Annotated in this window: 115 protein-coding genes, 3 tRNA genes and 1 pseudogene (2 of these 119 only partly in view); 51 read left to right on the forward strand and 68 right to left on the reverse strand. The window is 72.4% G+C overall.

Features of this window, described 5'->3' with window-relative positions:
• The 3 genes from HNR61_RS09040 to HNR61_RS47465 form a co-directional block, all read right to left on the reverse strand.
• Positions 1-202 carry the beginning of a type II toxin-antitoxin system HipA family toxin gene (locus HNR61_RS09040; protein WP_182842668.1) on the reverse strand. The gene continues 1,025 nt to the left of window position 1, outside the view, so only the first 202 of its 1,227 coding nucleotides appear in the window; it begins with the start codon at positions 200-202; its stop codon lies beyond the left edge, outside the window.
• On the reverse strand, positions 189-1,925 hold the full coding sequence (locus HNR61_RS09045) for a DUF262 domain-containing protein (RefSeq protein ID WP_182842669.1): 1,737 nt from the start codon (positions 1,923-1,925) through the stop codon (positions 189-191). Before HNR61_RS09045 ends, HNR61_RS09040 begins: the two co-directional genes overlap by 14 nt.
• A 320-nt stretch (positions 1,926-2,245) precedes the next feature.
• Positions 2,246-3,175, reverse strand: a complete 930-nt coding sequence (locus HNR61_RS47465) for an AAA family ATPase (RefSeq protein WP_246442378.1) — start codon at positions 3,173-3,175, stop codon at positions 2,246-2,248.
• 158 nt (positions 3,176-3,333) lie between these two features.
• On the opposite strand from HNR61_RS47465, the gene HNR61_RS09055 reads away from it, so the two are divergent.
• Both HNR61_RS09055 and HNR61_RS09060 read left to right on the forward strand, forming a co-directional pair.
• Positions 3,334-3,576, forward strand: a complete 243-nt coding sequence (locus HNR61_RS09055; RefSeq protein ID WP_182842670.1) for a hypothetical protein — start codon at positions 3,334-3,336, stop codon at positions 3,574-3,576.
• 662 nt (positions 3,577-4,238) lie between these two features.
• The gene (locus tag HNR61_RS09060) at positions 4,239-4,568 is read left to right on the forward strand and encodes a hypothetical protein (protein WP_182842671.1); all 330 of its coding nucleotides are present in this window, start codon (positions 4,239-4,241) and stop codon (positions 4,566-4,568) included.
• On the opposite strand, the gene HNR61_RS09065 is transcribed toward HNR61_RS09060, so the two are convergent.
• The 3 genes from HNR61_RS09065 to HNR61_RS09075 all read right to left on the reverse strand — a co-directional run bounded on the left by HNR61_RS09065 (position 4,569) and on the right by HNR61_RS09075 (position 6,803).
• A complete protein-coding gene (locus HNR61_RS09065; protein WP_312897820.1) occupies positions 4,569-5,105 on the reverse strand; it encodes a guanylate kinase in 537 nt (178 codons plus the stop codon). It abuts the gene before it with no gap.
• Positions 5,106-5,116: 11 nt separating this feature from the next.
• On the reverse strand, positions 5,117-6,157 hold the full coding sequence (locus HNR61_RS09070) for a P-loop nucleotide/nucleoside kinase family protein (protein ID WP_182842673.1): 1,041 nt from the start codon (positions 6,155-6,157) through the stop codon (positions 5,117-5,119).
• A 262-nt stretch (positions 6,158-6,419) separates the two neighbouring features.
• Positions 6,420-6,803 (reverse strand): winged helix-turn-helix domain-containing protein, encoded by a 384-nt coding sequence (locus HNR61_RS09075; RefSeq protein WP_182842674.1) that lies wholly within the window; start codon positions 6,801-6,803, stop codon positions 6,420-6,422.
• 138 nt (positions 6,804-6,941) lie between these two features.
• Here HNR61_RS09075 and HNR61_RS09080 point away from each other — a divergent pair, with 138 nt between their 5' ends.
• From HNR61_RS09080 to HNR61_RS09125, 10 genes are all read left to right on the forward strand, one after another.
• Positions 6,942-7,316 (forward strand): SCO3933 family regulatory protein, encoded by a 375-nt coding sequence (locus HNR61_RS09080; RefSeq protein WP_182842675.1) that lies wholly within the window; start codon positions 6,942-6,944, stop codon positions 7,314-7,316.
• 11 nt (positions 7,317-7,327) lie between these two features.
• Complete coding sequence (locus tag HNR61_RS09085; RefSeq protein ID WP_182842676.1) at positions 7,328-8,686, forward strand: FtsK/SpoIIIE domain-containing protein; 1,359 nt, start codon at positions 7,328-7,330, stop codon at positions 8,684-8,686.
• Positions 8,687-8,779: 93 nt separating this feature from the next.
• On the forward strand, positions 8,780-9,052 hold the full coding sequence (locus tag HNR61_RS09090; RefSeq protein ID WP_182842677.1) for a hypothetical protein: 273 nt from the start codon (positions 8,780-8,782) through the stop codon (positions 9,050-9,052).
• A gap of 38 nt (positions 9,053-9,090) precedes the next feature.
• Positions 9,091-9,822, forward strand: coding sequence for a DUF2637 domain-containing protein (locus HNR61_RS09095; protein ID WP_312897821.1), 732 nt, complete (start codon positions 9,091-9,093; stop codon positions 9,820-9,822).
• A gap of 20 nt (positions 9,823-9,842) precedes the next feature.
• A complete protein-coding gene (locus tag HNR61_RS09100; RefSeq protein ID WP_182842679.1) occupies positions 9,843-10,226 on the forward strand; it encodes a hypothetical protein in 384 nt (127 codons plus the stop codon).
• On the forward strand, positions 10,226-10,510 hold the full coding sequence (locus tag HNR61_RS09105; protein WP_182842680.1) for a hypothetical protein: 285 nt from the start codon (positions 10,226-10,228) through the stop codon (positions 10,508-10,510). Before HNR61_RS09100 ends, HNR61_RS09105 begins: the two co-directional genes overlap by 1 nt.
• Positions 10,511-10,523: 13 nt before the next feature.
• A complete protein-coding gene (locus HNR61_RS09110) occupies positions 10,524-10,676 on the forward strand; it encodes a hypothetical protein (RefSeq protein ID WP_182842681.1) in 153 nt (50 codons plus the stop codon).
• Positions 10,677-10,811: 135 nt separating this feature from the next.
• Positions 10,812-12,167 (forward strand): replication initiator, encoded by a 1,356-nt coding sequence (locus HNR61_RS09115; RefSeq protein WP_182843188.1) that lies wholly within the window; start codon positions 10,812-10,814, stop codon positions 12,165-12,167.
• Complete coding sequence (locus HNR61_RS09120) at positions 12,164-12,349, forward strand: excisionase family DNA-binding protein (protein WP_182842682.1); 186 nt, start codon at positions 12,164-12,166, stop codon at positions 12,347-12,349. Before HNR61_RS09115 ends, HNR61_RS09120 begins: the two co-directional genes overlap by 4 nt.
• Entirely contained in the window at positions 12,349-13,617 is a 1,269-nt protein-coding gene (locus tag HNR61_RS09125; RefSeq protein WP_220509142.1) for a site-specific integrase, read from the forward strand. The genes HNR61_RS09120 and HNR61_RS09125 overlap by 1 nt, the downstream gene beginning before the upstream one ends.
• A gap of 69 nt (positions 13,618-13,686) precedes the next feature.
• Here the strand turns inward: HNR61_RS09125 and HNR61_RS09130 are convergent.
• A tRNA-Arg gene (locus tag HNR61_RS09130) sits at positions 13,687-13,759 on the reverse strand.
• Positions 13,760-14,021: 262 nt separating this feature from the next.
• On the opposite strand from HNR61_RS09130, the gene HNR61_RS09135 reads away from it, so the two are divergent.
• Positions 14,022-14,489: a hypothetical protein gene (locus HNR61_RS09135; protein WP_182842683.1), complete on the forward strand. Its 468-nt coding sequence runs from the start codon at positions 14,022-14,024 to the stop codon at positions 14,487-14,489.
• A 103-nt stretch (positions 14,490-14,592) separates the two neighbouring features.
• Positions 14,593-14,684: transfer RNA gene (locus tag HNR61_RS09140), tRNA-Ser, on the forward strand.
• A 147-nt stretch (positions 14,685-14,831) separates the two neighbouring features.
• Here HNR61_RS09140 and HNR61_RS09145 read toward each other — a convergent pair.
• The 3 genes from HNR61_RS09145 to HNR61_RS09155 form a co-directional block, all read right to left on the reverse strand.
• Complete coding sequence (locus HNR61_RS09145; protein ID WP_182842684.1) at positions 14,832-15,584, reverse strand: rRNA methyltransferase; 753 nt, start codon at positions 15,582-15,584, stop codon at positions 14,832-14,834.
• 37 nt (positions 15,585-15,621) lie between these two features.
• The gene (locus tag HNR61_RS09150; RefSeq protein ID WP_182842685.1) at positions 15,622-16,545 is read right to left on the reverse strand and encodes a TrmH family RNA methyltransferase; all 924 of its coding nucleotides are present in this window, start codon (positions 16,543-16,545) and stop codon (positions 15,622-15,624) included.
• Between the two features lie 232 nt (positions 16,546-16,777).
• Positions 16,778-17,035, reverse strand: coding sequence for a hypothetical protein (locus HNR61_RS09155; protein ID WP_182842686.1), 258 nt, complete (start codon positions 17,033-17,035; stop codon positions 16,778-16,780).
• Positions 17,036-17,288: 253 nt separating this feature from the next.
• On the opposite strand from HNR61_RS09155, the gene HNR61_RS09160 reads away from it, so the two are divergent.
• Both HNR61_RS09160 and HNR61_RS09165 read left to right on the forward strand, forming a co-directional pair.
• On the forward strand, positions 17,289-17,696 hold the full coding sequence (locus tag HNR61_RS09160) for an STAS domain-containing protein (RefSeq protein WP_182842687.1): 408 nt from the start codon (positions 17,289-17,291) through the stop codon (positions 17,694-17,696).
• Between the two features lie 175 nt (positions 17,697-17,871).
• Complete coding sequence (locus tag HNR61_RS09165) at positions 17,872-18,438, forward strand: hypothetical protein (protein ID WP_182842688.1); 567 nt, start codon at positions 17,872-17,874, stop codon at positions 18,436-18,438.
• Here the strand turns inward: HNR61_RS09165 and HNR61_RS09170 are convergent.
• Positions 18,429-19,412 carry a GlxA family transcriptional regulator gene (locus HNR61_RS09170; protein ID WP_182842689.1) on the reverse strand — a complete coding sequence of 328 codons (984 nt, stop codon included), beginning with the start codon at positions 19,410-19,412 and terminating at the stop codon, positions 18,429-18,431. The genes HNR61_RS09165 and HNR61_RS09170 overlap by 10 nt on opposite strands.
• Positions 19,413-19,514: 102 nt before the next feature.
• On the opposite strand from HNR61_RS09170, the gene HNR61_RS09175 reads away from it, so the two are divergent.
• On the forward strand, positions 19,515-20,153 hold the full coding sequence (locus HNR61_RS09175) for an HD domain-containing protein (RefSeq protein WP_182842690.1): 639 nt from the start codon (positions 19,515-19,517) through the stop codon (positions 20,151-20,153).
• 13 nt (positions 20,154-20,166) lie between these two features.
• On the opposite strand, the gene HNR61_RS09180 is transcribed toward HNR61_RS09175, so the two are convergent.
• Entirely contained in the window at positions 20,167-20,766 is a 600-nt protein-coding gene (locus HNR61_RS09180) for a TetR/AcrR family transcriptional regulator (protein ID WP_182842691.1), read from the reverse strand.
• 130 nt (positions 20,767-20,896) lie between these two features.
• Here HNR61_RS09180 and HNR61_RS09185 point away from each other — a divergent pair, with 130 nt between their 5' ends.
• Together HNR61_RS09185 and HNR61_RS09190 are read left to right on the forward strand one after the other, a co-directional pair.
• Positions 20,897-21,100: a hypothetical protein gene (locus HNR61_RS09185; RefSeq protein ID WP_182842692.1), complete on the forward strand. Its 204-nt coding sequence runs from the start codon at positions 20,897-20,899 to the stop codon at positions 21,098-21,100.
• 445 nt (positions 21,101-21,545) lie between these two features.
• Positions 21,546-21,860 carry a hypothetical protein gene (locus HNR61_RS09190; RefSeq protein WP_182842693.1) on the forward strand — a complete coding sequence of 105 codons (315 nt, stop codon included), beginning with the start codon at positions 21,546-21,548 and terminating at the stop codon, positions 21,858-21,860.
• 109 nt (positions 21,861-21,969) lie between these two features.
• On the opposite strand, the gene HNR61_RS09195 is transcribed toward HNR61_RS09190, so the two are convergent.
• Together HNR61_RS09195 and aztA are read right to left on the reverse strand one after the other, a co-directional pair.
• Positions 21,970-24,192: an MMPL family transporter gene (locus HNR61_RS09195; RefSeq protein ID WP_182842694.1), complete on the reverse strand. Its 2,223-nt coding sequence runs from the start codon at positions 24,190-24,192 to the stop codon at positions 21,970-21,972.
• 101 nt (positions 24,193-24,293) lie between these two features.
• Positions 24,294-24,959, reverse strand: a complete 666-nt coding sequence (aztA, locus tag HNR61_RS09200; RefSeq protein WP_182843190.1) for a zinc ABC transporter ATP-binding protein AztA — start codon at positions 24,957-24,959, stop codon at positions 24,294-24,296.
• Between the two features lie 74 nt (positions 24,960-25,033).
• On the opposite strand from aztA, the gene aztB reads away from it, so the two are divergent.
• From aztB to HNR61_RS09230, 6 genes are all read left to right on the forward strand, one after another.
• Positions 25,034-25,891, forward strand: a complete 858-nt coding sequence (aztB, locus tag HNR61_RS09205) for a zinc ABC transporter permease AztB (RefSeq protein ID WP_182842695.1) — start codon at positions 25,034-25,036, stop codon at positions 25,889-25,891.
• Positions 25,888-27,087 carry a hypothetical protein gene (locus HNR61_RS09210; protein WP_182842696.1) on the forward strand — a complete coding sequence of 400 codons (1,200 nt, stop codon included), beginning with the start codon at positions 25,888-25,890 and terminating at the stop codon, positions 27,085-27,087. The genes aztB and HNR61_RS09210 overlap by 4 nt, the downstream gene beginning before the upstream one ends.
• On the forward strand, positions 27,081-28,022 hold the full coding sequence (gene aztC, locus HNR61_RS09215) for a zinc ABC transporter substrate-binding protein AztC (protein WP_182843191.1): 942 nt from the start codon (positions 27,081-27,083) through the stop codon (positions 28,020-28,022). Before HNR61_RS09210 ends, aztC begins: the two co-directional genes overlap by 7 nt.
• A gap of 41 nt (positions 28,023-28,063) precedes the next feature.
• On the forward strand, positions 28,064-29,233 hold the full coding sequence (gene aztD, locus HNR61_RS09220) for a zinc metallochaperone AztD (RefSeq protein WP_220509143.1): 1,170 nt from the start codon (positions 28,064-28,066) through the stop codon (positions 29,231-29,233).
• 93 nt (positions 29,234-29,326) lie between these two features.
• Positions 29,327-29,737, forward strand: coding sequence for a Fur family transcriptional regulator (locus HNR61_RS09225; RefSeq protein ID WP_182842698.1), 411 nt, complete (start codon positions 29,327-29,329; stop codon positions 29,735-29,737).
• Positions 29,738-29,806: 69 nt separating this feature from the next.
• Positions 29,807-30,562: a class I SAM-dependent methyltransferase gene (locus HNR61_RS09230; RefSeq protein ID WP_182842699.1), complete on the forward strand. Its 756-nt coding sequence runs from the start codon at positions 29,807-29,809 to the stop codon at positions 30,560-30,562.
• On the opposite strand, the gene HNR61_RS09235 is transcribed toward HNR61_RS09230, so the two are convergent.
• From HNR61_RS09235 to HNR61_RS09245, 3 genes are all read right to left on the reverse strand, one after another.
• Complete coding sequence (locus tag HNR61_RS09235) at positions 30,559-31,092, reverse strand: class E sortase (protein WP_182842700.1); 534 nt, start codon at positions 31,090-31,092, stop codon at positions 30,559-30,561. The two genes, HNR61_RS09230 and HNR61_RS09235, sit on opposite strands and share 4 nt — an antisense overlap.
• Positions 31,093-31,283: 191 nt before the next feature.
• A complete protein-coding gene (locus HNR61_RS09240) occupies positions 31,284-32,666 on the reverse strand; it encodes a chaplin family protein (RefSeq protein WP_246442520.1) in 1,383 nt (460 codons plus the stop codon).
• 191 nt (positions 32,667-32,857) lie between these two features.
• The gene (locus HNR61_RS09245; RefSeq protein ID WP_220509144.1) at positions 32,858-33,790 is read right to left on the reverse strand and encodes a hypothetical protein; all 933 of its coding nucleotides are present in this window, start codon (positions 33,788-33,790) and stop codon (positions 32,858-32,860) included.
• A 572-nt stretch (positions 33,791-34,362) separates the two neighbouring features.
• Between HNR61_RS09245 and HNR61_RS09250 the strand changes: the two genes are divergently transcribed.
• The gene (locus tag HNR61_RS09250) at positions 34,363-34,587 is read left to right on the forward strand and encodes a hypothetical protein (RefSeq protein ID WP_182842703.1); all 225 of its coding nucleotides are present in this window, start codon (positions 34,363-34,365) and stop codon (positions 34,585-34,587) included.
• 141 nt (positions 34,588-34,728) lie between these two features.
• Here HNR61_RS09250 and HNR61_RS09255 read toward each other — a convergent pair whose 3' ends face one another.
• From HNR61_RS09255 to HNR61_RS47470, 3 genes are all read right to left on the reverse strand, one after another.
• Positions 34,729-35,940, reverse strand: coding sequence for an NAD(P)-binding domain-containing protein (locus tag HNR61_RS09255; RefSeq protein ID WP_246442381.1), 1,212 nt, complete (start codon positions 35,938-35,940; stop codon positions 34,729-34,731).
• A 129-nt stretch (positions 35,941-36,069) separates the two neighbouring features.
• On the reverse strand, positions 36,070-37,305 hold the full coding sequence (locus tag HNR61_RS09260; protein ID WP_182842705.1) for a carboxylate--amine ligase: 1,236 nt from the start codon (positions 37,303-37,305) through the stop codon (positions 36,070-36,072).
• A gap of 385 nt (positions 37,306-37,690) precedes the next feature.
• Positions 37,691-37,972 (reverse strand): hypothetical protein, encoded by a 282-nt coding sequence (locus HNR61_RS47470; RefSeq protein WP_182842706.1) that lies wholly within the window; start codon positions 37,970-37,972, stop codon positions 37,691-37,693.
• Here HNR61_RS47470 and HNR61_RS49090 point away from each other — a divergent pair.
• Positions 37,959-38,168: pseudogene (locus HNR61_RS49090) on the forward strand (glycosyl hydrolase); the annotation flags it as partial. The gene HNR61_RS47470 and the pseudogene HNR61_RS49090 sit on opposite strands and share 14 nt — an antisense overlap.
• Positions 38,169-38,422: 254 nt before the next feature.
• On the opposite strand, the gene HNR61_RS09270 reads toward HNR61_RS49090, so the two are convergent.
• Genes HNR61_RS09270 through HNR61_RS09305 form a run of 8 tightly spaced genes read right to left on the reverse strand, consistent with a single transcriptional unit; the run spans position 38,423 to position 48,088 of the window.
• Positions 38,423-39,895 (reverse strand): glycosyltransferase family 4 protein, encoded by a 1,473-nt coding sequence (locus HNR61_RS09270; protein WP_182842707.1) that lies wholly within the window; start codon positions 39,893-39,895, stop codon positions 38,423-38,425.
• Entirely contained in the window at positions 39,888-41,018 is a 1,131-nt protein-coding gene (locus HNR61_RS49095; RefSeq protein ID WP_182842708.1) for a GNAT family N-acetyltransferase, read from the reverse strand. The genes HNR61_RS09270 and HNR61_RS49095 overlap by 8 nt, the downstream gene beginning before the upstream one ends.
• On the reverse strand, positions 41,015-41,719 hold the full coding sequence (locus HNR61_RS09280; protein ID WP_182842709.1) for a YveK family protein: 705 nt from the start codon (positions 41,717-41,719) through the stop codon (positions 41,015-41,017). The genes HNR61_RS49095 and HNR61_RS09280 overlap by 4 nt, the downstream gene beginning before the upstream one ends.
• Positions 41,720-41,729: 10 nt before the next feature.
• A complete protein-coding gene (locus HNR61_RS09285) occupies positions 41,730-42,866 on the reverse strand; it encodes a glycosyltransferase (protein WP_182842710.1) in 1,137 nt (378 codons plus the stop codon).
• Complete coding sequence (locus tag HNR61_RS09290; protein ID WP_246442383.1) at positions 42,863-43,576, reverse strand: polysaccharide deacetylase family protein; 714 nt, start codon at positions 43,574-43,576, stop codon at positions 42,863-42,865. The genes HNR61_RS09285 and HNR61_RS09290 overlap by 4 nt, the downstream gene beginning before the upstream one ends.
• Complete coding sequence (locus HNR61_RS09295; RefSeq protein WP_182842711.1) at positions 43,576-45,207, reverse strand: lipid II flippase MurJ; 1,632 nt, start codon at positions 45,205-45,207, stop codon at positions 43,576-43,578. Before HNR61_RS09295 ends, HNR61_RS09290 begins: the two co-directional genes overlap by 1 nt.
• Entirely contained in the window at positions 45,204-46,622 is a 1,419-nt protein-coding gene (locus HNR61_RS47485) for an O-antigen ligase family protein (RefSeq protein ID WP_182842712.1), read from the reverse strand. The genes HNR61_RS09295 and HNR61_RS47485 overlap by 4 nt, the downstream gene beginning before the upstream one ends.
• Positions 46,619-48,088 carry an exopolysaccharide biosynthesis polyprenyl glycosylphosphotransferase gene (locus HNR61_RS09305; protein WP_182842713.1) on the reverse strand — a complete coding sequence of 490 codons (1,470 nt, stop codon included), beginning with the start codon at positions 48,086-48,088 and terminating at the stop codon, positions 46,619-46,621. The genes HNR61_RS47485 and HNR61_RS09305 overlap by 4 nt, the downstream gene beginning before the upstream one ends.
• 473 nt (positions 48,089-48,561) lie before the next feature.
• Here HNR61_RS09305 and HNR61_RS09310 point away from each other — a divergent pair, with 473 nt between their 5' ends.
• Positions 48,562-48,801, forward strand: coding sequence for a hypothetical protein (locus HNR61_RS09310; RefSeq protein ID WP_067831990.1), 240 nt, complete (start codon positions 48,562-48,564; stop codon positions 48,799-48,801).
• Between the two features lie 95 nt (positions 48,802-48,896).
• Here the strand turns inward: HNR61_RS09310 and HNR61_RS09315 are convergent, their stop codons facing one another.
• Both HNR61_RS09315 and HNR61_RS09320 read right to left on the reverse strand, forming a co-directional pair.
• Complete coding sequence (locus tag HNR61_RS09315; protein ID WP_182842714.1) at positions 48,897-49,742, reverse strand: matrixin family metalloprotease; 846 nt, start codon at positions 49,740-49,742, stop codon at positions 48,897-48,899.
• 358 nt (positions 49,743-50,100) lie between these two features.
• The gene (locus tag HNR61_RS09320; protein WP_182842715.1) at positions 50,101-51,030 is read right to left on the reverse strand and encodes a hypothetical protein; all 930 of its coding nucleotides are present in this window, start codon (positions 51,028-51,030) and stop codon (positions 50,101-50,103) included.
• 370 nt (positions 51,031-51,400) lie between these two features.
• Here HNR61_RS09320 and HNR61_RS09325 point away from each other — a divergent pair, with 370 nt between their 5' ends.
• The gene (locus HNR61_RS09325) at positions 51,401-51,835 is read left to right on the forward strand and encodes a hypothetical protein (protein ID WP_182842716.1); all 435 of its coding nucleotides are present in this window, start codon (positions 51,401-51,403) and stop codon (positions 51,833-51,835) included.
• Here the strand turns inward: HNR61_RS09325 and HNR61_RS09330 are convergent.
• Together HNR61_RS09330 and HNR61_RS09335 are read right to left on the reverse strand one after the other, a co-directional pair.
• Entirely contained in the window at positions 51,828-53,297 is a 1,470-nt protein-coding gene (locus HNR61_RS09330) for an MFS transporter (protein ID WP_220509145.1), read from the reverse strand. The genes HNR61_RS09325 and HNR61_RS09330 overlap by 8 nt on opposite strands.
• Complete coding sequence (locus tag HNR61_RS09335) at positions 53,294-53,980, reverse strand: SGNH/GDSL hydrolase family protein (RefSeq protein WP_312897823.1); 687 nt, start codon at positions 53,978-53,980, stop codon at positions 53,294-53,296. Before HNR61_RS09335 ends, HNR61_RS09330 begins: the two co-directional genes overlap by 4 nt.
• Before the next feature lie 54 nt (positions 53,981-54,034).
• Here HNR61_RS09335 and HNR61_RS09340 point away from each other — a divergent pair, with 54 nt between their 5' ends.
• On the forward strand, positions 54,035-54,628 hold the full coding sequence (locus tag HNR61_RS09340) for a TetR/AcrR family transcriptional regulator (protein WP_182842718.1): 594 nt from the start codon (positions 54,035-54,037) through the stop codon (positions 54,626-54,628).
• 24 nt (positions 54,629-54,652) lie between these two features.
• On the opposite strand, the gene HNR61_RS09345 is transcribed toward HNR61_RS09340, so the two are convergent.
• Both HNR61_RS09345 and HNR61_RS09350 read right to left on the reverse strand, forming a co-directional pair.
• Positions 54,653-55,528, reverse strand: coding sequence for an alpha/beta hydrolase (locus tag HNR61_RS09345; protein WP_182842719.1), 876 nt, complete (start codon positions 55,526-55,528; stop codon positions 54,653-54,655).
• The gene (locus tag HNR61_RS09350) at positions 55,528-56,088 is read right to left on the reverse strand and encodes a quercetin 2,3-dioxygenase (RefSeq protein ID WP_182842720.1); all 561 of its coding nucleotides are present in this window, start codon (positions 56,086-56,088) and stop codon (positions 55,528-55,530) included. Before HNR61_RS09350 ends, HNR61_RS09345 begins: the two co-directional genes overlap by 1 nt.
• Positions 56,089-56,162: 74 nt before the next feature.
• On the opposite strand from HNR61_RS09350, the gene HNR61_RS09355 reads away from it, so the two are divergent.
• Complete coding sequence (locus tag HNR61_RS09355; RefSeq protein ID WP_220509147.1) at positions 56,163-56,660, forward strand: MarR family winged helix-turn-helix transcriptional regulator; 498 nt, start codon at positions 56,163-56,165, stop codon at positions 56,658-56,660.
• On the opposite strand, the gene HNR61_RS09360 is transcribed toward HNR61_RS09355, so the two are convergent.
• A complete protein-coding gene (locus tag HNR61_RS09360) occupies positions 56,644-58,890 on the reverse strand; it encodes an SCO7613 C-terminal domain-containing membrane protein (protein ID WP_182842722.1) in 2,247 nt (748 codons plus the stop codon). The genes HNR61_RS09355 and HNR61_RS09360 overlap by 17 nt on opposite strands.
• A 157-nt stretch (positions 58,891-59,047) precedes the next feature.
• Here HNR61_RS09360 and HNR61_RS09365 point away from each other — a divergent pair, with 157 nt between their 5' ends.
• Complete coding sequence (locus tag HNR61_RS09365) at positions 59,048-60,436, forward strand: peptidase associated/transthyretin-like domain-containing protein (RefSeq protein ID WP_182842723.1); 1,389 nt, start codon at positions 59,048-59,050, stop codon at positions 60,434-60,436.
• An 81-nt stretch (positions 60,437-60,517) separates the two neighbouring features.
• Here HNR61_RS09365 and HNR61_RS09370 read toward each other — a convergent pair whose 3' ends face one another.
• The gene (locus HNR61_RS09370) at positions 60,518-61,261 is read right to left on the reverse strand and encodes a M15 family metallopeptidase (RefSeq protein WP_182842724.1); all 744 of its coding nucleotides are present in this window, start codon (positions 61,259-61,261) and stop codon (positions 60,518-60,520) included.
• Positions 61,262-61,496: 235 nt separating this feature from the next.
• On the opposite strand from HNR61_RS09370, the gene HNR61_RS09375 reads away from it, so the two are divergent.
• Both HNR61_RS09375 and HNR61_RS09380 read left to right on the forward strand, forming a co-directional pair.
• Complete coding sequence (locus HNR61_RS09375) at positions 61,497-62,045, forward strand: superoxide dismutase family protein (RefSeq protein ID WP_182842725.1); 549 nt, start codon at positions 61,497-61,499, stop codon at positions 62,043-62,045.
• 18 nt (positions 62,046-62,063) lie between these two features.
• Entirely contained in the window at positions 62,064-62,744 is a 681-nt protein-coding gene (locus HNR61_RS09380; protein WP_182842726.1) for a rhomboid-like protein, read from the forward strand.
• Here HNR61_RS09380 and HNR61_RS09385 read toward each other — a convergent pair.
• On the reverse strand, positions 62,741-63,727 hold the full coding sequence (locus HNR61_RS09385) for an adenylate/guanylate cyclase domain-containing protein (protein ID WP_246442386.1): 987 nt from the start codon (positions 63,725-63,727) through the stop codon (positions 62,741-62,743). The genes HNR61_RS09380 and HNR61_RS09385 overlap by 4 nt on opposite strands.
• 104 nt (positions 63,728-63,831) lie before the next feature.
• On the opposite strand from HNR61_RS09385, the gene HNR61_RS09390 reads away from it, so the two are divergent.
• Positions 63,832-64,593, forward strand: a complete 762-nt coding sequence (locus HNR61_RS09390) for a MerR family transcriptional regulator (protein ID WP_182842728.1) — start codon at positions 63,832-63,834, stop codon at positions 64,591-64,593.
• Here HNR61_RS09390 and HNR61_RS09395 read toward each other — a convergent pair whose 3' ends face one another.
• Positions 64,594-66,111 carry an RNA polymerase sigma factor gene (locus HNR61_RS09395; RefSeq protein WP_182842729.1) on the reverse strand — a complete coding sequence of 506 codons (1,518 nt, stop codon included), beginning with the start codon at positions 66,109-66,111 and terminating at the stop codon, positions 64,594-64,596.
• 141 nt (positions 66,112-66,252) lie between these two features.
• Positions 66,253-66,675 (reverse strand): hypothetical protein, encoded by a 423-nt coding sequence (locus tag HNR61_RS09400; RefSeq protein WP_182842730.1) that lies wholly within the window; start codon positions 66,673-66,675, stop codon positions 66,253-66,255.
• A 221-nt stretch (positions 66,676-66,896) separates the two neighbouring features.
• On the opposite strand from HNR61_RS09400, the gene HNR61_RS09405 reads away from it, so the two are divergent.
• Complete coding sequence (locus HNR61_RS09405) at positions 66,897-67,205, forward strand: hypothetical protein (protein WP_182842731.1); 309 nt, start codon at positions 66,897-66,899, stop codon at positions 67,203-67,205.
• A gap of 187 nt (positions 67,206-67,392) precedes the next feature.
• On the opposite strand, the gene HNR61_RS09410 is transcribed toward HNR61_RS09405, so the two are convergent.
• The 4 genes from HNR61_RS09410 to HNR61_RS49100 all read right to left on the reverse strand — a co-directional run bounded on the left by HNR61_RS09410 (position 67,393) and on the right by HNR61_RS49100 (position 68,921).
• Positions 67,393-67,866 (reverse strand): DUF4352 domain-containing protein, encoded by a 474-nt coding sequence (locus HNR61_RS09410; RefSeq protein ID WP_169814123.1) that lies wholly within the window; start codon positions 67,864-67,866, stop codon positions 67,393-67,395.
• Between the two features lie 313 nt (positions 67,867-68,179).
• The gene (locus tag HNR61_RS09415) at positions 68,180-68,470 is read right to left on the reverse strand and encodes a hypothetical protein (protein WP_182842732.1); all 291 of its coding nucleotides are present in this window, start codon (positions 68,468-68,470) and stop codon (positions 68,180-68,182) included.
• Complete coding sequence (locus tag HNR61_RS09420) at positions 68,467-68,802, reverse strand: hypothetical protein (RefSeq protein ID WP_182842733.1); 336 nt, start codon at positions 68,800-68,802, stop codon at positions 68,467-68,469. The genes HNR61_RS09415 and HNR61_RS09420 overlap by 4 nt, the downstream gene beginning before the upstream one ends.
• A complete protein-coding gene (locus HNR61_RS49100; RefSeq protein WP_281400369.1) occupies positions 68,799-68,921 on the reverse strand; it encodes a hypothetical protein in 123 nt (40 codons plus the stop codon). Before HNR61_RS49100 ends, HNR61_RS09420 begins: the two co-directional genes overlap by 4 nt.
• Positions 68,922-69,441: 520 nt before the next feature.
• On the opposite strand from HNR61_RS49100, the gene HNR61_RS09425 reads away from it, so the two are divergent.
• Positions 69,442-69,900 carry a hypothetical protein gene (locus HNR61_RS09425; RefSeq protein ID WP_182842734.1) on the forward strand — a complete coding sequence of 153 codons (459 nt, stop codon included), beginning with the start codon at positions 69,442-69,444 and terminating at the stop codon, positions 69,898-69,900.
• A 132-nt stretch (positions 69,901-70,032) separates the two neighbouring features.
• On the forward strand, positions 70,033-70,827 hold the full coding sequence (locus tag HNR61_RS09430) for a hypothetical protein (protein ID WP_220509148.1): 795 nt from the start codon (positions 70,033-70,035) through the stop codon (positions 70,825-70,827).
• Positions 70,828-70,881: 54 nt separating this feature from the next.
• Here HNR61_RS09430 and HNR61_RS09435 read toward each other — a convergent pair whose 3' ends face one another.
• The gene (locus tag HNR61_RS09435; protein WP_246442388.1) at positions 70,882-72,495 is read right to left on the reverse strand and encodes a long-chain fatty acid--CoA ligase; all 1,614 of its coding nucleotides are present in this window, start codon (positions 72,493-72,495) and stop codon (positions 70,882-70,884) included.
• Between the two features lie 228 nt (positions 72,496-72,723).
• Positions 72,724-73,290: a SigE family RNA polymerase sigma factor gene (locus tag HNR61_RS09440; RefSeq protein WP_182843194.1), complete on the reverse strand. Its 567-nt coding sequence runs from the start codon at positions 73,288-73,290 to the stop codon at positions 72,724-72,726.
• Positions 73,291-73,548: 258 nt separating this feature from the next.
• On the opposite strand from HNR61_RS09440, the gene HNR61_RS09445 reads away from it, so the two are divergent.
• From HNR61_RS09445 to HNR61_RS09455, 3 genes are all read left to right on the forward strand, one after another.
• The gene (locus HNR61_RS09445; RefSeq protein ID WP_182842736.1) at positions 73,549-74,520 is read left to right on the forward strand and encodes a hypothetical protein; all 972 of its coding nucleotides are present in this window, start codon (positions 73,549-73,551) and stop codon (positions 74,518-74,520) included.
• Complete coding sequence (locus HNR61_RS09450) at positions 74,514-75,356, forward strand: MauE/DoxX family redox-associated membrane protein (RefSeq protein WP_182842737.1); 843 nt, start codon at positions 74,514-74,516, stop codon at positions 75,354-75,356. The genes HNR61_RS09445 and HNR61_RS09450 overlap by 7 nt, the downstream gene beginning before the upstream one ends.
• A gap of 94 nt (positions 75,357-75,450) precedes the next feature.
• A complete protein-coding gene (locus HNR61_RS09455; protein WP_182842738.1) occupies positions 75,451-76,317 on the forward strand; it encodes a S41 family peptidase in 867 nt (288 codons plus the stop codon).
• A gap of 136 nt (positions 76,318-76,453) precedes the next feature.
• Here the strand turns inward: HNR61_RS09455 and HNR61_RS09460 are convergent, their stop codons facing one another.
• The 3 genes from HNR61_RS09460 to HNR61_RS09470 form a co-directional block, all read right to left on the reverse strand.
• The gene (locus HNR61_RS09460; protein ID WP_425544488.1) at positions 76,454-77,638 is read right to left on the reverse strand and encodes a DUF8462 domain-containing protein; all 1,185 of its coding nucleotides are present in this window, start codon (positions 77,636-77,638) and stop codon (positions 76,454-76,456) included.
• Positions 77,639-77,966: 328 nt separating this feature from the next.
• Positions 77,967-78,602 (reverse strand): NAD(P)H:quinone oxidoreductase, encoded by a 636-nt coding sequence (wrbA, locus tag HNR61_RS09465; protein ID WP_182842740.1) that lies wholly within the window; start codon positions 78,600-78,602, stop codon positions 77,967-77,969.
• Between the two features lie 86 nt (positions 78,603-78,688).
• Complete coding sequence (locus tag HNR61_RS09470; RefSeq protein ID WP_182842741.1) at positions 78,689-79,699, reverse strand: pirin family protein; 1,011 nt, start codon at positions 79,697-79,699, stop codon at positions 78,689-78,691.
• Between the two features lie 169 nt (positions 79,700-79,868).
• On the opposite strand from HNR61_RS09470, the gene HNR61_RS09475 reads away from it, so the two are divergent.
• Entirely contained in the window at positions 79,869-80,327 is a 459-nt protein-coding gene (locus HNR61_RS09475) for a MarR family winged helix-turn-helix transcriptional regulator (protein WP_067812576.1), read from the forward strand.
• On the opposite strand, the gene HNR61_RS09480 is transcribed toward HNR61_RS09475, so the two are convergent.
• Entirely contained in the window at positions 80,328-80,720 is a 393-nt protein-coding gene (locus HNR61_RS09480; protein ID WP_182842742.1) for a hypothetical protein, read from the reverse strand.
• 113 nt (positions 80,721-80,833) lie between these two features.
• Between HNR61_RS09480 and HNR61_RS09485 the strand changes: the two genes are divergently transcribed.
• Positions 80,834-81,580, forward strand: a complete 747-nt coding sequence (locus HNR61_RS09485; RefSeq protein WP_182842743.1) for a M15 family metallopeptidase — start codon at positions 80,834-80,836, stop codon at positions 81,578-81,580.
• 13 nt (positions 81,581-81,593) lie between these two features.
• Here HNR61_RS09485 and HNR61_RS09490 read toward each other — a convergent pair whose 3' ends face one another.
• The gene (locus HNR61_RS09490; protein WP_182842744.1) at positions 81,594-81,767 is read right to left on the reverse strand and encodes a hypothetical protein; all 174 of its coding nucleotides are present in this window, start codon (positions 81,765-81,767) and stop codon (positions 81,594-81,596) included.
• 120 nt (positions 81,768-81,887) lie between these two features.
• Positions 81,888-82,979: an RNA-guided endonuclease InsQ/TnpB family protein gene (locus HNR61_RS09495; protein ID WP_182842745.1), complete on the reverse strand. Its 1,092-nt coding sequence runs from the start codon at positions 82,977-82,979 to the stop codon at positions 81,888-81,890.
• A gap of 137 nt (positions 82,980-83,116) precedes the next feature.
• Here HNR61_RS09495 and HNR61_RS09500 point away from each other — a divergent pair.
• Positions 83,117-83,206: transfer RNA gene (locus tag HNR61_RS09500), tRNA-Ser, on the forward strand.
• Between the two features lie 56 nt (positions 83,207-83,262).
• Positions 83,263-83,439 (forward strand): DUF1737 domain-containing protein, encoded by a 177-nt coding sequence (locus tag HNR61_RS09505; protein ID WP_182842746.1) that lies wholly within the window; start codon positions 83,263-83,265, stop codon positions 83,437-83,439.
• Here HNR61_RS09505 and HNR61_RS09510 read toward each other — a convergent pair.
• Both HNR61_RS09510 and HNR61_RS49860 read right to left on the reverse strand, forming a co-directional pair.
• Complete coding sequence (locus HNR61_RS09510) at positions 83,390-83,791, reverse strand: cupin domain-containing protein (protein WP_182842747.1); 402 nt, start codon at positions 83,789-83,791, stop codon at positions 83,390-83,392. The genes HNR61_RS09505 and HNR61_RS09510 overlap by 50 nt on opposite strands.
• Positions 83,792-83,849: 58 nt before the next feature.
• On the reverse strand, positions 83,850-86,267 hold the full coding sequence (locus tag HNR61_RS49860; protein WP_312897824.1) for a MinD/ParA family ATP-binding protein: 2,418 nt from the start codon (positions 86,265-86,267) through the stop codon (positions 83,850-83,852).
• Positions 86,268-86,442: 175 nt separating this feature from the next.
• Between HNR61_RS49860 and HNR61_RS09520 the strand changes: the two genes are divergently transcribed.
• Positions 86,443-87,396 carry an NAD(P)H-quinone oxidoreductase gene (locus HNR61_RS09520; RefSeq protein WP_182842748.1) on the forward strand — a complete coding sequence of 318 codons (954 nt, stop codon included), beginning with the start codon at positions 86,443-86,445 and terminating at the stop codon, positions 87,394-87,396.
• A 13-nt stretch (positions 87,397-87,409) separates the two neighbouring features.
• Entirely contained in the window at positions 87,410-87,961 is a 552-nt protein-coding gene (locus tag HNR61_RS09525) for a bacterial proteasome activator family protein (RefSeq protein WP_067812569.1), read from the forward strand.
• 25 nt (positions 87,962-87,986) lie between these two features.
• Here HNR61_RS09525 and HNR61_RS09530 read toward each other — a convergent pair whose 3' ends face one another.
• The 4 genes from HNR61_RS09530 to HNR61_RS09545 all read right to left on the reverse strand — a co-directional run bounded on the left by HNR61_RS09530 (position 87,987) and on the right by HNR61_RS09545 (position 91,590).
• Entirely contained in the window at positions 87,987-88,790 is an 804-nt protein-coding gene (locus tag HNR61_RS09530; protein ID WP_182842749.1) for an HAD family hydrolase, read from the reverse strand.
• A gap of 156 nt (positions 88,791-88,946) precedes the next feature.
• Positions 88,947-90,206, reverse strand: a complete 1,260-nt coding sequence (gene serS, locus HNR61_RS09535; protein WP_182842750.1) for a serine--tRNA ligase — start codon at positions 90,204-90,206, stop codon at positions 88,947-88,949.
• A gap of 59 nt (positions 90,207-90,265) precedes the next feature.
• The gene (locus tag HNR61_RS09540; protein WP_182842751.1) at positions 90,266-91,072 is read right to left on the reverse strand and encodes a class I SAM-dependent methyltransferase; all 807 of its coding nucleotides are present in this window, start codon (positions 91,070-91,072) and stop codon (positions 90,266-90,268) included.
• Positions 91,073-91,083: 11 nt separating this feature from the next.
• Complete coding sequence (locus HNR61_RS09545) at positions 91,084-91,590, reverse strand: CGNR zinc finger domain-containing protein (RefSeq protein ID WP_182842752.1); 507 nt, start codon at positions 91,588-91,590, stop codon at positions 91,084-91,086.
• Positions 91,591-91,698: 108 nt separating this feature from the next.
• Between HNR61_RS09545 and HNR61_RS09550 the strand changes: the two genes are divergently transcribed.
• Positions 91,699-92,562 carry an alpha/beta fold hydrolase gene (locus HNR61_RS09550; RefSeq protein WP_182842753.1) on the forward strand — a complete coding sequence of 288 codons (864 nt, stop codon included), beginning with the start codon at positions 91,699-91,701 and terminating at the stop codon, positions 92,560-92,562.
• A gap of 8 nt (positions 92,563-92,570) precedes the next feature.
• On the forward strand, positions 92,571-93,071 hold the full coding sequence (locus tag HNR61_RS09555; protein WP_182842754.1) for an HPP family protein: 501 nt from the start codon (positions 92,571-92,573) through the stop codon (positions 93,069-93,071).
• 64 nt (positions 93,072-93,135) lie between these two features.
• Here HNR61_RS09555 and HNR61_RS09560 read toward each other — a convergent pair whose 3' ends face one another.
• The 5 genes from HNR61_RS09560 to HNR61_RS09580 all read right to left on the reverse strand — a co-directional run bounded on the left by HNR61_RS09560 (position 93,136) and on the right by HNR61_RS09580 (position 100,008).
• On the reverse strand, positions 93,136-95,058 hold the full coding sequence (locus HNR61_RS09560; protein ID WP_182842755.1) for a hypothetical protein: 1,923 nt from the start codon (positions 95,056-95,058) through the stop codon (positions 93,136-93,138).
• Positions 95,055-97,049: a hypothetical protein gene (locus HNR61_RS09565; RefSeq protein WP_182842756.1), complete on the reverse strand. Its 1,995-nt coding sequence runs from the start codon at positions 97,047-97,049 to the stop codon at positions 95,055-95,057. The genes HNR61_RS09560 and HNR61_RS09565 overlap by 4 nt, the downstream gene beginning before the upstream one ends.
• 80 nt (positions 97,050-97,129) lie before the next feature.
• Positions 97,130-98,053: a prephenate dehydratase gene (gene pheA, locus HNR61_RS09570; protein WP_182842757.1), complete on the reverse strand. Its 924-nt coding sequence runs from the start codon at positions 98,051-98,053 to the stop codon at positions 97,130-97,132.
• Positions 98,054-98,173: 120 nt separating this feature from the next.
• Positions 98,174-98,632 carry a DUF4446 family protein gene (locus HNR61_RS09575; protein WP_182843195.1) on the reverse strand — a complete coding sequence of 153 codons (459 nt, stop codon included), beginning with the start codon at positions 98,630-98,632 and terminating at the stop codon, positions 98,174-98,176.
• Entirely contained in the window at positions 98,632-100,008 is a 1,377-nt protein-coding gene (locus HNR61_RS09580) for a glycosyltransferase 87 family protein (RefSeq protein WP_182842758.1), read from the reverse strand. Before HNR61_RS09580 ends, HNR61_RS09575 begins: the two co-directional genes overlap by 1 nt.
• A gap of 39 nt (positions 100,009-100,047) precedes the next feature.
• Between HNR61_RS09580 and HNR61_RS09585 the strand changes: the two genes are divergently transcribed.
• Positions 100,048-102,249, forward strand: a complete 2,202-nt coding sequence (locus HNR61_RS09585; RefSeq protein ID WP_182842759.1) for a hypothetical protein — start codon at positions 100,048-100,050, stop codon at positions 102,247-102,249.
• On the opposite strand, the gene mptB is transcribed toward HNR61_RS09585, so the two are convergent.
• The 3 genes from mptB to HNR61_RS09600 all read right to left on the reverse strand — a co-directional run bounded on the left by mptB (position 102,140) and on the right by HNR61_RS09600 (position 104,790).
• A complete protein-coding gene (mptB, locus tag HNR61_RS09590; protein WP_182842760.1) occupies positions 102,140-103,606 on the reverse strand; it encodes a polyprenol phosphomannose-dependent alpha 1,6 mannosyltransferase MptB in 1,467 nt (488 codons plus the stop codon). The genes HNR61_RS09585 and mptB overlap by 110 nt on opposite strands.
• Positions 103,603-104,331 (reverse strand): glycosyltransferase family 2 protein, encoded by a 729-nt coding sequence (locus HNR61_RS09595; protein WP_182842761.1) that lies wholly within the window; start codon positions 104,329-104,331, stop codon positions 103,603-103,605. The genes mptB and HNR61_RS09595 overlap by 4 nt, the downstream gene beginning before the upstream one ends.
• A 123-nt stretch (positions 104,332-104,454) precedes the next feature.
• Positions 104,455-104,790: an STAS domain-containing protein gene (locus HNR61_RS09600; RefSeq protein ID WP_067812555.1), complete on the reverse strand. Its 336-nt coding sequence runs from the start codon at positions 104,788-104,790 to the stop codon at positions 104,455-104,457.
• Positions 104,791-105,081: 291 nt separating this feature from the next.
• Here HNR61_RS09600 and HNR61_RS09605 point away from each other — a divergent pair, with 291 nt between their 5' ends.
• Positions 105,082-105,456, forward strand: a complete 375-nt coding sequence (locus HNR61_RS09605) for a hypothetical protein (protein WP_182842762.1) — start codon at positions 105,082-105,084, stop codon at positions 105,454-105,456.
• Between the two features lie 61 nt (positions 105,457-105,517).
• Here HNR61_RS09605 and HNR61_RS09610 read toward each other — a convergent pair whose 3' ends face one another.
• From HNR61_RS09610 to HNR61_RS09620, 3 genes are all read right to left on the reverse strand, one after another.
• Positions 105,518-107,011, reverse strand: coding sequence for an FG-GAP-like repeat-containing protein (locus HNR61_RS09610; RefSeq protein ID WP_182842763.1), 1,494 nt, complete (start codon positions 107,009-107,011; stop codon positions 105,518-105,520).
• Between the two features lie 110 nt (positions 107,012-107,121).
• Positions 107,122-108,534: an FG-GAP-like repeat-containing protein gene (locus tag HNR61_RS09615; protein WP_182842764.1), complete on the reverse strand. Its 1,413-nt coding sequence runs from the start codon at positions 108,532-108,534 to the stop codon at positions 107,122-107,124.
• 266 nt (positions 108,535-108,800) lie between these two features.
• On the reverse strand, positions 108,801-109,279 hold the 3' end of the coding sequence (locus HNR61_RS09620) for a sensor histidine kinase (protein WP_182842765.1). Its footprint extends 637 nt past the window's final position; only the last 479 of its 1,116 coding nucleotides appear in the window; the start codon falls outside the window, past its right edge; the stop codon is at positions 108,801-108,803.

Below are 109,279 nucleotides of genomic sequence, written 5' to 3' on the forward strand. Positions count from 1 at the left end.
AGAACCATTCGGGAAGCTTGAGCTGGCTAGAATGTATTCGATTCAGGTTCTGTTCAAAAACGAGACCGAGGATTGGTCGATGAGGGTCGTGGATATAACTCTGATCTAGAATGAATCGAGTCCGGTCCACTCTCTGATATAGAGAACCAACTTTGACGTCTTGGAGCCAAACACCATATGCCCGGAGGTCAGAAGAGGACATCTTCTCTGTCCTCCTCGTCCTCTGCAAGCTCGTCCTCCAGAATGAGTCTATTCAGAGATGGAGTATTCTCCAGATCCCATTCACACATCCGGTCAAGAAAGTTGCGAAGGTTTTGACCGATAAGCTCTTGGCGGGTTTGGATGAAATGCTTAAAATCCCTGGCCTCATATGCCCCTCTGACTTGACTGCTTAGATTGTGCGAGACGAGCGCATCCTGCCATGCCTCTTCCTTGTCAGGCCTCGGGAAGCGAAGGATAAGGTCGTCCAGCGTACCGTTTTCCTCATCATCAATGGGAGCAAGCAGGATACGGTTGGCGGCCCAAGGCCGCTGCGCGACAGGCACCACCCTGTTAGGTAGAACCGTTTCTAGGGCGAAAGACGCAGTTGCTCTATCGACTAGGCATGTCGCCAAGCGTTCAGGGGTGATCTCATCAAACTCTGTCAATTCCGCATTCCACAGCTTGGGCTTGAGACTCCACCAAGAACAGAGGATTATGCGTCCCGCACCTTCGTTGCTCTTCAAGCGTGTGATGCCCGGAGGTTGACGAACATCGGTCTGGACTGCGTCGAGTAGAGCCGACAGTGAACCATTGAGATCACCTGGTGTGATCTTGCCCGCCAGCGTACGCATGGCACCGGTGGCACTTCCCTTGAAGATATACGGGCCGACCATGGCGGCCCGCCAGAACCACCGACGCAGGAGTTGCTGGTCTCGCTCATCGATTTCAGGAAAATGTGCAAAGAATCGAGCTAGGACAACGAGCAGGTTACGGTAAGGCAGGAAGGTGAAGTGCGGAACTCCTGCTTTCTCTTGAAGAAAACTCACTGCTAGGTCGATAGCTTGTGCGCCAGCAGAGTAGGCATCTTCGCGGCTCTCACCGGGAAATTCCGTGGATTTGTTTTCCTCGTCGAACTCCGGACGCGGGTTCCGAGCGATGTTGCGCCCACGGCGAGCTAGGATGCAATAGAGGATAGTGTCATCGTCGATGCGGCCGAAGTTGCGCTCAGCCTCAACCTTCTCGGCTATCAATTCTATGGAAAGAGAGCCGCTATAACCTGCCTGTGTATCCTCGTTAGTTGCGGTCAGGCCCGAGAAAATCTCGGCCCTACTCAGTCGCTTCCCATAGCTATTCACCCTGGAGAAGATGTCCTGTAGAACCGAAACATCGGCATCGGATACCTGGTATGCCGGAACTTGAAATTGCCTTAGACTTTGATTAATCTCGTTTGCATATTCGACGTACTCTACGACTTCGGGATACCTTGCAAACCAGCTAAGGATTCTCTTCAGGTCAAAAAGAGTAGGAAGGGGAATGACCAGCGGACTCTCTTCGGAGGGTGACTGGCTAAATTGTCGTCGCTCCAGGTCGTAAGATAGCGAAAATCGAGGGTCTTCTTGCCCCTTGGGGTGGAGGGCATTGGCAAGGCTCACAATTCGCTGCTGGCCGTCTACTACCCAGAGAGCCTGATCCATCTTCTCTACCGGGAAGTGCAGGTTTCCGAGGTTAACTTCTCCTTTTGGTGCGGATCTCACCCAGAAGAGGAGATTGCCGACTGGGTAACCTTTAACGATGCTATCGAAAAGGCGCTTAACGTCTTCTTGGCCCCAGCGGAAGCCGCGCTGGAAGTGGGGCACTCGAATTTTTCCGGTCCACGCCAATTTCATAAGCTGGTCGACCTCGAATGTTGAGGCCGTCGGGCGAGTATTTAGTCCGTCACTCACGGTTCTGGCTCTGCTCCCAATATCGACGCTGCTAGCTCAGTGAGAACCTGGCCTGGCAGCACTCGTTTCGCGAATACTTGGTGATTCAGGTGCGAGTGTCCCGAGGGCACACCACAGGTTTCCCCTCCAGTCTGGACCATCATGCCCGGATCTGCTCGGCTTTACTTGCCGCGCCCTCTGACCGCAGGTCGGCCGGGGTGGGTCGACCCGGAGAGGCCGCATGCCCGGCCCGGACCGACCGGCGGCAACCGCGTAGCGGGCGCCCTTGAAGACGTAGAGAAAGTTCTCATCCGGCGCTCTGGTTGCTCTGGTCCCGCTGGTCAGTTCAGGAGTCTGCGGAGGGTGGCGCGGGTTTGGTCGGCGAGGCTGACGGCTGCTCCTAGGCGGTTGTCGATGGTGGCCGTCACTCCGGGCGGTGGGTCCTTGGTCAAGGTGCTGGAGTACTCGTCCCAGTGCGAGAGCTTCCAGCGGTCGCGCGGAGCGTCGCGGGTCTCGATGTACTCGTGCATGGTGTCGAGATCGCTGTTGATCCAGAGGGCGGCGATCTCCACGCCTCGGCCCTGGCAGCGGTGGGTGAGGCGTTCCAGCCATCCGGGGGTGTGCAGCTCGGTGATGAACGGGGCTGCCAGGATCATCGATACGCCGGTGTCGATGTTGCCGTAGGCCGCGTTCAGAAGGCATCGGTACTCGTGTGGGCGGACCTCGGCACGGTAGAGGTCGGTGTGGCGGTCGTGGGGATCACCGCCGATGGAGATCAGTAGGCGCTCGGTCATGCGGCGGGTGAGAGCGTCCTTGTCCAGGACCGCCCAGCCGGTCAGGTCGGACAGGAAGCGGGCGAACTCGGTCTTGCCCGATCCGGCGTAGCCACCGACCAGGACCAGGACCGGGCTGGTTCCGGCGGTGGACATAGCGCGGGCGTGCATGGCGCTGGCAATGCGGGCCTGCAACGCGTTGGCCTCAGGGAAGAACGGCGACAAGTCGATGGGGACCGTCTCGGCGGACGCTCCGGCTCCTCGTGCCCATGCCGCCTTGCGCTCCAGAACGGGGAGCGGGACGCCGTAGGCGCGGGAGATGAAAGGAAGCCAGTCGTCGGGGATGCGGTCGCCGCGTTCCCAGCGGGAGATCTCGTGTCGGGTCAGGGTGCTGGAACCGGATAGGTCGCACAGCAGAGCTGCGGCGGCGCGTTGGCTGAGGTCGCCGCGTAGGCGGGCGAGGTACTTGCCGAACTCTCTACGTCGCTGAGTGGTCATCGAAGTGGCCTCCCGGATCAAGTCTGGCCCCCCGCTGGCCACCTGTCAGGCTCCTGTGTGAAACCAGGGACGGCGCGAGGTTGGGGAGCACAACTCAACCCGCCGTTCGAATCCGCGGGACATGTCCCGGGCTCGGCGGCCAGATACGAGGACTCCTGGTGAACGACACCCGCGCACAAGCTGAGGACATGGTTTTGGCACACCTTCGTGCCGACTTCCCCGGCCATTCGATCTGGCGGGCGACCCGCTACGACGGCAAGCCCGGGGACTGGGTCGCGACGCTGCACGACCCGGCTGCCGGGATCGAGCCGACCGTGATGCGCTCGACGCCTTCGGAGCTGCGGGCGGCGCTGATCAACGAGCGTGAGCGGGCGCTCGCGCGAGACGAGGAAGCCCGGTGATGGAACGCGAGGGTAGGACCGTTCCTTCACCAGAAGGGGCCGTTCAACCCCGAGTGGCTCAGGGAGGCCGGACGGAGACGGCGCGGCCGGCGGGCATGCCCGGCGTTCTGTCGGTCGTGTCGCCTCTGTCTCGGAGGTGGTCTGCCTGGCGGGCGCGGCGGCTGCTCAACCGGCTTGAGCGAAGGCTGCACGCTCACGGCTGGGCGACGCAACGCCGCTACGCGGAGACGCCGGTTCTCCTGCGTGTCTTCCTGCCCGAGGTGGCGATCGTCGGCGAGAGCATCGCGGCCGTCCGGGACGTCGACGGTTGGAGCTACCAGGCGAGTACGGGTGAGTGGCTGTCTTCTTGTGCTGATCCGGAGTTGGCCGCGACCAAGGTCACGGCGCTGTTCGCTTGGGCGGGGCTCTGCTCACCCCCGAATGCGGGGCACTTGTGATGACCATTGATCAACGGGCGGCGGCCCTGGAGAGAGAGTTCGGCCATGTGCTGTCGGCCTGGTACGGACAGGCCACAGGCAAGTGGTGGGCGCTGGTCAGAGCAAGACGGGGCCTGCGTCTGGTGGAGGCGGTCAACCCTCGGGAGTTGCGTGATGCGGTGGTTCAGGTGGACGGGTGGCCCTGGCCTCCGGCGACCCGCCGTCCCAGACAGAAGAGGTGAGAGGTTGTCCCTCGAACAAGAAGCCCGCGCGCTCACCGATCAAGCCGAACGGCTTCTTCAAGCCGTTCGGGAGTCTGGAACGCCGACCGACGCGGCGGCAGGCATGGTCATGGAATACATGATCGACGCTCTCAGCGACTGCGGCGAGGGTCTGAGGATGCTGGAAGATCGTCTCAGCAGAACCCGGCGCACTCGTTCCGGCGCGGAACTGCGCGAGTTTGATACGGCCCTGGTGGACTTGGGGATCTGCCAGCAGACGATGGAGGGCGTACAGCGCCTTCTCGGCAACGCACGCGGCGGGCTGCTGCGCATCGAACGCGGCGAAGTGAGCTGATCAGAAGCCCACGGCTCGAACGATCCGCTTCGCCGACTCCATCGGCTCACTCTCATCGGTGCGGATCGTCAGATCGAACGTCACCGCATCGCCCGCCGCGCGTAGATCGGCGTCGGCCTCGTCCCATGCCTCAACGCGGCGGGCGGTGTCGGTGTCGCCGCGCTCCTTCGACCGTTCGGCCGTGATCTCGCGCGGGACCCACAGCCGCACGCGCGTCCACGCAAGTGGGACCGCCGAACACAACTCGCGAATCCCCTGGGTGTCGCCCATATGAATCACTGGCGCCCGCCCGGCCTCGACCAGGTCCTCAACATCTTGGCGGTCAACGGCGTAGCGGTTGCCGTAGCGTTCGGTCTCCACGGCCAGACGTCCCGCGTCGCGAAGCGCCTGCAAGTCCTCGGACGAGACGTACCGGTAGCCGGTGCCCCGGCCGCTGCCGGCCTTGAGCTTGGTCAGCAGCGCGAACCGCTCGTCAAGCTCGGACAACGCGGCGGTGACGGTGTCCTTGCCGCTGGCCGGTGGGCCGTACAGGATCACGCCTCGGGGAGTCACCCGAGAATCTTACGAAGCGCCTCCCGCGTCTGGTCGGCAATGCTGATCGCCGCACCCTGGCGGTTGTCGATGGTCAGGTGAACGCCGGGCGGCGCGTGCTCAGTGTCGATGCCCTGGATGTACTCGTCCCAGTTCGCGAGCTTCCACGCGTCGCGCGGCGCATCGCGGAACTCGATGTACTCCCGCATCGACTCGACATCGCATCGGACCCAGATCGCCGCAACGTCCATGCCTTTGGCATTGCACCGGTTGGTGAGGCGGCTCATCCATCCCTCATCGTTCAGTTCGGCAATGAACGGCGCGGTCAGGATGGTGGAGATCCCGCAGTCGATGTTGTCGTTCGCGGTGTCCATCAGGCACTTGTACTCAAGTGGCCGCACCTCGTTGAGATACAGCTCGCTGTGGCGGTCGTGCGGGTCACCGCCGAGGGAGACAAGCAGACGCTCTACCAAGCGGCGGGTGAGGGAGTCCTTGTCCAGGAACGCCCAACCGGTCACGTCTCCCAGAAACCGTGCGAACTCGGTCTTGCCCGACCCGGCGTAGCCACCGACCAGCACAAGCACGGGCCTCTTCACGCCGTCAGTGAGCATCCGGCCGCGCCATGCGCTGACGACGCGGTTCTTCAGGACCTCTCCGGCGGCGGGATCATAGTCCTGGGTTCCGTCGGTGACATGGTCGAGGCCGCTAGAGATCGCGGAGGCGGCTTCCTCGGTCACTGCAGGGTTGGTCGTCGGAGTCGGTACGGGAAGCACGGCGGACGGGGCCTCCTGCTCACTGGGCAGCGGCAGCCGGAACCCGAGGTCAGGCTCGGTGCTCTGGTACATCAGACAGTAGGCGCGCCGGTAGTGCGGCCCCGGATAAACGCTGCCGGTCTCGTGCGACCAGATCGTTTGGAAGTTGCCCGCGATGCGGAGGTTGGCGCGGTCGGCGACCTGGCGCAACTTGTCCCCGGCGGCTTCAAGGCTCAGACCGTGCGCCTCACGACGTTCCCGAAGCCGCTCGGGCCGCCAACCAGGCCGCTGCTTGGTCGTGGTCATCTCTCGGCCTTTCCGTTCACCGCAGGCTCGACGACTGGCCGCCCGGCCTGCGTGGGGGATGTGAAAGCGGATGTGTAAACCGGTGTGCAAGAACCCGGTGAGCTGCCTGTGATGGGCTTCACACGCCTCCTGAGCTGGAATTTCCGTGTACCGAACAAGCGGACGGATCACCACAGGAGGCGGTCTCCAATGACGGAGAACAGCGAACGGGCGCGGACTCCTGAGGATCTGGTCGGGCTGATCCTCGCAGAGCTGGACGACCTCATCTGTCGGATCGATCAGCTTTCGACGGTTCTTGAAAAACACTCTCTTCGAGACGAGCGACCCGGTCCCCGAGGTCACGAACCGCCCCAAGGATCTCCGCCAACTGCTTCGTAAGGACGTCGTTCCCGGCGGACGCGGCGGGCTCGTTGACGTCGGCCTGGTCGCGGACGAACACTCCCTTGCCCTGCTGACCGATCACCAGTCCCTCGGTGCGGAGAACGCTGATCGCAGACTTCACGACTCCGGTGGACGCGTCGTAGTCACGAGTGAGCTGGGCGATCGACGGTAGTGCGTCGCCGGGGGCCAAGCGACCGTCCCGGATCTGTTGCCGCAGGTCATCGGCGATCTGTAGGTAACCGGGCCGCCCAGTCTTCTTGACCATCGTCCGCCTTCCGTCGTGGCTCAGCTCCTCCAGTTCAGCACAGCTCGCCAGCTAAGTGAACCAGGAAGACCTTGACAACATAGACGTCTAAGCTGACTATGTTGTCTAAGTATTTCACCTGCATCTGGAGGTAGCCACATGCGCTCCATCCCCGTCGACACCACCGCCCTGACGTTCGTGTGCGTCGCCCCGCCCCGCCCCAAGCTGGCCAATCAGGAGACCGGAGAGGTCAAGATCGACCGCGACGGTAAAACCGTCTTCACAGCCGGCCTGTCGGCCGCCGACGAGATGGGCCGCGTCGAGCTGGTCAACGTCTCGCTCTCCAAGGACCCCGAGATCACGGTTGGCCAGATCGTCCGGCCGGTCGGCCTGGTCGCCGCGCCCTGGGACCGCGAGATCAACGGTCGACTGCGCTGGGGCATCGCCTACCGCGCGGCTGACATCGTCCCGGCCGCTCTGTCGTCCGCCCCGCCCGCCGACGCCGACGGCTCCGCCTCGGCGAACGCCGCTTGAGGGGACCCCTGATGACGAATCTCGACGCCTACCTTCTCCTCGTCCTCCTGGTCGCCGTCACGGTCGGTCTGTGGGCTTGGCGGCGCTGGCACCCAGTCTCGTTCTGGTACGGCGTGGGCTTCCCGGCTCGCGTGGTGCTGGTCTACCTGACCTGGTCCAACGTCGCGGCTGGCTGCGGGCTGGCCCACAAGCGGCGGCGGTGGCGCTTCACCTTGGACGCCGTCCCACTGGCTGGTGCCGCCGCCCGCAACACCGTCGCTGTCGTACAGCACAAGCGCCGGATGAGCCGCGTCGATGTCGACAAGGCTCCCCGTCTCGGCCTTCCTCGGCCGACCCGGCTGGGCTGGCGCGTGCGGCTGCGACTCAGCGACGGGCAGGTTCCCGCCGACTACGAGAAGGCGGCCGAAGGCATCGCCCACGCCTGGCGGGTGCACTCGGTGCGCGTAGTCGACGTTCGCCCCGGTCGCGTCACCCTGTGGGCCACCATGCGCGACCCGCTGACCGAGGTCACCGTGACCCCCGAGACCGGTGACCTGCTCAAGGTCCGTCCCGGCAAGCTGGAGAACGGTCAAGACTGGATCATCGACTTCCGGGTCGTGCCGCACTGGCTGAACGCCGGGGCCACCCAATCGGGCAAGTCCAACCTCGCCAACGCGATCATCAAGGCCCTGGCCCCACAGCCGGTCGCCATCGTCGGCTTCGACCTCAAAGGCGGCGTCGAGTTCACCCCCTACGCTCCCCGGCTGTCGGCGTTGGCCACTACGCGCAAGGAATGTTGCGCCCTGCTGGATGACTTGGTCCGCGAGCTGGAGGATCGCATGGCGCTGTGCCGCTCCCACGGTGCACGCAACGTGTGGAAACTGCCCGAACCTCTGCGTCCGGTCCCGATCATCGTCCTCATCGACGAAGTCGCCGAACTGTTCCTCATGGCCGACAAGAGCGAGAAGGACGAAGTGGTGCGCACCGGGACCGCGCTGCTGCGGGTCGCCCAACTGGGCCGCGCGTTCGCCGTCCACCTGATCGTGTGCGGCCAGCGCATCGGCTCCGACCTGGGTCCCGGCGTCACCGCGCTGCGGGCGCAGCTCTCTGGGCGGGTCTGCCACCGCGTCAACGACCCCGAAACCGCCAACATGACCCTTGGCGACATGGACCCGGCCGCCCTGGACGCCGCCCGCGCCATCCCCGCCGAGACCCCCGGCGTGTGCATCGTCGCCGGTCAAGACGGCGCTTGGTACCGCGCCCGCTCGGTCTACGTCTCCGAGGAAGCCGCCGAAGCCGCCGCCTTGGGCTGCGCCTACCTGACCCCCGCCTGGGACACCGTCATCGGCTCGGCGCTCACGACCGACCCCGGCTGGCCGACCGCCGCCTGACCTGCCGATCTTCCTCCCTTCTCCGCTCGGCGTGAGCCCTGATCGCGCCACGTCCCTACCCGATCCATGCCTGAAACCGGCTCTGGAGGCACCGTGACCGCCCGAGTGATCACCCTCCGTCCCCGTCCCATCCCCGGCTCCGCGCTCGTCCCGTCCCCGTCCCCCTCGTCGTCCTTGGCCGTCCTCACCCCCGTCCGGATCGACTGGGACGCCGTCCGGAGCCTGTATGTCGCCCGCTGCTCCCGCTGCGTCGACGCCTTCGCCGCGTTCTCTCCTGACCAGGTCGACCGCTGGGCCGCCGCGCACCGCTGTGACGTCGAACTGGTTGCGCTGCTGGCCTCGCTGAATGTCCGGGACACCGCGTGAGTCGGCGCGTGTGGGGCGGCGTGGTCGACTCCGCCCCGGTGCTGGTCCTGGCGGCCATCGCGGCCGCCGGGTCCTTCACCCACATCCGCGACACCGCAATCGACCACGGACAACGCGGCTGGATGGCTTGGGCCGTGGCGGTCTGCATCGACCTGACCTGCGTCATGGCCGCTCGCGAACGCCAGCGCGACAAGAAGACCGGCCGCCGTTCCTCCGGGCTCTCCTGGCCAACGCTGGTGCTGACCGGCGGCGTCCTACTCTCCTTGGCGGCGAACCTGGCTCAGGCTGAGGCGACCGTCTGGGGCTGGATCGTCGCCGGCACCCCGGCGGCGGCGTTCCTGGTCGCGGTCTCCATGCTCGAACGCCGCGCCACTGGCGTCCGTCCGGCGGAACAGGCGGTTCCGGCTCAAGGCGGGATGGCGCCGCCGCCGTCCTTCGGCCGTCCTCCGTCCCCGTCTCGGCCGTCGCCCTCGTCCCGCGAGGTTCAGGACGTCCCCCGTCCCGAACTCACGGCCGTTGTCTCTGGCCGTCCCGACCCGGGCGAACAAACCGCTCTCCCCGTCCCTGAGGGCGGGGCCTCCCCGTCCGCTGAGGGTGGCACGCCCGAACCGGCCGCGCCGCTGGTGGCCTTCGCCCGCCGCGTCGCCGCCGAACACCAAGCCACCCACGGACGCCCCATCACCCGCGACGCCCTGCGCGCACGCCTCGGGGTGTCCAACCAACTCGCCTCCGAACTGCTCCGCCAAGTCCGCGACCACGTCCCCGCCTGACCCGACACAGGAGATCCGTCATGTCCGAGCAGAACCCCCCGTTCACCGCCCGCGACCTGCTCGCCCGCCACCGGACCATCGCCGGACTGCGCGCCCTGGCCGACTTCCTGGAGGCCAACCCCAACGTCCCGGTCAACCGGCACGGCGTGCGTTACTACGTCCACTCCGACCGCGACCGGCCCGACGCCTGCGGCCGGGCCTTCGTCGACCGCGTCGCCGCCCTGCTGGACGTCCCGGTCCGCGACGACACCGACCAGGGCGGCCACTACGTGGCCACGCGCGACTTCGGCGACGTCCTCTTCGAAGTGGTCCACATCCCCCAGCGAGCGCGCACCCTGCACGACGCCCAGTGGAGCTACGCCGACAACATCACCCTCGACGACCAGGGCGGGCGGGCGGCCTGATGACCGACCGACCCGCGCCCCGGTTCTGGTACCGGTGCCGATCCTGCGGCCACTCCCGCGCCTCGGACTGGCCCGACCTCCCGGCTGACCTGACCGGAACCGCCTGCAACTCCTGCGGTTCCGAAGAGATCACGCTCTACGAGCTGGCCACTCGGGGCGTGCTCCGTCTGCCCCGTCCGCTGGTCCCGCCCGTGCGGCGCTTCGTGTGCTGCCACTGCGGCGGGGGCGGCCTCGACTCCCTCGGCGCCACCTGCCTGCACTGCCACGGTGCGGGTTTCTGCTGAAAAGGGAACCGACATGCTCCGCAGACTCGGCTACTACGCCCTCGCGATCACGCTCATCTTCTTCGCCCTGCGCGACCCCAACGGCGCGGCCCGGGTGGTCAAAGCGACGTTCGGCTTCCTCATGACCATCGCCGACGGCCTGAGCCGCTTCGCCTCCGCCTTCTGACCCGTTTTCGTCCCGCCCTGGCGCGGTTCCCCGCGCCGCGTCAGGGCTCCCCTCTGGGCCTTCACGGACAGGAGATCTGCCCCGGTGTCCCTCGCTCCCGTCGTCTCGCTGCACAATCCGGCCGCCGTCCGCCAGATGGCAACCCGCCTCAACGGGACCGACTTCGCCCGCTGGGCCGCCCGGACTCGCGCCCTGGGTGGCTGTGTGCAACCGATCCGGCTGCGGGGCCGTGTCGACCACATCGACGCCCTGACCGGTGATCTGCTCCACCGCTACAGCACCGACGTCGAACCCGGCGGCGTCCTGCGCGTGGCCTGCAAGACCCGCCGCGCCTCCCGCTGCCCGTCCTGCGCCGAGACCTACCGGGCCGACACCTACCAACTCGTCCGCGCTGGTCTCGTCGGCGGCAAGGGAGTTCCGGAGAGCGTCGCCGCGCCCCCGGCTGCGTTCGTCACCCTCACCGCGCCGTCCTTTGGCCCGGTCCACACCCGGCGACAGAAGAACGGCCGTGTCGTCCCCTGCCACCCGCGTCGCAACGCCGGTACCTGCCCGCACGGGCGGGCGCTGTCGTGCACGCTCCGGCACGACGAGAACGATCCCCACCTCGGCCAACCGCTGTGCCCCGACTGCTACGACTACACCGGCTCAGCGCTGTTCAACGCCCTCGCCCCGGAACTGTGGCGCCGCTTCACGATGGCGCTACGGCGGCGCATCGCAAGAACCGCGGGGCTCACCCTGGCCGAACTGCGCGACGTGGCAACGGTCTCGTTCGCCAAGGTCGCCGAGTACCAACGGCGCGGTGTCGTCCACTTCCACGCCGTCGTACGCCTCGACGGACCGGACGGGCCGTCCTCGTCCCCGCCGCCGTGGGCCGCCTTCGACGTCCTGGCCCACGCCGTCGACCACGCCGCTCGCACGGTCTCGGTTCCAACCCCGACCGCGCCCGATCTCCCGTCACGGTCGCTGACCTGGGGGACACAGGTCGACGTTCGTCCGATCACCACCGACGGCGGACTCAGTGACCAGGCGGTCGCGGGCTACATCGCCAAGTACGCCACCAAGGCCGCCGAATGCGCCGGCACCCTCGACCGCCGCATTCACCCCTCCGACGACCTGGCGGCGCTTCCTATCACCGATCACGCCCGGCGGCTCATCGCCGAATGCCTGCGCCTGGGTGGACTGGAGGAGCTGGCAGAACTGCGGCTGGCCGAGTGGGCTCACATGCTCGGCTTTCGCGGCCATTTCTCCACCAAGTCCCGCCGCTACTCGACCACCCTCAGCGCGCTCCGCCAAGCCCGCACCGACCACAACCAGCACCAACGCGAGATCACGACTGGCCGCCTGCCCTTCGAGGACGACGACCAGGTCCTCACCGTCGCCCATTGGCGCTACGCCGGTCGCGGGCTCTCCCCCGGTGACGCCCTCCTCACCGCCGCCCTCACCGGAACTCCCCTCCCACCGCTGATCACCGACCGAAGGGACGCCGCATGACCCGACTCCTGCTCACCGTTCCCGAAGCCGCGAAGGCGCTCGCGATCTCCCGCAGCAAGCTCTACGAGCTGCTCGCCTCCGGCGCGATCCGCTCAGTTCGCATCGACGGTTCCCGCCGCATCCCCTACTCCGCCCTCACCGACTACGTCGACACCCTCACCGAGATCAAGGAGGCTGCCTGATGTCCCGGAAGACCGCCCTCGCCACCCCCGACGAACCCGACCAGCCCAAGGGCAAGAAGACCGGCAAGACCAAGCCCAAGCTCCGCGACGGCGTCGTGAAGCGTGGAAACACCTGGTCCTACGTCATCCGTGTCACCGACCCCGAGACCGGGCTCTCCAAGCCCAAGTGGGTCGGCGGCTTCGCCACCGAGGACGACGCCAAGGAAGCCCGCGACGAAGCTCGCGTCAAGGCTCGGCGCGGCGAGTACATCGACCGGAACCCGATCACCGTGGGCGAATACCTCGACGAGTGGCTTGAAGCGCACGCGGTCGAGATCAAGCCCAAGACCCTCGCGGACTACCGCCACCTGATCGAGCGGCACGTCAAGCCGAACATCGGCGGCATGAAGCTCCAAGCCGTCCGCCCCGCTCAGATCACCAAGTTCTACCGCGACCTCGTCACGAGCGGCGGGCGGCACGGAAAGGGGCTGTCCCCGCGCACCGTCGCCTACGTACACGCCGTTCTTCGGAAGGCGTTCGGGGACGCGGTCGTCGTCGACCAGATCCTTCCGTCGAACCCTGTCGAGCGCGCGAAACGTCCTCGGCAGCAGCGTCCCGAACCGGGGAAGGTCTGGACGCCTGCGCAGCTCCGGACGTTCCTCGGCCACGCCGCCGCTCACCGGCTGTCAGCGTTCTTCCACCTGGCGGCCTACACCGGAGCCCGGCGCGGGGAACTGCTCAACCTGCGATGGCGAGACATCGACTTCGACGGGGCAGCCATCCACATCAAGGGGTCGGCCGCGTTCATCGCCGGTCAGCGCGTCGAGGGGACGACCAAGAGTGGCCGGTCTCGCGTGGTCAGCATCGACCCGGGCACGGTCAAGATTCTCAAGTCCCATCAGGCGCGGCAGAACGCCGACAAGCTCCAGGCAGGTGAGCACTGGAAGGGCGGCGACAAGGTCGCTGACCGACACGTCTTCACGACCGGATGGGGAGAGCCCATCCACCCGGACACCGTCTCGTCGCTCATGGCTAACCTGATCAAGAGCTACAACGAGCCCGCTGAGGCGGAACCGCCCGCTGAGCCACTGCCGCACGCCCGGCTTCACGACCTCCGGCATGTCCACGCCACGACGCTGCTCCTGGCGGGCGTCCCGGTCCATGTGGTCGCCGCCCGGCTCGGGCACGCGGACCCGTCGATCACGCTTCGGGTCTACGCCCACGTGATCAACGAACAGCTCGCGGAGGCGGCGGAGATCTTCGCGCGGCGTCTCGATGAGGCGTCTTAGGAGGCGCTGTTAGCAAAGGCGTTAGCACAAAGGCCACTTCCAATGATTGGAAGTGGCCTTTGACCTGTGCGCACCCGTAGGGATTCGAACCCCAAACCTTCTGATCCGTAGTCAGATGCTCTATCCATTGAGCTACGGGTGCTCGCTCCAGGTGTGTCGCCTGGGGCGGTGTCGCGTTGAGAGTCTAGCAGCTCCGGGCCGGTGGTCCGTTCCCCGCTGTTCCCTCGCGGCAACGGGTTCAAGTCTAGGACACCTGGAGGAGTGCTTCGAACGCGGACGCCGGGAAGAGGTTCGCGGTGCTGGGAACCGTTCGCGGCAGGTATGCATCCAACCTCCGTACGTGACGCAAGTGACCGGTGGGACGACACCGGTTGCGACCCCCGCTCTGCAAGGAGATACCCCCTATGCGCATGTCCACCAAGCTCGTCGGCGTGCTCGCGATCGGTGGCGTGATGCTCACCTCCACGGCCTGTGGCCCGCTGTCGGCCGTCACCGGTGGCGGCGACAAGGCGTCCGCCTGCAACAACATCAAGACGGAGCTGGAGACGCTCAGCCAGAACGCCAAGATGCCCAAGCCCGACCTCAGCAACCCGTCGGCCGGGCTGTCGCAGCTGAAGCAGCAGACCGCCCAGATGGCGCAGCAGTACCAGAACACCGCGTCCAGGATCCGTTCTGAGGGCGACCGGGCCGGCGGCGACGTCCAGAGCGCCGCGGGCAAGCTCGCGGGCGACCTGGACAGCATGGCCAACATGCTGCGCAACTCCACCTCCGGCGGCGCCACCGGCATGAACTCCTTCTCCCAGATCACGCAGAACGCCGCCGACCTGGGCAAGGCGTGCGGCTTCAGCGGCACCTTCCGCTTCGGCTCCTGACCTGGACCGGGGGTGCTCCACCGTGCGGAGCACCCCCGGCTCGCCATATGCTGTCGTTGCGCTTTGCCGGTTGGCTCGCCGACCGGTAACCTGTGCTGAGCCTGGAGGATTCGCCTAGTCCGGTCTATGGCGCCGCACTGCTAATGCGGTTTGGGTGCAAGCCCATCGAGGGTTCAAATCCCTCATCCTCCGCCACTACCAGCGCCTCCGCTGAGGATCACTTCCTCGGCGGAGGCGTTTCTGGTCTCTGGTGTGGTCGCCTCCCCATCATGGGTGGCGAAGGCGCTACGCGGGCTTGCTGTCGTTTGCGCGCCTCGTAATGTGATCTGAGGCGTGGCGGGTTTACCGGTTCGTCTGGGTGGAGAGGTTCGAGGCTCTCAGTAGCGCTATGGCGCGGGTGCCTATGCGGAACGACTGGTCGGGGCGGCAGGCTCCGTCGAGAGGTACTTTGCGGCCGCGTGTTGCGATCGCCAGCACTGCGTCGCCTGTGAGGACTGAGGCGACGGCTCTCAGCATTTCCGGGACGCCGGCGCCGTCGGTGCCCTGCCAGGTCGTCTGCTCGCCGTAGGGGATGTCCGTGATGACGATGTCCGGTGTGGTCTCGCCGAGTGCCGTCTTCAGGGTGGCCGGGTCGAAGACGTTCGCTCGGTGGGCTGTTGTCGGCAGCCGTCCGCCCTGTGCCGCCAGGCTCGCGCCGAGTCTGCGCGCTGCCTCCGCGGCCTCCAGGTAGGACGGCTTGCCGAAGCGCTCCGCCCGGTCCTCCAGCGCTTTCGCTCGTCCTTCCAGCGCGTCGGGATCGAGCAGGCCGAGGTTCTCGCGGGCCAGTTCCAGGGCCTCGTCGTCGATGTCGCCGGCCACCAGCGAGGTGATCTCCGCGCGGTGCAGCAGTCCCAGGGTCGACAGCAGGTATCCGCTGCCGCAGCAGGGGTCCCAGACCACCGCGGGAGCGTCGCCGCCGCGCAGCGTCCGGGCGCGCAGGAAGATCTCCGAGGCGAGCCGGACGGGAAAGGCGGGGAAGCCGGGTGCCGAGCGCAGGACCGATCCGCTCGCGAGATCGGTGTAGTCGCCCTTGACGGCGACGTGGGTGTAGCCCACCGCTTCCCCTCTCCGGGACTCGTCCTGGAGATCGAGCTTAGTCGCGGGTCCCGGCCTGGTGGGCTGCGGGGAATCCGCGCTGCCGGGCGGATTCGTAGAGCATGAGGGTGCCGGCGGACGCGGCGTTGAGCGAGCTGGCGGCGCCGCCGATGGGGATGCTGACGATCTCGTCGCAGAGCTCGCGCCAGCGGGCGCTCATGCCGAGCGTCTCGTTGCCGACGACCAGGAGGACGGGTCCGGTCAGGTCGCAGTCGGTCACGGGCGTCTCGCCGTGCTCGTCGGTGCCCACGATCCTGATGGGCAGGCCGCTCTCACACTGGGCGGTCACCCAGTCCAGCACCTTGTCCGGGGACGGGCTGCGGACCACGGGCAGGCGGAACATCGACCCCGTGCTGGCGCGCACCGCCTTGGGGTCGTAGATGTCGGCGGCGTGGCCGGACACGAGCAGGCCCGAGGCGCCGAACGCGTCGGCGGAACGGACCAGCGTGCCGATGTTGCCCGGGTTCGTCGGCCGGTCGAAGGCCACGCCGAGGAAGTCGGGCCCCGTCGCCAGGCGGTCGAGGTCGTCCGGCCTGGTGGCGCCGACCGCGATCAGCTCGGGGGCGGACTCGCGTTCACCGAGCTCCCGCAGGAGTTCCGGATCGACCGCGACCGACGGGACGCCGCCGTCCCGCAGAAGGCCCTCCGCCCAGGTGGACAGCTTCTGCTCGGCCGGATAGAGCAGGCGGCGCAGCGGCCATTCGTGCTCGACGGCCAGGGAGATCGGCCGGACTCCGTGGATCAGGAACTCACCGAGCCGCTGGCGCTTGTTCCGGTTGGTGAGCAGCGCCTGCCACGTCTGGAACTGGTCGTTGCGGCTGCGGACCCGGTCGGGCGCCTTGGTGCGCCGTGCCCCCTTGGACGCCCCGTGACCGGCGCCCCGACCACGTTGCGGCCCGCCCTGATTCCGTCGATCCAGCATGGAACGACACTAGCAACGCGCTGATCCCGCCCTCGTCGGCGGAGCTTGTGACTTCAGCGGTTCGCTGATTTTCGAAGGAGTTCCTTGGGGGCGAATCGCGTCCGGACCGCCCTTGGGAAACGTCATGGGATCGTCTGCCCTTTGACTGCGGTGCACTCTGTATCCCGCTTTGCAGGCGGTCAGGCTTTGGCGGGGGTCGGTTTCGGTGGGAGGACGGCGATGGCGCCCGCGATCACCGCGGTCGTGAGACCGGCCGGTTGCGGGACGGTGCCGGCGAGGCCGAGGGGCTGGGTGGTTCGGGGTTGGCGAGGACGCCGAGGATGAAGACCGGGCTCAGCAGGAGCATGAAGCGGCCGGGCACGAACGCGACCAGCAGCGCCAGGAGGGTGAACAGCACCGGGCCGGGGCCGTCCCAGTCCAGGGCTTCGGGGGCGGCGTCGCCGATCGTGGCGGGAGGGAGCCCGAGGGGTCGGTGTCGTGAAGTCTCCATGACCCGCAGCGTCGGCTTGCCCTGGTGGGCCGGCGTTCCCTGGAGGAGGTGCTTCGGTGTGCTCCCCGTGGGGTAGCGCGTGACGTTGACGTATTTGCTCTCCGTTTTCGGCCTTGACGCAAAAGGGCGAGTTCTGTTGTCCGTAGACCTTGCTGTCAGTGCGGGCCGTTCGAGGAGAATGTATAAAGACCGCACTGACGATGGCGGCGTGGTCGGGTGGAACGGAGGGGGCCGACCGTTGGATGAGTTGCAGTTGTCCCATCGTCATCTGCCGGGCGGTGTCACGGTGGTGTCGGTGGCCGGCGAGGTCGACCTGCGCACCGCCGACCGGCTGCACGCCTACTTGCAGCAGGCGCGCCGGAGCCCTGCCGAACATCTGGTGCTGGACCTGACCGACACCCCGCTGCTGGACAGCACCGGTCTGCAGGTCCTGGTCAACGCCCACCTGTACGCCACCGCGCACGGCGCGACCATACGCGTGGCCGCCCTGGCGCCCATGGTGCAGCGTGTGTTCGCCATCACCCGGTTGGACGCCCACATCGGTGTGCACCCCACCGTCGAGGACGCCCTCCTGGCCGCCCTGACCGGCCGGCGGCCCGGCGGCGGAAGCGACGACGGGAACGGTCTCGGCGGCAACACCGCACATGGTGAATCCGCCTGATCGCCGGTTGTCGGCGGATGCCCGCGACCGGGGGCATGGACGTCGGTTGGCCGGTGGTTCGGCCTCTGCCCGGCCGGTTCTCTCCGTGCGGTGTTGCGGTCAGATCACGGTTGTGCGAGGGCGGATAGGCCTCCGGCGCCACGAGAAAGATCATTAACGTTGCGTTCCCTCCGCCGTGGAGGTTTCCGCCCATGCCCCTCGCCAGGTCCGGACGGCCGCGCTGACCGGTACGGTCGCCGCGCTCACGCCGGCCCTCACCGCGCTCCCCGCCAGGGCCGCCGAGGTCGGCCGGAACGTGCTGCTCGCCCCCGCCGACCAGCCCCCGGTCGGGCATGCCTGGTCCAAGCCCTACATCGATCCCTACTTCGACCCGTCGCGCACCGGGCCGTCGTGCTGGCAGTACGGGATCGCCACCGGGGCGCAGGCGTTCGAGCAGCGGTGGAAGAGCCGGCTGGCGACCTGCGCCGAGCGCGACAAGCCGGGCGAGGGCCCCGACGGCTCCAGCTACGTGACCGTCATCAGGAAGGTGGGCACCGCCGACGGCGTGGACGTCTGGCGGATCACCGGCGGGCCCAACCCCTACGTCGGTCTGGACAGCCACGTCCAGGTCGCGGTCGTCCGCCAGGGCCGCGCCGTCTACGCGATGAACCTGCTCGACTACCGCAACGGCGAACCGGCCCCCGTTCCCTTCACCGCCGCCGTCGTCAAGATCAAGCAGAGGCTCGCCGCCTACTACCCGTGAGCCCGGGACAGCGGCGGCGTGTCGCCGCGGGTGGTGGTGAAGCGTTTGCGGTACTCGCTCGGCGTGGTGCCCAGGTGGTGGGCGAAGGCGCGGCGGAGGCTCTCGTCGCTGCCGAGGCCGCTGTGCCGCGCCGCCGAGGTGATGCTGTGGCCGTCCAGGAGCAGTTGCTGGGCGCGGTCGAGGCGGACGCGTTCGACCCAGCGGCCGGGGGTGGTGTTCAGCTCGGTCTGGAACAGCCGGGTCAGATGGCGGGTGCTGACGGCCGCGGACGCCGCCATGGCGGGCACGCTGTGGTCGCCCGCCGGGTCGGCGAGCACCGAGGCGACCAGCGAGCGCAGCAGGTCGCTGCGTGCCGGCGGGGTCGCGAGGGCCGTGGAGAACTGCGACTGCCCGCCCGGCCGCTGCATGAACACGACCAGTTCGCGGGCGATGTCCCGGGCGACGTCCGCCCCGTGGTCGTCCTCCACCAGCCCGAGGGCCAGGTCGATGCCCGCGCTGATCCCCGCGGAGGTGACGTACCGCCCGTCGCGGATGTAGAGGGCGTCCGGCTCCACCCGCACCCGGGGATGGCGGCGGGCGAGCGTTCTGGCGTGCCGCCAGTGCGTGGTCGCCCGGCGCCCGTCGAGCAGGCCGAGGGCGGCGAGGACGAAGGCGCCGCTGCAGACCGAGGCGACGCGTGTCGCCCGCTCGGCGAGGGAGCCGGCCGCTTCCAGCAGCTCGTCCTCAAGGGGCTGCCCGGCCAGCCGGTCGGCGCCCGCGACCACGAGCGTGTCGACGGGCCCGGCGTCGGCCACCGCGGTCGCGCCGGCCAGTGCCAGGCCCGAGGCGGTCGTCACGTCGCCGCCGTGGGGGGAGACCAGCGCCAGCCGGTAGGGGAGGCCGAGCCGTACGGCCTGGTGCAGCACCTCCGCCGGGCCGCTGACGTCGAGCATGGTCACGCCGTCGAACACCAGAAAGGCCACCCGCTGCGTCATGTCTGAATCCGTGGTTCTCCTGGCAGAAAGGACAAGGCGCCAGGCTATGCCATCGGGCGAGGGTGGAGGTGTTCACCGAACGGGCACAGAAGGGCACATGTGATGAGCGAGACGATCGCGGACGTGCGCGTCCCGGACAGCGCGCTGGCCAGAGAGGCGACCGAGCTGGTGCGCGAGGCCGCTTCGCCGCTGCTGTTCGACCACTCCCGGCGGGTCTTCCTGTTCGGGGCGCTGCGCGGCCGGGAGCAGGGCCTGGATTTCGACCCCGAGCTGCTGTACGTGGGGGCGATGTTCCACGACCTGGGCCTGACCGAGCGCTTCCGCCGCACGGACCAGCGTTTCGAGATCGACGGCGCCGACGAGGCCCGCCGTTTCCTGCGGACGCACGGGATCACCGGTGAACGGGCCGACCGGGTCTGGACGGCCATCGCCCTGCACACCACCCCCGAGATCCCGTTGCGCATGGCGCCCGAGGTGGCCCTGGTGACCCGCGGCGTGGAGCTGGACGTCCTGGGCCTCGGCTACCACGCGATCTCCGACGAGCAGCGCGCGGCCGTGGTCGCGGCGCATCCGCGCCCGGACTTCAAGAACCGGATCCTCGCCGCCTTCACCGACGGCGTCAAGGATCGTCCGCAGACCACCTTCGGCAACGTCAAGGCCGACGTGCTGGCCCACTACGTCCCCGGTTTCACGCGCGGGGACTTCGTGGAGGCCATCAAGGGGTCCGACTGGCCCGAATGACCGTGGGGGCGGGTCAGCGGACGAAGAGGCGGCCGAGCTGGTGGTCGACCAGGCTCACGGCCTGCTCGGGCGTGTGCTGCCCGAGCAGGACGCTGGCCTGGAGCCCCTCGGCCCCCGCCACCAGGAACGCGGCCTCGGCCGGGGCGTCGATCTCGGGGTGCACCTGGCCGAGTTCCCGCGCCTGGGCCAGCAGGTCGGCGATCAGGCGTTCCAGGGCGGGCGGTGCCTGGCGGACGGTTTCGGCCAGGTCGGGGTCGGCCAGGAAACGCACGAAGTACGCCACGTACACCAGGTGCCGGTTGCGGCGCTCCTCGTCCAGGGGGAGCAGTTCCAGCAGCACGCCGCGCACGACCGCGCGCATGCCGGGGTCCTCGCCGAGAAGCTCGATGCGTTCCCGCGCGATCCGCTCGCCTTCGGCGTTGAGGATCTCCAGTGCGCCGAGCAGCAGTTGGCGGCGGGTGCCGAAGTAGTACTGCAGCAGCCGCGCGGAGACCCCGGCCTCGGCGGCGACCTGCCGCAGGGTCACGTCCTCCAGTCCGCCGCGGGTGGCCAGACGCCACACCGCCTGCGCAATCTGGCGGCGGCGCGCGTCGTGATCCACCTGTCGGGGCATGCGGGGTCCGTTCCTCCTGTCCCGCATGCGGTGAGCCCGGCACGCGTTGTGGTGCGATCGTACCAAGCCGATGTTATGGTGCGATCGAACCACAAACGTGGAGACCTCTTCTCAAGGTGGGAGCCGACTCATGAAACGCGTCACGAGCCTGGTCGTCGGCATGGTCCTTTTCGTGCTGGGAGTCCAGGGCGGCATCCGGTTGCTGGCCGACCGCGACAACGCCGGGATCCTCGACTGGATGCCCGGCGGGTTCCCGGTGCGGCTGTCGTCCTACGCGCTGATGATCCTCGCCGGAGCCCTCCTGGCGGGCTGGGGCAGCAAGAAGGCCGCGTAGGTCGGGGTCCGCCCCCCGCCGTCCCGCTGCGTTCGGTCAGTTCGTGGTGGGGCGTCCGCTGTCGAGGGCGTGCGGGCCGGTCTGATGGACGTGCTCTCGTCCGAGCAGATCAGGCGGCTCGGCGACATCGGCGAGACGCTGTTCGAGCACCTCGCGCCGGACGTCCTCGACGGCTCGCCGGGACCTGTCTCCGAGCGGTGATCTCGATCGGGGGCGACTCCGCCGGGCCTCCCCTGGCGCGCCGCCCCGCGTTCAGTGCTCGGGCACTATCTCCGCTGCTCTCGATGGGTGCCGTGCGCCTCTTCTTCGGCCGAGGGGCGAACTCTATGTTCCTGAAGCAGGACAGAAGCCCCACGCGGACCCCCCGAAGAAGAGGTGCTCTTCCCATGAAGCCTGCCATTCGCATGCTCGCCGTCGCGGGCGTCGCTCCGGCCGCCCAGGCGTCGTGCAACCCCAAGAAGCACAACCCGCGCATCTGCGTCACCCGCTCGGCAAGAACCTGCAGGCCAGGATCACCCACCGGGGGAAGTTCAGCGGCCCGGTGTCGGCGTCCTTCACCGTCAAGAAGAGCGACGGCTACCACGGCAAGGGCAAGAAGACCCTGAGCAAGAGGCTCTCGGTCAAGTCCCCGAAGGGCAAGAGCGGCGTCTGGTACCCGCCGATGTTCAGCTGCCCGAAGAACGCGACCCACACCAGCGTCTCCTACACGTGGAACCGGCGCGGCGTGGTCACCTCGACGCCCGTGGTCAAGTGCCGGTAGCACGTTCCTTCGGTGGGGTGCGCGGCCCGGCGGTGTGAGGTCGCGCCCCTGGTTCCCGCATCACGGCCTCCGCGCACCCCGGCCCCGCCGTGGCCGATGACCATGGTGGTCAGCCCATGTTCGTGGGCCGCGGACCGACCAGGAGATGGTCACGGCGCGGGTGCCGTGAGGGCCACCAGGTGCGCTCGCCGAGCAGCAGCAGGAGCGCGGGCAGGATCATGACGCGGATGATGACGGCGTCCAGCAGCACCGCCACGGCCAGCGCGAAGCCCATCTGCTTCATCTCCATGAGGTGCAGCGAGACGAAGCTGGCGAACACCGTCACCATCACGAACGCGGCGCTGGTGACCACCCCGGCGGACCGGCCGATGCCGTCGAGCACGGCCTGCCGGGTCGACGCCCCGGCCAGCACGGCCTCCTGGACCCGGCTGAGCACGAACACCTGGTAGTCCATGGACAGGCCGAACAGGATCACGAGCAGGAACAGCGGCACCCGGGAGCCGATCGAGCCGGTGGAGGTGAAGTCGAGCAGCCCCTCGGCCCAGGTGTTCTGGAACGCCAGCACCACCAGCCCGAGCGCGGCGGCGGCCGACAGCAGGTTCAGCACCACGCCGACCAGGCCCAGCACCAGCGAACGGAACGCCCCCACCGTGACGACCAGGGTCACCACCAGCAGACCCGCGATGACCAGGGGGAGCTTGCCCTTCTGGTGCTCGGGGTAGTCGGCGTAGCGGGCGACGTCGCCGGTCACCGCGACCTCCGCCCCGGCGATCCGGCCGGTGATGGCGCGGGCGTGCTCGGCGCGGAGGCCGCGCAGGGACGAGCGGGCCTGGCCGGTGAAGGCATAGTGCGGCACCGGCAGCTCCAGCATGCTGGTCCGGCGGTCGGGGGAGGTGCGCAGCAGCGCCGTGCCCGCCAGGCGCGGGTCGTCCTTGAGGCGTGCTCCCAGGTCGCGCAGGGCGGCGGTCACCTCGTCGGCGCGGGCGGCGTCGGCGCGCACGACGACCTGGTGCGTGGCCTTCAGCTCCGGGAACGCGGCGTTGAGCCGGTCGTAGGTCCGCATGGCGGGGACCGCGCGGGGGTGGCTGTCCTTGCCCATGTCGGTCAGGTTGAGGCTGAGCAGCGGGGCGGACAGGGCGAGCATGAAGAGCGTCGCGGCGCTCAGCATGATGACGGGGTGCCTGCTGGTCAGGCCCAGCAGGGCCCTGGTCAGCCGTCCGCCGCCTCCGTCCTTGGCGCGGCGCCGCCAGGGCGCTCCGCCGCTCCGGGGCGCAGGCGCGGCGCCGGCGGCCTTGCGGGCGGCGCGGCGGGCCGCGCGGCGCTCGGCGCGCCGGCCCAGCGTGGCCAGCAGGGCGGGCAGGATGGTCAGCGAGCTGAGCACCGCGACCAGCGAGACGACGATCGCGCCGGTGGCGATCGAGGAGAAGATGACGTCGTCGGCCAGGTACAGGGTGGCGCTGGAGACGGCGACGGCGATGCCCGACAGGACGACGGCGCGTCCCGAGGTGGCGGCGGCCAGCTCCACCAGGGCGCGGGAGTCGAGGCGTCCGCCGGAACGGGCCCGTTCCTCGCGTTCCCGCTTGAGGTAGAACAGGGTGTAGTCGACGCCGACGGCCAGGCCGATCAGCAGGATGACGTTGGTGCCGACGCCGGCGTCCGGGAAGACGTGCGAGGCCAGCATCGACAGGCCGATCGCGGCGACGATCGAGCTGAGCGCCAGCAGCAGCGGCACGACGGCCAGCGCCACCGACCCGAACACGACCAGCAGGGTGACCAGCGTGACGGGCAGCGCGATCATCTCGGTGCGCGCCAGGTCGTCGCTCCGCAGCGCGTCGAGGCCCTTGCTGATGGACGGGCTCCCGGTCTCCTCCACGCGCAGGCCCGGATGGGCGGCCTGGACCCGGTCGGTCTGGGCGCGCAGCGGCTCGACGTGCCGCTTGCCGTCCAGTTCGACGCCGTTCATGGTGATGTCGACCCGGACGGCCGTGCCGTCGGCCGAGGGCACCGGCGCGGCCACCGACCGCACCTCGGGCAGGGTCCGCATCCGCTGGACGACGTCGCGGGCGGCGGCGTCGGCGGCGGTCCGGTCGAGCGGGCCCGCCTTGGCGGTGATCAGCACGCGTTCGACGGGCCTCTGCTGGAGCCCGCCCTCGGTGGCCAGCGCCTCGGCCCGTCCGGCCTCGCCGATGCGGAAGTCCTCGGTGGTGGCGGGATTGCCGCCGATCGCGATCCCCAGGCCGAGGCACAGCGCGACGAAGAGGAACCAGCCGGCGATGGCCCGCCAGGGGTGCCCGGCGCTCCACCGGGCCATTCTCACAGGGACGTCGATCATGCCGTTCATGCTGGTCACCGGAGGACTCCCGAGGACAGCCTCGACCGGTTGAACCTGTTGTCCACCGGTCGGTGGACAACGCGGCGCGGCGGGCCGGGCGGTCAGGGGTGGGCCGGGTGTTTCGGCTCGTTCAGGGTCTCGCCGGGAGCGCCCTGGGCGAGCAGGCGGCCGTCCTTGAGCAGCAGGCAGTGGTCGGCGTTCCCGGCCGCCTCGGCGTCGTGGGTCGCGTGGACGATCGTGACGCCGGTCGGGACGAGCTGGTCGAAGATCTCAAGGATCCGCCGCTGGGAGTCGCGGTCCAGCCCGGCGGCGGGTTCGTCCAGGAGCAGCAGGTCGGACTGCTGGGCGAGCCCCTGGGCGATGAGGACGCGCTGGTACTGACCGCCCGACAGCTCGCCCAGCCGCGTCCGGGCGAGGTCGGCGACGCCGACGCGTTCCATGCAGTCCGCGATCACGGTCCGGTCGCGCCGGGTGAGGGGCCTCCACCAGCCGCGGTGCGCCCAGCGGCCCATGGCGACCGCCTCCCGCACCGTCATGGGCATCACGGCGGGGACCGCGGTGCGCTGGAGCACCAGCGCGGGCCGCCCCGCGCAGGAGGACTCCACCTCGCCCGCCGTGGGGGCGAGGATCCCGGCGAGCACGCCGAGCAGGGTCGACTTGCCCGAGCCGTTGTGGCCCACCAGCGCGGTCACGCGGGAGCGCGGGACGCGGGCCGTGATGTCGCGCAGCACCTTCGTGGCGCCGTAGCCCGCCCGGACCCCGCGCATCGTGATCGCCGTCTCGCCCACCCGCTCCACCCCTTCTTGCAAATGATAACGGTTTTCATTATACGATGCCGGGCATGGAGTGGCTTTTCACCCCTTTTGGGGTGTCGTTCGTGGAACGGGCGCTGTGGGGCGGGCTTCTCGTCTCCGGCATCTGTGCCCTGGCGGGCACCTGGGTGGTGCTGCGCGGCATGGCGTTCCTCGGCGACGCGATGTCGCACGGCATGCTGCCGGGCGTGGCGGCGGCGTCGCTGCTGAACGGGAGCCTGTTCGTGGGCGCCGTGCTGAGCGCGGTCGCGATGGCGGCGGGGGTGACGGCGCTGTCCCGGTCGCCGCGCCTGTCCCAGGACACCGGCATCGGCCTGCTGTTCGTCGGGATGCTCGCCCTCGGCGTGATCCTGGTGTCGCACTCGCAGAGCTTCGCGGTGGACCTGACCGCCTTCCTGTTCGGCGACGTGCTGGCGGTGCGCCCGCGCGATCTGGCCGTGCTGGCGGCGGCGCTGGTCGCCGCCGCCGTCCTCAGCGCCGTGGGGCACCGGTCGTTCGTCGCCCTGGCCTTCGACCCGCGCAAGGCGCGGACCCTGGGGATGCGGCCCCGGCTGGCGCACGCGCTGCTGCTGTGCCTGCTCACCCTGGCGATCACCGCGTCCTTCCACGTGGTGGGCACCCTGCTGGTGTTCGGGCTGCTGATCGCGCCGCCCGCGGCGGTCGTGCTGTGGGCGCGCAGCGTCCCGGCGGTCATGGCCGGCGCGGCGCTGCTCGGGGCCGTCTCGACCGTCACCGGGCTGCTCGTCTCCTGGCATCTGGGCACCGCGGCCGGAGCGACGATCGCCGCGACCGCCGTGGCGCTGTTCTTCCTGTCGGCGCTGGGGGCGGGCCTTCGCGACCGCCGGCCGCGCGCCTCCCGACGAAAGGAACCCGGGTACTCGTCATGATCTGTGGCAGCACCGGCCGCGCGCGACCGCTCGCGGCGCCGGCCGCCGTCGCGGCGGCCATCCTGCTGGCGGGCTGCGGTGGCGCCTCCCGGCCCACGGGCACCGCGGACGCCGGGCCGACCCCGCACGGGTACGTCGCCGGAGCCGAGGAGGCGGCCGAGGCGCAGTGGCGTCTCGTCCTGGCCGAGGAGGGCGGGAAGGTCCACGCGCTGGACCCCGCCACCGGCGGGACCGTCCCGGTCGCGGAGGCCCCCGGCCTCAGGGCGATGGGCGGCGACGGGCGCTTCGCCTACCTGACCGTGGGCGACGGCCTGCGCGTCGTCGACAGCGGGGTCTGGACCGTCGACCACGGCGACCACGTGCACTACTACCGCGCCCGCACGCGCGTGGTGGGCGACCTGCGGAACGCCGCGGACCCCGACGTCGCCGGGGACCCCGCCCTGACCACGCTGTCCACGGCCGGCGGCGTCCGCGTCCTGGACCGGAAGGCCCTCGACGCCGGAAGGATCGGCGAGGCCGCCAAGGTCGGGGGACGCGTGGCCGTGCCGTACGCCGAGCACCTCCTGGTCGCCTCCCCGGGGCGGGGGGACGTCACCGTCCACGACCGCGCCGGCCGCCACGTGTCGCGGCTGCCCGAGCCGTGCCCCGACCCCCGGGGGCAGGCGACGACCCGGCGCGGGGCCGTCCTCGGCTGCTCGGACGGGGCCCTGGCCGTGACGCACGAGGACGGGACGTTCCGCGCGCGGAAGATCGCCTATCCGGGCGAGGTGCCGGACGCCGAACGCGCCCGGGAGTTCCGCCACCGCCCCGGCTCGACGGTCCTGGCGGCCAGGGCCGGGGACAGGGGCGCCTGGGTCCTCGACGTCGCCGCCGGGAAGTGGCGCAGGGTCGGCGACGCCCCCGCGCTCGCGGTGAACGCGGTGGGCGAGGACTCCCCGGTCCTGCTGCTGGGCCGGGACGGCACGCTGCGTTCCTACGACCCCGCCTCCGGGAGGGAGGAGGCGCGCAGGAAGCTGCTGGAGGAGCCCGGGGGCACGCGGCCCGGACCGGTGATCGAGGTGGACACCGCCCGCGCCTACGTCAACGACCCCGCCGGAAAGGCCGTCCACGAGATCGACTACAACGACGGCCTGCGCCTGGCCCGCACCTTCAAGCTCCCCTTCACCCCCCGGCACATGGTGGAGACGGGCTGGTGAGCGCCTCCGCATCCCGCGGCAGGCGGCGCGCCGCCGCGCTCCTGGCCGCACTGTGCCTGGTCCTGCCCCTGGCGGGCTGTTCGGCCGCGGGCTCCGGGGGGTCCGGCGTGGTGGTCACCACCAACATCCTCGGCGACGTCGTCCGCAACGTCGTGGGCGACCAGGCCGAGGTGACGGTGCTGATGAAGCCCGACGCCGACCCGCACTCCTTCGGCGTCTCCGCGCAGGAGGCCGCCCGCATCGAGAACGCCGCGCTCCTCGTCCACAACGGCCTCGGCCTGGAGGAGGGCGTGGCGCGCAACGTGAAGGCGGCCGGCGCCCAGGGCGTCGCGACCCTGGCGGTGGGCGAGCGGGTCGATCCGATCCCCTACGCCGAGGGGAGGACCGCGCGGCGGCCCGACCCGCACTTCTGGACCGACCCGGTCCGGATGCGCAAGGCCGTCGACCTCGTCGCCGAGCAGGTCATCGCGCATGTCGACGGCGTCGACGCGGGGAAGGTCCGCGCCAACGCGGCCGCGTACGGCGGGCAGGTCACCGCCCTCGACTCCTGGATGAGGGGCGAGTTCGCCACGATCCCGTCCGGGCGCCGCAGCCTGGTCACCAACCACCACGTGTTCGGCTACCTCGCCCGGCGCTACGGCTTCCAGGTCGTCGGGGCCGTCATCCCCAGCGGCACCACGCTCGCCTCGCCGAGCGGCTCGGACCTCAAGTCGCTGGCCGACGCGGTCCGGCGGGCGGGCGTCCCCACCGTCTTCGCCGACTCCTCCCAGCCGGACCGGCTCGCGCGGGTCATGGCGCGGGAGACGGGGCTGGACCTCAGGGTCGTCCCGCTCTACTCCGAATCCCTCACCGGCGCCGGCGGCGGCGCCCCCACCTACCTGCGCATGATGCGCGCCAACACCGAGGCCATCACCGCCGGTCTGTCCGCGCGGTGACCCGACCCCCACAGGAACAGGGAACGAGAATGAGGCACTCCATGCGAACGCGGCCGCTCACCAGGGCCGCACTCCCCGCGGCGATGACGGCGCTGGGCCTCACGCTGGTCGCGTGCGGCCAGAACGGCTCCGTCGCGCAGGACAGGACGGCGGCGCCCGCCGCGGCCAAGGTGAAGGACCCGCTGGTGGCGACCTACGACGGCGGCCTGTACGTCCTCGACGCCACGACGCTCAAGGTCGTCCAGACCATCCCCCTCGCCGGGTTCAACCGCGTCAACCCGGCCGGGAACGGCCGCCACGTCATGGTCTCCACCGCCACCGGGTTCCGGGTGCTGGACGCCGTCGGCGCCCAGCTCACCAAGGACGAGTTCGCCGCGCCCAAGCCGGGTCACGTCGTCCACCACGCGGGGAAGACCGTGCTGTTCTCCGACGGGGCCGGGAAGGCGATCGTCTTCGACCCCCGCGGCCTCGGGAACGGGCTGCCGCAGGCGACCACCCACACCACCCGGCACCCGCACCACGGCGTGGCGATCGCGCTGGCCAACGGCGAGCTGGTGGTGACGCACGGCACCGAGGAGAAGCGCACCGGAATCCAGGTCCTCGACAAGGGCGGCAAGGAGGTGGCCCGCAGCGAGGACTGCCCCGGCGTGCACGGCGAGGCCACCGCCAAGGACGAGGCCGTGCTGATCGGCTGCGAGAACGGCGCGCTGCTCTACCGGAACGGAAAGATCACGAAGGTCAAGGCGCCCGACGGGTACGGGCGCATCGGCAACCAGGCCGGGCACGAGGAGTCCCCGATCGTCCTCGGCGACTACAAGACCGACCGCGACGCCGAGCTGGAACGCCCCGAGCGGATCTCCCTGATCGACACCCGGACCGGCGGCCTCAGGCTGGTCGACCTCGGGACCAGCTACACCTTCCGGTCGCTGGGCCGCGGCCCGCACGGGGAGGCGCTGGTGCTGGGCACCGACGGGGCGCTCCACGTCATCGACCCCGAGCGCGGCCGGGTCACCGGGAAGATCAAGGTCATGGGCGCCTGGCGGGAGCCGCTGGAGTGGCAGCAGCCCCGGCCCACCCTGCACGTGCGCGACCACACCGCCTACGTCACCGACCCCGGCGGCCGGAAGGTGCACGCCGTCGACATCGAGGCGGGGAAGGTGACGACCACCGCCGAGCTGCCCCAGGCCCCCAACGAGCTCACCGGCGTCTGAGCCCCCGTCCGCCGGGGGCAGGAGGGGAGTTGATGATGACCGTCGTCTTCGGCAGGGCCTCCCTCGCCGGAGGAGGCCGCGTGGGCGCGTCCCGTGGCCGGTGACGCCGACGCGCTGCGGGCGCGCGGCGTCCCGGCCACGCCGCGGCGGCTGGCGGTGCTGGCGGCGCTGGCCCGGCAGGACGGGCCGCGCAGCGCGCTCGCGCTGCACTCCGCCCTGTGCGCCGACGGCGCCGACATCAGCCTGACCACCGTCTACCGCGCGCTCGCCACCCTGGCCCGGGCCGGTCTGGTGCACGCCGTGGACCACGGGACCGAGACCGTCTACCTGGCCTGCGGCGACGAGCGGCACGTCCATCTGGTGTGCCGCGTCTGCGGGCTGGTGGCGGAGGCCGAGCCGGTGCGGCTGCGGGGCCGATCCGCCGGACGGCCGGAGACCCGCGCCTTCCTGATCGAGGAGGTCCACGGCGTGTGCGGCCCCTGCCGCACCGCCCCGCGGACGTGACCCCGCCCCCTGACGCCGCCGACCCTCCGGTCACCGGCCTCGACCCGACCCGAGAAGGAGCACCCGACCATGACGAAGGACGCGGCCACCGGCGAGGCGGGCCGGGCCGAACGCGGCGAGGGCTATGCCGTCAACGCCCCCTACTACGACCTGATCCTGCCCCGCGACCACTGGGACTCCCTGGCCGGCGCGCTGCGCACGCTGCTGCCGCAGGCGCGCTCGGTCGCCGAGGTCGGCGCGGGGACCGGCCACTTCACCGAGGCGATGCTGGGCTTCCTGCCCGCCGACGCCGAGATCTTCGCGATCGAGCCGACCCGCGTCATGCGGGCCGCGCTGGTCACCCGGCTGGCGCGCCTGCCCGGCGCGCGGCGGCGCGTGACCGTCCTGGACCAGGACGCCCTGACCGCCCAGCCGCCCGTTCCCCTCGACGCGGTCGTGCTGCTCAACCTGGTCATGCACTTCGCACCGGATGAGCGCCCCCGGCTGTGGCACCGGTGGGCCCAGCGGCTGCGGCCGGGCGGCGTGCTGGTGGTCGAGACCCAGTACCCGCAAAAGGCCGAGCCGGTGCCGTCCACCACGGTCCCCGGCCGGGTTCTGGGCCGCCGCCGCTATGAGACGGTGACGCGGGCCGACGTGGTGGGCGACGACGTGGTCCGGTGGGTGAACGCCTACCGGACCTGGGAGGGTGACCGGCTCGTCGGCGAGGAGGTCGCCGAGTTCGACTGCCATGTCGTCTCTGACGAGAGGCTGGCCGGGGAGCTGGCGGCGGCCGGCCTGACGGCCGTGCCGGACGCGCCCGCCGGCGTGCACGCCTGGCGGCGCTAGGCGCCGGCCGGCGTCCGGTTCTGGCGGGCGGTCACGATCAGCCGCTTCCGGTCGGACCCCTTGGGGTGGCAGGTGATCAGGGTGATCATGCTCTCGACGGCCCGCCGCCGGGGGTGGAAGGGCACCGGGGCCAGGGCCGACCAGGCGTTCGCCGGGCCGATCCGGACGGCGGTGACCGAGTAGTCGCGGGAACGCCCCCCGGAGCGCACGGTGATCCGGTCCCCGCGGCGGAGGCGGTCCAGGTCCGCGAACGGCGCGCGGCCGGTCGTGCGGTGGCCCAGGAAGACCGCGTTGCCGACCTGTCCCGGCATCTGCGTGCCCGGGTAGTGCCCGACGCCGCGCCACAGGGTCCGGCGGTCGACGCCCTCCCTGGCCTTCACCGACAGCCCGATCCTGGGGATCCTCATGTGCGCCACCACGAACGCGTTCGAGTCGGTCCGGGTCGCGTCGACCCGCGCCGGAGACCAGACCACTCCCGTCGCGAACCCGGCGAGCACCGCCGCGGCCACCAGACGACGCCGTCGAATCACGATCCACCCCACCATCCGCCGAACGACCGGTCGTTTCCTGACAAGGGAGAAGGGACGAGACACCCGAGGGCGGCAGGATCGCTGTCTGCCGCCCTCTCCCGCGGGTGCTGTCGTCGAGCGGGAGGCGAAGGTCGTCCGCCCGTCCCGCTCCGGTACCGCTACGGCGCCGGAACGCGCGCCGGGAAAACGCCTTACAGGATCTCCTCGCCGCCGACCTTCATGCCGGGAAGGCCGTTGATCGGCAGGCGCGGACGGCCGGCGGGCTCACGGCCGGGGGCGGCCTCCTCGGGCACCGGCACGCCGATGCGCTTGGCCAGGGAGCGCAGCAGCTCCGCGGGCTTCATCATCGCCTCCTCCTCGCCCCCGCGCAGGGCCATGCGCCGGGTCGAGGGCAGCGCCGCGCCGGCGCGCTCCCTCACCCCGAGCTTGCCGAGCAGCCGGCCCTTGGCGCTGCCGAGCAGCCGGCCCTTGGCATTGGCGACCAGCCGGTCCTTGGTCTTGGTGACCAGCTTGTCGACCTGCATGCCCTTGGCAGGGGTCGGCAGGGCCCGCGTGGTGTCCGCGGTGCTCTGCGTCGTGGACTCCAGCCGCCTGGTCGAGGGCAGCGGGGACCGCTTGGTCGAGGGCAGCGGGGCCTTGACCGCCGACAGCGGGGCCTTGACCGCGGACTGCTTGGCCTTGGGCGCCGGCTTCGGGGCCTTGACCTGGGACTGCTGGACCTTGGGCGCGGGCGGCTTGGCCTTGAGCGCGGGCTGCGGGGCCTTGGGCGCGGGCTGCGGCGCCTTGGTCAGGGGCAGCGGCGGCGAGCTGACCTCGGAGCCGGACGGCCCCCAGGGCCGCGGAGCGCCGATGGTGGAGTTGGTGACGGTCGCGGCCCCCTTGCAGACGGCCTTGGCGGTGCCCACCACGGCCGCGGCGTTGCCGCACACGTTCACCGGCGCCGAGACCGGGGCGTAGGCCTGGTTGCCGCCCAGGACGCTGACCTTGCCCGAGGTCTTCATGCCGTCGCCGACGCCCTCGTTGTCGACGTGGGAGCTGCCCTTGCAGAGCGCCGAGGCGGTGCCCACCACGGCCGCGGCGTTGCCGCACACGTTCACCGGAGCCGAGACCGGGGCGTAGGCCTGGTTGCCGCCCAGGACGCTGTACTTGCCCGAGGTCTTCATGCCGTCGCCGACGCCGTGGTTGGTCACCGTGGCCGAGCCGTGGCAGGCGGCCTTGACCGCGGCGGCGATCCCCAGGGAGTTGCCGCACACGTTGATCGGCGCCGAGATCGGGGCGCGCAGCTGGTTGCCGCCGCCCACCGAGAGCTTGCCCGAGCTCTTCATGCCGTCGCCGTGGCCGACGTTGGTGACGTGGGTGCTCCCCAGCGTGCTGGAGTTGGCGCTCCCCAGCACCCCGGCGGAGTTGCCACTGATGTTCACCGGCGCCGAGACCGGCGCGTTGAGCTGGTTGCCGCCCAGCACGCTGAGGTTGCCGTTGGTGATGTCGGCGGCGGCGAGCGACGCGGTCGTGGAGCCGATCACGACGGCCCCGGCGGCCACGAGGGCCGCCCTGCTGGTGTGCTTGACCCACATGTGCACGATGTGCTCCTGGTTCTGTGGATGGATTGGTTGGATCGTCCGGACGGGGAGGTGCTCTCCTCGGTCGGGACGGTCACCGCAGCGCGGCTGCGGTATCACGGGAAGGTCGAAAGGTCCGGCGGCCACGGGACGAGCGGGCCGCGGAAGGCTGACAGGGCCCGGCGAAGGCGGGCGTCAGCGGGTCGTCAGTCGGGGACGACCAGCGGGATGCGCGGGTTGACCAGGCCGATCAGCGAGGCCAGGTAACCGGCGGACACCCCGGCGAAGGAGCGGGGCATCAGCGGGGCGTCGGGCGGCGTGCTGGCCGCCCAGCCCGTGCCGAGGTCCGCCTGCGCCAGCGCACCGCGCGGGTGGGCGGGCGCGACGGGGTCGTGCCGCACGGGCGACATGGGCTCCGAGCATTCCGGAGGAGCGCAGTGCTCCCCGGCGGCGTCCCGGACGGCGTGCCCGAAGGCGAGCGCGTGCGAAGGACGTTCCCGCATGCCGTCGCCCCGCACCGGCGTCCCGGTCACCGACCGCGACATCACCGGCCCGTCGTCCGGCGCCGCCGGCACGACGGTCGCCGTTCCGGCGGCGGGGAACGCGGTGCGGGCCGAGCCCGGCGCGCCTGAGCCGAGCCCCGTCACGGGCCAGACGGGAAGGAGCGCGGGCCGGACGGTCGCCGGCGGCGCGGCCTTCTGACGGCCCTGCGCGTCGAGCAGGACCAGGCCCGGAGGCAGGCTCCGCGTGACCTTCCCGACGGAACGGTCCAGGCCACGGGCCGGGGCGACCATGCGGGCCGCCCGCGTGACGACGACGCCGTCGACCCGCCGGGTGGTGGCGATGACGTGCTCCACCCGGGTCAGCGCCGCGGTGGGACGCGGCCCGGCGGACGCGCCGCGGGACACGTTCACCTGGGCGACCCGCTGCGCGCTCGCTCCGGGGGCTCCCGTCGCGGGCGAGGACGGCACGGGATCCTGCGCCGCCCGCGCGCCGGGCTGGTCCAGGGAGACCACCAGCAGCCAGCCCGCCATGACGCCGACGGCCACGAACGCGAGGCGGGCGAAGAGGTGGACCGCGGCGCGACGAAACCGCCCCGGAGGCCGCCCGGCCTCCAAGGAAGTGTCCGTCGACGCCATTTTCCCGCTCCCCTATCCCGCTGCCGTTCGGGCGGCCGTCCGTCACCCCGTTCTCATAGGGACCGGTCGAACCGTAGCACCCGGTCCGAGAAGATCAATCAAATGCGGGTGACCGGCGTGTCCCGTATCCGACTTCGGCACTTCGGGCGCCGGACCGCGCCGACCATAAAGAGGCGCCACCGGCGTGCGCGAACACGCGGTCGCGACCGTCCACAACCATTCCTACCCAGGGACCTCCGGCACTGTCCGGGGGCTTGGGCGCGTCTTTCCGATCCCTCGGCCCGCGCCTTGCCTCGACCGACCCGCCCCACCTCCTCGATTGGCCCCTCATGGCCGACTCACAGCACGTTCCTGGCCTCCCGGCCCGCCGCACGGGACACCAAAATCCGTTAACGCCGGGTTTGGCACGACAACGCACAAAAGGGGTCACCAGCAATCAACAATTTCTAGGCAAAATGCGTTTGCGGGACGAGCGTTCCGCCAAAAGATCGGATGCGATTGGCGTGCTGGCTCAGGCCGCATGGGTCGGTTGGAGTTAGTTCTGCTGTGTTCTCTTCACGAATGGAGACGAAATGTTCAAGCGACTGGCCGCCGTAACCCTCATCGGCGGAGCTGCTTTCTCGACGGTCACTGCCGCACCGGCCGTCGCCGAGGAGCGTGCGGAAAACATCCAGATCATCGCGATCCAGACCTGCCGTAGCGTCGACATCGCGGGCCTCGGCGCCGCGATCCACAACATCCTCGGCACCACCTACGAGCACGGCCCCTGCATCAACGGCTCGTTCGCGGACCGCTGACCCGGCGGGTCCCCGCACGATCCAGGGGGGTGGCATCCATGGTGATGCCACCCCCCTGTGCCGTCCCGGGACGCGGGTGAAAAGGCTGAGGGGCGTGCGCGACGGCCGGATGCCGCGCACGCCCCTCGCGTCCGTCGCCCGTCAGACGGTGACGGGCTTGGGGACGGCGGTGTCACGGGTCCCGGCGTGCAGGGCGATGTGCCGCGCGACGCGGCGGGCGCAGAAGTCCGCGCCGTGGACGAAGCGCATCACCGGGCCGAAGCTCGCCGCCGCGCTCAGCCCCGTGAAGTACAGGCCCGGCACCGACGCCTGGAAGTTCGCGTCCAGCCGCGGCGACCCCGCGACCCGCCGCAGCCGCTGGCGCAGGTCCGGGGACAGGACGGTGACGCGGTCCAGCTGGGGGCGGTAGCCGGTGGCCGCGATCACGTGGTCGGCCGAGTGGATCTGCGGGCCGTTGGGACCGAGCGTCGACACCATGACCTTGCCGTCGGCCTCGGTGGCGCCGGACAGGTGCTGGTGCAGGTTGACGGTCACGCGCTCGTCCATGCGGTCCCGCAGCCACCAGGAGCCCGCCGGTCCGAGGGTGGTGCGCACCAGCTCCAGCCGGGCGCCCTGCGGGAGCAGCCGGGTGACCTGGGGCGCCTCGGACCAGACCCAGGTCCGCCAGCCCCGGCCCAGGCCGGAGTGGGGTCCGCGCAGCAGCGTGTCGAGCCGCGAGGAGGACTGCCGCGGCGGCGCGTTCCAGGCCAGCCGGGGCGTGCGGGCGACCAGGCGGGGCCGCGCCCCGGCGTCGGCCAGCAGCACGGCGGTCTCGATCGCCGACTGCCCGGCGCCCACGACGATGACGTCCCGGTCGGCGAAGACGCCGAGGTCGCGGTGCTCGGAGGCGTGGGTCAGCGCCCGCGGCGACAGGTGCGAGACGACGTCGGGGGTGTGGGCGAAGGCGCCGACCCCGATGGCGACGACCACGGTGCGGGCCCGGACCACCTCCTCGGTCGCCAGCGTGACCCGGTAGCCTCCCTCGTCCTGCGCCACGTTCGTGACCAGGGTCTCCTCGGGGCCGGGGGCGAGGTGCTCGGCGAACCAGCGCCCGTAGGACGTGAACATGTCCAGCGGGATGGGCCGGCCCATCGTGTCCCACTCGGAGTGACGGTCGAGGAAGGACCGTCCCGGGTGGGGCGAGCCGAGGCTGGAGGCGAACGGTTCGGATTTCAGGAACATGCCCACCGGCATCCGGTTGTCCCAGAAGTGCATGGGAGTGCCGATGATCCGCGTCCGCAGGCCGAGGGCCTGGGCGTGGGCGGCGACCGACAGTCCGTAGGGACCTGCGCCGACGACCAGAACGTCGATCATGGACTGAGTCAAGGCTGATGCTCCAATCAGAGATGCGCGGCGTCGGTGTGCGAGGGCGGCCACCCGTGGGATGTCGCGGGCTGGTTGCCGGGCGATTTTCCGGTGGCGCGGACGCCTGTCGGCTCTGTCCTATCGGGGACGGCGAACCCGGCGCCCCAGTTTGGAGGTGGCCGCGACGATGTTTTGCCAGGCCAAGGGCAACAGCGGCATCAGATCGTCGGCGGCCAGCCAGGCGAGCTCGTCGGCCTGCCGCAACCGGCCGGGAAGGGTGGCGCAGCGGACCGGGCGGACGACGGCGTTCTGCAGGTAGTGGTTCTCGACCAGCAGGGTGCGCCCGTAGGCGGGCCGGATCGGCGGCACGGGCCGTCCGGACAGGTGGAGGTGCTGGACGCGCGCGATGTCCAGCCCCTGGAGGTCGTGGAACAGCCGGAACTGGGCGCCCAGCCGGGGGTTGAAGTCCACCAGGTGGTAGGTCCGGGTGTCCCGGTCGTAGCGGAAGTCCAGGTCGACGACGCCGCGGTAGCCCAGCTGCTTGACCAGCGCGCACGCGTGCTCTTCGAGCTCGGGGTTGGCGACCCACTGCCCGACGACGGTGTGGCCGTTCTTGGCGGGGCGCGCGAGCAGCTTGCGCCCGGCGCCGCCGAACAGGCAGGTCGAGGACTCGTCGAAGTACCCCTGGTAGAACCAGTCGTCGCCGTCGCCGCCGACGATCCGTTGCAGCACGACGGGTCCCGCGAGCGTCAGGGCGGCGGTCCCGTTCTCCCCGCCCAGCCGCAGCGCCTGGGAGCGGTCGCCGACGACCAGGGTGCTGGGGCAGCCGACGGGGAGCTGCCACGGGCGCGCCCACTTGGCGATGAGGGGCAGCCCGAGCCGGTCGATGGCCTCGTCGATCTCGCGGAGGTCGCCCGCGACGCGGCTCGGCGGGTGGGCGATGTCGTGGCGGCGGCACAGGTCGGTCAGCTCCGCCTTGTCGGCGACCCGGCGGGGGAGGTCGGGCGGCGGGGCGGGGAGGACGAAGTCGTCCTGGAGCAGGGGGGCGTGGGCGGCGGCGAACAGCGCGCTGGCGTCGTCGACCGTCACCAGCATCGCGCGCCGGCCGATGTCGCGGGCGACGGACCGCAGGTGCGCCAGGAGCTTCCCGGGGGCGTCGGACTCCACGCACCAGGGCTGCCCCCGGTGGAGGTGGCGGGACCACGCGGTGGGGTTGGCGCGCGTCTCCAGCAGGGCGTGGACCTCGACGCCGGCGCGGCCGAGGGAGCGCGCCGCTCCCAGCGTCCCGTGGTGCAGGGGATAACGCCGTGTGCGCAGGATCAGCACCGGAAGGTCGACGTCGAGTTCTAGCTGCGCGGAACGACGGGAAGCCACAGAACGCCCAACCACCTTCACTCGGGTTTGAACAAACCTTGGATCAGTTATGAGAAAAGAAGATCTTCGAGGTTGTTGTGTAGATCATGTTCGCCGGTCACGGACGCGGGAACACCCTATACATGGGGACCGGCGATATCCACTGCACCGTTCGGCGGTTTCTCGCCGGGCTAAGGCATGCGGCCTGTCGCCGAGCAGCGAGAACAGCCTGCGCAGGCGCTATGATAGCGACCTGTCTGATCACGGCCAGCGCCTTTTCTTATCGCTTTCAGGAAAATCGAGAAATGGTTCCCCTGGGGGCATTCCTCGGTTCCGGGAGCGAGGGCGTGCGGCGCATCGACGCGTTCCAGCGCTGGCTGGACTCACCGGTGCGGGTGGGGCACACCTACCTGCCCGGCGAGGACTGGTCGGGCATCGAGGGGCCGGCGTACATCCTGGAGCCCTGGGCGCGGTGGCGGAGGGCCGACCCGGACCGGCTGCTGGTGCTGAACGTGCCCATGCTCGCGGCCAACGAGGACGGCCAGCCCGACCACCAGGTGGCCTCGCTGCTGCGCGCCGGCGCCGCGGGCGGCTTCGACTCCCACTTCCAGCGGCTGTCGGCGCGGCTGGTGCAGGAGGGCATCGGCGACACGATCATCGTGCTGGGCTGGGAGATGAACGGCGCCACCTACACCAGCCGGTGCCGGCCGGACCCCGAGGCGTGGAAGGCGTACTGGAGGCGCATCGTGCAGGCCATGCGCTCGGTCCCGGGGGCGCGGTTCCGTTTCGATTTCGCGGCGACGCGCGGGATCGACGCCATCCCCTGGGACGCCTGCTATCCGGGCGACGACGTGGTGGACATCATCGGTTCCGACGCATATGACCAGCCCGCGGGTCGCGACTTCCACTACTACATCAACGAGCCCTATGGCCTGAAATACCACGCCGAATTCGCCGCCGCCCGGAACAAACCCCTCTCATTCCCCGAGTGGGGCCTGTTCCACAACGGCGACAATCCCGCTTACATCGAGGGCATGCATTCGTGGATCACTTCCCACAACGTGGTCTACCAAACCATTACCGACTACTGCCCGCACGGCGTGTGGAGCTGCTCGCGCAACCCCGCGTCCACCGACGCCTACCGCAGGCTGTTCGGCGGCAGGGGGTTCCCGGGGACGCCCTCGTCCCCTCCGGCGACCGCGGCGGGCTGCGCGAGCGGCACCGCCGCACCGCCCGTCCCGCCCTCGCAGCCCTCTCCCTCCCAGCTCGCCCCCTCGCCGGTCCCGTCCCCCGAGCCCAGGCCGGATCCCGGGACGCCCGCGCCGGCGACGCCACCGGACACGCCGCCTCCCCCGGCCGAGACCCCGGCGGCCTCCGCCGCGGGCGCCCCGCCCTCCGCGGAGCCCGCCCCGGCGCCGACCCCGGTCGGCGCCCCGACGGGGCATCCCGCCGAGAGCCCCGCCACTCCGGCGCCGTCCGCGGCGCCCTCCCCGACGCCGCCGGCCACGCTCCTGGTCACCTCGGCCAGCAGCGACAGCGTCGCCTCGACGTCGAACGCGCCCGACGCCTCCGCGGCGGCGGCGCCCTCGGCGTCGGCGAGCCCCGGGTCCGCCAGCCTCGCCGCCACCGCCCCGGCCAGCCCGGCCGGGTCCGCCACCGGGACGAGCGCGCCGGCGCCGGACGGCACCGCCTCGACCAGCCCCGGGATCGCCGAGGCCACCACGCTCCTCCCGACCGCCATCGCCTCCAGCGCCACCAGCGGCAGCCCCTCCCAGCGGGAGGGCAGCACCACCACGTCGGACGCCGCCAGCCACCGGCGGGGGTCGGAGACCCCGGGCGCGAACAGCACGCCCGGACCGGCCTGCGAACGCAGCTGATCGTGGGCGTCGCCGTCGCCGACCAGGGCCAGCCACGCCCGGGGGCAGCGGGCCCGGACCGCGGGCCACGCCCGCAGCAGCACGTCCTGGCCCTTCTGCCGGGTGAGCCGGCCCACGCAGACCGCCAGCCGCGCGTCGGGGGGCAGGCCCAGGGCGGCGCGGGCCTCGCGGCGCCCCTCGGGCGGGCACGGCCGGAACCTGCCGAGGTCCACGCCGTTGCGCACGAGGTGGAACGTGCCGTGGATCCCGGCGCGGCGCCCCTCCTGGAGCTCGCCGCTCCCCACGCAGACCACCGTGTCGGCGCGCGCGGCGGACCGGCGCTCCCACCACCGGCTCAGCGACCGCTGCGCCCCGGTGGCGGCCAGCCACGACCAGCCGTGCGGCTGGAAGACGACGCCGCGCCCGGCGGCCACCCCCGGCAGCCGCCCGGCCAGCCCGGCCTTGGCGGAGTGCAGATGGACCACGCGCGGATCGAAGCGGTCGATGATCCGGCGCAGCCGCCACGCCTCCCCGAGCAGGTGCGGCCCCGGGGACCGGCGCGCGGGCCAGGGGAACGACGCCACCTCCAGCTCGCGCAGCCGGGCGGCCAGCGGGCCGTCCGGCGGGCAGGCCACCGCCACCCGCCATCCGCGGCGCGCCTGGTCGTGGGCGGCCTGGGCGACGTAGGCGGCCACCCCGCCGTGGTCGGGCTGGCTGACGTGCAGGACCGCGAGGTCCGGCGGCCGTTCAGGCATCCGCGGCTCCCCCGCCGTTGGCGGCGACGACGCGCCGCTGCTTGAACGCGCGCAGCCGGGCGTGCCCGTGGGCGCCGGCGGCGTAGAGCCCGCCGACCGCCGACCGGCACAGGATCACCCGGTGGTTGCGGGTGGGGGTCGGCTGCCACTTCCACTTGTACTCCTCCTGCCCGCGCAGGAGGCTCAGCCGCGGCACGCCCAGGTCGTGCGCCAGTTGCAGGTCGTACCGCAGCAGCATCAGCGACACGTCCATGCCCGAGCGCAGGGCCGGGTCGCTGCCGTACAGGTAGGCCCCGACGAAGTCGCGCCCGATCAGCAGCAGGTCGCTGGCCACCAGCTCCTCGCCGCGCCGGTACCGCACGATCGCGGCCTGCCCGTCGCGGATCATCGCCGTGGACGCCTCGGCCAGCATGTCCCGGAAGCGGGCGCGGGTGTGCTCGGGGTTGACGCCCCGCCCCCGCCACTGGCCCAGGTGCAGCTCCAGCAGGTCGCCGACGGCCTCGGCGGCGGCGTCCGGCGGCACCCGTGTGACGTCCAGCCGGTGGGAGTCGATCCGGCGCAGCCGGGTCCGCAGCTTGCCCGCGGGGCGGCCGCGGAACCGCGCCAGGAAGGCGTCCGTGTCGCCGGCGGGCAGGTGCAGGCAGACCGAGGAGGGCATGCGGCGCACGTCGCGGGGCCAGCGCCGGGCCAGCAGGTCGACCGCGGCCCCCGGCGGGACCTCGGGGAAGTCGAGGGCGTGCCATCCGGGCCGGTCCAGCAGCGCCCGGACCAGGTGGTCGACGGCCTCGTCGGCGTAGCGGTCGTCCACCAGCACGTCGGTGAAGTCGCTCTGGCCCGCCGACAGCGGTCTCCAGACCGGGCGGCGCCAGTTCGACGAGGCCGCCAGCGGCGCGGCCGCCACCAGCTCGTCGTCCCGCCACACCAGGACCAGGCGGAGGTGGCCCGGCCGCCCGTAGTGGCGCCACCACGCCGTCACCCAGCCGAAGGACTGGAAGGGGGTGGCGGTCGCGCTGCGGCCGTAGAGGTCGCGCCACCGCTCCTCGATCTGCGGGAGCGCCTCGTCGTCGCTGCGGACCTGCGTCGTCCAGGTGACGGGGGGCGTGTGCCGGAGGCCGGTGCTCATCGCCTCACCTCGGCGGGTTCCGCGTCGGCGCCGGACCCGTCGACGGAGGCCGGGAGGGGGCCGCCGGTGGCGGGGGACGGGACGGCGCGGTCACCGGAGGACGCGCGCCCGGCGGAACCGGTCACGCGGGCGCGCTGGCGGATCGCGATCTGCGCCATCCCCGCCAGCAGGACGCCGGAGGCGCCGCCGACGGCGACGGTCACCGGAACGCTCGGGGAGGACGGCTCCGTCGGGGCGATGGCCTGGCTCATCGTCGCCACCCGCACGCCGGTGTCGTGCCGGTGCGCGCCTCCGTACCGCACCAGCGCGTCGGCGGCGGCGTTGGCCAGCGTGACGGCCTCGCTGGCCGTGTCCGCCGAGCCGCTGATCTGGACCAGGGGGACGTCGGGAGAGGTGGACACCTGGATGCCGGACCGGATCTGGTCGGTGGTCGTCCCGCGCGGGAGCGGGCTCGCCCAGGCCAGGGTCGAGGGCAGGGCGGCCACCCGCCCGTAGGCCTGGGCGAAGTTCACCGCCGTCGCTCCGCCGTCCTCGCTCTCCGCCACCACGACGACATGGGCCGTGGCGGTGTAGGTGGGGGGCTTGAGCAGGCCGTAGGCCGCCCCCGCCAGCAGACCGGCGAGCACGATCCCCACCATGCGGCCGACGTCCCGGCCGAGGAACCGTCGGAGGGCCCGGAGGCAGTGCCTGAGAAGCTGCATGAGTGACCTTTCAACGTGTGGGACGCGGCGACGACGCCCGGGGCGCTGCGGCCGTGGACGGAGCGGCGATCGCGCGGTACAGACGGGTCATCCGGTCGGCGACGGCGTCGATGGAGTAGCGGTCGACCGCGGCGGGCGGCGCCAGGCGCCCCGGCGGGCGGCGGGCGAGCCGCCCGATGGCCTCCCCGTAGGCGTCGGGGCCGCTGGGCACCCGGTGGGCGCCGGCGGCGTGGTCGGCGGGCAGGTCCTGGAGCGCGGGGCAGGCGGTGTAGAGCACGGGAAGGCCGCTGGCCAGCGCCTCCAGGACGCTGAGCCCGAAGGTCTCCTGCACCGAGGGGGCGGCGAAGACGTCCAGCGCCGCCAGCGCCCCGGGGACGTCGTCGGTGCCGCCCGCGAACAGGACGCGGGAGGCCGCCGGCGACCGCGCGGCCAGGCGCTCCAGCTCCCGCCGCCGGGGGCCGTCGCCCACGACGACCAGCCTGGCCGCGGCGGTGTGCTCCAGGGCGGCGATGAGCACCTCGGTGCGTTTGGTCGGCACCAGGCGGCCCACGGTGCCCACGACGAAGTCGTGCTCGTCCAGCCCCCAGCGGCGGCGGGTGCGCGCGCGCAGCAGCGGGTCGAAGCGGAACGCGTCCGCGTCGATGCCGTTGGGGATGGTCACCACGCGCGCGGGGGGAACGCCCCAGTCGTCGAGGCGCTCCGCCACGGTGGGGGAGACCGCCACCGTGACCTGCCCCAGGCGTTCGCCGGCCCGGTACAGCAGCCGCACGGCGGGGCCGGTGGCGCGTCCTTCGAGATGCCCCTCGCCCAGCGAGTGCTCGGTGGCGACGACGCCGCGCACCCCGGCCAGCCGCGCCGCCAGCCGCCCGAAAACGCCGGCCCGGTACAGATGGGTGTGGACGATGTCGAACCGCCCCTGGCGGATCAGGCGGACCAGCGCCGGCAGCGCGGTCAGGTCGCGGTTGCCGCGCATGGCGAGCCGGTGCACCGGGATCCCGAGGGACTCGATGGGGTCGGCCAGGGTGTAGGGGCCGGTCAGCACGGCGACCTCGCACGGCACCGGCAGGCGGCGCAGCAGCGCGAGGAGCTGGCGCTCGGCCCCGCCGTGCCCCAGGCCGGTGATGACGTGCAGCACGCGCGGTGTCATATCCGCGTCCTCCAGCGCAGCCGGTGCCGCAGCGCCTTGGCGGTCAGCCGCAGGCGGTGGTCGCGTTCCCCGACGTAGGTCCGCGCCAGCGCGTGGCGGCACGGGTGCTCGTCCCAGATCGCGCATCCGTAGTCGTAGCCGGCCTTCTCGACGGCCTCCGCCTCGCGCGCGGTCAGGACGCCGTAGGGGTAGGCGAAGCCGCGCACCGGCCGGTCGACCATCCGTTCCAGGGCGTCGCGGCTGCCGTGCAGCTCCTCGTGCAGCTCGCTCTCGGTGAGGTCGGGCAGCCGGCGGTGCCGCAGGCCGTGGGAGGCGACCTCCATGCCGACGTCGGCGACGGCCCGCAGCTGCTGGTGGTCCATCAGGGGCTTGCGCGGCCCGTCGTCCCACTCGTTCCGCCCGGCGACGTGCCCGGCGACCATGAAGACCGTCGCGGTGAAGCCGTACCGCACCAGGAGCGGCGTGACGCGGGTGGCGAAGTCGGCGTACCCGTCGTCGAAGGTCAGCGCCACCAGTCCGCGGGCGGACCCGGCGGCCTGGGCGTCCAGGAGCTCCCGCACGCTCACCCCGCGCAGCCCGCGCGCCTGCAACCACCGCATCTGCCGGTCGAACCGGTCGGGGGACACCGTGATCAGATGCGGGTCGTGCTCGTAGGTGTCGACCGAGTGGTACATCAGCACGAACGGCATGGTGGCGATGCCGACGGTCATCACACTCTCCTCGCTTGGGAGTCGCGCGCCTTGCGGAAGCGGAGCGCCGCACGGCAGCAGCGAGCGAACATCGAACGGCTCGACGGATCGCCGGCCGCCAGGACCAGCCCGAACGCCGTCACGAGCACCACGGCGCCGACGGCGAGCTTCACCAGGGGGAACACCGAGGGGGCCAGCACGGCGGCGACCGCGGCGGCCAGCGCCCCGGCGGCGAGCGCGGCCAGCGCCGCGCGGGCCAGGTCGGCGCCGATCCGCCCGAGCGGGATCGGGACCACCCGCCTGCCGACCTGGCGCAGCAGGAGCAGCGCGGTCAGCGTGATGCCCGCGGCGTTGCCCGCGGCGAGCGCCGGGGTCCCGGCCGTGGCGGCCAGCAGGACCGCGACCGTCCAGGTCAGCCCGAGGCCCGCCGCCATGGCCAGGGCGGGCGACCACATCGGCCGGGCCTGGGCGAAGAACACCCGGGCCAGCACGCCGAGCGCCGCCTGCCCCCACAGCCCCAGCGCGTAGATCCGCAGCACGTCGGCGGTGCGGGCGGTGTCGTCGGCGTCGAAGTGCCCGTGCTGGAACAGGAACCGCACCGTGGGCTCGGCGAACGCGACCAGGAAGGCGACGGCGCACAGCACCACGCAGCTGACGGCCTTCAGGTCCGTCTGGACGCGGTGGCGGATCTGCGCGGTGTCGCGGTGGGCGGAGGCGCGCGCGAGGCGGGGGAAGGTCACCGTCACCAGCAGCAGCGACAGGACCATGGGCACCTGCGCGATCTTCTGGGCGTAGTTGAGGTGGGAGATCGCCCCGGCGGGCAGGCTGGACGCGAAGAACCGCTCGACCAGCACCTGCCCCTGCCTGGTCAGGGTGTAGACGACGATGGGGACGAGCGCGGCCGTCGCCAGCGTTCCGGGCTGGAGCCGGGGGGCGCCGGCGGGGGCGTCGGGGGACGCGGAGGCCGTCGCGTCGGGCGCGGCCTCGTCCGGGTGCGGCCTGGCGCGCAGGCGGCGGTAGAAGGCCGGTGCCTGCACCAGGATCATGAGGACGCCGCCCGCGGCGACCCCGGCGGCGGCGCTGACGATCCCCAGACCGTCGGCCAGGAGCGTGATGGAGGCGAGGATCCCCAGGTTGTAGGCCAGGTAGATGGCGGCCGGGGGGCCGAAGCAGTGGTGGGCCCGCAGGGTGGCGTTCATGAACCCGGCGATCCCGAAGGTGAGGATGGTCACCGCGGTCAGCCGCACGCACGTCACGGCGGGACCGTGCGCCGCGATGCCGGGGGCCAGCAGGTCGACCAGGAGGGGCGCGGCGGCGACGGCGGCGACGGCCGCGAGGGACAGCACCAGGGCCAGCCTCGGCAGCACGAGGGACACCAGGGGACGCACGCCGTGCGGCTGTTGCAGGGCGCGGGTGACGGCCGGGACCATCGCCAGCGCCATCGCGTCCTCGATCAGCAGCGGGGACACCGACTCGGGGATGCTCCAGGCGACGAGGAAGGCGTCGGTGCTGCTGCTGGCGCCGAACCGGTGGGCGATCAGCAGGTCCCGGGCGAACCCCAGCACGGTGCCCGTGCCGATCAGCGCCGCCGACAGCAGCGCGGCGCGGCCCGCGGAGTTGCCGGCCCGGGGGCGGGTGGCGGTCACGCTCACCGGCGCGGGCGGGGGATCGGGCCGGGGCCGCCGGCGGGGGCGAGGCGGGGCGGGCGCCGGGGCGTCCGGTCCGGGGCGAAGGTGTGGAAGGCCGCGTTCACCGCCAGTCCCAGCATGACCGCGAACAGGACGCTGGTGGGTCCCCCCAGGTCGGAGTAGAGGAAGTTCACCATGATGCTGACGGTGAAGCCCGCGCCGACCAGCCAGCGCGGGTCGTCCGGGCGGGGGCGCGCCCCGAGGGCGCTCGCCAGCCCCACCAGCAGCCCCAGCAGGGCGGTGACGCCGACGACGCCCTGCTCGGCCAGGACCAGCAGGTACTGGTTGTGCGGCGACAGCAGGGGCTGCCGCTGGTAGCCGTGGACCGGGTCGGCGGTCTCCCCGGCGAACGACACCGCGAGGGAGCTGTGGGCGTCGCGGTACCCGGCGAAGTTCTTCACCCCCACGCCGGTCAGGGGACGGTCCTGCCAGATGGCCACCGCGGACTGCCACAGCCCGTAGCGGTCGCTGACCGACTGGTCGGGCTGGTCGACGGAGGCGACCACCGACCGGGCGCGCTCGGCCAGCGTCGCCGAGCCCACCCCCAGCCCGCCGACCACGATGATCAGCGCGGCGGTGACCAGCAGAACCGTGCGCAGCGCCAGCCGCAGGCTGACACAGACCATGATCGTCAGTACGCCGATCCCCACCGCGATCCAGCTGCCCCGGCTCAGCGACAGCAGTAGGCCGGCGGCGAGCACGCCGAGGACCGCCCACGCCGCGACGCGCGCGGCGCCCCGGGCGAGCAGGGCCACCGCGACCACCACGAACGCCGCGAACCCCGCGACGGTCGCCATCCCCATGACGTCGGTGGCGCCGAACGTCCCCACCGCCCGCACGTCGCGGCCCGCGTAGGAGGCGCCGGTCCCGGTGGCCGCCTGCCAGATGCCGTAGCCGGCCTCGCCGACCCCCACCACCGCCACCGCCGCGGCCGTCACGGCGAAGTCCCGGCGGTCGCGCACCAGCAGCGTCACCGCCAGCGGCACCAGGACGAAGATCTGCAACACCCGCAGGTAACCGGGGAGGCTGTCGAGCGGATGGGGCGAGCAGGCCGTGGACAGGGCGGCCGCGCACGCGACCGCCCCCAGCAGCGCCATCGCCGTCCCGGACGGCCGCGTCCGGCCGGTGACCGCCAGCGCGGCGGCCACCGCCACCAGGCCGACGCTGGCCAGGTCGCTGACGGTGGCCTGCACGCCGTCCGCGGAGCTGGCCGTGCCGGGAGGGATCGCGACGCACAGGACCGTGGCGGCGATCAGCCAGCTCGCGCGGGGGGCCGTCCCGCCTCCGCCGCTCCCGGCGCCCGGAGCGGGCGGGGCGGGCGGGGCGGGTCGGGGGGTGCCGGGACCGGGGCCGGTCCCGGTGAGGTGGGGGGCGGTCATCGCTGCCGCCCGCACATGGCCAGCGCGGTCCAGACCAGGACCTTCAGGTCCCGGGCGAAGCTCCAGTTCTCGATGTAGTAGTTGTCGAAGCGGGCCCGCTGCTCGATGGAGGTGTCGCCGCGCAGCCCGTGGATCTGGGCCCATCCGGTGACGCCGACCGGGACGCGGTGGCGCCGGCTGTAGCCGGGGTGGGAGGCGCTGAACCGCTCGACGAAGTAGGGCCGTTCGGGGCGGGGGCCGACCAGGCTCATGTCGCCGCGGATGACGTTCCACAGCTGGGGCAGCTCGTCCAGCGAGGTGCCCCGCAGGAACCGGCCGACCGGTCCCATGCGGACGTCGCCCTCGACCGACCAGCGGGTGTCGGACTCGTGGGCGCTGTCGGGCTGGAGGGTGCGGAACTTCAGCAGGACGAACTCCCGGCCGCCGGCGCCGAGGCGCCGCTGCCGGAAGAGCACCCCGGGTCCGCCCTCGGCCCGCACGGCCACGGCGCACACCGCCATCACCGGCCACAGCACCGCCAGGAGCAGGAGCGCGGCCAGCAGGTCGAAGGCCCGTTTGACGCGCCGCACGTGGCGGGCGCGGTGGAGGGTGTTGAGCGGCAGGCAGGGCAGTCCGGCCAGGTGGTCGAGGCCGTCGCCGGGGGGCAGCGGGGATCCGAGGCTCGGGAACAGGAGGGTCTCGACGGAGCCCTGCGAGGCCGCGGCCAGGACCTCGGGCGCCTGCTGGTGGGGGATGTCGTCGGCGACGAGCACCAGGACGTCGGCGGCGGCCGCCGCGGCGAGGGGGACGCACCGCGTCCCGTCGCCGAGGACCGGCACCGGGGGGCAGCCCGGGACGGGGTCGGGCGGGGTGGAGCCGAAGACCAGCTGGCCGATGGGGGTCACCCCGAACTCGGGGTGTTCGAGCAGCGCGCCGGCCACGTGCGCGGTCGCCGTGCCGCCGCCGACCAGCAGGGCGCGGCGCTGGTAAGTCCGCCGGCGCCGGTAGGAGCGGACCAGACCGACCAGGAGGGCGTGCCCGCTCACCGCGAGCACCGCGCAGACGCCCAGGGCGAGGAAGGCGACCGGCGCCTGCGACGTGCTCGCCAGCGGCGCGCCGGTCAGGAGCGCGCCGAACACGACCAGGGCGCACAGCCTCCGCACCAGGGGGACCGCCGTGTCCACCAGGCTCAGCGCCCGGCGCGCCCGGTACCGGCCGGTGAGCGCCTGCACGCCGACCACCGCGGACGCCGTCAGGCCCGCGTGCGCCACCGAGCGCGTCAGCAGCCACGAGGCCGCGAAGACCGCCGCGGCGTCGGCGCCCGCGCCGCCCGCGGCGTGGCCCGCGACCAGGACCGCCCGAACACGCCGCGCCCGCGTCGGCGGCAGGTCGTCGGCGTGGACAGCCCCCGTCGCCCCGTCGGCGGGAAGAGACGAGCCGCCGCTTCCCTGCGGAATTGTCGGCGCACTCAATCCCTGGGCTGCCATTTCGGTGTCCTTCCCACGGTTGAACAACCGCAGCGCTCCACGTGGAGTGGCCAGGCGGCTGCACGGGCGCTTCGCAATCATCCCGCCGTTTCGACTTGATCTGGACAATGCTGGAAAACGCACCAAATCAACGAGGCGGTTAACGTCCACCAGCATGACAGACCGACCGGGGTCGGCTCATTCTTTTTAACGAACGACGAGTCAGTTTTGGGTAAGTAGAAAACCTTTCTCGCGTTTCCTTGGAAGGTATGATGCACATCCCCCGGTAAGGGAGGGCAACATCCACCCAAACTTGCCGAAGGCGAAGTTCGGCGACCCCCGGGCGGCCGGGTTACTGCAATTCCAAAAAAATCTTCAAGAGTCGCAATCACGGCGTGGCCGAGGTCGTTTCGGGAATGCTGCATCAGCGAAAATGATTCATGCGCCGACAGGCGTGATTTGCGTCTTGTCCGCAGAGAAGGAGAGGAAGAACCATGAAGGGTCTGGCCCGTACCGGCCTCCTGGCGTTGGTCGTCGGCGGCGCGCTGATGAGCGCGACTCCCGCGATGGCCCACGGAGACGACAACGACGAGTACCAGAGCAACTCTCAGATCCTCGGCGTCCAGACGTGCCGCGACGTCAACGTCGGCGTGATCGCCGTTGTGATCGACAACATCCTGGCCACCAACAAGGAGCACGGCCACTGCGCCAACGGCTCGGCCATCGACGACTAACACGTCGCGAGTACGGTCCACGTACTCGGAGGGGAGAGCCGGTTCCACCGGCTCTCCCCTTTCGTTTCCCCCTCACGCGGTGGGGCCGGGCGGGCTCAGCCCTCCCTCTTCGGCCCGTACAGCCGCAGGAGACCGAGGTAGTCCCCCCAGCCCAGGGTCGACGCGCCGGTGTCACACGCCTTGATCACCGGCGCCATGGTGAGCGCGGAGTGCGCCTTCCCGTCGGTGTGGCCGAGCCCGAGCAGGTGCAGGGCCTCGTGGGTCGCCGCCGACGCCAGGTCGTAGTGGTTGGCGGGGCAGCGGCCCTTGCTGACCCCCGAGAGCCACCACGGCCTCCCCTTCGCCCGGAGGAGGACGTCGCCCTCGACGGTGTGCCGCCACACCTGCCAGGCGCAGGACACGCCGAGCACCCACGGCTCGACGCCCCGCATCTCCCCGAGACCGATCACGCTCTGCCCGTCCCGGCGGGAGCAGGAGCCGTTCGCGCCGATATTGGGGCGGGCGTCCGACTTGCCGAGAAACTCCGCACGGATGTTGGGCGCGGGCGTGAACCTCTTCTCCGGCGTGCAGTCGGTCACGGCGTTCACCGCGTTCGAGACGCCCCGGACGATTTCCCGCGCGAAGTCGCCTTCGTCCAGTCCCCCCTGGCCGTCGAAGTAGTACTTCCACCTGATGGTGCTGGATCTGCGCCAGGACAGTTTGGTGGAGGCCCACGACGAGTCGTTGCACGCGTCGCGTTCGGCGAGCCGGTCACCGGGTTCCGGCGACTCCTCCTCCGGAGGCGTCCCGCTTTCGAGCAGAACGGCGTCCTCCGACGGGTCGTAACCGGCCCGGACGGCATCGGCGTCCCGCAGGCCGATCACGCGTGCCGAGACCCATCCGTTCTCGCGCGGCACGGTCATGGTGACGCCGCCGCCGATGTCGATTCCCTTTCCGCGCATATCGCACCGATCAACCGGTATCCGGCGCGGCAGCGCGTCGAGCTTGGCGGGCGTTCCCCCCTGCGGGCACCAGGACGGAACCGCCCGATGCGCCGGCTCCATCGCGTGCCCCGGAGGCCCGGCCCCCACCAGAACGGTCGCCGCCGAGGTGAGGGCGACGCCGAGGGAGCAGTACCGGTTTCTGTCTTCCATGGCTCTGTTCACTGGTTCCCGCCCGACTAGGACAATTGGACGACCACTTGTACGAGCCATGCTTTCTGGAATCGAACTTCGCTAAACACATTCCGGAGTAAAGATTGACCCTCTCCACGGAGTGCCACGGTTGCCCGATTACCTCCGCCGACCGGGTGAGCCCTTGTCAGCCACCCCGCCCGACATGAAGCGCGGCATTCCCGATCACCTTTATCCACGCCACCCTGAATCGAATGGGACGCCGGTCGGCCGGTCGTGGATGAAGCTTTCCGTCGGAAACGGAGAGATTGACGACGAGATGGGCCCGAAACCCCTTCTCGATTCCCTTTCCGTCCGCGAAGGCCAGGCGCATGCGCCGCCCCGCCGGGGCGGTGAACCACCTGGTGTCCTTCCTTCCCAGATGAACGGCGATGTCAACCCAGCGCCCCCGGCCGACGCCCCGGGAGCGGAAGAATTTCACGGTCCGGGCCGGATGGCTGACGAACTCCAGGATGTCGGGGTGGTCCGCATGCCATTCGAACAGGTCGACCTCGTTGTTCCCCCGCCGCCAGGTCCACATCCCCGGCCAGGAGCCCCTGCGGGCGCCGGGCAGCCGGACCCGGGCGACGACCAGGTCACCCTGCCGGACGGCGAAGCCCTTTCCGCCCGAGCCGCACGAGTCGCCGGTGGTGATCAGCCCGGTGCGCCACCGCCCGGCGCCGGCGGGGGTGGCGGTGATGTCGAGCGCCCCGCGCCGGACGCGCAGCGCGCGGCGGTCCAGCCGGTCCAGCTTGTAGCGGCCGGAATTGTGGAGGCAGTCGGAATACGCCGCGCTCTTCCATCCCCATCGCTTTCCCCGGCCGACCTCCAGGGAATTGAACCGCTCGTGGAAACGGACTCGACCCCGCCATTTGACGAGCGTCGCCGGGGCGCCGGGGCGGCGGTCCTCCGACAGGGCGTACGGCGACGGCGAGACGCTCGCTCCGGGTGTTTTCGGTGGCGTTCCCTCCACGCTCCGACGCGTCACGTCATCGGAGACACAACCTTTGGAGACGGCGAGCAGAGTGCCCGCGCCGGCCAGAATTCCCATCGCGCACCGAAAAGCGGTCTTCGACAATTACTCATCCTTCCGGCGCATCTGTTTCCGGGACCTGAACGTGGGGAGGCGAACGGACCCGCCGCGGTGCGGGGACCGAAACCACGGCGAGCCCTCCGGCGGGCGGTACTGACCGGTCGGGTCAGGCTAGCCCGGCGCGCCACTTCACCCCGGCACGGCGGAAGCGCATTGCCCTTCTTTTGGGAGAGGAATTCCACGAAAGGGGAAGTGGAACCGGACGTCCTTTTTCGGCGGCGCGGAGCCGCGGGCGGGCGCCGGCGGGTGGCCCCTGGGGGCTAGCACCGCCCGGTGAGGTTGGCCCTCTGGTGCCTGTCCGCCCGGCACCGGGGGTCAGCACAATGTGCTGCGCAACCAGCGACGAAGGGACACCATGCGGAAGATCGTCCTCACCTGCGCCGCCGCCGCGATCGCGATGGGCGTGACGGCTCCGGTCGCCGAGGCCGCGCCGAAGACGAAGGGGAACTGGAAGCTCACCGCGACCACGCCGAAGGGCGTCGGGTACGTCAAGGCGTCGGGCAAGTGGGAGTGGAAGAAGAAGACCAAGTCCACCAGGATCACCGGGACGGTGCGGAACACCCTGGTCCCCGACCCCAACGCCGCGTGGGTGGTCTTCCACCTCGACTCCCCCAAGGGCAAGCCCTGGAAGAAGAGCCGCTCGTCGCACGGCCCGGCGGCCAAGATCGACTACACCTTCAAGGACCCCAAGGGCACCCGGAAGGTCTACGCCAAGAAGTGCATCACGCTGACGCTCGAGGACAAGCCGTTCCAGAAGATCGTCTGCTCCAAGCTGGTCCGGATCAAGTAGGGGCCTGACCGCTCTCCCGCGCCGCGTCGGCGGATGGCCATCCCCCCGGCCGTCCGCCGACGCTCCGTTCGGGGATCGGAGCGGGTTCGCTTCCCCGGGAGGCGGGCGCCGGCCGCCGGCGGGGCAGCAGGAACACCAGGACCGCCGCGGTCACGGCGGCCGCGCAGGTGACCAGCGACGCCGCCGCCAGGGCTTCGCCCGCACGGGAGGGGGCGGTGAACGTCCCGAAGAACACGGCGCCGACGACCGCCACGCCCAGCGCGCCGCCGACCTGCTGGGCCGTGGACAGCACGCCGGAGGCGACGCCGGCGTCCCCGGGGGCGATCCGGCCCAGGACGGCGTTCAGCGCCGGGGTGATCAGCATTCCGCCGCCCGCGCTCTGCAGCACGAGGGTCGGGATCACCGCCGCCGGGGTGTAGTCCACGCCGCCGGACAGCAGGAGCGCCGTGGACGCGTAGCCGAGGGCCAGCACGATCGCGCCGATCTCCAGGACGCGGCGTCCGTGCACGGGGACCAGGCGTCCGGCCAGCAGGCTGAAGACGAAGAACGTGACGGCCGCGGGGGTGTACACCAGCCCGGCCTCCAGCGCCGACAGGCCCAGCCCGTCCTGGAGCGAGACCGACAGGACCAGGTAGTAGGACGTCACGGCGGTGTAGACGACCAGGACCAGGGGCACCCCGACGGAGAACGCCCTGGTCCGGAACAGCGCGATCCTGACCAGGGGGTCGCCGCCGCGGGCCGCGATCCGGCGTTCCAGGAGGACGAAGGCGGCCAGGAACGGGACGCTCGCGGCCAGGAGCGCCCAGGTCCACGCGGTCTCCTGGATCAGGGGGAACACCACCAGGAACAGCGCCGCGCTGAGCACCGTCACACCGCGCAGGTCGAGTCGGCGGGCGCGCGGCGCGGTGGACTCCGGCAGCCGGCGGGCCGCCAGCGCCATCGCGGCCAGGCCGATCGGCACGTTGATCCAGAACACCGACCGCCAGCCGGTGCCGAGCACGTCGGCCCCGATCAGCAGGCCGCCGACCAGCTGCCCCGCGATGCCGGCCGTTCCGAGCGCCACTCCGAGGGCGCCGAAGGCGCGGTGCCGGTCCCGTTCGGGGACCAGCACGGTGAGGAAGGCGTACACCTGCGGCAGCATGAGCGCCGCCCCCAGTCCCTGGGCGAGGCGGGCGGCGACGAGCAGGGCGGCGGTCTGCGCCAGCGCGCAGACGACCGAGGAGGCGGTGAACGCGCCCAGGCCGGCGAGGTAGGTTCGGCGGCGGCCGTACAGGTCGCCGAGGCGTCCCCCGGTGATGAGCAGCACCGCGTAGGTGAGCTGGTACCCGGCCAGGATCCACTGGAGCTGGCCGTCGCTCGCGCGCAGGTCGGCCTGGATCTCGGCCCCCGCGACGATGACGATGAACGAGTCGAGGGTCGCCATGAACGCCCCGACCAGCACGGTCGCGACCGGGCGGGTCACGGCCGCGCCCCCTCGGCGTCGAGCAGGCGGGCGAGCCCCTTGACGATCTCGGTGGCCAGCACCGCCTGCCCGGCGGCGGCGAAGTGGATGCCGTCCGCGCTCAGCAGGTCGGGGCGGTCGTTGACCGGGTGGTCCCACATGTCGACCAGGACCGCGCCGTACTCGGCGGCCAGCCCGCGGACGATGTCGTTGACCCGGCGCACCCGGTCGGTCCAGTCGGGGTAGCGCGGCACGACGAACGCCCTGCCCAGGGTGAACGTCGTGAGCTGCGCGCCGGTCCCGGCGGCGGCCTCGAAGAGCCGGGCCAGCTCGGCCTCGATGAGGGTGTGGTCGGGGTCGCGCCGGAACAGGTCGTTCGCCCCGCAGGGCACGTGGACCAGGTCGGGGCCGAACTCGACGAGCCGGTCCATCTGCGAGAGCAGCGTCCGGGAGGTCGTCGCGCCGATCTCGGCGGTGTTCAGGTAGGCCAGGTCGGGGTGCACCCGGCGCAGCACGTCGGCGACGCGGTCGGGCCAGCCCAGGCCGGCGTATCCGGGGCTCGGGTCCCCGGTCCCGGCCGACAGGCTGTCGCCGACGCTCGCGAAGCGCCGCCAGGGCGCGTGCGCGAGCAGGCCGGCGGCCGCGGCGGCGGGCAGGCAGTGGGGATCGGTCTCCTCGGTGAGGAAGGGGGTCGCTGTGGTCACCAACAAAACGTACGATCGTTCGTACGTATTTTTCAAGAGTAGGTTGGAGTCGCTGTGAGCACCGACCAACGCCTGGCGCGCGGAGCGCGCACCCGAAGAGCGATCACCCGCCATGCCGCCGACGTCGCCTCCGTCGAGGGGCTGACCGGCCTGACCCTCGGCCGCCTCGCCACCGACCTGGGGCTGAGCAAGAGCGGGGTGGCGACGCTGTTCCGCACCAAGGAGCAGCTCCAGCTGGCCACCGTCGAGACCGCGCGGGAGACGTTCCTCGACGCGGTCGTGCGGCCCGCGCTGGAGGCGCCGGAGGGGACGGCCCGCCTGCGGGCGCTCGTGGAGCGGTGGCTGTCCTACGCCGAGCGGCCGGTGTTCCCCGGCGGCTGCTTCTGGGCGGCCAACCTGCCCGAGTTCGACAGCCGCCCCGGCCCGGTCCACGACGCCCTGCGGCGGCAGCGGGAGTCGTGGCTGTCGCTGCTCGCCGACCAGTTCCGCCACGCGGCCGGGGCGGGCGAGACCGCCGAGCCGGACGTCGGGCTGGCGGTCTTCCAGATCGACGCGGCGCTCAACGCCGCCAACACCGCCCTGCGCCTCGGCGAGCCGGACGCCGCGGACAGGGTCCGCCGCGTGGTGGACGGCCTCCTGCGCCGCTGACCCCGCCCCCGCGGGGGTCGCGGGTCAGGCCGTGTGGCGGAGGGCGAACGCCAGGGAGTCGGCGAAGACGCGTTCGACCTCGGCCCCGGGGACGCCCAGCCACATGTGGTCGGCGCCCGGGACCGTGTCCAGGGTCGCGTCGGCCCCCGCCCTCCTCAGGGCCTCCGCCAGGTGCTCGCTCTGGCGGTGGGGGACCAGGCTGTCCTCCGTTCCGTGGACGAGCAGGAACGGCGGGGCCGACGCGGTCACGTGGGTGACGGGGCTCGCCTCGCGGGCCCGGGGGGCGCGCGCCACGGGGGCTCCCAGGAGGCGCGCCTCGGGGGTGGCCGGGTCGTTCGTGTACGACTCGCCGTCGGGGTGGTGCTCCGCCAGGGCCGGGAGATCGCTGTGGCCGTACCAGGCGACGCACGCCCTCGCGGGGGTCGTCAGCGCCGCCAGGGACGCCAGGAGCGCGCCGGCCGACTCGCCCCACAGCACGGTGCGGGCGACGTCCAGGTCCAGGTCGGTCCTCGCCGCCAGCCAGGTCCGGGCCGCCGTGACGTCCTCCAGCTGGGCCGGGTACGGCGCCCCGCCGCTCAGGCGGTAGTCGACGCTCGCCACCGCGAAGCCCGCCCGTGCCATGCGGGCGAACGGGCCCGGCGTCCAGTCGCGCGTCAGGGGGCTCATCACCGAGCGCCTTCCCGCGCGCCAGGCCCCGCCGTGGACGTAGAGGATCACCGGGAGCGGCGCGCCCGCGTCCGCGGGGAGCCACAGGTCCAGCTCCAGGGGACGGAAGCCCGGGACGAACGCGTAGGGCGCTCCCCGGTGGAGGACCACCCCGTCGGCCGGACGCTCGGCCGGGGGCAGGGGCAGGCGCGCGGGGTCCGGGGGGAGCCGCAGGGCCGGGAGGTCGGGATGCATCAGTCCGCCGTCCTCCACTCGAAGCCGGGCAGGAAGCGCACGTCGAACTCCCGCTGCGCCCGGCCGAAGTCCGCGGGGGCCGGGATGTACGGCTCGGCGGGGAGGCCGAGGGCCTCGGTGGGGGTGCCCAGGTTCTCGAAGAAGCGCTCGTAGGTGCCGGACGGGCCCGCCGCCACGCCGACGATGCGGCTGTGGTCGCGTTCCACGCGGTAGGCGTGGGCGCAGTTCTTGGGGACGAAGCCGAAGTCGCCCGAGGTCAGCAGCTTCTCGTGCTGCTCGCCCTCCAGGTCCTCGACGAACAGGCGGACGGCCCCGTCGGTGACGTAGAAGACCTCGTAGGTCTCGGGGTGGACATGGGCCGGGATCAGGTCGCCCTTGGGGCCCTCGACGGTGAAGAAGTTGAAGGTGTTCTCGGTCTGCTCGCCGCCGCAGTAGACGGTGACCAGGTCCGTGAACAGGTGCGCCCGGTCCCCCAGGCCCTTCTCCACGAAGTAGGGCCGGGTGGGGTCCGGGGGCAGGAACGAGCGGGCGCGGTGGGGGGTGGCGTACTCGATCGTCATCGGCGCTCTCCTGGGGGGCGGCGAAATTTTTGTCAGGTTACCTGACAATCGTGGCGCGGATATCCTCGGTGGCCATGTCCGCACGCAACCTGCCGCAGCTGTTCGCCGACGCCCGGCGCTGGTTCGAGGACGCCCTGCTGGCGAGCATGCGGGAGGCGGGCGAGCGGCCGGTGACCGTCGCGCAGGCCTCGGTGTTCGGGGCGCTGGACGCGGAGGGGACCCCGGCGTCGGAGCTGGCGCGGCGGATGGGGGTGACCCGGCAGACCGTGCACCAGGCCGTGCACGGCCTGATCGCGATGGGGCTGCTGGAGCAGGTGCCCGATCCGGCGTCGGCGCGCAGCCGGCTGGTGCGCATGACCGCGGAGGGCGAGCGCGTCCACCGGCGCGCCCGGGCGACGATCGCGATCCTGGAGGGCGCGCTCGCCGAACGGATCGGGACCGCGGCGGTGGACGCGCTGCGTGACGCGCTGACCGTTCCGTGGGGGGAGCCCCCGCTCGTCCCGGCTCCCCCGTCGGACCGCCGGGAACGGTCACGGACGGGACCGGCGCGAGGGCTCAGCGCAGGGCCGTGAACGTGGTGCGCAGGCGGCGCAGGTCGCGGAGGCGCTGTTCGTAGGTCGCGCCGACGACCAGGGTGAACAGGCCCAGCGCCGCCACCGGGACCCAGCCGGGCACCCGGGTCAGGAACTCGGTGACCAGCGGCGCGACGGCGTTGCCCGCCACCAGCAGGACGGTCGCGCCGCCCAGCAGCAGCGGGGCCTGGAGACGCAGCCGCACGCCGGCCAGCGTGACGGCCAGGGCCGCCAGGGCGAGCAGGAGCGGGCGGGGGCCGTGGCCGGGCCAGGCCGCGACGAGGCTCGGGACCAGCGTCGCCGCCAGCGCCGGGCCGTGGCGTTGCCAGGAGGACGAGGGCGCGGCGCGGCGCAGGCCGAGGCCCAGGAGCACGGCCGAGACCGGAGCGGCGTACGCCTCCACGGCGGTGACGCCGATCGTGGGCAGGAACGTCCACCACGCCGCGCCCAGCGCCGCCACGCCGGCCCAGCCGACCCGGCGGCGCCCGGGGCGCGTCGCGACGCCCAGCCCCAGCAGGCCGGTCAGCGCGAACGCCAGGGCGAGCGGGCCGGGCCGGTCGTGGGTCATCGCGAGGGCGACCGGGACGAACAGCCAGGCCACGGCCTCCCCCAGCGTGCTGCGGGCCCACAGCGCGACGGCCGTTCCGGCGGCGGCGGCCGCCAGCAGCGCGAACGCGGCCTGGTGCGGCGTCAGCCAGGGCAGGCTGAGCGCGGCCGTGAGACCGCCCAGGCTGAGGACCGCGAACGCGACCGCCGGATTCCGCAACCGGGGGACGGCGGCGGCGACGACCGCGCCGAGCAGCAGGTGCGCGGCCAGGACCAGCGTCTCGGCCCCGGCGTCCGGGGCGGCGGCGAACGTCCAGAGCGCGACGGGCGGCACCGTCGCGGCGGCCGCGACCGGGACGCGGGGGGAACGGTCGAGCGCCGCCCACAGGCCGAGCGAGGCGGCCAGCGCGAGCCCGGTGGTCCACGACGGCGCGGCCGTCAGCGCGGCCAGCGCGACCAGCGGCGGCGTCGCCGGGCGGTACGGCGTCCAGGCTCCCGCCGCCAGCAGCGACAGGACGACCGGCGTCGCGACGAGGAAACCTCCCGGCGCCCCGTGGACGAAGGGGCCCGCCAGCACGGCGGACACGTCCAGCGACGCCTGGACCGCGGCGACGGCGAAGGCCGGCAGCGTGCCCGCGGCGACGGGGACGGCCACGGGGGACAGCCGCCCCCCGGCGTTCGGAAGGGTGAGCGCGGCGGCGGACACCAGGACCGCGGCGATGGCCGGGGACGCGGCGGACCAGGCGTCGGGGAGCGCGAACGCCAGGGCGGCGGCGCCGGCCAGGCCGGTGACGGCGGCGATCTTCGCGTCCAGGCGCAGCGCCCACCCCAGGGCCGTGGCGGCGGCGCACGCCAGCAGCGCGACGCGCGGTTCGACGGCGAACGCCGCCAGCGTCCCGAGCAGGCCGGTCAGCAGGCCGAGGAGGGTGGCGGCGCCGCGTTCGGGGCCGGACAGCACCTCCCGGACGGCCAGGTTCGCCAGGGACAGCAGCAGGAGCGTCACCGCCGCGCCCGCCCCCGGGACGTCCAGCGCGACCAGCGTGAACAGCGGCGGCGTCTGGCCGGCCAGGACCGCCAGCGGGGCGGGCAGCCGTAGCGGTGCGTACCGGGCGTAGCACGCCCATCCGGCGGTGACGGCGGTCGCCGCCCCGGCCGCGTACCAGGGGCCGTCCACCGCGCCCAGGCCGAGCACGTTCCCGGCGCGCGCGGCGTAGCACTGGAGCACGACCAGCAGCAGGCCGACGACCGCGAGGGTCTCGGCGGTCGCGGTCAGCCCCCGCCGGGTCAGCGGCCGGGCCGCGCCGAGCGCGACCGCCGTGAGCGTCAGCAGGATCAGCGCCCGCGCGCCCATGCCGAGCGACCCCCAGCTGATCGCCGTGAACGCCAGCGCCGCGACGCCCAGCAGCGCCCCGCCGAGCGCGAGCAGCACGTTGCGCGCCCCGAGCCGCGACACCTCGCGCGGCGCGCGGGACGCGTCCGCGGCCGGGACGGCGCGGGGCTCGGACGGGGCGGAGTGCAGGGCGGCGAGCAGCTCCACGCGGTACCGGGCGAGGTGGCGGATCTGCTCGTCCACACGCCACAGCTCCGCCGCCCACGGGCCGGTGAGCGCCAGCTCGCAGCGGGGGCACGACGGCCGGGCGGGCAGCGGCAACGCGGTGCCGCACGACGGGCAGGAAGGGCGCATGGCACCAGGCTCGCCGCGGCGGGCCGCCGTGCCATCCGCTCAGGTACTCAGTTCCGGCTGAGTGCCCGGGTCACGGTTCGGTCGCGGTGTCAACCCGCGGTGATCGCCGGGCGTCCTCTCTGCGCATGTCAACGATCAACGCCCCCGAGGTGATTCCTTGAGCCGGACCCTGTCCGTCGGCCCCCTGTCGATCGGTGTCGCGGGTGCGCTGCTGCTGTCGTCGCTGAGCGCCGCGCCCGCCGTCGCCGCCGGGGGCGACCCCGTCACCCCCGTCATCACCCTCGCGGCCGCGCCCACCTCGGTGGACCCCGAGCACCCGACCGCCGCGATCTCCGGGAAGGTGACCGCCAGGGAGACCGGCGCCGCCCTGCCGGGCGTCCCGGTCGACCTGAGCACCTCCTGGGGCGACGTCACCGACGCCACCACCGGCGACGACGGCTCCTTCACCGCCACGCTCAGCCCGACCGGCGAGCAGGGACCCGTCCCGGTGACGGCGCACGTGGTCGCGGCCGAGGGCCACTCCGCCGGGCAGTCCGAGCCGGTGTACGTCGCGGTGCGGCGCGGCACGCCCGAGGTGACGCTGAAGGCCGACCGGTCCAAGGTCGACGAGGGCCAGCCGGTCACGTTCACCGGAACGGTCGCCCACAAGGGCACGCCGCTGGCGAACCTGCCGCTCACGCTCGACTCCAGCCGCTTCTCCTGCGGGAACGGCTACATCCACCCCGTCCGGTTGAAGACCGACGCCAACGGCGAGTACCGGCACACCGCCAAGGCGCTGTGCGGTACGGACTACACCGTCGTCACGGCGGGCCGGGGCTTCTACGAGAGCGGGCGCAGCGCGGCCCTCCCGCTCGCGGTGCGGCAGCGGTCGGTCCTCTCGCTCAGCGCCTCGCTGAGCGCCTACGGCGAGTTCAACGCCAGCGGCGGCATCACCGTCCCCACCACCTCGCAGAGCATGAACGGCAAGAAGGTGGTGCTGGAGCACTCCTACGACGGGAAGACCGGCTGGAAGGCCGCCAAGACGCTGACCGTCAAGGACGACCACTACTTCTCCACGAAGTTCCGGGTGAACAACTCGGGGCACTGGCGGGTCCGGTTCGCCGGTGACGCCTCCGTGATGCCCGCGACCAGCCCGGTCCGCAAGACCTGGCGCTGGAACACCCGCATGTCGAAGATCAGCGTCTCGCCGAAGTCGGTCCGCAAGAACCGGTACACGACCGTGCGCGGCACCCTGACGCGGTACTGGCCGAAACTCGGCCGGCACAGCGCCTACGGCGGCAAGAAGATCCGGGTCATCTTCCGGTTCAAGGGCAAGAAGACCTGGTACCACGCCGGGTGGGCGACCACCGACGGCAAGGGCCGCTACACCCGCAAGCTGCGCGCCTACGGCGACGGCTACTTCGCGGCGGTCTTCGCGGGCACCTCGGACACCTGGGCCTCCGAGACGCCGAACGACGGCTACGTCAACACCTACTCCCTGCGGGGCCCCGGCGACGCGTCGCCCCTCACCGTCTTCTCGGTGCAGCCTCCCCCGAACCTGCCGTAACGGCGTCCCTCCCGAACGGGCCGTCCCCTCCGCGCCGGGGGGCGGCCCGTTCCGCGTTCGCGCGGCCCGCCGTGCCAGGGACTACTGCACCGGGAAGTCGAAGTACCGGTTGGGGAACGGCTCGTTCTTCAGCGTGAAGTGCCACCACTCCTTGGAGTAGTTGGCGAAGCCCTGGCGTTCGAGGGTGGTCTTCAGCAGCTTCCGGTTCGCCTTGGCCTGTCCCGTGACGCGGGGGTCGGCGGTGTTGGCGAGGGAGTCGAAGCAGTCGTAGCCGGTGCCCATGTCGACCGAGTTGTCGGGGAAGCGCCGGGCCTGCGGGCCGGTGCAGGGCTGGAGGGGCTCGCCCGGAACGTAGGGGCGCTGGGCGCGCGCCGGCAGCTTCACCAGGGTGAGGTCCACGGTGCTGCCCCGGCTGTGGCCCGACTTCTTCGCGATGTACCCGCCGGAGAACAGGCGGGTCTTGCTCATCCACGGGTAGAACTCGCGCTTCATGCGCTGGTCGTCCACGTCCTCGGCCCAGCGGACGAAGTGGTTGACGGCGCGCTGCGGGCGGTAGCAGTCGTACACCTTGAGGGTGTAGCCCTTGGCCACGAGCGCGCGCTGCGCCTTGGCCAGGGCGGTCGCGGCCTTCTTGGTGAGGAGGCACTTGGGCGCGCGGTAACCGTCGATCGGGCGGCCGACGAAGTTGTGCGCGGTCTGGTAGCGGATGTCGTGCAGGACGCTGGGGGCGACCCGGCGCAGGTCGACGAAGCCGTCCGGGAGGGCGGGGGCGGCGGTGAGTCCGGAGGCCAGCAGGGGGACGGCGGCCAGGGAGTTCAGGAGCATCGGGTTCCCTTCCACACAAGATGATCTTCCGCGCGTACCCCGCCGAGGGTAGGGACGGCGGGGGGCCCGCGCCACCGTTTCCGGCGGGTGGCGGGAAACGCCGGTCGTCCCGATGTCATGACGCGGCCCCCGGAGGCCCCGCGGGGCGTCACGTTCCGTTAGGAATGGAGTCGGAGAGTGGCCGCCGGGCGGCTGCCTCGACCCGTCTTCCGTGGAGCAGAGGAGAACCGTGCGCATGACCGGTACGCGACGCAAGCTGATGATGACCGCGCTGTCGGGCGCGGGGATCGCCGTGGGTTCGGTGGCCGCCGGCGGTGGGGCCGCGGCGGCCGACGGCCACAGCGTCGTGGTGGAGGTGCGGGACACCTTCGTCACGACGAAGGTGAAGGACGCGACGTCCTACACCTACGACCCCGCGCTCGTGCCCGCCGGGGCGCGGGTGAAGGTGCGGTCGGCCAGCGTGCGCGGGCAGCGCAACGTCACCACGCTGTGGCTGGGCGGCCTGAAGCCGCGGACCCACTTCATGGCGCATGTCCACGTCGGCCGGTGCGGGGTGGACCCGCTGGCGAGCGGCGGGCACTACCAGCACCGGGTCGGTGGCCCCGTCGACGCCGAGAACGAGGTCTGGTTCTCCGTCCGGACCGACGCGAGGGGCAACGCGCGGGCCTCCGCCGCGCACAATTGGACGTACGAGCCGGGCCGGTTCCCCGAATCGGTGGTCGTCCACGAGCACGGCCCCCAGGCTCGGAGGATCGCCTGCGCGAGCGTGCCGTTCGCTTCCTGACCCCCTGGAGGAGAGCCGATGAGGGACCCCGCCGACCCGCGTGCCCGTCTCGCCCGCTGGGCCCGCGAGCGGGCGGTGGCGCTCGGCTACCTGGGCGCGCTCGGCGTCGCCGAGGCCGGCTACCGGCTGCTGGGCGAACGCGAGCGCGCGGCGGTCGCCGCCTGGGCCAGCACGAACCTGGACAACCTCGTCACCCACGCGCCCGCCGCGCTGCCGCTGTCGGCGGTGGTCCCCCTCGAACACCCGCTGCTGTGGCTGGGGCTGGCGGCGGTCGCGCTGCCGCCGGTCACCGCCCGGCTCGGCAACGCCCGCACGGCGCTGCTGTTCGGCCTCACGCACACGGTGGGGACGGCGGTCAGCCAGGGCATCGTGTGGTGGCGGGTGACGTCGGGGGACCTGCCGGACTCGGCCCGCCAGATGCTCGACACGGGCGCGTCCTACGTCGTCGCGCCCGCGCTGCTGACGGCGGTGGCGTTCGCGCCGTGGCGGTGGCGGATCCCGGCGGGCGCGGGGCTGGCGGTGCTGCTGCCGTTCCTGTTCGACGGGCTGGCCGAACTGGAGGTGTCGGCGGTCGGGCACACGGTGTCGCTGGCGTTGGCCGTCCCGCTCTACCTGGCGCTGCGGCGTCCCCCGGGCGCTCCGGCGGCCGGGCCGGGGGACGGCGCGCCGCTGGCCTCCGGGCTGCGCGGGGCGGTCTAGGCGTCGGCCCTGCGGAGCAGGCGGGGGCGGACCCGGCCCAGCCCCTGGAGGATGCGCGGGCGCAGCGGGGAGACGTCGTAGTCGCGGGCGTCGGCCAGCTCCGCCGCCAGGGCCTTGTCGACCAGGACCGAGCCGGGGCGGGCCACGGCGGTCAGCCGGGCCGCCAGGTTCACCGGGGTGCCGAACACGTCGCCGTGCCGCATGATGATCTCGCCGTGGGCCAGGCCGACGCGGACGCGCGGGAAGTCGGGGTCCTCCTCGCAGCGCTCGGCGATCCGCAGCCCGATCTCGGCGGCGGCCGCCGCGTCGCCGCTGACGAACAGCACCTCGTCGCCGAGGGTCTTGACGATCCGGCCGCCCAGCTCGGCCACGACCTCGGTGGCGGTCGCCTCGAAGCGTTCCACGAACACCGCCAGCTCGTCGCCGTCCATCCGGCGGCTCATCCGCGTGAACGACACCACGTCGGCGAACCCGACCGACTGGTGGGCGACCCCGGCGGCCAGGTCGGCGGTCTCGGAGATCGTTCCGGCGGCGGCGCGGAGCCCGGCGGCGGCGAGCTGGCGCCGCCAGCCGTGGACCAGCAGCCGTTCGAACGCCGGTTGCAGGTCGCTGGTCGCCTTCAGCGCGGCGCGCACCGTCTCGGGGGTGGCGGGCCCGTCGAACGCGTTGCGCTCGCTCAGGCTGCGCAGCCACACGTCGCCGAGCCAGCTCGCCAGGCGGCCCATCGTCTGACCGACGCCGCGGGCGAGCTGGAGCACCATCTCCTCGTCCACGACCTCCTCGGTCAGCAGCTCCCTGATCTCCAGCAGGGCGGCCAGGTCACCGTCGGTGAACGCGCGCTCGTCGTCGGGCGGGGCGGGAAGCCCCAGCGCCTGCCAGATCCGGCGCGCGTACTCGGGGTCCATCCCGGCGCGTTCCTCGATCTCGTCACGCGTGTAACGGAGCGGAGAGCCGAGCAGCGTCTCCTCGATATCCTGGGACAACCGGGGATCCGCCATGGGCACCTCGTCTGCGACATCGATCGATGGCGCAATCGTGCCGAGTAAGATCGCTGGCGGTCAAGAAGGACGAAACCGGCGGGCGGGGCATGGCCGAGTACCGAATCGACGACCTGGCCCGCGCGGCCGGGACCACCGTGCGCAACATCCGCGCCTACCAGGACCGCGGACTGCTGCCGCCGCCCCAGCTGAAGGGCCGTGTCGGGATCTACGACGACTCGCACCTGGCGCGGCTGCGGCTGATCGGCCAGCTGCTCAAGCGCGGGTACACCTTCGCCGTCATCAAGGACCTGGTCGGCGCGTGGGAGACCGGCAAGGACGTCAGCGAGGTGCTCGGCCTGGAGAAGGTCCTCACCGACCCGTGGTCCGACGAGATCCCCGGCACCGCCTCGGTGGAGGAGCTGGTCGCGACGTTCGGCGCGGGCCTGGCCGAGGACGAGGTCGCGCGGATGCTGGACCGGACCGTCGCGCTCGGGCTGATCGAGCCGGAGGGCGACCACTACCGGGTGCCCAGCCCCCGGCTGCTGCACGTCGGCGCCGAGCTGGTCGCGGCCGGGATCCCGCTGGACGCGGTGCTGGACATCGCCGAGCAGATCCGCGCCGACTGCGAGGTGATCGCGGGACGGTTCGTGAACCTGGTCCACGAGCACGTGTTCCAGCGGCTGGAGACCGACATCCCGCCGTCCGGCGAGGACATCGGGGAGATCGCGGCGGTGGTGCGGCGGATGCGGCCGCTGGTGCGGATGGTGGTGGACCCGTTCATCGCGCGGGCGATGGAGACGCGGGTGCAGGCGGCGCTGGGCGCGCAGCTGGAGACCATCCGCGACCATCTGGCCCGCGAACGGGCCTGATCACACCAGGGTCACGCCCCACTCGACGGCGACCGTGCGCTCCTCCCCGGTCTCGTCGATGAACGTCAGCTCGGCCTCGCCGGGCAGCCCCAGGAACCCGTTCCGCAGGTTGATCGTCAGCGCGCCGCTCGCGCCGGTGCCGAGGTCGCCCTCCTCCTGCGACACGGTGACCTTGTCGCTGGAGGACACGACCCGCCAGTCCACCGGGCCGTTCTTGGCGGTGATGGTGACCTGCGCGGTCTTCTTGTTGCCCAGGTCGACCTCGGCCGGGGCCACCACCAGCGTGCCCGGCTTGGGCGGGGCCGGCGGCCTGGGCCTGCCGGGGACGACGGGGGTGGGGGACGGGTCCGTTCCGGGGGTGCCGCCGTCCCCGGGGGCCGCGGGGGTGCGGCGGCCGTGGGGGCGGACGGCGGGCGGGGCGTGGCCGGGGACGCGGCCGACGGGGCTGCGCAGGGCGTCGGACGCGGGCGTCCGGCTGATGACGGGGGTCGGTTTCGGCCCGGAGTTCCAGTGGACGGTGCCCGCCGGAACGGTGATCATCAGGGCGGCGACCAGCGCGGCGACCAGCGCGCCGGCCATGCCGCCGCCGGTGAACAGCCAGCGGCGCGTGAACGGCGACGCCACGTCCGGCTGCACCGGCATGCCCTCGGGCGTCAGCGTCCCGCCGCGCGCGGCGATGTCGACGCGGTACCCGGCGAGCTCGGGGTCGGTGGCGGTGTGCAGGACGCGGTGCCGCAGCGCGGCGGGCAGCACCGGGGCGGGTGCGGCGGCCGGCAGCGCGGCGGCCGGGACCTCCGCGCGGTCCCGGCAGCGGGGGCAGGCGGCGCGGTGGCGTTTCAGGGCGGCGGGCTCGGCCGGCGGCGGGCCGCCGGTGACCAGGCCGGCGGCGCCCGCCGGGCCGGGCCGGGGCGCGGGCGGGACGGTGGCGAGGGTGTCCTCGGTCTCGGGGGCGGGCAGGGCGGCGCAGCGCTCGGCGGCGCGGTCGAGCTCCCCGGCGAACGCCTCGTCCAGCGCGGCGCGGGCCGCGGCGCGGCGGGCGGCGGCGCGGCGCGTGGCGACGCCCCACACGTGGGCGAGCTCGCCGGCGGCCAGCCCGTGCCGCAGCGCCAGCAGCAGCGCCTCCTGGTCATCGGCGTCCAGGCGGCGGAACGCCGCGTCGGACAGCTCGCGCAGCTCGCCCGGCGGCACCTCGGCGACCGGCGAGAACTCGGCGTCGGTCTCCCAGAACGGCGCGTCCGCGCGGCCGTGCTGGAGCACGCGGCGGCGGGCCGCGCCGTACAGCCAGGCGCGCAGGTCGCGGTGGTCGCGCATCCGGGGGGCGCGGCGGGCGGCGTCGATGAACACGTCGTGCACGATGCCGGCGGCGGGCCTCGTCTCCCCCGTCACCGACAGCACGTAGTCGTACAGGCGCCCCGCGTAGGCGTCGTACAGCGCGCCCAGCGCGTCCCCGTCGGCCTCGGTCAGGCCGACGGCCAGCGCGCGGTCGGTCTCCGCGGGATAGGGGCTCCACCTGGGCATCTGCGCTCCCCGAGCCGATCCGGGAGGGACCCGGCGGCTCGTCCGGACAATTCGGTTCACCCTGCATACACCCCTGCGCCCCGTCTGCACCACAGGGTCATCCGAAAACGCCATGAACACTGACCTCGCGGTGAGATCCCGTTAACGCCAGTACAGGAGCTTGGCCGAGCCGGTGAACGTGCCCGGGGTCGCGCCGTACTGGACGAGCTGCACGCGCAGCCGCCGCCCCTCGCCGATCGCGTCGGCGGGCACCGAGTACAGCACCGCCGTGCCGCCGTCCGCGCCGACCGTGAAGTCCATCGGCGGGCCCGCGTCGAACCGGGCGGTGTTCTGGGCGTCGACCTCGACCGTCCGGATCTGGCCGCGCGTCCCGGCGGGCAGCCCGTCCAGGGTCAGGCCGACGGTGAGGCCGTAGCGGGCGGGTCCGTTGAGGATGCTCGGCCCGCCCTCGTCGATGTGCTGGCCGGTGCCGTCGGCGTACTCGCGGTCCCAGAACACCGTGATCCACTCGTGTGGCGGCAGCGCCTGCGGCTTGGCCGTCCCCACCGAGACGTAGTCGGGCAACGGGGATCCCTTCTCAGTCGATCCGGAGCACATCGCGCCCGTCGGGCCTCCCGGCTCCGAACTCCTCCAAAACAACCACACCCTCCGCACGAACACAAAAGGCCCGCCTCACCGGGCCGCGGGGGCTCCCGCAACGGCCCGGAGGCCGGGAAACGAAGACCACCCGCGGATTCCATGTCAGGGGGCAACGAACGGCCTAGGCTGAGCCGACGGAGGGATCCATGACCACCCCAGAATTCCGGGCGCGCCTGGAGCAGCACATCACCGACCTCGGTGACGCCCTCGGCGCCGCGCTCACCGACGCCGCCGAGGCGACCGGCTTCGCCCTCACCGCGCACGCCGCCCTGGACTCCTGCCTCGACCACGACGACGACGCCGCCCGCCAGGCCCTCGACGGGCTGAGCGCCGAGCAGCTGCGCGCCGTCGAGGACGCCGCGGTCGCCCTGTCCCTGCACGCCTCCCGACTCCGCCACACCGCACCCCGCCCCGACACGGAAGACCCCGAATCGGAGGGCCCCGACCCCGCGTGACCAGGCGGGCCGCGCGAGGGACGCGGCGGGTCGGGCAGGGGCCATCCCCGCATACGCGGGGAGCACGGCGTGCTGGGACCAGGTGGTGCCCCACACCAGGGGTCATCCCCGCGTGCGCGGGGAGCACCCTCGTTGACCTGCGCCGCTATCCGCAGCGAGCCGCGTTCGTGGGCACTTTCATGTCGGATCAGGCGACCTCGGCGCGGGCCTGTTCCTGCAGCAGCTCATCCGTCATCGCCACGATCTTCGGCACGAACTTGCCCTTCCCGCAGATCACCCCCGTCGCCTTCTCACCGGGCGCGAGGGTGGTGGAGGCCATCTCCCCCTCATAGGCCGCGAGCGCTTCGCTGCTCTCGTGCTTCTGGCCCTTGGTGTCGGTGATCGAGAAGTACAGCGGGTTGACCGCCAGGTTCTTCTTGCGCTGGTTGGTCACGGTGACCTTCACGCAGGACAAGGCTCCAGCCTCGCCCAAGACCGACTTCTTGGCCGTCGTCTTCTTCGCGGCGAGCTTCACCGTCACAGGCTTTCCGGCCTTGCCGTTGCTGTTGCCGGCGTTCTTGTCGGCGGGCTGGACGGCGACGGGCTCGGTGCCGGTCTCGCATCCCGTCGCGAGGATCAGGGCGGCGACGAGAGTGGCGGGGGCCACTAGGCGTGTGATCACAGGGGCTCCTGATGGTCGGGGCGGGGGGATGAGTGTGACGCGCGGCACTACAGGCATGTTCACGGGCCGTTCGGCAGTTTGTGACCATTTGAAAACTTGACGGTCGTCGGTCGTTCAGACGAACGGCCCGCTCCTCCGTATGGAGGGGCGGGCCGCCCTTTTGGTGCCGACCGTGGTGCGGATGTTGGGGACAGCGCATCAGGGGCTGGCACACGTCGGAACGTGGCCCCGGGGACGCATCACCACTCCGAGGCCGTGGAACGAAAGGGGCGACGGCCAGCCTTCTCCGGGATCCCGCACCGCCGCCCCGGCTCTACGCCAAGACCACGCTCGGCGTCTGGTCCGGGGTGCGCGACAGCCAGCGCCGCACCGCCCGCACCGCGTCGACCGGACGCGTCACCGGCGCCGGCGCCTCACCCCAGCTCGTGTGGAACCAGCTCCTGCCGCCCACGCTGTCGCGGCAGGTGATGACCGTGCCGGGATGCGACCCGCAGCAGCCCACCACCTTCGGGTTGGAGACGCGCAGCCCGTCGCGCGTCAGCTCGGCCACCAGGCCGCGCGTCGTCAGCTCCCCGGCCAGGGCTTCCAGATCCGTCGTGCTCATCGTGATCCCCTTCGTGGCTGTGGCTGCACGGCCGGTACCGGCGAGGCGCTGCCGGCACCGACCGCGCGGGGCAGGGCGGGCGCGCCGCCCCGTGTGTCGATGCCGTGCCACTGCTCGACCTCGCGCATCGCGGCTTCCAGCCCGTCCGGATGTGCGTGCTCCAGGACCGGCGCGGTCAGGCCGCGGGCGGGCAGCGCCCAGTAGCGCCGGGTCTTCGGGCCCCACCAGACGATCCACGCCGGGTGCGCCTGGTCGAGCTGGAGCGCGACGGCGCGGCACTGGTCATCAGTGAGGCGCCGCCCCAACCACTGCCCGGCCGCGGTCCTGGTCACGGCTTGTCCCACGCGTCGCGGCGGGGACCGTGCCGGTCGGCGATCCGCTGTTCCAGCGTCTCGACCTCGACGATCAGCTCGCGCAGGATGTCGAGGTTCTCGGCCCGGACGGATTCCACGATGCCGCGCGGCCGGTCTCGCTGACCGTCTCCCCCTCGCCGGGCGACCCAGGGAATCCACCGGCCATCCCGAGCGATCCTCCAGTCGGGATGGTCGGCACACAGCCGCTCCCGCTCCGCCCTGCCGCGTTCGTCGTCGTGGACTACCGTGCTCATAAGTCGGACCTCGATTCCGGCCGAGGCCCCGGACCCCCTGGTGCGCGAACACCAGACCGGGGCCGCCTTCGTCTCGCGTGCAGGAACGCCGGCCGATCGGCTGCTCCTTGTTCCTCGCCGACCCGCCCGATCTCGTAGTCCCACGCCGTCACGTAGCCGCCCCGCTCACGCCGGACTTCTTGGTGGAGCGTCTGCGAGATCGGATTGTCGATGACCAACGAGTCATGCCGTGGCGTTGCCGACATCCCTCGCTTCTCAAGGAGGGTGGCAAGCTGGTGGAGTCCCTGCTCGCTCATGGCATCGAGTACAGCGATGATCGGAAGCGACCGGGAGATGACATCTGGTGACATCGAGAGAGAGCGCGATGCCGACGACCGTGACGATCACCGGCACCCGATCTACCGGGCACCGCCCCCTCACCGACTACCGCGAGATCTTCGAGGAGTTCGTCCGGCCATTCGCCAGATCATCAGACGTGCGGTTCTACCTCGGCGGTGCGGCAGGCATCGACTCGCTCGCGCTGCTGTGGCTGGCCGGGGAGACCGATGTCGCACTGACTGTCGCGGTCCCGGCCAAGCTCGGCGACCAGCCCGCCGACGCCCGCCGCGCCATCGCCACCGCCCGCGAGACCGGCCGCGTCGAGCTGGTCGAGCTCGGCGGGGAGACCCGCACGTCGGGTTACCACTCTCGCAACCGGTGGATGGTCGATCGGTCGAAGTTCGTCATCGGGTTCCCGCGCGCAGGCACCACGACCAGCGGTACGTACTACACCCTCGACTATGGCGCCCAGCAGGGAAAGCCGCGGCTTGTAGTGCCGATTTAGCGTGACCAGTGGTGTACTGCGGGTATGGATCGGTCGCCGTCCACCTGCGCGCACACGCTCCGACGCCTACGGACGGCCCGCGGCTGGTCCTGGTCTGATCTCGTCCACCAACTCCAGGATGCCGCGCGGGCCTTGCACATCGCCCGTATCGCCGCCGCCCAGCCTGGCAGCATCCGCCGCACCGTCGCCCGCTGGGAGGCAGGTACCAGTGGCCCCGACGAGCAGTACCAGCTACTGCTGGCCTACGCCTACGCTCGCACCCCGACCGGCGCCGTGGCGCTCGGCCCGGGTTCCGATCTGGCCGAGCTGCTCGACGGCCTTGCCGCGGCCGGGGTCGAGGCCGCGCGGCTGGACGAACTGACCGCCACCGTCGCGGCATCGATCACCCGCCACGGCATGAGCCTGTTTGCGTTTCTCGGCGGCGCCCTCCAGAACGACCTGTCCGCAGCGCTCGCCGACCCTGACCGCGTGGATCTGTCCGTTCTCGACGGCCTGGCCCTCGCCGCCGAGGCCGTGAACGCCCAGATCGGATCGGTGCCGTTCGTCCGGCTCCATCTCGCGCAGGCCGCGATCGTGGACTCCTGCCGTCACCTCCTCCACGGAGAACAACCCGACGTCGTCCGCACGCGCCTTCGGGAGGTCGCCAGCCGCGTCTACGCCCTGGCCGCCCGGATCGCGTTCGAGACCCACGACGACGACGCCGCGCTGACCCTCTACGGTGACGCGGTCGCCACGGCCACCGCCGCGGCATCGCACCGGGTGCGCCTGAGACCTCGGCCGAGCAGCTTCACGAGTGCGTCGATCTGGTCGCCGCGACCCGCGCCCGCGTGCCTGCGCAACGTCTCCGCCAGGCGCGCCTGGAGCTGCGCCCGTGGCGGGAGGAGGCTTTCGTGGCGGACTTGGACGACCACATCCACAGCGCGCTGATCGGGATCTAGCGCAACGTCCGCAGCACCCAAGGTGCCGCCTGGGGTGCGCAGGTCAGTCGACCCGGACGACGTCGAGCTCACCGTTCGCGTAGCGGCCGCGGACGGCGCGCTTGTTGAACTTCCCGACGCTGGTCTTCGGTACTTCCTCGATGAGGGCCCAGCGTTCGGGGAGCTGCCACTTCGGGACCCGGGCGGCGAGGTAGCCCTTGAGCTCGGCGGGGGTCGCGGTCGCCCCCTCGCGGAGGACGACGGAGGCCAGGGGGCGTTCCTGCCAGCGGTCGTCGGGGACGCCGACCACGACGGCCTCGATCACGTCGGGGTGGCCCATGAGGTGGTTCTCCAGCTCGACCGAGGAGATCCACTCGCCGCCGGACTTGATGACGTCCTTGGCGCGGTCGGTCAGCACCAGGTAGCCGTCGGCGGTGAGGGTGCCGACGTCGCCGGTGCGCAGCCAGCCGTCGTGGAAGCGGGCGGGGTCCTCGTCGCGGTGGTAGGCGCCGGTGATCCACGGGCCGCGGATCTCGACCTCGCCGACGGCCTCGCCGTCGCGGGGCAGCACGCGGTCGTCGTCGCCGACGATCCGGACCTCCAGCCCGGCGATGATCCGGCCCTGGGTGACGCGGTACCGCCAGGCGTCCTCGCCGGTCGCGTCGGCGGGCGGGTGCGCGACGGTGGCGAGCGGGGAGGTCTCGGTCATCCCCCACGCCTGGATGATCGGGACGCCGAGCTCGTCGAAGGCGCGCATCAGCGACTCGGGGACGGCCGAGCCGCCGCACTTGACCAGCCGCAGGCTCGACAGGTCGCCGCCGTGTTCGCCGTGGTGGCGCAGCAGGTCGGCCCAGATGGTGGGGACGGCCCCGGCGACGGTGGGGCGTTCGGCCGCGATGAGCCGGGCCAGCGGCTCGGCCTGGAGGAAGCGGTCGGGCATGACCAGCGAGGCGCCGGCCATGAGCGCGGCGTAGGGCAGGCCCCAGGCGTTGGCGTGGAACATCGGCACGACCGGCAGCACGCGGTCGCGGGCGTCCAGGCCGGCGGAGTTGCCGGTGCAGACGACCATCGAGTGCAGGTAGGCCGAGCGGTGCGAGTAGACGACGCCCTTGGGGTTGCCGGTGGTGCCGCTGGTGTAGCACATGGCGGCGGCCTGGCGTTCGTCGATGTCGGGCCAGTCGAAGGCGGGCGGCGCGGCGGCGAGCAGCGTCTCGTAGTCGTGGAGCCGCTTGCCCGCGCCCGCCAGGGGCGCGGTGTCGCCCTCGCCGACGACGATCACGTGCCGCACGGTCTTCATGCGGGGCAGGACCGGGGCCAGCAGCGGGATCAGGGAGGCGTCGGCGATGACGACGTCGTCCTCGGCGTGGTCGGCGATGTAGGCGATCTGGTCGGCGGCCAGGCGGAGGTTGAGGGTGTGCAGCACCGCGCCCATGGAGGGGACGGCGAGGTAGGCCTCCAGGTGCTCGGCGTTGTTCCACATGAACGTCGCCACGCGCTGGTCGGCGTCCACCCCCAGGCCGCGCAGGGCGCCCGCCAGGCGCGCGACGCGTTCGCCGACCTCGGCGTAGCTCCGGCGGCGCGGCTCACCGCCGGTCCAGGTGACGACCTCGGCCGACCGCCCGAAGATCTCCGTCCCGTACCGCATGATCGACGTGATGGTGAGGGGGAAGTCCTGCATCGTGCTCCACACGGCGCACCTCCGGCTCGGCGGACCTTGAACCGGATTCTGTCCGTTACGCGGGTTTTTGTCAGCACCCCGGGCCGGCGGGCGGCCGCGCGCTTTCGCGATCATCAATGGCTCGCCGGGGAGAACGTGAGCAATCCACGCGTTTATGTCCCGCCGCTTCGGCCCCTTCCGGCAATGGTCCGTCCCGGCGCGTCCCGGCGGTGGGGGGAAGAGGGCCGATCAGCGTTCGGGGAGTTGTGGAGGGATCTTGAAATCGGTGCCCAGGCCCGTGTCCTCGCGCAGTTTCGCCATCGCCCGGGACACCGTGCTCTTCACCGTTCCGACGCTGATGCCGAGGGCCTCGGCGATCTCCGCCTCGGGCATGTCCTCGTAATAGCGCAGGATCACCGCGAGGCGCTGGCGCTCGGGCAGGCGGCGCAGGGCGCGGTGGAGGGCGTCGTGCAGCTCGCTGCGGCGGGTGTGGTCGTCGACGGGGCTGTCGGGCAGCTCGTCGGTCGGGTAGATCTCCAGCTTGCGGCGGCGCCACCAGGAGATCTGGGTGTTGACCATGGCGCGGCGCACGTAGCCGTCCATGGCGGCGCGGTCCTGGATGCGGTCCCAGGCCAGGTAGGTCTTGGCGAGAGCGGCCTGGAGCAGGTCCTCGGCGTCGGCGCGGTCACCGGTCAGCTGGAGCGCGGTGCGCATCAGGACGCGTTCGCGGGCCGTGACATACTCACGGAACTCCTCATGCCGCGTGTTGTTCAAGAGACCACCGAGCCAGGGGTTCCGGGGCCCCCGCGGAGCCATGCCGTTGCGACCGACGTGGGAGGCCGTCACGGCCCTCTCCACGTTTGACGATCGCACGGAGATCGTAATTTCGGGTCAACATAAAAGGCATTTTAGCGTCAACCGGGAGAGAAGAAATATACCGAGTGGCACAAACCTCTACCTCGTTCTGACTTATCGCGACAAATCCGTCGACAGACGTGTGACCGCGCGTGACTCTTGACTCACTGTCCTCACACCAGTGACCCACGGGTGAAGAGCCGAGTCGAAGGGCCGCCGATGCCGCCAGTCCGTGACCGGGAAGCGCGCCGCCGTCGCCGGCGGGCGGTGCTGGAGGCGCCCGCGCCCGGCGGTGTCCCGGAGGGGGCGCGTCCGCCGCTGCGGGTGCTGGCCGGAACGGTTCTGGACGCCAGCCCGCATCTGCTGGTGCTGCGCACGGCCGCCGGGGAGACCCGGGTGCCGATGACCGAGGCCACCCGGATCTGGCGCGGCGGGAGCGGGGGCCTCGCCGCGCTGCGTCCGGGGCGCCGGGCGGTCGTGCGGGCCGGGGGCGACGGGCCGGCGGCCGACCGGGTGTGGGTCGACATCGGCCGGGTGACCGGCACCGTCCTGACGCGCGGGAGGGACACCGTGGAGGTGGACATGGGCCCGCATCGGGGACGCGCCCATGTGGTGATCCCCCCGCGCGTCCTCGGCCGGGTGCTGGTGCGCCATCCCCGGCTGGAGCCGGGCTACCTGATCGACGTGGTGTGCGTGACGTCGCCGGACGGGCCGGTGGCGGTGACGCCGGGCACGTCGCAGCCGGGCTACCGGGCCGACCGCCCCGCCGCCGCCGACCCGTACCAGGCGCCGCCCGACCCGGTCCGGGGCACGGCCACCTGGTTCGGCGGCGTGGGGGCGTCGCGGGACGTGTTCGGGCTGGCGTACCCGGCGGTGGACGGCGAGGGGCACGCGGGCGGCTGCGTCGACGCGCCGGCGGGGTGCGCGGTGCTGCCCTGGCTGTCGCTGGGCAGCGAGGTCGTCGTCCACAACGAGTGCGGGGAGCGGGCCGCCGTGGTGCCGGTGGTCGAGTGCGGATGCGTCGCGGCGCGGTACTGCGACCGGTGCGTGGAGTGCGGGACCTCGCCCCGGGGGCGGATCGTCGAGCTGACGGCCGTCGCGTTCGCGGGGCTGGGCGGGGACCTGGCGGCGGGGTGTTTCAACGTGGCCGTCCATCACGGAGTGCGCAACGAGGAGGGGTCGCCATGGTGACCGCGTTCCAGAACGCGCAGGTGCTGCTGCTGGCGGCGGTGCTGCTGGCGGCGTGCCTGGCCAAGCTGGCGGTGCGCGAGCCGGCCGCGGCGGGCGGCACCACGCACGTGCACGGCGTTCCCCTGCGGGTGACGGCGCTGCGGCGGCGCCGGAGCGCGGCGGTCGGGGTGGCCGCCGCCGAGGGGGTGCTGGGGCTGGCGCTGCTGGTGACCTCGCACCTGTCGGTGCGGGTGGCGACGGCGGTGGCGTTCGCGGTGGCGACCTGGGCGGTGAGCGAGATGCGCACGCACCGGCCGGACGCGGGCTGCGGCTGCTTCGGGGGGCTCAGCGACAAGCGGGTCGGGCGGCGCAGCGTGGCGCGGGCGATGCTGTTCACCGGCGCGGCGATCGCGGCGCTCAGCGCGCCGCTGGCGGGGATGGACGTGCTGCGGGCGGGGACGGCGCAGGTCGGGCTGGTGGTGACGGTCGAGCTGGCGCTGTTCGCGGCGCTGTCGCCGGAGCTGGGGACGCTGGTGCGGCGGCTGCTCGGGCGGCAGGGCGGGCGGCCCCGGGTGCCGTGCGCGCGGCGGCGCGGCACCCTCGGCGAGACGTACGCGACGCTGCACGACAGCGACGTGTGGGCCGCCTACGAGAACCTCGTGATGAGCGCGGTCCCGCTGGACGTGTGGCGGGAGGGCTGCTGGCGGTTCCTGGTGTACCCGGCGCGCTTCGGGGAGCGCGAGGTGGAGATCGTCTTCGCGGTGTCCACGGCGGAGCGCGACCGGATGGTGCGCTCGGCGGTGCTGGAACGGGAGGGCACGGCGGGCGCGGGGCTCTCCAGGGGATTCCAGGCATGATCATAGAGGCCGGCGGAGAGGGGCCTCCCCGCCTCGTTCGCCCGTTACGGTACGTGATGTGCCGAACGAATATCTCGCTCATGTCCTGGACCTGTTGGAAGAGCATTCCCTTCGCCGCGAGCATGTGGACTGGACGGCGCTGCGCGCCGAGGCGTTCGCGCGGACCGAGGGCGCGTCGTCGCCCGCCGAGGTGTACGGGGAGATCCAGCGCGCGGTGCGGGCGCTCGGCGATCCGCACACCTTCTTCCTGACGCCGGAGGCGGTGCGGGAGGCGTTCGGCGAGGGCGGCGAGGGCGGGGAGGACGGCGGCGCGGCGTCGGGGACGATGCCGACCGGGAAGATCGTCGAGGGGCGGTTCGCGCTCGTGGCGCTGCCGGAGTCGTCCGGGGACGAGGCCGAGGACGAGCGCTACGTCGGCGCCGGCGTGGCGCTGCTGCGCGAGCTGGACGCGGCCCGGTCCGCCGGGTGGATCGTCGACCTGCGCGGCAACACCGGGGGCGGCATGTACGCGCCGCTCACCGTGCTCGCGCCGCTGCTCGGCGAGGGGCGGATCGGGGCGTTCGTCAACGCCGGCGGCGAGGAGGAGGGCGTCTGGTCGCAGCGCGACGGCCGGATCTTCGTGGACGACGAGACGCTGCCCCTGCCCGCCAACCCGCTGGCGCTCGCCGCCCCGGACGCGCCCGTCGCGGTGCTGACCGACGGGGACACGATGAGCGCGGCGGAGGCCGTGGTGATCGCGTTGCGGGGGCGGCCGGGGACGCGGACGTTCGGCGCGCCGACCGGCGGGGTGCCCACCGGGAACGTCGCGATCGACCTGGCGGACGGCGCGATGCTCGTGCTGACCGTGGCGGGGGAGGCGGACCGGACCGGGCACGCCTACCCGGCCGCGCCGATCGAGCCGGACGAGCCCGCCGAGGACGCCCTCGCGGCGGCGGTGGTCTGGCTGTCGAGCCTTCGATGATCTTTTATACGGCTGTCTAGGGCGTGCGCTAGAGAGGGCTAGATTCTCGTAGCGCACGCCGGAGACGCGGGCGGCCCGCACCGATGCGGCCTTATACGGGTCTCTAGCGCACGGGCTAGAGACCGTTAGAGAGTCCTCACACCGGCTGGGCCCGCAGGAACCGGCCGAAGTGGGGGACGGTGAACGCCACCACGCCGCGCTCGGCGCTGTAGATGAGCCCCTTCTTGATCAGGCCGTCGCGGGCGGGTGACAGGCTGGAGGGCTTGCGGCCCAGTTCCTCGGCGACGGCGGAGGTGGGGACGGGGTCGTCGCCGAGCGCGGCCATCGCGCGCATGTAGTCGCGTTCGGCGGGGGTGGCGCGCTCGTAGCGGCTGCCGAAGAAGCCGACCGCCAGCTCGTTCTCGGCCTCGGGGGCGGCGACCCGGATGTCGTCGGCGGTGATCGGCGAGTCGGGGGCGACGTCCCACACGACCTTCGCGTACGCCTGCACGAAGTAGGGGTAGCCGTCGGCCGCGCCGTAGAGCGCGTCCAGGGCCTCGGGGGTGAACGTCACGCCCTCGCGCTCGGCGGGCGCCAGCAGGGCGATGTCGGCGGACTCGCGGTCCAGGCGGTCGATGCGGGCGTAGCGGAACAGGCGTTCGGAGTAGGACTTGCTCGCCGACAGCACGGCGGGCAGGTGCGGCAGGCCCGCGCCCACCACGATCAGCGGCCCGCCGCTCTGCGACAGCTCGTGGCAGGCCGCGCACAGCGCCGACACGTCGTCGGCGGGGATGTCCTGCATCTCGTCCACGAACAGCGCGATGCCCGCGCCGACGTCGGTGGCGACCTCGGCGGCGTCCACGAACAGCTCGGTCAGGTCGATCTCCAGGTCCCCGGAGTCGGCGCGGCCGCGCGTGGCGGGCACGTCGATGCCCGGCTGCCAGCGGTGCGCGCGGGCCCGCCCCTTGGCCTCGTCCTCGGGGCCGGACTGGGCGAACGACTTCAGCACGCCGAGGAACCGTTCGATCCGGTCGGGCGCGCGGTGCCGGGGGGCCAGCTCGCGGACCGCCATGTGCAGCGCCGAGGCGATCGGGCGGCGGATCGACTGCTCCGGCCGGGCCTCGATCTTGCCGGTGCCCCACAGCCTCTGGATCGCCATCGAGCGGAACGAGTTCAGCAGCACGGTCTTGCCGACGCCGCGCAGCCCGGTGATGATCATGCTGCGTTCGGGGCGGCCGCGGGCGACGCGTTCCAGCACGACCTCGAACTGCCGCAGCTCGCGGTCGCGGCCGGCGAGTTCCGGGGGGCGCTGCCCGGCGCCCGGGGCGTAGGGGTTGCGCACGGGGTCCACGGTCTCGGACTCTATGAGGCGGTATAGCTGCGGTCGTAGATTTCCGTAGAAAGCACTGTGGCGTGTCGCGGCCACGCGCCTGTCCCCGCAGCGCGAGGCCGTTCCCTCCAGCGTGGCCACCATGTCGCCTCCCCAGGCGAACGTGCCGGGACCGGCCCGAACAAGCCAGTCGAACTGCTGTTCGACTGTTCGAACACAGTAGCGCATGGGGTCCCGGCCGTCACCCCAAACCCCGGCAACTCCTCGGACACGAAAAGGCCACGGACCGCGCTCCCCCCAGTGCGCGGCCCGTGGCGGTCCGGAACGGAACAACCGCAGGTCAGGAGGTTTCGAGGGCGTAGCGTCCGGCCTTCAGCGCCGCGGCGACCTCGACGGCCCGGGTGGTCTGGAACCCGATCGCGACCAGCTCGACCTCGCCCGGCCCGACCTCGCCGTTGTTCGAGACGTGACTGGTGCCGTACGGGTTGCCCATCTGGAACTGGACCGGGTCGGCGTAACCGGGCGGCACGATGATCGCGCCCCAGTGATAGAAGGTGTTGTTGATCGCCAGGATGGTGGACTCCTGGCCACCGTGCGCGGTGGCGGTGGAGGTGAACGAGCTGACGACCTTGTCCACCAGCTTACCCCTCGCCCACAGGCCACCGGCGGTGTCGATGAACTGCTTGAGCTGGGCGGCGGGCAGGCCGAAGCGGGTCGGCGCGCCGAACAGGATCACATCGGCCCACTCCAGGTCGTCCAGGGACGCCTCGACGACGTGCTGCGTGGCCGCGGCGTTCTCGGCCCAGCCCTGGTTGGAGGCGATGGCCTCCTCCGGGGCCAGCTCCCGGACCCTGCGCAGCCGCACCTCGGCGCCCGCCTTCTCGGCGGCGGTGGCGGCGGCCTTGGCGAGGGCGAAGACCGTTCCGGTGGCGGAGTAGTAGACGACGGCGACGCGGACCGGACGCTCGACGGACATGACGTTTCCCCTCGTGGTGGTGGTGCGCGGTGTGGTGGAGGCCCCCGGGCGCGGGCGTGAGGCGGCCGCGCCCGAGGGGGTCTGGATCAGTTGACGGCGGTGTCGGCGCTGGTCCGGTGCGGCACCTGCTGCGCCGGGACCGTTCCCATCCGGCCCGCCTGGAAGTCCTCGAAGGCCTGGATGATCTCCTCGCGGGTGTTCATCACGAACGGGCCGTAGCGGGCGACCGGCTCCCGGATCGGCAGCCCGCCGAGGACCAGCACCTCCCAGCCGTTCTTGCCGGCCACCGGCTGCGCGTCCGCGGCGCGCAGCAGGATGCCGTCCTGCTCGCCCTGGAAGTGCGAGCCGCCCAGCATCGCGAACTGCCCCTCCCCCAGGCCGATCTCCTCGCGGCCGACGACGCCGTCGCCGGACAGCACGTAGACCATCGCGTTGAACTCGCGCGGCCACGGCAGCGCCAGCCGCGCGCCGGGCGCGACGGTGGCGTGCACGTAGTTGATCGGCGTGTGGGTCATGCCGGGGCCCTGGTGCTCGCCCAGCGCACCGGCGATGATCCGGACGACCGACGAGCCGTCCTCGGCGGTGACGAGCGCGACGTCGCGCGGGCCGATGTCCTGGTAGCGGGGCTCCAGCCACTTCTTGGAGCGCGGCAGGTTCACCCACAGCTGGACGCCGTGGAACAGGCCGCCCTTGGCGACCAGCTCGGGCGTGGGCTGCTCGATGTGCTGGATGCCGGAGGCGGCCGTCATCCACTGGGTGCCGCCGTCGGTGATCACTCCGCCGCCGCCGGTGGTGTCCTGGTGCTGGAACGCCCCGTCGATCATGTAGGTGACGGTCTCGAAGCCGCGGTGCGGGTGCCAGGGCGTTCCCATGGCCTCGCCGGGCGCGTACTCGACCGCGCCCATGTGGTCCAGCAGCAGGAACGGGTCGGCCAGCGCCAGGCTCGCGGTCGGGAACGGGCGGCGGACCTGGAAGCCCTCGCCCTCCACGTGCCGCTCGGCGGTGACCACCTTGGCGACGCGCCGCCAGCCGGTGGTCGACTCGGGCAGCCGCGGCAGCCGCGGCAGGGTCAGCGGGTTCGCGGTGACGGCGGGCATCGGTGCCTCCTGGGTCTTCGGGGACCGGCCCCCGATCGGGCCGGTCGCCCCGCACAACGTGCTTGAATCTTCAACTATTCCCGGAGACGGATCCCCCGTCCGCGACCGGCACGACCGACTCTAGCCCCACATAGTTGAAAGTTCAACAGAAGGCTCTATACTGGGCGACATGACCGAACCGCGCTGGCTCGATGCCACACAGCAACTCCACTGGCGCGCCTTCGTGGACGGTAACATCCGGCTCACCGAACTGCTCGACCGCGACCTCAAATCCAAGCACGGCCTGTCCCTGCCGGAGTACGAGATCCTCGTCCGCCTCTCCGAGGCCCCCGAGCGGCGACTCCGCATGGCCGAACTCGCCGCCAACGCCAGCCAGTCCCGCAGCCGCCTGTCGCACACCTGCTCCCGGCTGGAGAGCAAGGGCCTGGTCTTCCGCGGCGGCTGCCCCAGCGACAAGCGCGGCGTCTACGCCCACCTCACCGAGGAGGGCTTCGCCGCCCTCGACCGCGCCGCCCGCGACCACGTCGAGACCGTCCGCGAGTACTTCATCGACGTGATCGACCCCGGCGACCTGGAGGCGATCGGCCGCGCGTTCACCGCCGTGATCAACCGGCTGAACGCCGACTGATCACCACCCCACACCCGTCAGGAACCCGAGCGAGATCAGGGTCAGGAACAGCCACCCGGCCATCATCCCGACCCCGAACGGCCGCCACCCCCCACCGACCTGCCACGCCAGCAGCCCGCCCAGCCCGAACGCCAGCACCAGCAACGTCACCATCTGCGGCAGCAGGCTCCCGCGATCGCTGGACATCAACGGCGCCCACATCATCACCGCGTCCACCAGCAGGAAGGTCGCGAACCCCGCCAGCCCCGCGCCGAACGTCCGCGGCTTCAGCTCCGGGACCCGCTCCCAGCGCAGCAACGGCGGCCGCCGCACCGCGGCCTCCTCCACCCGGGACGCCACGGAGAAGATCTCGTCCTCCAGGCTGGGCGCATCCCGCTCCTGAGGCTCCGCCATACCGGCCCCCAGTGATCGACATCGGGACGGTCCTCCACCGGACACGTCGCTCCACCGCACCGTAGCGAATCCATGTCCAACACGCAGGCCCCCGCCCGTGTCATCCTGCTGTTATGCGAGGTAGAGGGCTGAAACGCGGCGCCGCGCTCCTGACCGCGTTCACCGCGGCGACCGCCGTCACGACCGGATGCGGCCAGGGCTCCGACGACAAGGGCGCCGGCACGGCCACCCCGCCCCGGACCACCGCGACGACCACACCGCCGCCCACCACCACGACGACACCCGCCGTCCAACGCTTCGAGTCCCGCGTCACCAAGGTGACCGCCGCCGACCTCAAGCACTCCTGGCGCGAGGGCTGCCCCGTCCCCCCGTCCGGCCTCCGCATGATCCAGATGACCTACTGGGGCATGGACAAGCGCCCCCACCCCGACGGCCGCCTCATCGTCAACGCCCAGGCCGCCGACGACCTGGTCAAGGTCTTCCGCAGGCTCTACGACATGCGCTACCCGATCCGCCGCATGGAACCGGTCGACGTCTACAAGGGCAGCGACTTCGACTCGATCGAGGCCAACAACACCTCGGCGTTCAACTGCCGCAACTCCACCGGCGGCACCCGCTGGTCCCAGCACGCCTACGGCCTGGCCGTCGACATCAACCCCTGCGAGAACCCCTACGTCTCCAGCTCAGGAGAGGTCGCCCACAAGGACTGCGTGAAATTCCGCAACCGCCAACGCCGCGACCCCGGCGTCATCCACGACGGCGACCGCGTCGTCAAGGCGTTCGCCTCCATCGGCTGGGAATGGGGCGGCCACTGGAGCGGCATCAAGGACTATCAGCACTTCTCCAGCACCGGCCGCTGACCTGCGCCGGAGGTCAGACCATCATGAAGGCGATCGCCGCGACGGCGACCACGGCCACGACGGCGACGACGCCGATCACCAGCCCCATGTTGACCCCGGAGGTCTTCACGGGCTGCTGCGGCGTCTGCCGGGCGAAGTTCTCGAACTGCTGCGTGGTCCCGGCCGGATCATTCGGAATCTGCGACATGCGGGCCAGAGTAGCGGACCAAATCCCCCCTCTTCATGCCAAATAGACACGCGCCCCTGGGGCGAGTGCACCGGTCGTCGACTGCCCGAAAGCTCGCAGCTCCTCCCCGGCAACGCCGGATCAGGCCGCGTACGGCTGGCCGACAGCAGCCCAGCACGACACACCACGCTCGGCGATGTTCCGCGCCGCGTTCCGGTCGGCATGCGCGACGACGCCACACGACCGGCACTCAAAAGCAGCCTGATCAAGCCGGTTCCGCTTGTCACAGTGCCCGCACCACGAGCACATCCGCGACGTGCACGCCGGATCGACGCACACCACGACCACCCCGGCCCGCCTTGCCTTGTAAGTGATGAACTCCCTGAGCTGATGGAACGACCACGAATGCAGCGTGACCCGTTGGGGCTTGCGTAGCCGTACCCGTTCACGGAGATCCTGGAGATCCTCCAGAGCGATACCGCGCCCGGTGCGTTCAGCCTCGGCCACGATGCACTTCGCGATCCGATGGTTCTCGTGCGTTGAGGTACGCCTCTCCTTACACCGCCGCTTCCTCATCAACCGCTTGGCGGACCTCGTCCCCTTCGACTGCAACCGAATCCGCAGACGCCGCTGACGCTCCCGATACCGATTGAGCCGCTTACCGGCGTACCTGCTGCCGTTGCCGGTGGTCGCGATGTTGACGATGCCCAGGTCCACACCGATGAAGCCGTCCGGCTCCCTGTTGAGCGGAGCCTCCGGAACCTCGCACGTGACATGCAGGAACCACATGCCCTCCCGGCACACCAAATCACTCTCGCCGAGCCGGTACGCCGCCACCTGCGCCAACTGCTCAGCCGAACCCGTGTACGCCAGCCGCTTGACCCGACCCTTCACCGTCCAGATCGACACCGTCCGAGCCTCGTACTGCCAGGACAGGCAACGATCGTCATAGGGCTGCGCGGCACCGGCCCGGAGCCGCCGCTTCTTCTTCCGGCCGGTCGCATAAGCGTCGGCCACCTTGCGGATCACATGAATGGCGGGCTGAGCCGACAGGCCCAGCGCCTTCACCTCGGCATACATGGCCTTCTGAAGATCGATGCGCCGGAACACACGACGTTCCCACGCCAGATCGGAGACCAGATCGGCCGCCTCGTCGCACGCCACGAGAGCCGCCGCCAGAGCCTCCTCCTGGCTCCGCGTCGGCAACAACCTGATCTGAACCGACACCTTCATCGTCGAACACGGCGTCGATGACGGAACGTGTGCGGAGCGGAACGGAACGTTCCTCGTGGGCCGGCAGGATCGCGGACGCAGCCTTCGATAAAGCTCGGTGACCTTCGTGGCTGCGACCCGCTATTGTTGACACGCTTGGAGGCTTCGCCTAGTGGACGATGGCGCCGGTCTTGAAAACCGGTGAGTCGGTGACCCCGGCTCCGTGGGTTCGAATCCCACAGCCTCCGCTTCTCGCGGCTCCTTCCGTTCTGTCGGGAGGGGCCGTTTTCGTTAGGGTCCGGGTATGGATCATGAGGAGAAGCTGCCGCGGTACCGGGTGCTGACCGGGCCGGACGACGCGACGTTCTGCTGGCGGGTCAGCGAGATGCTGGATTTGGGGTACCAGCTGCACGGGTCGCCCTCGGTCACCTTCAACGGGGATCGGGTGATCGTGGCGCAGGCTCTGGTCCGTCCGGAGTGACGATCTTGTGGCCGGGGACGGAGGGCCAGCGGACGGTCATCACCGTGGACTCCTCCTCGGCCCGCCAGGAGTGGTCGACCTGGTGCCACAGGACGTAGTCGCCCTGTTCGGCGAGTTCCACGTCGCCGTCGGGGAACTCCAGGACGAACCGGCCGCTGATGAGGACGAGCAGGGCGGTGCGCTTGTCGTCGGTGGTCCACTCGGCGCGGCGGTCGCCCCTGCGGTGGACGCCCCATTTGATCTCGACCTCGGCGCTGTGGCGGAGGTCGTCCTCGGGTTTGAAGTGTCCGAGGAGCCAGCCGTGGTCGGTCGCGGCGTCCGGTCCCGCCTTGCCCGTGTAGACGTTCTTCACGGGGAGTGAATGTAGTGCGGCCGGTCCCGTCGGGCGAACGGGACCGGCCGTGGTGTCGCTACTGGGGGCGCTGGTAGGCGAGGCCGTCGCCGACGTGGGCGGCGAGGGTCAGGTATGCCTCGCGGGTGGGGGAGGCGAGCTGTTCGAGGTCGACTTCGGCGCCTTCTTCGAGGTGGTCGTCGTAGGGGATGCGGACGACGGCGCGGCAGCGGCTCTCGAAGTGGGCCTGGAGTTTGTCCAGGTCGACCTGGCTGCGGGTGCGTTGGCGGACCATGGACAGGACGACGACGCCGTTGCGGACCAGGTGGCCGTGGTCGTGGGCCTCCAGCCAGTCGAGGGTGGCGCTGGCGGAGCGTGCGCCGTCGACGGACGGGGAGCTGACGAGGACGAGCTGGTCGGCGAGGGCGAGGACGCCGGACATGGCGGAGTGGAGCAGGCCGGTGCCGCAGTCGGTGATGCAGATGGAGTAGTGCTGTTCGAGGATCTCGGCGACGGCGGTGTAGTCCTCGGCGCTGAAGGCCTCGCTGACGGCGGGGTCGCGGTCGGAGGCGAGGATCTCCAGGCGGGCGTCGTTCTGTGAGGTGAAGCTGCGGATGTCGGCGTAGCGGCGGGTCCGCTCGGGGTTGTTGAGCAGGTCGCGGACGGTGGCGGCGGTCTCCAGGCGGACCTTGTCGGAGAGGGTGCCGCGGTCGGGGTTGGCGTCCACGGCGATGACGCGGTCGCCGCGCAGGGAGGCCAGCATGGAGCCGAGGCCGGTGGTGGTGGTCGTCTTGCCGACACCGCCCTTGAGGGACATGACGGCGACGCGGTGGTGGCCGCCGGCGACGGGTCGGCGGGCGCGTTCGACGAGGTCCTTGCGGCGCAGTTCGGCCTGGGACTCGCCGGGGTGGATGTTGCCGCCGGTGGCCTTGTAGACGGCCTTGCGCCAGCCGGAGGAGGGCGCGATGCGGCGTTCGCCGAGGAGGTTCTCGGAGCTGAGGCTCTCGGCGGTCTGGGGTGGGGCTTCGGGGTGCTGCGGGGTGGGGGGCTGCGGGTAGCCGCCGGGACCCGGCTGTCCGTATCCGGGCTGTCCGTACCCCGGTTGCGGGTAGCCGGGCTGGGGGCCGTAGCCCTGAGGGGGCGCGTAGCCGTGCGGCTGCTGCGTCGCCGGGCCGTAACCGAGGAACGGGGGCTGGTCGGCGGGCGGCTGCGGCTGCGCGTCGTGCTGGGTCGGGTCGCCGCCTGCGAACGGGGGCTGCCGGTGGTCAGCGGCGGGCGGGTACGGCGCACCCTCCTGCTGCTGGGCGCCAGCCGGGTCGAACGGCGGCTGGGCAGGTGAGAAGGGCGCACCCTGCTGTGGGGGCGCGGGCGGGAACGGCGCGCCCTCCTGGGGCGGGCCACCGGCGTTGTCGAACGGCGGCGGGGCGGGCGCGAACGGCACGTCCTCCTGCTGGGGCGCGGGCGGGAAGGCGGCGTTCTCCTGCTGCGGCGCGCCAGCCGGGTCGAACGGCTGCTGGCCAGGCGGGAACGGGTTGTTCTCCGGCGGCTGGCCGCCAGCCGGGTCGAACGGCGAAGCAGGCGAGAAGGGCGCGCCCTCCTGCGGGGGCGCGGGTGGGAACGGGGCGCCCTCCTGGGGCGGGCCACCGGCGTTGTCAAAGGGCGGCGGGGCGGGCGCGAACGGCACGTCCTCCTGCTGCGGCGCGGGCGGGAACGGCGCGTTCTCCTGCTGCGGCGCGCCAGCCGGGTCGAACGGCTGCTGGCCGGGCGGGAACGGTGAGCCCTCCTGCGGCTGGCCGAAAGCGGCATCGTATGGCGGCTGCGCGGGCGCGAAAGGCGCACCCTCCTGCTGGGGCGCGGGCGGGAACGGCGCGTTCTCCTGGTGCGGTGCGCCTGCCGGGTCGAAGGGCTGCTGGCCGGGCGGGAAGGGTGAGCCCTCCTGCGGCTGGCCGGCGGCGGCGTCGTACGGCGGCTGCGCGGGCGCGAAGGGCGTGCCCTCCTGCGGAGGTGCGGGTGGGAACGGGGGGCTCCCCTGCGGGGGCCGGCCGTTGGCCGGGTCGATCGGGGGCTGGGCCTGGTCGCCCTCGAACGGCGGGAACTGCTGGGGCGGGAAGCCCTGCGGGTAGGGCGACTCGAACGGCGGCCGCATCGGGGCGCCGCCGTTGTAGGGCTGCTGGGGCAGTTCGAAGGGCGGGGGCGCGGAGCTGTACGGCGGTGGGGGCGGGACGTCGCCGGGCTGGAAGGGGGGCGGCGGCCGGTCGAAGTCCTGCGGGGGCGGCGGGGCGGACCAGCCGTCCGGGGCGGGCGGCGGTGGGGCGCCGAACTCCTGGGGCGGGGCGGGCGGGGGCGCGGCCAGCCAGGGGTTGTCCTGGGGCTCGGCCGGCGCGGGGGGCCGTTCCTCCGCGGGAGTCGCGGACGGGCCGGCGGTCTCGCTGTTCATCTTGTCCAGCGAGGCCAGACGTTCTTCCAGGGAACGTCCTTCGTGCTCGTTCCTTGACACCCGTGTCTCCCCTCGGACCCGTGCAAAAAGGTACGGATCGGCCATGGTCCCAGGGCAGGATACCTGCCAATATCATGCGGCCCATCGGTAAAGCCACGTCCAACACTTCGACCTCGCCGGGGGAGGCTGTGGAGCGTCGGAAACCGTCGGGTGAGCGGCGGGTAGCGTGAGGCGTATGCATGCGATCGTGATCCGTGAGCCAGGGGATGCCGACGTTCTGGAGTGGACGCAGGTGCCCGATCCGGAGCCTCGTTCCGGCGAGGTGGTCGTCGAGGTCGTGGCGAGCGCGGTGAACCGGGCCGACGTCATGCAGCGGCTCGGGTTCTATCCGCCGCCGAAGGACGCTCCCCCGTATCCGGGGCTGGAGGTGTCGGGGCGGATCGTCGCGCTCGGCCCGGAGGTCGAGGGCTGGAGCGTCGGTGACGAGGTGTGCGCGCTGCTCGGCGGGGGTGGTTACGCCGAGCGGGTCGCCGTTCCGGCCGGGCAGTTGCTGCCGGTTCCCAAGGGTGTGGAGCTGGTGGACGCGGCCGGGTTGCCGGAGGTGGCCTGCACGGTGTGGTCGAACGTGTTCATGCGCGCCGGGCTGGGCGCCGGGGAGACGTTCCTGGTGCACGGGGGCGGCAGCGGGATCGGGACGATGGCGATCCAGCTGGCGCGGGCGTCCGGGGCGCGGGTGCTGTGCACGGTGGGGTCGGAGCGGAAGGCCGCGTTCTGCCGGGAGCTTGGTGCGGAGCCGGTCAACTACCGCGAGGACGACTTCGTGGCGCACGGCCCGTACGACGTGATCCTCGACAACATGGGCGCGAAGTACCTGGCGCGCAACGTGGAGGCGCTGGCGCCCGGGGGGCGGCTGGTCGTCATCGGGTTGCAGGGCGGGACGAGGGCCGAGCTGGACCTGAACGCGCTGCTGGTCAAGCGGGCCTCGGTGCACGCAACCTCGTTGCGGGCCCGTCCGTTGGAGGAGAAGGCGGAGATCGTCGCCGCCGTCCGTGAGCATGTGTGGCCGCTGGTGGAGTCGGGGGACGTGCGCCCGGTGGTGGACCGGCGGGTCCCGATGGCGCGTGCGGCCGAGGCGCACCGGCTGCTGGAGGACAGCGGCCATATCGGCAAGATCTTGCTGACCGTGTGAGACTGGAGTCACCATGAATGAGCCTCAGCAGCGTTCCGAGCAGGACCCGCAGGTCCTGGTGGTCGGCCCGAACGGCATCGCGATCAGCGGCCCCGGCGGGGGCGGCGGTGACGAGGGCGACCGGGAAGAGAAGTCGGTGGCCGAGATGGTCGAGCAGCCCGCGAAGGTGATGCGCATCGGCGGGATGATCCGGCAGCTTCTGGAGGAGGTGAAGGCGGCCCCGCTGGACGAGGCCAGCCGTGCCCGGCTGCGGGAGATCCACCAGTCCTCGATAAAGGAGCTGGAGGACGGTCTGGCGCCGGAGCTGGTCGAGGAGCTGGAGCGGCTGTCGTTGCCGTTCGCCGAGGGCGCGGTGCCGAGCGAGGCGGAGCTGCGGATCGCCCAGGCCCAGCTGGTCGGCTGGCTGGAGGGGTTGTTCCACGGCATACAGACCACGCTGTTCGCGCAGCAGATGGCGGCGCGGGCGCAGCTGGAGCAGATGCGGCGGGCGTTGCCGGCCGGGCTGGTGCAGCAGGGCGAGGCGGAGCAGCCGTCACCGCGGCACTCGTCGGGTCCCTACCTGTAGGTCCGGAGGGCGGGTCCTCGGGCGGTCACGGGAAGAGTCGTTCGAGGACCCGTGCCACGCCGTCGTCGTCGTTGCGGTGGGTGGTGTGGGTGACGCAGGCGAGGACGTCGGGGTGGGCGTTGGCGACGCCGTAGGAGGTGCCCGCCCAGGTGAGCATCGGCAGGTCGTTGGGCATGTCGCCGAACGCGACGACGTCGGCGGCGGAGATGCCGTGGTCGGCGCAGAACTCGGCGAGCGCGCTGGCCTTGGTGACGCCGTGGGCGCTCATCTCCAGCAGGCCGCGGCCGGAGGAGTGGGTGACGGTGACCAGGTCCCCGACGGCCTTGGCGGCCTTCTCGGCGAGGGTGTCGGGGTCGGCGGACGGGTGGAACGCCAGGAGTTTCGTGCCGCCTCGGCTGGTGAGCTCCTCGCCGTCCACGGGTCGTCCGCCGAGGGCCGCGGCGTCCCAGCGGCCCAGGTTGTAGCGGGCCTCGAAGACGAACCCGTCGGGGTACTCGACGGCGAACCGCAGTTCCTCGTCGACGGCGCGCAGCCGTTCCACGGTGGTGGCGATGACGTCGGGTTCGATGAGGCGGGCGCGGAGCACCGCCTCGGTGTGCAGGTCGTACAGGACCGCGCCGTTGGCGCAGATGGCGACGCCGTGGTGGTCGACGGCGGTGGCGATCTCGTGCATCCAGCGGGGTGGCCGTCCGGTGACCATGACCAGTGTCGCCCCGGCGCGTTCGACCCGGGCCAGTGCCGCCACGGTGCGGGCGGAGACGGTGCCGTCGGAACGCACGATGGTGCCGTCCAGGTCGGTGGCGATCAGTCGGGGCGTGCGAGCGGTCATGTCACCTTCCTGCGTACCGCCGCGGGCGCGGTCGCGGCGGATCCGAGCTTAGGCGACGGGATGTCGGTTTCCGACATCCGAGCCCTCGGAGATCCGTTCGCGGGAAGGGGCCGGGGGCCGTCTCCCTTCCCCAAGGAGGCGGCCCCCGGTGTCCGGTCAGCGCTTGACGGGTTCCAGGACCTCCAGGCCCAGGTACTTGCGCAGCGCCTCGGGAACGTGGACCGAGCCGTCGGCCCGCTGGTGGTTCTCCAGGATGGCGACGATCCAGCGGGTCGTGGCCAGGGTGCCGTTCAGCGTCGCCACCGGGCGGCTCCTGCCGTCGGCGTCCTTGGCCCGGACCGACAGGCGGCGCGCCTGGAAGTCGGTGCAGTTCGAGGTGGAGGTGACCTCGCGGTAGCGGCCCTGCGTGGGGACCCACGCCTCGCAGTCGTACTTGCGGGCCGCGCTGGCGCCGAGGTCGCCCGCCGCCACGTCGATCACCCGGTAGGGGATCTCGACCTTGGCGAGCATCTCCTTCTCCCAGTTCAGCAGCCGCAGGTGTTCCTCGTGGGCGTCGGCCGGGTCGCAGTAGGAGAACATCTCCACCTTGTCGAACTGGTGGACGCGGATGACGCCGCGGGTGTCCTTGCCGTAGGAGCCGGCCTCCCGGCGGAAGCACGACGACCAGGCGGTGTAGCGCCGCGGCAGGGCGTCGATGATCTCGTTCATGTGGTAGGCGGCCAGCGGGACCTCCGAGGTGCCGACCAGGTACAGGTCGTCCTCGGGGAGCTGGTAGACCTCGGCGGCGTGCGCGCCGAGGAACCCGGTGCCCTCCATGGCCTCGGGCTTCACCAGGACCGGCGGGTACATGGGGACGAAGCCGTTCTCGACGGCCTGTTCCATGGCGAGGTTCAGCAGCGCGTACTGCAGGCGCGCGCCGACGCCGGTCAGGTAGTAGAAGCGGGCGCCGGAGACCTTGGCGCCGCGTTCCATGTCGATGGCGCCGAGGGTCTCGCCGAGCTCCAGGTGGTCGCGGGGCTCGAAGTCGAACGTCGGCACCTCGCCGACGTGCTCCAGGACGACGTAGTCGTCCTCGCCGCCGGCGGGGGCGCCGTCCTCGATGAGGTTGGGGACGCCCTTCAGCACGGTGTCGAGTTCGGCGCCGAGCCGGTCGGCCTCGGCCTCGGCGTCCTTGACCTGCTGCGCCAGCTCCTTGGCGCGGGTCAGCAGCGTCTGGCGCTCGTCGCCCTGCGCCTTGGAGACGGACTTGCCGAAACTCTTCTGCTCGGCACGCAGGGACTCGAACGAGGACAGCGCGGCGCGGCGCTTGGCGTCGAGTTCCAGCAGCGTGTCGACGACTTTCTCGTCCTCGCCGCGGGCGCGTTGGGAGGCGCGCAGGCGGTCGGGATCCTCTCGAAGAGCTCGCAGGTCAATCACAGTGACGAGGCTACCGGGGCGGGCGGGTCCTTCGCGCGTCTATATCACCGGTTCCCCGGTCATCGGGTGGCGTGGGCGAGCAGGGCGTGGGCGGGCAGCGCGATGCCGCCGTCGGGGGTCGCGTAGCGGCGGGAGAGGCGGTCGTACTCGGCCTTGACGCGGGCGACGGTCTCGGGGGTCTGGCGGCCGACGACGACGCCGTTGGCGCCGACGCGGGCGAGGGCCCCCAGCTCCCACCACTCCTCGGGGTCGACGGTGTGGTGCCAGGTGACGGGGTCGACGGCGGCGTCGGCGAAGCCCGCGTCGGCGACCAGGGCGCGGAACGGCTCGGCGCGGCCGTACTCCATGAACGGCGGGGTGGGCAGGTCGTCGGGCCAGGGCACGCCCGCGGCGTCCAGGGCCTCGCGGACCAGGCCGAGCGCGCCGCTGCCGGGCATCTCCCAGCAGGTCAGGGCGAGGCGGCCGGTGGGGCGCAGGACGCGGCGCAGTTCCTTGAGGGCGGTGTGCGGGTCGCCGACGTGGTTGATGACGAAGTTGCCGACGACGGCGTCGAAGGACGCGTCGGGGAAGGGGGTCTCGGGCAGGACCGCGACGTGGACGTCCAGGCCGGGGACGTTGCGGCGGGCGGTGGCGGCCATCTCGGGGTCGGCGTCGAGGGCGGTGATGTGGGCGCCGCGCCGGACGGCCTCGGCCGCGACGACGCCGGAGCCGACGCCGACCTCCAGCAGGCGGGTGCCGCCGGTGACGCCCGCCGCGTCGAGGAGCGGGCCGGCGGTGTGGCGGGTGAGGCGGGCGAAGCCCCGCTCGTAGGCGGACGCGCGTCCGGCCCACAGGTCACGCTCGTATGCGTCGAAGTCTGTCGCCATACCTCCGCACGTTAGCGGCGCCGGCGGTGGGTCTCCTGGAAACGGGCGGTCTTGGCGCGGTTGCCGCAGATCTCCATGGAGCACCAGCGGCGGGAGCCGTTCTTGCTGACGTCGTGGAACCACAGGACGCACTCGGGGTTGGCGCACTTGCGGACGCGGTCGGGGCGCTGGGCGTAGAGGCGGACGAGGTCGGCGGCGGCGGTCCAGGCGGGCAGCCACGCCGGGTCGTCGACCAGGGTCTCGACGGCGGGCTCGCCGTCGCGGAGGACGGGGCGGCGGGAGCCGCGGGCGAGGACGGCGTTGAGGGGTTCCTCGTCGCCGGTGAGGGCGGCGCGCACGGCGTCGCGGGCGCGCAGGAGGGGGTCCAGGGCGCCGTCGGCCGCGGGGAGGTCGTGCCCGGCCAGCCAGTCCGGCAGGCCGTCGGGCTCGTCGAACAGGTCGAACCGGCGTCCTTGGTCGATCCAGACGGTGTTGACCAGGTCCAGGGCGAGGGGCTCGCCGGTGAGCGGGCGCGTCATGCCGACAGTCTACTCAACCGGCTAATCGGCCTTGACTGGTTGGAGAGGACCGGGCTATGGTCATCGCACGATCAACCGGCTAAACAGCTTTTGATGGTTGGAGAAGTGATGACCGCAATGCGCCACCGGACCGTCCGCGTCAACGGGCTCGACGTCTTCTACCGGGAGGCCGGGGACCCGTCCGCGCCCACGCTGGTCCTGCTGCACGGCTTCCCGACCTCCTCGGTCGCCTACCGCACGCTGATGGAGGACCTGGCCGACGAGTTCCACCTGGTCGCGCCGGACTACCCGGGCTTCGGCCTCAGCTCCGCGCCCGCCGCGCACGAGTGGGAGTACACCTTCGACCGCCTGGCCGACGTGGTGGACGCCCTGCTGGACGAGCTGGGCGTCACCCGTTACGCGGTCTACGTGCACGACTACGGCGCGCCGGTCGGGTTCCGGCTCGCGCTGCGCCACCCCGAACGGATCACCGGGATCGTCACGCAGAACGGCAACGCCTACGAGGAGGGGCTGACCCCGTTCTGGAAGCCGATCCGCGACTACTGGGCCGACCCCTCCAAGGAGAACGGCGACGCGCTGCGCGGCCTGCTCACCCGGGACGCGACGCACTGGCAGTACACGCACGGCGTCCCGGACGCCTCGCTGGTCGACCCCGCGCTGGAACTCCACGACCAGGCGCTGCTGGACCGGCCCGGCAACCAGGAGATCCAGCTCGCGCTGTTCCTCGACTACGGCACCAACCCGCCCCAGTACTCCCGCTGGCAGGAGTACCTGCGCGCCCACCGGCCGCCGCTGCTGGCGGTGTGGGGCCGCAACGACGAGATCTTCGGCCCGGACGGGGCGCGCGCGTTCGCCCGCGACCTCCCCGACGCCCGGATCCACCTGCTGGACGCCGGCCACTTCCCGCTCACCACCCGGCTGCGGCAGAGCGCGGGCCTGATCCGCGACTTCCTGCGCGGGCTGTCGGACTGAACGCCGCGATGACCGCCACCAGCCCCGAGGCCCCGCGCCCGCCCGCGCGGCCCGCCCTCCCCCTCGCCCTGTGGACCACCCTCGCCGCCACGGCCGGGCTCCTGCTGCTGGCCGGGGTGGGGGCGGCGACCGGGACGCCGCTGTTCGCGCTGCCGTTCGCGGCCAGCGCGGCGATCGTCGCGGTCGCGCCGGGCGCGCCGTTCGCGCAGCCGCGCAGCATCCTGCTGGGGCACCTGGCGGCGGGCGCGCTCGCGCTGGCCCTGACCGCCGCCGCCGGCCCGTCGGTGTGGACCGCCGCCGTCGCCGCCGGACTGGCCACCGCCCCGATGCTGCTGCTCCGCGCCCCGCATCCCCCCGCGACCGCGACGGCCGCGTTCATCGGGATGACCGCGCCGGACCCGTGGTTCCTGGTGAGCCCGGTGCTGATCGCCAGCGTCCTCGTCGTGGCGGGCGGCGTGGCGCTGGGGCGGCTGCTGCCGGGACGCCGCTACCCGACGTACTGGCGCTGAACCGGCGCTGAACGCGGACAGGCCCGGCAGGTGGACGCCTGCCGGGCCTCTCTCGGGTCTTCGATCAGCGGATGTCGACGTACATGACGCGGCCGTAGCAGCCCCAGTAGCTGGCGGTCTCGGCGAACCCGGACCGCCAGTCGCCGTCCTTGCTCGCCGTGACCGTCCTGCTGAAGCGGCCCCGCGAGTCGGTCGTGGTCGTCGCCACGGCCTTCCACTTCGTGGAGCCCTCGGCACGGAAGTAGAGCGTGACCTTGGCGCCCTTCGCGGCGGGCTTCGGGCCGTTCACATGGCGTTGGAGGCGGCCGGAGATGGTCAGCTTCCGCTTGTTCAGCGACCGGTCGGCGCCCAGGAGTTCGGTCCTGTACTTGGCCACGATGCGGCGGGCCGGGCTCTGCGCGGTCGTGCGGGTGGCGTCACCCGCGTACCGGAACCGCCAGTACCCGGTGCCGGCCACCGGAGCGTTGATCATGAACGAGCCGTCGACGTAGGTGGTGGCGCGGTCGCCCACGTCCTTCCAGGTCTTCCCGTCGGCGGAGAACTGGAGACGCACCGGGGCGTTGACGACAGGTCCGGAGGCGCCGGACTCCGTGCGGTACGTCAGGTGCGCGGAAACGGTGATGCCGCCGGTGCGGTTCACCCGCGCGTGACCGAAGTCCGGCTTCTCGAACGCGGTCACGTACTTCAGCGGCAGGGGGCCCGACGCCGGAAGCATGCGACGCGCGTAGGCGTAGTCGCCGTCCTGGTACGGCGCCTCGACGTCCCACCGCCGGTCCCGCCCCGCGACCACCGTGATCGTGTACGTGCCGTTCCCGGCGGTGGTGGCGGCGGTCTCGGTGCCGGTGGTGACGCCGCGCGCGACGATCTTCCGGCCCGCGAGCGGCACCCACGCGCCGCCACGGGCACGGCGCTTGAGCGTTCCGGTGATCTTCACCCTCTGCCCGACGGTCGTCGGGGTCGGGCTGAACGCCGCGCTGACCTCGGTGGCCTGCCGCTGGAACGGCGCGGGGAGCACGCCCCTGGCCCGTCCGTAACGGCCGTTCCCCGCGAAGGACGCGGTCGGCTGGAGCGCGTTCGTGGTCACGATGCGGGTCCGGAACCCCCCGTCCGGACCGGTGGTGATCGTGGCGCCGTTGACGTCGATCTCCAGGCCCCGCAGCGGGGCCCGGTCGGCGGCGGTGACCAGCCGTCCCGTGAACTCGGTCTCGGGAGCCTCGACGTCGGTCGTGGAGGGCGTGACCTTCAGGTCGGCGAACTCGGCCTTCTCGCGCTTGCGGACGCTGGGAGCGCCCGTGAAGGACACCCGTCGCTCGTACCGGTCCCCGGCGTCGTTCCAGACGGTGAACCCCAGCCAGTAGTCACCGGTCGGCGGGTCCACCGGCCGCGTCGCCTCCAGGGTGATCTCGTGGTGGTCCTGGAACCGGAGCCGCGACGTCTCGGTGAACGCGTCGACCGTGAACGCCGGAGCGCTCTCCCCCGCCCGGTGGTAGCGGGCCTCGACCCGCGCGACCGGCAGCGCGGTCCGGACGACGAGCCGGGGCTTCAGGGGGCCGTCGAACAGCTCGCCCGGGGTCCCGTCGCTTCCCGAGAGCACGACCGGGGTGTGGTCGACGAACCCGACCCCGTCCCTGCCGACCCGGTCACCGGAGGCGGTCACGGCCTCGGCGTCCAGCAGCGTGCGCCCGCGCGGCAGCCGGACGGTGCCCGCCGTCACCCAGGAGCCGTCGGTCGCGCTCCCCGAGGTCAGCTTCAGTTCGGCCCTGCCGTAGGGCTCGCTCTGACCCTCCATGCGGAGCTTCACGCTGACGGCCGTCACACCGCCCGGAGCGACGACGGCGACACCGACCCTGGCGTCGCCGGTGGCCTTGTCCGTGACGTTCCCGCCCGCGCTGCGGAAGATCACGGTCTCGTCGGCGTGGGCGGGGGCGACCAGCGCGCCCACCGCCAGCAGCAGGGCGGCCAGGACCGCCGTCAAACGTCGTGTCACTTCACGTCCACGTAGTCACTGGAGCTGGTGGAGCCGAAATAGGAGGAGCTGCCCGCGTAGGCGGCGCGCCAGGTGCCGTCCTTGGACGCCTTGACCGCCTTGCGGAACGCGCCCTTGGAGTCGGTGGTCGTCGTGGTGACGGCCGTCCACTTCGTGGCGCCCTTGGCCCGGAAGTAGAGGGTGACCTTCGCGCCCTTACCGGCGCGCTTCCAGCCGTTGCCGAGGTCGCGGACGATGTCGCCGGTGAGCGTGAGCGTGCCGCCCTTGCGGACGGGATCGGGGGTGGCGTTGAAGCCCCGGATCGCCGTGCGGTAGCGCATGTCGATCCACCTGGCAGGACTGACCGCCTCGGTGTCGGGGGTCTGGGGCGAGGCGTTGCCGCTGGTGCCGCCCGCGTACCGGACCCGCCAGTAGCCGTCCTGGGTGACCTTCGCCTGCATTCCGAAGCGGCCCTGCTCGTGGCTGACGCCGCTGGCCCGGGTGACCCACTTCTTGCCGTCGGTGGAGAACTGGAGGTCGACGAAGCTCCCGACAACCGCCGTGTTCTCACCGCTGCTCCTGGGGCGCGACACCCGGCCGGTGGCGGAGAGCGGGGTGCCCGGGGCGATCGGGTCGGGACCGAGCGTCACCCCCTCGATCACCGTGGGCTGGCGGACGGACCGGAAGGGCGCGGTGGCCGACGTGGCCTTGTACCAGTGGCCGGGGACGGGCTCGGGGTACACCGCCTCCCAGAAGCCGCTGGCCCTGATGGTGGTGTCCAGGCGGTACCGGCCGTCGGCGTCGGTGGTCACCTCGGCGACCAGGTCACGCTGCGGGCCGCCGCTCGGAACGCCGTGGTGGTTGTAGTAGAGGGCGACGGTCTCGCCGTCCAGCGGGACCATGGTGCCGTCGGTGGCACGCTGCCGCTTGAGCCGGCCGGACACCGTGACCTTGTCGCCGACGTGCTCGGCCGGCCCGCTCTGCACGGTGATCGCCGTGGGAACACCGCGCACGGTGGCCTTCACCGTGGTCGACGGAGGGAGGTAAACGCCCGTGCCCGTGGAGAGCACCTGGGCCGTCCCCTCCCGGTCCAGCCGGACGGTGAGGGAGAAACGGCCGTCGGCGTCCGTCGTCGTCATGAGGTCCGTGTCCCTGCCGGAGTAGATCCGCGCTCCGGCGACGGGGGGCTGGGAGCCGTCCGGGTGCGCTCCGACCAGGCGGCCGGTGACGGTGACCTCCCGGCGGTCGGCGTCGATCCAGTCCCGGTCCTGCCGCACGTCGAGCATGCGCGCGCGGTACCGGACGTAGAGCTTGCCGGAGCGGCGTTCCTGCCGGTCGTCCCGGTCGTTCCAGGCGGTGACGGTGAGCTGGTAGTTGCCGGGCGGAGGGTTCAGGGTCCGGTCGGAGGAGTAGACGGAGAAGCCGTCGCGCTGCTCCACCGGGCGGACACCGTCGGCCGTGCCGACCAGCTCGTTGGTCCCGGCCCGGTACAGGCGCATCTCGACGCGCTTGATCGGACGGTCGTGGGTGATCGTGGCCGAACCCCCGAACGGACCGACGAGATAGCCGCCCACCCGGCCGTCGGCGGCGGCCTGGACGACCGGGCCGCCGAGCGCGAACCGGTCGGCGGGCATGTCGGCGTAGGCCGCCTCCCGCCGCGCGTCGCTCCGTCCGGCACCGTCGGTGACCACCACGTCCACGACGGTGCGGCCGTCCCTGAGCCCCATGGTCCCCGGCGTGCGCCACTGGCCCTCGGTCCTGCTCCCCCCGAACAGCTCGGCCGCCTCGGCCGTCGCGTACGGGGCGTCCTCGCCGCGCAGCCGCAGGCCGACGGTGACCTTCGTGATCCCCGCGGGTGAGGCCGCCCGCACCAGAGGACGGACCTCGTTCCTGCCCGGTGTCCGGGCCAGGATCACTTCCAGGATCGCCGCGCCCGACTCGGCGCGGGAGACCCCTTGGAACAGGGTCATGGTGAGGAGCAGCGACCCCGCGGCCGCCAGGATTCTGCGCACTTCGCCTCCGTTGTCGCACGAGCAACAGGGGAGACGTGCGGATGATCCTTTCGGGTTACGTCCGCCGAATCACGTTCCGGTCACGCGTGGCCGGAGCGGACCGACGCCAGCCAGGCGGCGGCCTCGGTGAAGTCCTGGTCGTGGGTGCCCCGGCGGATCTCCGGGCGGACCTGGTCGGCACGCGGGTAGGAGCCCACGAAGCGGACGTCGGCGCACACCCGGCGCAGGCCCATCAGCGCCTCGCCGACGCGGGCGTCGTCGACGTGGCCCTCCAGCTCGATCCAGAACAGGTACGAGCCGAGGCCCGCGCCGGTCGGGCGGGACTGGATCAGCGTCAGGTTGATGCCGCGCATGGAGAACTCGGTGAGGATCTCCAGCAGCGCGCCCGGGTGGTCCTCCCCGATGAACGCCACCACCGTCGTGCGGTCCGTGCCGGTCGGGGGCGGGGGCGTGCCGGGGCGGCGCAGCGCGATGAAGCGGGTGACGGCGTCGGCGACGTCGTGGATGTCCTCGGCCAGCACCGACAGGCCGTACCGGGCCGCCGCGAACGAGCCCGCCAGCGCCGCGTCGTAGTGACCGTCGGCGACGTGCTGGGCGGCCTCGGCGTTGGAGGTGGCGGCGCGCCACTCGGCGTGCGGGACGTTCTCGGCCAGCCAGCGGCGGCACTGCGGCTGGGCGTGCGGGTGGGAGGCGACGGTCTTGATGTCGCCGAGGTCCGTGCCGGGCCTCACCAGCAGGGCGAACGAGACCGGCAGGTGCGCCTCGCCGACGATCTGGAGGGGCTCGCCGGTGGCCAGCTCGTCCAGGGTGGTGGGGACCGAGCCCTCCACGGAGTTCTCCAGCGCCACGACCGCCAGGTCCACCTCGGCGCGGCGCAGCGCGTCCAGCGCGGCCGGGACGGTGGCGTAGGGCAGGTGCTCGGCCTCGTCGGCGCCCGGGAACGAGCGCATGGCGGCTTCGGTGAAGGTGCCCTGCGGACCGAGATAGGCGTAACGCTGCGGCATGTTCGGCTTCACTCCTTCGCCCCCGCAAGGAGCGCACGGTGTCGGGCCCTGAGCGACAGGGCCGCCCCAGAGGGACACGAGTTTACGCGGTCGGCGCAGGAGGCGGTCAGGACGTGACGGTCAGGACCTGGCCGAGGGCGCGTGGCCGTTGCCGCCGAAGTCCGGGAGCGGGTCGTCCATGGAGACCACCGGACCCTTGCCGAGCCGCGCGGCGCGCAGCGCCTGGCTCTCCTCGGGGGACAGCATCTCCCTGGCGTGCCCGTCCTGGACGGCCTTGGCGTAGGTCCGGGTCTCGGTGCGCCCGTTGATGGAGGAGACGATCACTCCGTCGCCCGCGGAGTTCAGCAGCGCGAGCGAGAACGACCGGTGCCCCGACATCTCCTTGAGCGCGTCGTAGTGCACGATGGCGAGGTCCCGGAGCGCCTGGTTGTCCACGGGGCCGCCGGCGGCCTGAAGCTGCCGCCGAAGCATCTCGGCGCACTCCTCGACGATCTGGTTCACCCTGTTGTGGGCCACCACGGCGATGGACAGTCCGGCCACCCCGGCGACCAAGCCCGCTACGGCCACCGCGATGAGCATCACGGGGCGAGCGTACCCACCTCCGCCCCACCGAGAGAAGTTTCCTCATGATCGACTTTGCGGCGCAGCCGGTTCACCAGCCAGATCCCCAACACCAAGATCATCATCACGGCGATCAGGCCGAACGCGTCGCGCAGCAGTTGCCCCAGAAAGCGCCAGATCAGGACGGGTGCCTCCCGCGCCGGGGTGACGCCCCACCAGGGCAGCGGGAACAGGAACGCGACCCACACGACCCCCCCGACCAGGCATCTTCGCGCGTCCCGCCCATCGCCCACCAAAGCGCCGATCACCGCGATCATCCAGACGAGATGGTGGATCCAGCCCACCGGGGACAGCAGCACCGACAGCAGACCGGTGATCGCGACGCCCGCCAGCAGCAGGTCGCGGGCGGGCGTCCCGGCGGCCGGATCGGCGGCGCGCGTCAGGTCGGTGCCGCCGAACGGGGCGGTGACGCGCGCGGCGGCGGTGTCGCCGAGCCGGGTCGCCCGCCGCGCGAGCCGGAACCCCACGAACGCCACCACCAGGCTCAACGCCAGCCACACCAGCGACCGGGGCGGGCCCTCGGGCAGGGCGCGGGCCACCATGCCGTTGAGGGCCTGGTTGGTGGTGCCGTCGACGGCGCCGGTCCGCTCGCCGCCCTCCAGCAGCGCCCCGAACCAGTAGTCCGCCGAGTCGTGCGGCAGCAGCGCGAACGCCGCCAGCGACGCCGCGGCGGCGGTCAGCACGGCGTTGGCCAGCGCGTCGCGCCGCCCGGTGAGCAGGAAGTAGACGAGGAACACGCCCGGCACCAGCTTGATCGCCACGGCGAGGCCGACGAGCGCCCCGCGCGGCCAGTACGCGGTGCGCGCCAGGCAGTCGGCCAGGCACAACGCCATCAGCAGGAACCCGACCTGCCCGAACCGGATCTGGTCGAACGACGACCACACGTACGCCATCGCCCCGAACAGCGCGCCCGTCGTGACGGGCGCCCACCGCCCGGTGCGGCGGATCAGGTCACGGAAGCAGAACCACACCACGACCGCCAGCCCGGTGTAGGACACGGCGATCCAGGCGATCTGCGCGTGCCACCACCTCATCAGCGTGAACGGCACCGCCAGCACCGCCGCGAACGGCGGGTAGGTGAACGGCAGCAACTGCGGCGGCGGCGTGACCACCTCGTACAGGGGCGCGCCGCGCAGGATCGCCCGCCCGCCGTCCCGGTAGACCTCCAGGTCCACCATCCGCTGGTCGGGCGGGTTGGTCAGCCACTTGGTGACGATCGGGGACACCGCGAGCGCGGCGACGGCGACGCCGAGCAGCACGATGAGCAGCTCGGGCGGTGTCCGCCGGCCCCGGTCCGCCGGGGCGCCGCCCGCTGCCCGCTTGCCTGCACGCATGTCCCCATCCTGGCGTAAGCCGCCCACTAACCTGGTCGCATGGCACAGCGGGGGGCGAAGACCGGCACACTCTGGGCACTGGTCCTGGCGATCGTCCTGGTCCCCCTGGCGGCCCTCGCCGGCGCCGGCGACGCCCGCGCGGCGGCCGGAAACGCGCCGGGCCCCGGCCGCGTCGTGATCGTCGGGGTGCCGGGCCTGAAGTGGAGCGACGTCACCGAACGCGGCGCCCCCACGCTGTGGCGGCTGACCGGGCAGGGCGCGGTCGGCGGGCTGAGCGTGCGCACGCCGCTGGCCTACACGTGCCCGACCGACGGCTGGCTGACGCTGTCGGCCGGGCAGCGGTCCCGGCTGGCGCACGGCGACTGCGCGCTGCCCGCCGCGCCGCAGGTCACCCCGGACGGCGGCGCGGTCGCGCCCGGCTGGGAGACGATCGGGAGGGACAACGCCGACGGCTCCTACCACGCGCGGATCGGGCTGCTCGGGCAGTCCGCGGCGGACGCGCGGCAGTGCGCGTTCGCGGTCGGGCCGGGCGCGGTGTTCGGCCTGGCCGACGCGAACGGGCGGGTCGCCCGGTACGCCGAGTCGCCCGACAGGGTCGCGCCCGCCGACTGGGCGCGCTGCCCGCTGACCGCCGTGGACGTCGACGACGTGTTCCGCGCCTACGTGAAGGCCGGAACCGACGCGAAGGGGCGGCCCGTCCCGGTGAGCGACCGGGAGCGCGCCGCCGCCGTGGCCGCCGCCGACCGCCGGGTCGGGCAGGTCGTCGCGGCGCTGCCCGCCGGGACGACCCTGCTGGTCGCGGGCCTGTCGGACACCACCGCCCGGTCCCACCTGCGGGTCGCGCTGGCCACCGGGCCGGGGTTCCCGTCGGGGTTCCTGACCTCCACCGCCACGCGGCAGCCGGGCCTGGTCACGCTGACGGACCTGACGGTGACGGCGATGCGGGTCACCGGGCTGGCCAGGCCGGACGGCGCGGTCGGGTCGCCGTGGACGCCGGAGCCGACGAGGGGCTCGGCCTCCTACAAGCGGGAGGCGCTCGTCGACGAGGACGTGGCCGCGCAGGTGATCCGCAGGGCGCAGGGCTCGTACTTCTGGGTGCTCGGGGCCGCGCAGATCGCCGTCTACCTGGTGGCCGCGCTGCTGCTGCGCCGCCGCCCCGAGCCGGGGACGCGGCGGCGGGTGCTGGGGGTGGCGCGGGTCGTGGCGCTGCTGGCGGGGGCCACGCCGGTCGCGTCGTTCCTGGCCGGGCTGGTGCCGTGGTGGCAGGCCCCGCGGCCGACGCCGGTGCTGGTCGTGTCGGTGCTGGCGTTCGGCGCGCTGGTCGCGGGGATCGCGCTGGCCGGGCCGTGGCGGCGGTCGGTCCTCGGGCCCGGCCTGGTCGTGGCCGGGGTGACGGCGGTCGTGCTGGCCGCCGACGTGATGCTCGGCTCCACCCTGCAACTGAACTCCCTGATGGGGTACACGGGGGTGGTCGCGGGCCGGTTCTACGGGTTCGGGAACCAGGCGTTCTCGCTGTTCGCGACGGCGTCGGTGCTGACGGCGGCGTGGCTGGCGGCCCGCCCGCTGCGCGCGGGGCGCACGATGGCGGCGGCGGGCGTCGTCGCGGCCGTCGGGGTGGTCGCGGTGGCCGTGGACGGGCTGCCGATGTGGGGCAGCGACTTCGGCGGCGTGCTGGCGATGGTCCCGGTGTTCGCGCTGGTCGGGCTGATGGTGGCCGGGCGGCGCGTGTCGTGGTGGAAGCTCGGGCTGTTCTGCCTGGCCGGGGCCGTGGTGGTGCTGTTCATCTCGTTCCTGAACGCGCGCAGCGCCCACCCCACGCACCTCGGCCGGTTCTGGCAGCAGCTCGAGAGCGGCGACGCCTGGGGCGTGGTGGTCCGCAAGTTCCACGCGATGGTCGGCGCGCTGGGGCTGCTGCCGGTCGCGGCCGTGCTGGCGCTGGTCGTCGTCGCCGTGTACCTCGTGCTGGCCGATCCGGCGCGGCGGCGGGCCGGGTGGCTGGCCCGGCTCTACGCGGCCGCGCCGACGACGCGGCCCGCGCTGCTGGGGGCGCTGACGATCGGCGTGATCGGGACGCTGGTCAACGACTCCGGCCTCGTGATCCTGTCGGTGGCGTTCTGCCTGGCCGCGCCGCTCACCCTCGCGGCGCTGCTGCGGACGCTGGAGGAGCGGCCCGGCGACGTTCCGCCAGACACCAGCGCACCAGGTACACCAGCACCCCGGTCAGCAGCACGGGAACGATGACCGACCGCGCCACCGACGGCAGGAACCAGCGCAGCGCCTCCGGCAGGTCGACCAGCTTCGGGTCGCGGGCGGGCAGGTAGGCCAGGCTGAACACGGCCGTGCGCACCAGCATGATCTGGTCCATGCGGGAGGCGGGCAGCAGCGCCAGCACCGCCCAGCCGAACCCGTCGTACCAGGGCAGCTCGTAGGGCGCGGCGAACAGCCAGGCCAGCACCAGGGCGGCGGCGACGCGGCGGCCCTCCTGGCGGTCCCGCTCGGCGGCGTCGCCCAGCGGGTCGCGGGGCAGGGCGTGGTAGAGCAGCCAGACCAGCGCCAGCATCAGCGCCACCCAGCCGACCTTGATGACGGCGCGGTTGTGGAGCAGGCTGTCCAGCAGGTGCCAGGGCGTCGCCAGCGACACCATGTTCGAGGCGTCGCGGAGCTGGTCGAAGGCGTGCGGCCCGGCGGGCAGGAAGGTCGCGGCGGCGACCGCCCCGGCGGCGGCGAACAGCGCGGTCAGCGGCGGCCACCGCCGCGCGCGCAGCAGGCACCAGGCGGGACCGCCGCCGACCAGCGCGGCGGGCAGCTTGATCGCCATTCCGACCCCGACGAGCGCCCCGGCCAGCAGCGTCCGGCCGGGGCCCGCGCGGAACGCCGCCAGCGCCGCGACCATCGGGGCGACGGCCTGGACGTCGTTGTGCGCGCCCGCCATCAGGTGGAACAGCATCAGCGGGTTGCAGGTCCACAGCAGGGCGGCGCGGAGCCGGGCGGTCTCGTCGCGGGCGGTGCGGTGCAGCACCAGCGCGGCGATCGCGAACGCGGCCAGGTTCAGCAGCGACAGCACGAACACCGTCACCTTCACCGAGTCGCCGCCGACCCGGGACGCCAGCGCCTGCCCCGCCGTGGCGATCGGCCCGTAGACCGAGGGGGTGTCCTGCCACTCCTGCACCGCGTTGATCACGGGGTCGTGCGGCAGGTCGGAGGCGCGGGTGGCGTAGGGGTCGTGCCCGGTGGCGGCCATGCGGCCGTAGGCGGCGTAGTTGAGGTGGTCGGTGGACCCAACCGGCGGCAGGAACGCGAACGCCGCCGCCACCAGCAGCCCGGCCCCCACCAGCCGCGACGCCGGAACGCGCCAGCCCCGCCGCAGGGCGGTCAGGCACAGGGCGAGGCCCGCCGCCCCCGCCGCGACGCCCAGCACGACGAGGACGACCAGCAGGGTCCCGGGCGGGCGGACGTTCAGGGAGAACGGCGGCGCGCCCGCCGCGCCGGGCAGTTCGGGCACGAACGCCGACGGCCCGAGAACCGCCGTGAGCAGGAACAGCGCCAGGGCGGCGCCGATCGCGGCCAGGCCGCGCGTGCCCGTCCGCCCGGGGGTCACCGGCGTCCGGTGAGGCGGGACAGCCGCCCGGCGACGGCGGGGTCGCGGACGGCGAGGGCGCGGGCCACGTCCCGGAACTGGCGGGCGCGGTGGACCTGGGCGTGCCAGTCGGTGCCGGTCGCGCGGTGGGCGAGGGGGACCTCGACCTCGCGGACGCGGAAGCCCTGGCGCAGCAGGTCGATGGTCAGGCCGGTCTCCACGCCGAACCCGGCGGCCAGCGGCAGGGCCGCCTCGAACGCGGCGCGGGTCAGGCAGCGCTGGCCGTTGAGCGGCTGCGTGGCGGTCCAGCCGGTGGCGCGCCGGATGCCGTCGCGCGACAGGCGGACGACGAAGCCGTGCCCGCCGAGCTTCACGGTGGTCGCGAACACGGCGATGGTCATGTCGGCCTCGCCGTCGCGGACGGGCGCGACCAGCGGCGCGGCCTCGCGGGCGGTCTCGGCCAGGTCGGCGTCCAGGAACAGCAGGTGGCGGGGGGTGTCGCGGCCCTCGTCCAGCAGCCGCACGGCCTCGGCGCCGGTCTCCATCGCCGCGCCCTTGCCCCGGTTGCGGGCGTGCCGGACGACCCTCGCCCCGGCCTCGCCGGCGACCCGCGCCGTGCCGTCGGAGGAGCCGTCGTCGACCACCACGACCAGGTCGGCGCCGGGCAGTTCCAGGGCGGCCTTGACGGTGGCCGCGATCCGGTCGGCCTCGTCCTTCGCCGGGATGATCACCGCTACTTCCTGCATAGGGGCGATCGTAGTGGGGACGGCGGCGCCGCACCGGCAACCCGGCCCGGACGGCACGACGGCCCGCGGGGGTCACCCCCCGCGGGCCGCGGAACGTGCGCGGACGGGTCCCTTGCGGCGCCGTCAGCCCGCGTGGGGCGCGGGCACCGCGTCGACCACGGTGAACACCGAGTCGAGGCCGGTCACCTGGAGGATCCGCCGAACGGCCGGGCGCGGCGCGGCCAGCTCCAGCGAGCCGCCCCGTTCCTTGAGCCGCTTCATCGCCGACAGCAGGACGTTCATGCCGGTCGAATCGCAGAACTCCACGCCGCTGAGGTCGACCACGATGCGATCCACCTCCTCGCGCAGCAGAACGGCCAGCGCGTTCTGCAGCCGCGGCGCGGTGTACAGGTCCAGTTCGCCGGTCGCTGTGACGACGGCGTGACCTCCCTGAGATGAAGTCGAGACGTTTAGCTCCACGAGCGGCACACTATCGGGCGAACGCCGTGGGAGCCAGACAGTTCGCGAAGACCCGTGTCGTGGGGGCGTCACCGCAGTACACCGGTATGACCGTTACGTCCCGTCATCGCGCGGGCACTTCGTCCGGGCGCCTCCCGGAACGTTCCCGGCGGGTGGCCGTCTCCGGCCTGCGGACTGCACGATTCCCCCCTCGTGGCGCCGCCGATTGGGGGACGCTGGACGGGTGCGACGAGAACCGGACGGCCGCGCCGCGCCGTCCGCGGCGGTCATGCATGGGGGGATGCACCGCAGATGAAGGACGAACCTTACGGTCCCGACCCACGGGAGCTCCGGCTGCGCGACCGCCTGGAGTCCATCCGGGCCCGCGCCGAGAAGTCCAACTCCTGGCGCACCTCCACCCAGTACCTGTCCCGCCTGGTGAACCGTTCCGGCTTCGTGCCGGTCCGCGCCCGGCTGGCCCGCGAGGACCTGACGTTCCTGGCGGGCGCGCGCGACGACGTGCTCGCGTTCGCCGAACTGAGCCTGCGGCTGCTGGACCTGCACCGCCCCCAGGACGCGGGGGGCATCACCAGCGACCCCGACAGCCCGATCCGCCGCTGCCGCGCCTGCATGTGGCGCTGGCCCTGCCCGACGTTCCGCACCATCGACGAAACCGTCGACCGCTGACCCGCCCGCACCGGGCGGACCCCCCGCGTCGAGAAGGGCCCGCCCCGCGGGCGAACGGCCGTCAGTCGCCCAGGACCAGTCCGTACTGGGCGACCTTGCCGCCCACGCCGAACGTGCTCGGGGCCCAGGAGGCGCCGGAGACCGCACCGGAGGTCGTGCGGAAACCGTACGACTTGCCCTTGGAGCCGAACAGCGCCCCCTCGGTGCCGTTCTCACCGGACGAGCCCACCACCAGGTCGGCGTACCCGTCCTTGGTGTGGTCCAGGAGGGTCACGCCGGAGCCGAACCGGTCGTTCTTCTCCGAGCCGCCCGGAACGCCCGACGTGCTCTGCGAGATCCACTCCGCGCCGTAGGAGCCCAGCCCCTTGGCCGATCCGAACAGCACGAACACGCCGCCCGCGGCGGGCCGGCCGCTGACCTTGTAGCCCGGAACGCCGATGGCGAGGTCGGCCCGGCCGTCCTTGGTGACGTCCCCGGCCGCCAGGTCCGCGCCGAAGCCGTTCCCGGCGGCGCTCGCGCCGGGCAGCTTCAGCTTCTCGATGCTGAGGACGGTCCTGGCGTCGGCGGTGATGCCCGCCGCCGAGCCCTTGTAGACGGTCACCTGGCCGCCGGTGTGGCCGCCGTCGCCGGACTGGCCGAGCGCGACGTCGGCGTACCGGTCGCCGTCGAAGTCGCCGACCACGGGACGGCCGGTCTCGGCGTTGACCGACGCCTTGGGAACCAGGGAGTGGGCGTCCTTCGGCTCCCAGACGATGATCACCTCGCGCTGGGCCGGATCGGTGGCGGACGGGTCCTTCCAGGTCAGCACGACGTTGGCGTGCTTCGACCCGGTGACGTGGCCGTTGGAGACCAGGATGGTCAGGGGCGCGGCGGCCGCGGCCCGCGCCTTGCCCCGGGGGCCGGGAACGGTCATGCGGTGCGGCGTGAACGGCCGGGTGCGCGAGGTCCGGGCACTGGTGCCCGGCTCGAACGACAGCCAGCCCCAGTAGCGCGCGGAGCCGTAGGCGAGGTCCGGGTGGCCGCCGCCGTTGAAGTCGCCCGCGGTCATGGAGAGCCCGGCGCGGTCGCCGGACTGCTGGCGGGAGTCGAACGCCCCGGTCCACGCGTTGGTGATCAGGCCGGACCTCGAACCCCAGAAGACGGTGAAGCCGCCGGTGTCGGTCAGGCTGCCGGAGTCCTCGTCGGGAGCGCTGACGGCGAGGTCGGCGTAGCCGTCGCGGTCGAAGTCGCCCGAGGCGACCGCGTGGCCGAAGTGGTCGCCGGTCTCGGCGGCCCCGGCGACGCCCCTGGTGTCCTGCGAGAGGATCTGCCGCTTGGACTTGTTCAGGCCCGAGGACGCGCCGTGGACGACCGTGACGAACCCGGCCTGCTTCTTGCTTCCGACGGTGCCGTTCGGGCTGCCGACCGCCAGGTCGCGGTAGCCGTCGCCGTTGAAGTCGTACGGCTTGGCCGGGGTGGCGGCGCCGGCGGCGGGGGCGAGGGCGGCGAGGCCGAGGCCGCTCAGGACCGCGGCCGTGGACAGCGCGACGGCGCGCGGGAACAGGCGCTTGTGCAAAGGGGGGTACCTCCAGGTAGGCGCGCGTTCCACGCGCGCGTCACCAGAGAGACGCGGGTGTCGGGGGAAGCGTTTACCGGGATATTGAAATTTTGTGCAATTGGACGGGGTCAGTGGCCGAGGAGGGTGCCGAGGCGGGGGGTTCGGTTGCGGAGGCCCAGGGTCGCCGGGGTCAGCGTCGTCGCCGTCTTCGGGGTCAGGCCGGTGGCGCCGCCCCGGACCAGCGTGACGCTGCCCTCGCCCTCGTCGGGGGCGCCGATCGTCAGGTCCGCGTGGCCGTCCCGGGTGTGGTCCAGCAGGGAGACCTGCCGGGCGAAGTGCTCGTAGGGCCGCGCCGTGCCGGGGACGCCGCCGGTGTTCTGGGTGAGGGATTGCGCGCCGTTCCCGGTCAGTCCGCGCGGGGAGCCGAACAGCAGGTAGGCGCGGCCGGCGTCGAACGTGCGGCCGATGTCCGCCTTGGGCGCGCCGACCGCCAGGTCCGCGCGGCCGTCGCCGTTGACGTCGCCGGCGGCCAGGGAGTCGCCGAACAGGTCCTCGTTGACGCCGGTGCCGGGAACGCCGGGAGTGTGCTGGTCCAGCGGGTAGGACCCGGCCAGGCCGAACCGGCCGCCCCGGTGGACGGTCACCCGGCCGCCCGCCGAGGGGTGGTCGTCGGTGTCGCCGACCGCGATGTCCGCGCGGCGGTCGCCGTCGAAGTCGCCGACCGCGAGGGCGTGGACCGTGGTGTGCACCGTCCGGCCCCGGGTGAAGCCGCCGGAGGACGTCCCGTGGAAGACCGAGAAGCCGCGCCGGTGGCCCACCTCGGGGTCATCGTCGTCGTACCAGGCGTAGACGACGTCGCCGCGCCCGTCGCCGTCGACGTCGCCGGAGGCCACCCAGGAACGGTCCACGTCGTCGGTGCCGCGGGAGCCGACGGCGGGGGCGCCCGACGCGCGGGTCCGGCCGAAGTACAGCCAGGTGTAGGTGCTGGTGCCGGGGATCGTCACGAACACCTCGGGCGATCCGTCGCCCTGGATGTCGCCGGTGGCCAGGGACTCGCCGAACCGGTGCCGGGCGCCGGGGGTCCCGGCCTCGGTGTGGGCGGTGGCGCGGGTCAGCCCGTCGCGGGAGCCCCACAGGATCGTGACGCCGCCCGCGTCGGCGTGGCGGCCGCCGTCCTCGCCGGGCACGCCGACGGCGAGGTCGGCGTAGCCGTCGCGGTCGAGGTCGGCGGAGGCCAGGGCGGAGCCGAAGCGGTCGCCGGGCTCGGCCGCGCCGGGCACCCAGCCGTCGGCCTGGCTGACGACCTTGCGGCGGCGGGTGTCCAGGCCGCCGCGGGAGCCGGGGACGACGGTGACGAAACCCGCGCCGCGCTTGCCGCCCGCGACGCCGCCGGGGCTGCCCACGACCAGGTCGCGGTGGCCGTCGCCGTCGAAGTCGTAGGGGGCGGCGACGCCGCGTGCGGCGGCGGGGACGGCGGTCCCCACCAACCCGCAGCCGACCACGGCACTGAGCGCCAGGGCGCCCGCGACCCGCGTGAGCACGGTCCACCTCCAGGTCCTTATGAACATCCAGTCCAATGAGCCAGGCGGAACGTTACCCTGCGCGAGTGGTCGCTCATGGACCGTGACGCGCGCCACAACGGCCTGTCTCTGGAGCAGGTAATGGCTGGTCAAAGGCTTGGCCGCGCCTCGCGCGGGACGGCCCGTCCCCCTGGCGCGGCCCCGAGGATGAGGCAGATCACGCCTGAGGCGCTGGTCACAGCGCCTCGCGGTGATCGACTAGGCGACTTGTCGGTTTGTCGACATTTCTAGACCGACAGCGGCAGCCGGACGGTGAACCGGCAGCCCGGTCCCGCGTTGGCGACCTCGACCGCGCCCCGGTGCGCCTCCACGATCCCCCGGGTGATCGCCAGGCCCAGCCCCGCGCCGCCGCCGGGCGTGCGGGCCGTCTCGCCCCGGAACGCCACGTCGAACACGCGCGGCAGGTCGGGCTCGGGGATGCCGCCGCAGGCGTCGGCCACGGTCACCCGCGCCTCGCCGTCGACGACCTCGCCGCTGACCTCGATCGCGCCGTCGCTGGGGGTGTGCCGGATCGCGTTGACGACGAGGTTGCGCAGGGCGCGGCCCAGCTCGTTCGCGTCCACCTCCAGCGGGGCGCCCGCGCGGACGCCGCCGCTCAGCCGGATCCCCTTGGCGCGGGCGAGCGGCTCGGTGCCCGCCACGGCCTCGGCGACCAGGTCGGCCAGCCCGACGCGGCGGCGCGACAGGCGCAGCGCGCCCGCGTGGA

It is taken from the genome of Actinomadura kijaniata, assembly GCF_014138665.1.
Classification (GTDB): domain Bacteria; phylum Actinomycetota; class Actinomycetes; order Streptosporangiales; family Streptosporangiaceae; genus Spirillospora; species Spirillospora kijaniata.

What these genes read in the sequence shown, in the direction of transcription:
- HNR61_RS09375 (WP_182842725.1), top strand. Translation starts at nt 61,497, where the DNA reads ATGACCGGTACGCGACGCAAGCTGATGATGACCGCGCTGTCGGGCGCG.
- HNR61_RS09470 (WP_182842741.1), bottom strand. Translation starts at nt 79,699, where the DNA reads ATGCCCGCCGTCACCGCGAACCCGCTGACCCTGCCGCGGCTGCCGCGG.
- HNR61_RS09370 (WP_182842724.1), bottom strand. Translation starts at nt 61,261, where the DNA reads ATGCTCCTGAACTCCCTGGCCGCCGTCCCCCTGCTGGCCTCCGGACTC.
- HNR61_RS09350 (WP_182842720.1), bottom strand. Translation starts at nt 56,088, where the DNA reads ATGACGATCGAGTACGCCACCCCCCACCGCGCCCGCTCGTTCCTGCCC.
- HNR61_RS09280 (WP_182842709.1), bottom strand. Translation starts at nt 41,719, where the DNA reads ATGCAGCTTCTCAGGCACTGCCTCCGGGCCCTCCGACGGTTCCTCGGC.
- HNR61_RS09550 (WP_182842753.1), top strand. Translation starts at nt 91,699, where the DNA reads ATGACCGCAATGCGCCACCGGACCGTCCGCGTCAACGGGCTCGACGTC.
- HNR61_RS09080 (WP_182842675.1), top strand. Translation starts at nt 6,942, where the DNA reads ATGCGCTCCATCCCCGTCGACACCACCGCCCTGACGTTCGTGTGCGTC.
- HNR61_RS09575 (WP_182843195.1), bottom strand. Translation starts at nt 98,632, where the DNA reads ATGCTCATCGCGGTGGCCGTAGCGGGCTTGGTCGCCGGGGTGGCCGGA.
- HNR61_RS09155 (WP_182842686.1), bottom strand. Translation starts at nt 17,035, where the DNA reads ATGGAGACTTCACGACACCGACCCCTCGGGCTCCCTCCCGCCACGATC.
- aztA (WP_182843190.1), bottom strand. Translation starts at nt 24,959, where the DNA reads ATGCGCGGGGTCCGGGCGGGCTACGGCGCCACGAAGGTGCTGCGCGAC.
- HNR61_RS09405 (WP_182842731.1), top strand. Translation starts at nt 66,897, where the DNA reads ATGACCACCCCAGAATTCCGGGCGCGCCTGGAGCAGCACATCACCGAC.
- HNR61_RS09245 (WP_220509144.1), bottom strand. Translation starts at nt 33,790, where the DNA reads ATGGCGTCGACGGACACTTCCTTGGAGGCCGGGCGGCCTCCGGGGCGG.
- HNR61_RS09520 (WP_182842748.1), top strand. Translation starts at nt 86,443, where the DNA reads ATGCATGCGATCGTGATCCGTGAGCCAGGGGATGCCGACGTTCTGGAG.
- HNR61_RS09495 (WP_182842745.1), bottom strand. Translation starts at nt 82,979, where the DNA reads ATGAAGGTGTCGGTTCAGATCAGGTTGTTGCCGACGCGGAGCCAGGAG.
- HNR61_RS47465 (WP_246442378.1), bottom strand. Translation starts at nt 3,175, where the DNA reads ATGACCACTCAGCGACGTAGAGAGTTCGGCAAGTACCTCGCCCGCCTA.
- HNR61_RS09595 (WP_182842761.1), bottom strand. Translation starts at nt 104,331, where the DNA reads ATGCAGGAAGTAGCGGTGATCATCCCGGCGAAGGACGAGGCCGACCGG.
- HNR61_RS09285 (WP_182842710.1), bottom strand. Translation starts at nt 42,866, where the DNA reads ATGACACCGCGCGTGCTGCACGTCATCACCGGCCTGGGGCACGGCGGG.
- HNR61_RS09125 (WP_220509142.1), top strand. Translation starts at nt 12,349, where the DNA reads ATGTCCCGGAAGACCGCCCTCGCCACCCCCGACGAACCCGACCAGCCC.
- HNR61_RS09415 (WP_182842732.1), bottom strand. Translation starts at nt 68,470, where the DNA reads ATGAGCACGACGGATCTGGAAGCCCTGGCCGGGGAGCTGACGACGCGC.
- HNR61_RS09270 (WP_182842707.1), bottom strand. Translation starts at nt 39,895, where the DNA reads ATGCCTGAACGGCCGCCGGACCTCGCGGTCCTGCACGTCAGCCAGCCC.
- aztD (WP_220509143.1), top strand. Translation starts at nt 28,064, where the DNA reads ATGCGAACGCGGCCGCTCACCAGGGCCGCACTCCCCGCGGCGATGACG.
- HNR61_RS09425 (WP_182842734.1), top strand. Translation starts at nt 69,442, where the DNA reads ATGCCGACGACCGTGACGATCACCGGCACCCGATCTACCGGGCACCGC.
- HNR61_RS09485 (WP_182842743.1), top strand. Translation starts at nt 80,834, where the DNA reads ATGCGAGGTAGAGGGCTGAAACGCGGCGCCGCGCTCCTGACCGCGTTC.
- HNR61_RS09170 (WP_182842689.1), bottom strand. Translation starts at nt 19,412, where the DNA reads ATGACGCAGCGGGTGGCCTTTCTGGTGTTCGACGGCGTGACCATGCTC.
- HNR61_RS09120 (WP_182842682.1), top strand. Translation starts at nt 12,164, where the DNA reads ATGACCCGACTCCTGCTCACCGTTCCCGAAGCCGCGAAGGCGCTCGCG.
- HNR61_RS09395 (WP_182842729.1), bottom strand. Translation starts at nt 66,111, where the DNA reads ATGCCCAGGTGGAGCCCCTATCCCGCGGAGACCGACCGCGCGCTGGCC.
- HNR61_RS09110 (WP_182842681.1), top strand. Translation starts at nt 10,524, where the DNA reads ATGCTCCGCAGACTCGGCTACTACGCCCTCGCGATCACGCTCATCTTC.
- HNR61_RS09390 (WP_182842728.1), top strand. Translation starts at nt 63,832, where the DNA reads ATGGCCGAGTACCGAATCGACGACCTGGCCCGCGCGGCCGGGACCACC.
- aztB (WP_182842695.1), top strand. Translation starts at nt 25,034, where the DNA reads ATGGAGTGGCTTTTCACCCCTTTTGGGGTGTCGTTCGTGGAACGGGCG.
- HNR61_RS09530 (WP_182842749.1), bottom strand. Translation starts at nt 88,790, where the DNA reads ATGACCGCTCGCACGCCCCGACTGATCGCCACCGACCTGGACGGCACC.
- HNR61_RS09115 (WP_182843188.1), top strand. Translation starts at nt 10,812, where the DNA reads ATGGCAACCCGCCTCAACGGGACCGACTTCGCCCGCTGGGCCGCCCGG.
- HNR61_RS09185 (WP_182842692.1), top strand. Translation starts at nt 20,897, where the DNA reads ATGAAACGCGTCACGAGCCTGGTCGTCGGCATGGTCCTTTTCGTGCTG.
- HNR61_RS09240 (WP_246442520.1), bottom strand. Translation starts at nt 32,666, where the DNA reads ATGTGGGTCAAGCACACCAGCAGGGCGGCCCTCGTGGCCGCCGGGGCC.
- HNR61_RS09355 (WP_220509147.1), top strand. Translation starts at nt 56,163, where the DNA reads ATGTCCGCACGCAACCTGCCGCAGCTGTTCGCCGACGCCCGGCGCTGG.
- HNR61_RS09070 (WP_182842673.1), bottom strand. Translation starts at nt 6,157, where the DNA reads ATGACCACGACCAAGCAGCGGCCTGGTTGGCGGCCCGAGCGGCTTCGG.
- HNR61_RS09445 (WP_182842736.1), top strand. Translation starts at nt 73,549, where the DNA reads ATGCCGCCAGTCCGTGACCGGGAAGCGCGCCGCCGTCGCCGGCGGGCG.
- HNR61_RS09175 (WP_182842690.1), top strand. Translation starts at nt 19,515, where the DNA reads ATGAGCGAGACGATCGCGGACGTGCGCGTCCCGGACAGCGCGCTGGCC.
- HNR61_RS09555 (WP_182842754.1), top strand. Translation starts at nt 92,571, where the DNA reads ATGACCGCCACCAGCCCCGAGGCCCCGCGCCCGCCCGCGCGGCCCGCC.
- HNR61_RS09085 (WP_182842676.1), top strand. Translation starts at nt 7,328, where the DNA reads ATGACGAATCTCGACGCCTACCTTCTCCTCGTCCTCCTGGTCGCCGTC.
- wrbA (WP_182842740.1), bottom strand. Translation starts at nt 78,602, where the DNA reads ATGTCCGTCGAGCGTCCGGTCCGCGTCGCCGTCGTCTACTACTCCGCC.
- HNR61_RS09440 (WP_182843194.1), bottom strand. Translation starts at nt 73,290, where the DNA reads ATGGCTCCGCGGGGGCCCCGGAACCCCTGGCTCGGTGGTCTCTTGAAC.
- HNR61_RS09480 (WP_182842742.1), bottom strand. Translation starts at nt 80,720, where the DNA reads ATGGCGGAGCCTCAGGAGCGGGATGCGCCCAGCCTGGAGGACGAGATC.
- HNR61_RS09180 (WP_182842691.1), bottom strand. Translation starts at nt 20,766, where the DNA reads ATGCCCCGACAGGTGGATCACGACGCGCGCCGCCGCCAGATTGCGCAG.
- HNR61_RS09475 (WP_067812576.1), top strand. Translation starts at nt 79,869, where the DNA reads ATGACCGAACCGCGCTGGCTCGATGCCACACAGCAACTCCACTGGCGC.
- HNR61_RS09195 (WP_182842694.1), bottom strand. Translation starts at nt 24,192, where the DNA reads ATGATCGACGTCCCTGTGAGAATGGCCCGGTGGAGCGCCGGGCACCCC.
- HNR61_RS09290 (WP_246442383.1), bottom strand. Translation starts at nt 43,576, where the DNA reads ATGACCGTCGGCATCGCCACCATGCCGTTCGTGCTGATGTACCACTCG.
- HNR61_RS09380 (WP_182842726.1), top strand. Translation starts at nt 62,064, where the DNA reads ATGAGGGACCCCGCCGACCCGCGTGCCCGTCTCGCCCGCTGGGCCCGC.
- HNR61_RS47485 (WP_182842712.1), bottom strand. Translation starts at nt 46,622, where the DNA reads ATGACCGCCCCCCACCTCACCGGGACCGGCCCCGGTCCCGGCACCCCC.
- HNR61_RS09360 (WP_182842722.1), bottom strand. Translation starts at nt 58,890, where the DNA reads ATGCGCCCTTCCTGCCCGTCGTGCGGCACCGCGTTGCCGCTGCCCGCC.
- HNR61_RS09435 (WP_246442388.1), bottom strand. Translation starts at nt 72,495, where the DNA reads ATGCAGGACTTCCCCCTCACCATCACGTCGATCATGCGGTACGGGACG.
- HNR61_RS09585 (WP_182842759.1), top strand. Translation starts at nt 100,048, where the DNA reads ATGGCACAGCGGGGGGCGAAGACCGGCACACTCTGGGCACTGGTCCTG.
- HNR61_RS09545 (WP_182842752.1), bottom strand. Translation starts at nt 91,590, where the DNA reads ATGACGCGCCCGCTCACCGGCGAGCCCCTCGCCCTGGACCTGGTCAAC.
- HNR61_RS09580 (WP_182842758.1), bottom strand. Translation starts at nt 100,008, where the DNA reads ATGCGTGCAGGCAAGCGGGCAGCGGGCGGCGCCCCGGCGGACCGGGGC.
- HNR61_RS09525 (WP_067812569.1), top strand. Translation starts at nt 87,410, where the DNA reads ATGAATGAGCCTCAGCAGCGTTCCGAGCAGGACCCGCAGGTCCTGGTG.
- HNR61_RS49095 (WP_182842708.1), bottom strand. Translation starts at nt 41,018, where the DNA reads ATGAGCACCGGCCTCCGGCACACGCCCCCCGTCACCTGGACGACGCAG.
- HNR61_RS09105 (WP_182842680.1), top strand. Translation starts at nt 10,226, where the DNA reads ATGACCGACCGACCCGCGCCCCGGTTCTGGTACCGGTGCCGATCCTGC.
- HNR61_RS09450 (WP_182842737.1), top strand. Translation starts at nt 74,514, where the DNA reads ATGGTGACCGCGTTCCAGAACGCGCAGGTGCTGCTGCTGGCGGCGGTG.
- HNR61_RS09310 (WP_067831990.1), top strand. Translation starts at nt 48,562, where the DNA reads ATGAAGGGTCTGGCCCGTACCGGCCTCCTGGCGTTGGTCGTCGGCGGC.
- HNR61_RS09305 (WP_182842713.1), bottom strand. Translation starts at nt 48,088, where the DNA reads ATGGCAGCCCAGGGATTGAGTGCGCCGACAATTCCGCAGGGAAGCGGC.
- HNR61_RS09255 (WP_246442381.1), bottom strand. Translation starts at nt 35,940, where the DNA reads ATGATCGACGTTCTGGTCGTCGGCGCAGGTCCCTACGGACTGTCGGTC.
- HNR61_RS09150 (WP_182842685.1), bottom strand. Translation starts at nt 16,545, where the DNA reads ATGCTGGATCGACGGAATCAGGGCGGGCCGCAACGTGGTCGGGGCGCC.
- HNR61_RS09505 (WP_182842746.1), top strand. Translation starts at nt 83,263, where the DNA reads ATGGATCATGAGGAGAAGCTGCCGCGGTACCGGGTGCTGACCGGGCCG.
- HNR61_RS09345 (WP_182842719.1), bottom strand. Translation starts at nt 55,528, where the DNA reads ATGCATCCCGACCTCCCGGCCCTGCGGCTCCCCCCGGACCCCGCGCGC.
- HNR61_RS09325 (WP_182842716.1), top strand. Translation starts at nt 51,401, where the DNA reads ATGCGGAAGATCGTCCTCACCTGCGCCGCCGCCGCGATCGCGATGGGC.
- HNR61_RS09315 (WP_182842714.1), bottom strand. Translation starts at nt 49,742, where the DNA reads ATGCGCGGAAAGGGAATCGACATCGGCGGCGGCGTCACCATGACCGTG.
- HNR61_RS09605 (WP_182842762.1), top strand. Translation starts at nt 105,082, where the DNA reads ATGAAGGACGAACCTTACGGTCCCGACCCACGGGAGCTCCGGCTGCGC.
- HNR61_RS09250 (WP_182842703.1), top strand. Translation starts at nt 34,363, where the DNA reads ATGTTCAAGCGACTGGCCGCCGTAACCCTCATCGGCGGAGCTGCTTTC.
- pheA (WP_182842757.1), bottom strand. Translation starts at nt 98,053, where the DNA reads ATGCCGCAGCGTTACGCCTATCTCGGTCCGCAGGGCACCTTCACCGAA.
- HNR61_RS09540 (WP_182842751.1), bottom strand. Translation starts at nt 91,072, where the DNA reads ATGGCGACAGACTTCGACGCATACGAGCGTGACCTGTGGGCCGGACGC.
- HNR61_RS09210 (WP_182842696.1), top strand. Translation starts at nt 25,888, where the DNA reads ATGATCTGTGGCAGCACCGGCCGCGCGCGACCGCTCGCGGCGCCGGCC.
- HNR61_RS09100 (WP_182842679.1), top strand. Translation starts at nt 9,843, where the DNA reads ATGTCCGAGCAGAACCCCCCGTTCACCGCCCGCGACCTGCTCGCCCGC.
- HNR61_RS09135 (WP_182842683.1), top strand. Translation starts at nt 14,022, where the DNA reads ATGCGCATGTCCACCAAGCTCGTCGGCGTGCTCGCGATCGGTGGCGTG.
- HNR61_RS09230 (WP_182842699.1), top strand. Translation starts at nt 29,807, where the DNA reads ATGACGAAGGACGCGGCCACCGGCGAGGCGGGCCGGGCCGAACGCGGC.
- HNR61_RS09490 (WP_182842744.1), bottom strand. Translation starts at nt 81,767, where the DNA reads ATGTCGCAGATTCCGAATGATCCGGCCGGGACCACGCAGCAGTTCGAG.
- HNR61_RS09075 (WP_182842674.1), bottom strand. Translation starts at nt 6,803, where the DNA reads ATGGTCAAGAAGACTGGGCGGCCCGGTTACCTACAGATCGCCGATGAC.